Origin of the sequence: Methylophaga sulfidovorans, from assembly GCF_900114205.1 — a bacterium.
In the GTDB taxonomy this organism is placed as follows: domain Bacteria; phylum Pseudomonadota; class Gammaproteobacteria; order Nitrosococcales; family Methylophagaceae; genus Methylophaga; species Methylophaga sulfidovorans.
In genome coordinates this window covers 1-107,156 of record NZ_FOSH01000010.1, presented here as the reverse complement: position 1 = coordinate 107,156, position 107,156 = coordinate 1, and the positions used below count along the sequence as shown (strand labels likewise).

Below are 107,156 nucleotides of genomic sequence, written 5' to 3'. Positions count from 1 at the left end.
CCGTAAATACCATGCCATTGCGCTTTAGCAGGCCAAACACCGGTACTTTACCTCCAGCCCCTCGGCCTCGCTTACCTTTGCGACTGCCACCGAAATAACTTTCATCAGCTTCGATCTCACCTTCTAATAATTCAAGGTGTTCACTATGCTCATAAATCAACGTCCTTAAACGTTGAAAATAGCCAATGGCTGTTTTCACATTCACACCAACTAAAGATGCTGCGGTGCGGGCTGTTACTCCCCCTACAAATAACTCAATTAATCGCTGTTGCTTGTACCAGCTCAATCGGCTTTTTCTCATGCTCAGATAATACCTTTTTAAGTATTATCTGGATCAGCCCCTTATCTTTTTATTCAATTGCCAAAGCCAATATATTGTTGATGGAAGCGGGTATTAGAGTCTGACAATTGCCGGTTCTATTATCCATTTCCAATTATCCTCATCAGCGGAAGCAGAAATATTTGTTATAACTTGGATTAAATAAATGCTGACGATATTTAGTTAATTACGATTTATCATCATTTATTCTTTTATACTTCACCTGATAAAAACACAGTAAATTCAATCATATACAATCTGTTCTTGTGTTGGTGTTTCTGTTGTTACATCTAGAATACAAGCCTGTTTAGCTAACCTCCTTTTGTTTGATCATGAACAGTACTTCACAATAAGTGGCCGAGACCTTAGTGAAGTTTTTAGGTTTGAATGCTGAAGTTGCAGTAGCATTGCAAGCGTATCCCAAAAAGTATGGCATTACGCTGTACCTTTTTATCCCCCGATTTTATCGTCTGTATGAAGTGGTCGGTGTATACGACGATACATTGAAGAAATCATTCAAGAAAAATTTGATGATGGAATTGTGAGTGTGATCGACTTCTCAATGAGTGTCGACAAGCAGGAAGATCCGAAAGGGGATCGTGTTGTCATTACGATGGACGGTAAGTTTTTTTACCTTATATAAAACAGGTAGATCGTCATCATTTTGTAATTAGGGAAGATGTTGAATATTAAGCGGAAATTAATACCCACCGTTCTTGCTTATGCTGCCAGTATAGGCCTCGGTGTAACGAGTAACATTGTATTGGCAGACAATGACTTTTATACGGCATTAACTGACGGCAAAGTCAGTTTTTCATCCAGAGCCAGATATGAATCAGTTTCAGATGATAATCCCTCAAGAAAAGATGCTGAAGCCTATACTATTCGTACTAGCCTGGACTATGAAACAGGCGCCTTTGAAGGTTTTAAAGGATTTCTTGAGCTTGAAAATGTTATCGCTTTAGGCAATGAGAAGTATGACTTCAACTCTGGGCCACAAGGAAAAAATCAATACTCGGTGATTGCAGATCCAGAGGGCACTGAAGTGAATCAGGCTTACCTGCAATACAATGGATTTGATACTCAGTTTCGCTTGGGTCGCCAAGAGTTGATGTATCGTGAAACACCCTGGCATCGGTTTATTGGCAATCTCTTTTGGCGTCAACATCATCAGTCATTTGATGCATTCACACTGAAAAATACAAGCCTGGCTGACACACAAATCAGCTATGCCTATATTAATAAAGTTAACTCCGTTCTGGGTGATGATGCAGACAATGCCGTATTAGGTGTTGAAGATGGTTCGGAGGATATGAACTCGCACTTATTTAATATTCAATACACAGCTGTGCCATTAGGTAAATTAGAGAGTTACGGCTATTTCCTTGAATATGATTCGGGGTTGTATAAAACAAAATCAAACAAAACACTGGGCGTTCGTTTCAGTGGTAGTCAGCCGGTTAATGATGATTTGAACGTGGTTTATGCAATGGAGTATGCCAATCAGGATCAGTATAAATCCGGCACCATGGATGATCAGAATTATTACATGGCCGAACTGGGTGACGAATATAAAGGTTGGTTAACGAAAGTCTCTTATGAACTACAAGAAGGCGATGGCACATCAAGCTTTAAAACCTTATTAGGCGCTAACCATGCCTATCAAGGCTGGGCAGATATATTCCTATCTACGCCTGCTGTCGGTTTACGAGATACATACTTCACACTTTCCGGTAAGGTAGTTGGCCTGAAAGTAATCGCTGTCTACCATGATTTTGAAACAGACAAAAGTAGCCTTGATGCGGGTGATGAAATCGATGTGTTATTGCAGAAAACTTTCAATAAACACTATCTTGTCGGCGTAAAGTACGCTGACTACCATTCCGGTGATAAAAAACTGGCGACTGTCGATACAGAAAAGCTCTGGGTATATGGTCAAGTGCAGTATTAAATAGTATGAGCATGGTTTGGGGAGTCATTAGACTTTTTATATACACCTGATAATGACAGCTCCAGGATAATGCCCAGAGCTGTATTTTGTTTAAAGGTTTAAATCACTTAAGCTGGGGTGTTCATCCGGTCTTCTGCCTAATTCCCAATGAAATAAGCGATCAGACTCTTTGATGGGTAAATCATTAATGCAGGCAAAACGACGCTGCATCAGACCTTGCTCATTAAATTCCCAGTTTTCATTACCATAAGAACGAAACCAGTTGCCGCTGTCATCATGCCATTCATAAGCAAAGCGCACAGCTATACGGTTTTGTTCAAATGCCCAAAGCTCTTTTATCAAACGATAGTTGAGTTCTCTCGCCCATTTCTTTTGCAAAAAGTCTCTGACTTGTTCGCGGCCACGGGGAAATTCAGCACGGTTACGCCAAATCGTATCCTCGGTATAGACCTGTACAACGCGATCAGGATCACGACTGTTCCAGGCATCTTCAGCCATGCGTACTTTTTGTGCAGCCGTGGCTTCATCAAATGGCGGAAGAGGGGGCTTAGTGTCAGTGGTCATATGGTTCTCCAATAGTCGGTTTATAAATTAATGCCTGGCATGGACACGTAATCTGGCAAAGCCTCAAAACGAGCCAGCCATTCAGTGATGTTCTGGTAAGGGCTGATATCAATCTGGCCTTCATGTGCCAAAGCCAGATAAGGGTATATAGCAATATCGGCAATGCTTAATTTGTCAGCGACCAGCCATTTTTTATCAGTTAGGTGATCGTTAATAATGTTCGGCAGCTTTATTGTGATATCGGTGGCGTGTTTGACGTCGATAGGTCGTCCTAATTTATGGTGCACGCGTAATCTGACGGGACCATTTTGCATCTCATTGGCTGCTGTCGATAACCATGATGTGATCTGGGCTAACTCAGTCGGATCATCCGACCAAAACCTGTCTTCACCGTATTTTTTCGCCAGATAAACCAGAATCGCCTGACTATCACGAATGATCACACCGTTATCATCAATTACTGGTGCCTGACCAAATGGATTTAATCTCAGGTAATCATCACTGGACTGTTCAGATACTCCTAAATCCAAATCATGCATCTGATAATCCAAGCCTAAAAAGGCTAACATTAGCCGTACTTTATGGCAGTTACCTGATATTGAAATATTGTATAAAATCATCATTAAGTCACTTTTGTGGAAATCAAATTAATACATATTTTCAATTAATTAAACGCTACTCATCAACTAAAAACTATGCTATTTCATCCTGCGTATAACGAGGTGTAATGTTTGATAACTGGTCCGGCTAACCCATTTCAGTTTGTAGCTGTTTTACATGATTGGCGAATGCGATCTTTTGCAAATGCTCTAGCCATATTAACGTCCTTAGAATAATTGCCCGATCTGATACAGACCGGGCAATATCCCTTAAGCCGCCTGATTCAAATCGACTTTAGGAAAGTCGATATCTACCTGACTGACTTTACTCAGAATATTCGTTAATAAATTGATGCTGACATGCATAACGACCTCAACAATATCCGCATCAGTGAAACCAGCATCATACATTTCCTGCACTTCGTCATCGCTAACCCCACCAGTCTGTTCAGCCAACTTCAGTGCAAACTTCACAGCAACTGCGGCTTTGGCATCCTGACTGTCACCTTGGCGATTGGCATTGATTTCATCGGTATTTAATCCTCGCTTACGGCCAACGACAGTATGGGCTGCTAAGCAATAGCCACATTGATTCTTTTGAGCAAACGCCAAAGCAATACGTTCACGTGTGGCGGCATCTAAAGAGCCATGGCTCGCAATGTGATGAAATCCCTGAAACGCTTTCAATGCATCTGGTGAGTTAGCAAATACACGAAGTAAATTCGGTACACCACCTAATGACGATTGGATGTTGGCAAACAATTTGGCTTGTTCATCGTTCGCTATATCGTTAGTAATAGTTTTGATTCTGCTCATGTCTGTTCTCCTGTTGTCAGTGACTGATGCTGTTTTGTTTGCAGCAAGTACATTATTAGCTATTATCAGAAATAGAATAATAGGCTAAATGATTAATTAACTATTACGCATAGTGGAATAATAAATGGACCGACTACATTTGATGACTGTCTTCGTGGCCGTGGTTGAAAATGAAGGCTTTGCCAGTGCCGCACGTAAACTCAGATTAAGCCCCCCAGCCGTCAGCCGGGCAGTGTCAGAACTGGAAACCCGTCTTGGTGTAAAGCTGCTGCACAGAACAACACGCCACCTGCAAATTACCGATGCCGGCCAACGTTATTACAAAGATGCCAAACAAATTGTCGCGTTAGCAGAAGAGGCCGACGACACGGTGAGAGGCAGAAATGCCACACCGAAAGGGCTGGTCAGAATTACCGTTTCCGTCTTATTCGGCAGGCTATATGTGATGGATGGCATTATCAGTTATTTAAAAAACTACCCGGAAATGCAGGTCGATGCTTTATTTGTTGATCGTGTGGTCAATATGTTGGATGAGGGTGTCGATGTCGCAATACGAATCGGTGAATTACAGGACTCATCATATAAAGCCATTAAAGTCGGCACTATACGCCGCGTCTTATGTGCTTCGACTCCTTATCTGAAAGAGCATGGCTTTCCTAAAAAACCTGAAGATTTATCTGACCACAGAATCATTCTGGCCAGAGGCATGAGTCCAACGAATGAACTTAAGTTTATGAATAATGGCAAAACTATCCACGTCAGAGTGGATCCATTTTTATCTGTCAGCGATAACTTCTCGGCTGAAAAAGCCGTGTTAGCCGATATGGGCATATCTCGATTTCTTTCCTATCAGGTGGCAGATAGCCTGGAGAGTGGGGCTTTAAAAGTCATATTGAGTGATTACGAACATCCGCCTGTTCCGGTGCATGTCGTGCATAGAGAAGGCCGCTATTCCTCAGCCAGAACAAAAACGTTGATTGACTGGATGGTCGAGCACCTACGTTCACAAACGTCACTAAATTAAAGGCGATTCTTCAGCTTTTCCAATAACTGAAGTCAATAAACATCACGATCACTTAATACATCATTAAATAATGTTACTTTATATAAACCATTAATTTCGCCATTAAATTAAATGGCTATATAAAGCTTAATAATAAAAATATCTCATGCTTCAACAGACTGACTGATAAAACATGCTATTCAGAAAACCACAACACAGATCCTTATTCAGCACTAAAAAGTACGGAAAGGGAAAGGGTATATCGCGTTGGCTATTCTTATTACTTCTGATATCAATTGGTGTCGCCATCTATCACGTTAACAAGCCATTGCCTCCGGGTGTTGATTTCTCAGGCCCACAACGCACAGCAAATGAAGTGCAGTTTCTGGCAGACAGAACCTACACTGTCGATGGTGAGCGTCAAACACAGCAGCAGATTTTCGATGAAGTGTTCGAGATGATTGCCAATGCTCGCCACCTGGTGCTGGTTGATATGTTTTTGTTTAACGACTATCAAGGCAAGGGTTCAGAACAACATCGGGCACTTTCAGATGAACTGACCGAAGCTCTGATTGCACAGAAAAAGCGTTATCCTGATCTGCAAATACAGCTTATTTCCGATCCTATTAATAGCGTGTACGGTGGGCTGCCTTCCAAGCATTTCGCTAAGCTGAAAGCGGCTGGCATACCCGTCATCCTAACCAATCTGAGCAAACTACGTGATAGCAATCCAGCTTATTCCGGTTTCTGGCGTTTATTTGTTCAGCCGTTTGGCAATAAAGAAGGTGGCTGGCTACCTAATCCTTTTGGTGAAGGAGAAGTCTCCATAAAAAGTTATCTCAACCTAATGAATTTCAAAGCGAATCATCGCAAACTCATCATTGCAGATAATGGAGAACAATTAACCGCATTAGTCACCTCAGCTAATCCACACGATGGCAGCAGCGCCCACGACAATGTGGCTTTACGCTTTAACGGACAAGCAGCCTGGGATTTATTGGATAGTGAAAAAGCCGTGCTGGCAATGTCGGGCAAAGCTTTGCCTAAAGTCGAACTAGAACAACCTTCTGACAACACAGAAACGAACCTTACCGTTCAAGTGGTCACCGAACAGGCTGTAGAAAAAGCCGCATTAGCCATGATTAACCAAACCAAAGCGGGCGATAAACTGGATATGGCGATGTTTTACTTATCTGATCGCGAGATTATCGACGCCCTGAAATCCGCACAAAAACGAGGCGTGACCTTAAGAGTATTACTGGACCCAAATAAAGACGCCTTCGGACGAGAAAAAAACGGCATCCCCAACCGTCCAGTGGCCCATGAATTAACACAAACCGGTATTACCGTTCGCTGGTGTGATACTCACGGCGAACAATGTCACGCTAAATGGTTAATGCACCGCGGGGCCGACGAAACAACCATGCTTCTAGGCTCAACCAACTTCACCCGACGTAACCTGGATAACCTCAACCTCGAAACCAGTGTCGTACTAACAGGCCCAGCCAACGCAGTACCTCTCCGACGTGGCCAAAGCTGGTTTGATGAATGCTGGTATAACCTCTATGGCCGACATTACAGTGTGGATTATGAAAACTATGCGGATGAAAGACTTTGGCCCAGATTGTTGTATCGTGGGATGGAAGCAACAGGATTAAGTACGTTTTAGTAAATCAAACCAATAGCTAATGTTGGCTGCTTTTCGAGTCAAACATTTATAATTCAACTTAAAATCACTTAAAGCTAAGTGAATAGTAAATTCGTGATAACCTCCGGTATATCTCACTTAAACGCAGCTATGGCTGTTGTTTGAATGACAGATAGATGATCTGCTTAATTAATATAAAAACAAAGCGACTGCTATAACGAACAGTTACAGATCGTTTTTACCATCATTGAACACATTAAAACGGAAACAAAAAAAGCATGACAAGCACACAACAACGCGCCGCCCTACAACGTCAGATATGGGCTATTGCCAACGATGTTCGCGGTGCGGTAGACGGCTGGGATTTTAAACAATATGTCCTCGGTACACTGTTTTACCGCTTTATCAGCGAGAACTTTGCCGTTTATATAGAAGGTGGTGACGACAGTATTCATTATGCTGAATTACCCGATAGCGTGATCACCCCCGAAATCAAAGACGATGCTATCAAAACCAAAGGTTACTTCATTTATCCCAGCCAGTTGTTTATCAATGTTACGAAAGCAGCTAATACCAATGAAAGCTTAAATACCGATTTAGCTGCAATCTTTGCTGCCATCGAGACCTCCGCTAGTGGTTATCCATCTGAAGTCGATATCAAGGGTTTGTTTGCCGACTTCGATACTACCAGTAATCGCCTTGGTTATACCGTAAAAGATAAAAATCAGCGCCTGGCTCATGTGCTAAAAGGTGTGGCAGGTTTGGATTTTGGCCAATTTGATGATGCCCATATCGATCTATTCGGTGATGCCTACGAATATTTAATTTCCAATTACGCCGCCAATGCAGGTAAATCAGGCGGGGAGTTTTTCACGCCACAGCATGTATCTAAGCTTATCGCTCAACTGGCTATGCACAAACAAACCAGTGTCAATAAAATTTACGATCCGGCCTGTGGTTCAGGCTCGCTGCTGCTACAAGCCAAAAAGCATTTCGATGCCCATATTATTGAAGAGGGATTCTTCGGTCAGGAGATTAATCACACCACTTACAATCTGGCTCGTATGAACATGTTTTTGCATAACATCAATTACGATAAGTTCAATATGCAGCTGGGCAATACCCTGACAGAACCTCACTTTGGCGATGAAAAACCTTTTGATGCCATCGTTTCCAATCCGCCGTACTCGGTGAAGTGGATTGGCTCAGATGATCCAACCTTGATTAACGATGAACGTTTTGCTCCAGCCGGTGTACTGGCCCCGAAATCCAAGGCGGATTTTGCTTTTGTTTTACATGCACTTAGTTATCTATCTGGCAGAGGCCGTGCTGCCATCGTCTGCTTTCCGGGTATTTTTTATCGCGGTGGTGCCGAGCAGAAAATCCGCAAGTATTTGGTGGAGAACAACTATGTAGAAACCGTCATTTCTCTGGCACCCAATCTGTTTTTTGGCACCACTATCGCCGTGAATATTCTGGTGCTTTCTAAACATAAACCCGACACCAATACCCAGTTTATTGATGCCAGTAGCGAGGCTTATTTTAAAAAAGAAACGAATACCAACGTACTCACAGATAAGCATATTGAGGACATCATGCAGGTATTCGATAGCAAAGAGAATATCGAGCACTTTGCGAAGTCAGTCCCGAATGAACAAATTGCTGACAATGATTACAATCTCTCTGTGAGCAGTTATGTTGAAGCCAAAGATAGTCGCGAAGTAGTCGACATTAGTCAGCTCAATGCCGAACTCAAAACCACTGTCGCCAAGATTACTCAGCTGCGTGAAGATATTGATGCGATAGTGGCGGAGATTGAGGGCGAGGAGCAAGGAGCATGAGTAGTACAAGATTTATTGAAAAGCTACTAGATGGAGGCACGGTGGAGTGGAAGACTTTAGATGAAATTTCTGTAAAGATTTCTTCTGGCGGCACACCTAAGACTGGCGTTTCTGAATTTTACGATGGAGATATTCCTTGGTTACGTACTCAGGAAGTTGATTTTTGCGAAATCTGGGATACTGGCGTAAAAATTACGGAAGCTGGGGTCAAAAGCTCAAGCGCAAAATGGATCCCAGCAAACTGCGTTATTATTGCTATGTACGGAGCGACTGTCGGAAAAATTGGAATAAATAAGGTTCCAATGACAACCAATCAAGCATGTGCAAACGTAGAGCTAGATGAGCAGATTGTCGATTACCGCTATGTGTTTCATTTTTTATCAAGCCGATACGAATATATAAAATCACTCGGTGCTGGCTCTCAGACCAACATCAATGCAGGGATCGTTAAAAATCTAAATATCCCCATTCCATGTCCAGACACCTCCCAAAAATCGCTGGAAATACAGGCCGAAATCGTCCGCATATTGGACACATTTACCGCCATGACCGCCGAGCTGACCGCCGAGCTTAGCCTACGCAAAAAACAATACAACTACTATCGGGATAAGTTGTTGAGTTTTGAAGAAGGGAAAGTGGAGTGGAAGACGTTGGGGGATGTGTTCCAAATGCGTGCTGGACAACATATCTCAGCAAATAAAATAGAGCCGAATCCTAGTAATGACTATTCTTATCCATGTTTCGGTGGGAATGGCATTCGAGGTTTTGTTGAAAACAAAAGTCATGATGGTGAGCATTTGCTGATTGGTCGTCAGGGAGCACTTTGCGGAAATGTTCAAAGAATGAAAGGTCAATTCTATGCCACTGAACATGCTGTTGTCGTAACTTCTAACGGTGAGGTGGATATTAATTGGGCTTTTCATATGTTAACGGTAATGAATCTCAACCAATATGCTTCGCATTCTGCTCAACCAGGTCTGGCGGTTGGCAAGCTACAGAAATTACCCATTCCATTGCCTACAATAGATGAACAACGGCGCGTGGCGACTATCCTCGACAAATTCGACACGCTAACCAATTCCATCACCGAAGGCCTACCACGTGAAATCGAACTACGCCAGAAGCAATACGAATATTATCGCGATTTACTGCTGAGCTTCCCAAAGCCAGCTGCTAAGGAAGTGGCTTGAGATGTCTCTGATGTTCGGAAGGATTATCCTGCAAAGTCTTACCTTCCAAGTAGAAAAGAAGCTATGTGAGCTCAGAGGATGTAGAGCACTCATAGTTGAGTTATTTTTCCATTCAAACCGTTCATTTATTAAATCAAATTCAAGGAAGGATCTGATGACAAATATGAAGCAAACTCGCTATAGCAGTAGCGATAACCAGACATTCGTGTTTCCACAAAAGCGCAGGGTTCAAAAAGTACATATTGCCGATGTCGTTGGGGAGCTGACCCATGACTAATAAGCTCAGTCTACAAGATCAAACCACAGAGTTTTTGCTTTACACCGCACCGAGTGGAGATATTAAAGTTGAGGTGTTGCTTAGTAATGAAACTATTTGGTTAACGCAAGACCGAATGGCGGCGCTATTTGGTGTGGGTGTGCCGGCTATTTCCAAACATTTGAAGAATATTTTTGAAAGTGGAGAGTTAAACCCTGAAGTGGTTATTTCCATTTTGGAAACTACCACTGAACACGGTGCTATTGCTGGGAAAACACAAACTAAAAAGGTTAAGTATTACAACCTTGATGCAGTGATCTCGGTTGGTTACCGGGTTAACTCAAGGCAAGCAACACAGTTTCGTATTTGGGCCACAGGGCTGATTAAAGAATACATCATCAAAGGCTTTGCCATGGATGATGAGCGCCTAAAAAATGGCCGTTATTTCGGTAAGGACTACTTCAAAGAGCTACTTGAACGTGTTCGTTCTATTCGCGCCAGTGAGCGCCGAATTTATCAACAAATCACTGATATTTTTGCCGAGTGTAGTATTGATTATGATTCTAAATCTGAAACCACGCGTTTGTTTTATGCCCATGTGCAGGACAAATTTCATTTTGCCATTACCGGCCATACTGCAGCTGAAATCATTTCGTTAAAAGCTGATGCCAGTAAGCCGTTAATGGGCATGACCACGTTCAAGAATGCGCCAAAAGGTAGAGTGTTAAAGTCCGACACTATTGTTGCCAAGAACTACTTATCTGAGCAAGAGATCAAACAGCTGGAGCGAACTGTATCATCGTTCTTTGATTATATTGAAGGCATCATTGAACGGCGTAATACCTTCACCATGGAAGCCTTTGCGGCCAGCGTAGATAAGTTTTTGGCATTTAATGAGTACCAAATTTTAGAAGGTTACGGACGAATATCACGCAAAGACGCTGAAAATAAGGCGTTTCAAGAATACGAGCAATTCAACAAGCAACAAAGTATTGAGTCTGACTTTGACCGAGCAATAAAAAAACTGTTGCACAACAAGGATGCTAAGAAATGACAAGCTACAGAGCCATCGCTGAGTCGAAAAACTTCATCGTTTTAGATAAGTACGAGAAGCAATGGGAAGTTGCTGAAAGCTACCAAAGCGAGGGTGATTTAGAACGTGAGCTGGTTCAGGATTTCGTGAATCAAGGGTATGAGCTGGTTCCCGGCTTGAATCATCCAGTGGCGATGCTCGCAAATGTCCGTGTGCAATTACAATCATTGAATAACGTGACATTTTCAGAGGGAGAATGGGCGCGGTTTGTTGAAACCTATCTGGACAAACCCAGTGATGGCATCACCGATAAAACTCGCAAAGTACATGATGATTATATCTATGACTTCGTGTTTGATGATGGCCGTATTCAAAACATTTACTTGTTTGATAAAAACAATATCGCCCGTAACAAAGTCCAGGTCATCAAACAGTTTGAGCAAACTGGTAGTCATGCCAATCGTTATGATGTCACCGTTTTGGTTAATGGTTTGCCTTTGGTTCAGATTGAGCTAAAAAAGCGTGGGGTGGCTATCCGAGAAGCCTTTAATCAGGTACATCGCTACAGCAAGGAAAGCTTTAATAGCGAACATTCTCTGTATAAATATCTACAGTTATTTGTGATTTCCAACGGCACCGATACCCGATATTTTGCCAACACTGTCAGTCGTAACAAAAACAGCTTCGACTTCACCATGAACTGGGCGAAGGCCGATAACAGTCTGATAAAAGACCTCAAGGATTTTACTGCCACTTTTTTCCAAAAAAACACGTTGCTGAAAGTGCTGCTACATTATGCCGTGTTTGATAGTAGCAATACGCTGCTGGTGATGCGCCCATATCAAATCGCCGCGGCCGAACGGATATTATGGAAGATAAACAGCTCGTTTCAAGCTAAAACCTGGAGCAAGCCAGAAGGCGGTGGCTTTATCTGGCACACCACAGGCTCAGGCAAAACGCTGACCAGTTTTAAAGCGGCACGTCTTGCCACTGAGCTTGAGTTCATTGATAAGGTATTTTTTGTTGTAGACCGCAAAGACCTTGATTACCAAACTATGAAGGAATATCAACGCTTCTCACCTGATAGCGTTAATGGCTCTAAAAACACCGCAGCCTTAAAGAAAAATCTTGCCAAAGACGACAACAAAATTATCGTCACCACCATTCAAAAGCTCAACAATCTGATGAAAAGTGAAGGAGATCTTGCTGTTTATAAGCAGCAGGTGGTCTTTATCTTCGATGAATGCCATCGCAGCCAGTTTGGTGAAGCGCAGAAGAATCTTCAAAAGAAATTTAAAAAGTATTATCAATTTGGTTTTACTGGCACACCTATCTTTCCCGAGAACGCATCGGGTGCTGAAACGACCGCTAGCGTGTTTGGGCAGGAGTTACATTCTTACGTCATTACCGATGCCATTCGGGATGAAAAGGTGCTCAAATTTAAGGTGGATTACAACGATGTCCGCGTTAAGTTTAAAGCCATTGAAACCGAGCAGGATGAACAAAAGCTCAATGCTGCAGAAAACAAAGAAGCACTGTTACATCCTGAACGGATCCGTGAAATATCAGAGTACATTCTAAAAAACTATCGCCAAAAAACCCATCGTTTACAACCCGGCGCTCGAGGCTTTAATGCCATGTTTGCGGTGAGCACTATTGAGTCAGCGAAGCTTTACTATGAGTCACTCACCCAACTACAGAAAGGTGGTGAGAAACCACTTAAAATCGCCACTATCTTCTCGTTTGCAGCTAACGAAGAGCAAGGGATGATCGGCGCTATTGCTGATGAGAGCTTTGATGTCTCTGCCATGAATAGCAGTGCTAAGGAGTTTTTGAATAAAGCGATTGCTGACTATAACATCCACTTCAAATCAAGTTTTAGCGTTGATAGTGATGGCTTTCAAAACTATTACCGCGATTTAGCAAAACGGGTAAAAGGCGAGGATGACCATGGTAATAAACTACCACCAGAAGAAACCGTCGACTTGTTGATTGTTGTTGGTATGTTTCTGACCGGATTTGATGCCCCAACTCTCAACACCTTATTTGTTGACAAAAACCTGCGTTATCACGGGCTGATGCAGGCTTTTTCGCGCACCAACCGTATTTATGATGCAACCAAAACCTTTGGCAATATTGTCACCTTCCGTGATTTGGAAAAAGCCACGGTGGAAGCCATTACCTTATTTGGTAATAGCAACACCAAAAACGTAGTATTAGAAAAAAGCTATACCGAATACATGGAGGGCTTTACCGATGTGATTACTGGTGAAGCAAGGCGGGGCTTTATGGAAGTGGTTAGTGAACTGGAGCAGCGCTTTCCTGATCCATCCAACATTGAAAAAGAAGCCGACAAGAAAGCCTTTGCCAAACTCTTTGGCGAATATCTACGAGTTGAGAATATCCTGCAAAACTACGATGAGTTCGCCAGTTTGAAAGCACTGCAAAGCGTTGATATAAGTGATTCTGAAGCAGTTGAAGCATTTAAAGTCGAGCATTACCTTGATGATGATAAGTTGGCTGAGTTGCAAAGTATACGTTTGCCTACTGAGCGTAAGGTTCAGGATTATCGCTCGACCTATAATGACATCCGTGAATGGCAGCGTCGCCAAAAGTCAGCCGAAGATAAAGAAAAATCCACCATCGACTGGGATGATGTCGTGTTTGAAGTTGATCTGCTTAAATCTCAAGAGATTAACTTAGATTACATTCTTGAGCTGATTTTTGAGCACAACAAAAAGAACAAAAGCAAAGCAGACTTGGTGGATGAAGTTCGCCGCGTTATTCGTGCAAGCCTAGGTAACCGTGCCAAGGAAAGCTTGGTGGTTGACTTTATCAATCAAACCGATCTTGACCAGATTGGCGAAAAAGCCAGTGTCATTGAAGCCTTCTTTGTCTTTGCCCAAGCCGAGCAACAACGTGAGGCTGAGGAACTGATTAACATTGAAAACCTGAATTCTGAAGAAGCACGGCGTTACATTACAACATCACTAAAAAGAGAGTTCGCTAGTGATGCAGGTACAGAATTGAACACCATTCTGCCCAAGATGAGTCCATTAAATCCACAATACCTGACTAAGAAACAGAACGTGTTTCAAAGGATTGCTGCTTTTGTTGAGAAATTTAAAGGAGTAGGAGGCAAGGTTTAATGACAGAAAAAAACGTGTAAAAGGTTAAGAATGGTAATTGAATCGCCTCTTAATTAGACGCATTAAATAGCGTAAATATAATATAAATCAATACATTATATACACATCCTCATTTAAATGATAACCTATGGATTAGGGCTTTGCCCACCGTCCAAAGCGTCACACCCAAGCTGGGCATGACACTCTGTTAGGCAATGGTTTACTGAGCTTGCGGCTCTTCTAAATAACGGAAGAAGTCGGAGTCAGCTTTGAGCATAAGCGTACTGTTCTGACCTAAAGCTCGGTAGCTTTCCAGTGTACGGAAAAAGGAATAGAACTCAGCGTCGGCACCGAAGGCATTGCCATAGATTTGGGTCGCTTTAGCATCCGCTTCACCACGAATTTTCTCGGCGTCACGAGCCGCTTCAGAGCGAATGCGACGAAGATCACGTTCCATATTACCGAGGATTTCCTGGCTACGGCCACGGCCTTCAGAACGGAAACGTTCAGCAATAGACTGACGTTCTGCAATCATGCGACTTTCTACCTGACGACGAACAGATTGAATGTAATTGACCCGTTTAATACGCACATCAGCAAGTTCGATCCCCAGAGCAGGCATAGAATCCCGAGCTCGTTTCAGAATACCGGCTTCCAGCAATTCACGACCTAGTTTAGGTTGCTTCTCCAAGTTGACGTCACTACGCTCTGCCAAGGCAGGATCATCCAGCTCTTCAACATTCACTTGCCAGTCTTTTGAACGAACAATCTCTTCCAGTTCAGTAGAGGAGACCATGTCTCTGACCACAGAGTCGATAATGTCGTCGAGCCGTGTACGTGCACCGGATTCATCCCGAACACTGGTTAAAAAGAGTAGGGGATCGGTGATTCTCCAGCGTGCCGTGGTATCGACAAGAATAAACTCACGGCCCAGTGTAGGAATCTGCGTTACATCACCATCCCAGACCAGCAGGCGTTTGTCGAAATAGCGTACATCCTGCCAGGGGAGTTTGAATTTAAGGCCCGGCTCATTAATTACATCACCTACCGGTTCACCGAACTGGACCACAATAGCTTGTTGGGCTTCATCTACGGTGTAGAGAGTCAGGTTACCAATGATGATGACAAGCACGGCGACTAAAGCAAGTACTGAGGTTTTCATTTGTCACCTCCAATGGCGTTACGATTAACATTAAGCAATGGCAGTGGTGTCATCTGGCCATCTTGTACGACCAAAATCTGACCAATATTTGGCAGGATTTCATTTAACGTTTCCAGATACAGGCGTGAGCGTGTCACTGTTGGTGCCTGTTGGTATTCATGCAAAACGGCACTAAAGCGTGTACTTTCACCATCGGCACGGTTTACCCGTTCTGTGGCATAACCTTCAGCTTCGGCTACAGTACGAAGGGCAGCACCTTCAGCGTTTGGAATCTCCTGGTTAACCCGTTTTTGTGCTTCGTTAATCATTCGTTCACGTTCCTGACGTGCTTCGTTCACCTCATTGAAAGCAGGTTGAACAGCCGGTGGCGGTACCACGTCCTGCATTTCAACTGTACTGATACGGATTCCGGCATCGTACTGGTCGAGTATTTCCTGAATCTCATCACCAGCCTTCTGTTGAATCTCTACCCGACCGATAGTCAGTACTTCAGAGCCCAGCATATTACCGACGATACGACGCATAACTGACTCAGAAATATCGCGAAGAGTACGAGTCGGCTCACGCATTTGGTATAGAAACTTGATAGGGTCATCAATGCGGTATTGCACCACCCACTCGACATCGATCATATTGAGATCGCCGGTGAGCATGAGTGACTCGTCTTCAAATTCGGCAGCACTGTAGGTGGAGCTTTCTCCCTGACGGGTTCCCCGAGTGCGAAAGCCAAATTCCTGTTTCAGCACACGTTCGGTGGCGACCAGTTGTATCTGATCAATACCAAAAGGAATTTTGAAATGCAGACCAGGATCAGTAATACCGGTGACGGAACCGAATCGTTTCACTACAGCGCGTTGCTCTGGTTGCACAGTATAAAAAGAGGTCATTACGGCCCAAACCAGCAGAATAAGCAGGATAACGGCAATAAAGCCGCCACCGAACTTGCCTCGCGAGCGGCCGCGGCCGCCACCAGTCAACTTTTTCATTAATTCAAACAGGTCTGGTGGACCAGAAGGCCCTCGACTATCATCTTTTACAGATTGAATCATTCTCTTTCTCTCCCTTTTAAACGAACAGCCAGTCTACTCTTTAGGGGAGGTTGTGTACGGTATAGGGGCAAAACAGTTTGAAATGGTTTTAATCATCCGGCCACTGAAGCGGCCAGAATAGTTATTATCAACTTAATCATGAGTTAAAAATTCAAATAATTTTAATAGCTTGCAGTAGATTTGCGACAGTCAACGAACCGGCCAAAATGTTGATATTGAATATTTAACCCAGCATCGAGAAGAATACCAAAACTGGAAAACAACTAATGATGTCAGCAAACGATCTTTGAATATCGATCAATCTGAATTTGAGATCTGATTCACTGGATCATAATTGTCGGACTGATAAATAAAACAGGTAGTAAAAAAGTATCCAGTAATGAGTTTTGAATTTAAAAATCTGCAGGGTGATTACCCGAAATAAATGTCAGATTTTAAATTTTGAACAGCTGCAAAACGACATTAAAAACATCCTCAATGACAATGAGCGATTTGTCATAAGTCATATTATAAGAATATCCAAAAGCATGATCTGAGTATCTGGAAAGTCGAGCCATTCGTCTCTCATTTTTACACATTCTATAGTTCGTATAATATATATTATGTAAAATAGTATAGATAAGAATGTTTTCAATAAGCGATGTGAGCATTTACAAGCTTTCATACAAACCGGCCTATTCTGGCTGGCGAATCAGCAGTTTTTATGATGAAAATGACATATAAACAGGCCCGTTATGCAGCCCGAATGACAAAGAAACAAGTAGCTGAGTATCTGGAATTATCTTCAAGAACTGTGGCCCGTTATGAGCGAACAAACTGTGCCCCCAAAGTGATTATTGAGTGTCTGTTATTGCTTGCTGGTAAGATGCCACGAATTGGCAGACGTCATTGTTTTGAAGATTGGTCTTTTGGTAATGGTTATCTCTGGTCACCATCTGGAGAGAAATTTACCAGTGGAGAAATTCTGGCCTTGCATATCAATCAGCAATTGGTGGATGAGCTTTATAGAGAGAATTTGTTATTGAGAAAACAACTCAAACGATGCCATAAAAAAAGGAGCGGTTAATTTAGATAACCGCCCCCTTCTCTTTGTACGTTCAAAATTTAAAATCTGAATATAAATTCGGGTAATTACCCTGTAGATTTTAAAATTTGAAAAAGGCTATTTTTAACGGTGTGCGACTTTAACAGTCGTGTTTTGCCAAACTTTTTGTACTTGTCTTTTGATCTGTTCAAAGTGAGCTAATTGTTCAGGTTGTTTATGTAGTTCAAGAATGATGGATATTCCATCTATCAGGTAGTCAGCAGCATTCATTAATAAACTGGCTAAACGGTTCGTGTCTTCAGCACGTGTGGCAATGCCAACGATGATCTGGTGATCATCCATTTCCAGATCTTGTTCAACAGAATGAATTCGGCAGTGAACAGTTTCACTTAAAAATGCATATTCGGTACGGTATTCACTCATCAAGCCCGCCATTTCAGCTTTGATGGCGGTACTGACATCACCACGGTTAATTTCATCAGCACTATTTATCATGCGTTCTAAATCGTCCATTTCCTGCTCTGTTAAAGCATGAATCTCGAGCTGCTTTAGATAAAAGCGGGTCAGAACTTCCCTTCTTTGATCCGTATCGCCGTCTGTCATGGCTTCAAGAAAGTCTTCATGACGATAAAACGCTGCGAGATTAAATAAGGTTTCCAGCAAACAGCGTGACATGATTTCTGTTTCATGAATCATGCCTCGTTCGGCCATTAGCAGAATAGATTGGAAGTGTGACAACATACGCTGGAAATAGAGGCTTAAGTAGACTTCATTTTTATCATCGGGACGGATGCGACAGCGATTTAAAATCGATTGCCCGAGCTGACTTAGATCTTCACAAACAAGGTATTGTGGGGTTTGGTGCATTTCTACACTGAGCGTGCCAGTCCGTGATTGCTCTGATAGAAATCCCGCATCCTTAAAACTTGTTTGATCTGTCATAAAAAACCTCTTTTATTACTTGGTGAGTATGTATCTTACGCTTACCTGCCTGGCTTACAAACCCTCATCTGTTTTTGACTCATGATTTCATTTCTGTATAACTGGTGTGAACATATATATAGATAAGGAGTAAGTTATGGGCTGGCGTGAAGATGGTACAGAAAAAACCTATACAGATGAAGAAGTTGAGGCACGTTTAAAACAGGAGCTTCCGCATTGGTATTTAGAGAACGGTTGGATTCGTCGCAAATACAAAACCAGTGGCTGGAAAAGTACCTTAATGGTGGTCAATACCATTGGTCATTTGGCTGAGGCGGGCTTTCACCATCCCGATTTAACCGTGTCTTACGCCTTTGTTATCGTCAAACTGACCAACCATGCTGCTAAAGGTATTACCGATAAAGATTTTGAGTTGGCGAAAAAATTTGAAGAAGTGGTGATGTGGCAGCCTGGTCTTGATGAAGGTGCCTTAGTTGGTACACCAGATGATGCTCGCTTTAAATACATTAAATATGATTAGTGGAAAAATGCATGGATATTGATGAGTCTTTGAATGTCTTTGGTGAAAAATTAGAAAGCTGTAGTGAAGATCCGCTCACGGGTTTTTATCGTGATGGATGTTGTAATACCAGTGATGTTGACTATGGTCAGCACACAGTATGTGTACAAGTCAGTCAGGCATTTCTGGAATATTCGCGTTTTCGTGGTAATGATTTGACCACACCGGTGAAAGAGTTTGGCTTTCCTGGATTAAAACCCGGTGACCGTTGGTGTTTATGTGCTCAACGTTGGTTGGAAGCCTATGAACATGATATGGCACCCAAAATTCATCTTGCAGCAACACATCAGCGTGCAACTGAAGTTATTCCGCTTGAAGTCTTAAAAGAGTATGCAGCTGATCTGAACTAGACCGTGTTAAGAGTGGCTGGCAAAAAAGCTTTCCACATCTTCAATATTCTGACTGATCGGCATCGGCGGTAAGCTACGCATAAATACTTTGCCGTAAGGTTTACTCAAAAAGCGTGGATCGCACAATACCAACACACCCGAATCATGGGTGTCACGAATCAAACGACCAATTCCTTGTTTCAGCTGAATAACGGCAGCAGGGATTTGGATCGTTCTAAAGGGATTACCACCCCGCTCTTTTAAATCATTAATACGAGCTTCCAGTACCGGATCACCTGGCGATGCAAAAGGAATTTTATCAATCAACACGCAGGATAAGGCTTCGCCACGGACATCTACTCCTTCCCAGAAACTATTGGTGCCCAGTAAAATAGCATTACCGTGACTACGAAACTCTTCGAGCAGCTGCGTTTTAGCCCCTGAGCCTTGCACCAGCACAGGGTAATCAGATTCCTTCAACGCCTCAGCAACTTCATGCATCGCTTTGTAACTAGTGAATAATAAAAAGATTCGTCCCTGACTATGCTCAATTACGGATTTAGCGACTTCTGCGACATGACTATTGTATTTCGGGTTTGATGGTTCAACCGGAATCGTTGGCATATAAAGCAAGCTTTGTTTGCCATAATCAAATGGGCTCTGCCAACTGGCTGTGATCGGATCTTCCAAACCTAACTGATGAGTAAAGTTATTAAATTTACCTGCCACGGTGAGTGTGGCTGAAGTGAAGATCCAGGCCTGCGGTTTATCTTTTATCCATGTTTGGAAATACTGGCTGACTTCTTGTGGTGTGGCATGCAAAATAAAACTCGAACTACGGTTATCCAGCCATAAAACTAAATCTGTTTGTTCGTTTTGCTGAAATAAAGACAGACGTTCAATCAGTTCCTGACAACGTTGATGACACTGTTCTAATCCTCTGCCCCGCTCGGTGGCAGAATCAAGTTGAATTTCTAGCTTTTCTAATGATTCCAATAAGATATCAAGCTTTTCTATAATATCTTTAGACTTTTCTAACACGGGTTGCCAGGGAACGCGTTGCTCATGTTCACCCAAGGACATATTAAATTGATGTAAACGGTTTTCCAGTTGTTCTGCCGCGCTGCGAATATCGTTCATATCCGTCGCTTCAGCTTCCATTTCACGAATACTGTCGCGGCTTAACTCTTGAATTTGGTGACTACTGACCCGATGGCCGAGAAATTGACTGGCAATGGCAGGAAGTTGATGGGCCTCATCAATGATATAGGCATCGGCATCAGGTAAAACCTCGCCCTGGCCAGACGACTTAAGCGCCATATCTGACATCAATAAATGATGATTTACTACAACAATATCGGCTTCCTGCGCTTTACGTCTGGCTTCAACAATAAAACATTCGTCATATTGTGGACATTGCTGGCCAAGACAGTTATCAACCGTTGAGGTGACTTTAGGCCATAGTGGTGAGTTTTCTTCTAATAGATCCGTTTCACTTAAATCACCTGTTGCCGTTTTGCCACTCCACTCGCGCAAGGTTTGCAGCGCGTGTTGGTGGTATTGCTGACCGGGTTCAGATTCAGATAATCCAAGACGATGATGGCAAAGATAATTACTACGACCTTTTAATAAAGCCGTTTTTAATGGCACTGAAAGTACTTCACGAAGTTTCGGTAAGTCTTTGTTAAATAATTGATCTTGTAGGTTTTTTGTGCCCGTTGATATAAACACTTTCTGTCCGGAAAGCATGGCTGGTGCGAGGTAGGCAAATGTTTTGCCAGTACCTGTACCGGCTTCAGCAATAAGAATATCGCCATGCGTTAAGGCCTCACCAACCTGCCTGGCCATCTCTAGCTGCTGCGTTCTACTGGTGTAACCTGAAATGTGTTTTGATAATAAACCATTGTCTTCAAATAGTTCATCAATACGTTCGATCATGCTATCCCTATTCGTTGGTTTATCATCCATACCAGGCAAATACCCACGATAAAAAAGCCAAATACACATGCATAAGCGATTCTTTTATGGTGATTGATTAAGTTCGCTTCTGACTCTGTAGATAAAATAAACGGTTGGTCTTTATGCGTTGACGCTTTAAGTATACTCAGTGGTTTTTCATGTGCCATTGCACCGACTTTTGCTTTAGCCTGCTGGAGGGCATCGTGTCTTGCCTGCTCCCACTCTTGCTGACTGAGCTGACCATCACGATTCGTATCATAACGATGTAAAAGATCGTTGGGATCCTTCTTCCAGTCTTTTAAGGTGGATGTCATCATGTTCTTTAAACTCGAATCTTCAACGCTGGCAACGGTTTGAAAATCGCCCAGTGCATAAAGGTAATCCCCTTCCAGAATGGTCCACTCGGTATAACGACGGGCAGGAAAGCTATCTCGTTTATACCAGCGACTTTTTCGTTTTGTAATGACATTGGCATCATCCGGGTCAATTACACACTGATCCGAGCTGTCATCTAACAGGAAAATATCATCGCTGCTGTGTTTTTTGATGACTTTCCAGCGCGATTTTATACGCCCTTTTCCTTTATATTCAGTGACTTGTTCTTCAATGGTATAGCGAAACCAGACACATCTTGTACCTGACACCGGCGAAACAATCGGTGGTCCTTCCATCAAGCTGGCCGTACCAATTAGCTCAACATAACCCTGTGCTGCTGAACGGATTTTTGCTGTGGGCACATTTTCAATCAGTCTCGCGTATTTATAGTGTTTGACCATCTGATAAAACAATATTGTCACTATCACCGATAATACAGCCGCAGCAATATAAAACTCGGTAACAGTGAGTTTATTTATCTCAATAGAAAGTGAAGCCAGCCAATCCTGCATCTAGCGTTCAAACAAACTCTTGATATCCAGATCAACAAGTTCTTCGGAAGTAAATTCAAGCAAGGTAAATGATTTAAAGCCAAAAAAGCGTGCCAGAATAAGGTCCGGAAACTGCTCGATACGGACATTATTGATATTGACGCTTTCATTATAAAACTCACGTCGGTCAGCAATACTATTTTCCAAACCAGTAATCCGTGCCTGTAAATGCTGGAATGACTGATCCGCTTTCAATTCCGGATAGGCTTCAGCAATGGCAAATAAACTGCCGAGCCCCATTCGTAAAGCACCTTCAGCAGAGCCTAAAGCTGAAATATCACCTTTTTGTTGGGCTGTTGCTACAGATGCACGTGCCTGCATCACTTTTTCCAGCGTGTCCTGTTCATATTGCATATATTGACGACAGGTTTCGACCAGCTTAGGTAGTTCATCGTGACGTTGCTTCAGTAAGACATCGATGTTTGACCAGGCTTTGCTGACATTATGTTTAAGGCTGACCAGATTGTTATAGATAATAATGAGGTAGACGATTGAAACGGCAATGAAAGCCCAAAATATAAATCCGGTAATAGTCATCAATTTTCCCTCAACTGATTAATCGTCCTGATTGTCCCATACTTCGGTTTCTGGCCCATTTTCACGAGTCCAAACCCGTTCACCGATAATTTTGAATTGAGCAATAGACATGGCACCGCGTTTTTTACGGTTACTGTCTTTTTTATTATCTAAGGCTTCTGCGATAGCTTCGCGGCTTGCTTCATAGATTTCATCGACTTCATAGTGCTCATCAAACAGCACTAACACAACGAGATCCCAATCCTGCTCAGGATTTAGTTGTCCGATTCTCGGGCTGGCTTTACTGCTATCAAAAATCGCACGGCCTTTGATAATAATGCGCTTATCCTGACGACTCCCTTCTTTACCGGTAGCATCAATCGGGCTGTTGGGATCATTAATCAAAGAAAGGTTGAGTGCACGAGCGGCATCAAAACGGGCTATCTCACCGGTAATCGGTAAAGTGCTGCCTGTCGCTTCACGGTATTTTGCCGCAAGCTGCCGGGTTTCATGCATTAATTTATCAATGGAATAGAGGTCCATATCTACCTTGAATATTTTTTCATTGCCACCGATTATACATGGCAAAAAAAACGGTCTGTCCAGTTAAATAGACAGACCGTTTAAAACTTGAGGCTGTGAATATCTCCTCTAACAAAGAGACCTCAGCTAACTCATTGAGTTTCCAGTTTTTTATTTTTTTGCATCAAGTTCTTTCTGGTAATATTTGTGTACCAGTTTATCTTGATTTTCCAATAAATAATCGATGCTTGGCTCGTTATTCATTGCTTTTTCGATAGCACGGCGAGTCGCTTCGCGGTGAATATTGAATAATGCTTCGTGATCTAAGTCTTCTACAGTCACGATGCTTGGGTTCAACCAAACAGAAACGATGATACCTAAATCATTCGCTTTTTCTTTAGGAATAGTGCCGTTACGAACAGCATCTAATACGCCGTTAGCGATTGCGCCTTGAACTGTACCCATCAGAATGTTGGTGTAAGCCGTTTTCTTAACAGTGACTTTACTGACCATTAATGTTGCTGGTTTAACTTGCATGTCAGTGTTCATTAGCGCTAATACGCGTGAGTGACCTTGGACCTGGTCGCCCATCAGGTTAGCAAATGCGGTACCAAAAGGACCGTCTAATTCACCGATTACGACTTCTGGCTCAGCCGCTGTAAAAGCAGGGCCACCGGCAACTAATGCTTCACCTGTACGCATTACAATTCTATCGCTCATAGGATAATTCTCCTGTTGGATTGCTAAAAGATGAACCAATTATCCCGGTCTGTGTCCAAGCCCGCAACCTTGATTGGCTTTCTCGTGTACAACAACAAGGTTAAACTACTCTTTTTTTGTTGAATGGAATTATGGCTGAAATAGCAACTCCCTATGAACGTGTCGGTGGCGAAGCCGGTGTCAGACAATTATGCAAAACCTTTTATGAGGTTATGTGTAATACTCCACAGACCCAGCATATTCGCGACTATCATCCAAAAGACATCAGTATCAGTGAAGAAAAATTATATTTGTTTCTGACTGGCTGGTTAGGTGGTCCACCTTTATATACTGACAAATACGGCCATCCACGGCTAAGAGCCCGGCATCTGCCCTACTCTATTGGTATCGAAGAACGTGATCAATGGCTGTATTGTATGGCTCAGGCACTGAAGTCGATGGATTTAGCTCCCTTATTTTCAGAACAGCTGATGGCGTCGTTTGTGCAGACAGCTGACTTTATGCGTAACCGTCAGGAGACCCCTGAATAATGAATATTGGCGCGCTAATTATTGGTGATGAAATTCTGAGTGGCAAACGTCAGGATAAACATTTCTCTCATTTACAATCTGTTCTGGCCAAACGCGATTTAGAACTGAGCTGGACTCTGATTGTCGGTGACGATCCCCAGCAATTAGAACGCGCCTTACGTTTCTCTATGTCGAGCCCTGACCTGGTCTTCAGCTTTGGCGGTATTGGCGCCACTCCTGATGATCGCACCCGTCAAACCGCCGCTTTAGTCAAAGGCGTAGATATTGTTCCACATCCTGATGCTATCAAAGAAATTGAAGGACAGTATGGTGAAGCCGCCTACCCTAATCGCATTTTGATGGGATATTTACCGGAAGGTAGTCGCATCATTCCCAATACTATCAATCGCGTGCCGGGCTTTAATCTGGATAACCATCACTTTATGCCGGGCTTCCCGGAAATGTCATGGCCTATGCTGGAATGGATTTTAGATACGCATTACCCCCACTTACAGGGCTTACGTCCAAAATCTGAACGAATTATTACTATTACTAAAGCACGTGAGTCAGATTTACTGCCGACAATGAATGAGATTGTCGCCCAGTATCCGCAGTTAAAATTATCAAGCTTACCCAAACTCGGTGATGAACCTCAGATTGAGTTCAGCTTACGTGGTGACGCTGAACAGATTGAGAAAGCCATGCAACACGTGATTGCTGTCATTGAAGCAGCCGGTTTTATCTGGTCTGACTATACGCCGGGTAAATAATGAAACCATAAAGGCAGCGTGACGACGCTTAATAAGGTCGTCAATGTGACTGCTGCAGCATACAGTGGACTATCTAATTGATAACGTTCACAGATCACCACACCAAACACCATGGTTGGCATTGCAGCCAAAAGTACTACAGCCAAGGCGATATCCGCAGGCAGATCAAACCAACCACCAGTAAAAAATACAGCAATCGGCACCAGTAATAAGGTGATAACGGCGACTGGAAGTAATAATGGTAAATAACGTAGTCGTAAGCTATCCCAGCGAATACTCATGCCCAAGGCAATCAGCATCAGTGGCACCACACCACCCGATAAAGTAGTTAATGTGTGATGAACCAGTTCTGGACGTGGCACATGCAGCACATTTAATAAAAGTGCGATCACAACCGCCCACAAGGGAGGCACTCTGGTCAGTTCTTTTAAGGGATGGACTTTATGTTGGCCTGCCCCGCCGTAATGATGCGCCATTAAAATACCAAAGGTCATCAACGCTGGTGTGCAGGCAAATAAGTCATATTGCAGCACAATGGCGTTACTCCATGAGCCGAGTACCTGATTGGTGACCGGTAAACCAAGATAGGTCACATTCGGAAAGATTGCAGCCAGCATTAGTGCGCCTTTTTGTTCAGGTGTGGTTTTGATAAACCGCAATAAACACCACATGATAATGCCTGCTGTGATTAGGCCGGAAAACGCCGTGAGAGAGATTTTCAGTGAGGTCTTATCAATCGGTGCGCCCCAAATGACATCAAGCACCAGTGCAGGCAGCAAAATAAAGAAAACCAGATCGGTTAAGGCGCGGCGATGTGCCAGAGCAGGAATATGTCTTGGTGCCCATTGTTTCCAGGCAAAACCACAGACAATAAGAAGGCCCATCTGCACTAACACTAATAACATCTGTATCGCCTATAAATGAAACGCTGATCGTAGCAATCTAGCTACTGAAACAAAAGTATTATCACCGGTACTGACTTTGCTTGCTGTGATGCCTTGGTCAGGGTATTGTTAGCGTTTTGGTGATAATTCATCAGATTCCATCAAGTTAGCCGATATACATCAGGCACTACTTAAAATGGCCTGAACATCGTAATAAGGAAATCAATATGTCACTTTCTAAGCAGTTGTTAATTCTAATCAGCTTACTTTTTCTGATTGTTTTTTCAGCAAGCTTTGTGATTAGCATGGGCAGTATCCGTGACTATCTCGAAGTTGAATCTGAAATACATATGCAGGACACCGCCACATCGCTGGGTCTTTCACTTAGCCCGCATATGGAAGACGAAAATGATCCGATATTACAAACGATGATGAATGCCATATTTGATATGGGCTATTACCGTGAAATGCGTTTAGAGGATATTGATGGTAAAACACTGGTGATGTTGAAAAACCCGGTTAAGATGCAAGGCGTACCGCAATGGCTTATCAACTGGTTACCAATGAAATCTGCTACAGCCTCAACAGAAATCAGCTCAGGCTGGTCAATTTCAGGCACGCTCTATGTCAGTAGTAATCCAGCTTATGCTTACCTGAAACTCTATAAACAGGCAAAAGAAACCTTACTGTATTCAGCTATTATTTTTGTTGGTGCATTTGCTTTATTAATGCTGGTATTACGCTTTACCTTACAACCGCTTAAAGCGATACAAAAACAGGCTAACGAAATTTCTTCCGGTCAATTTACGACCATTGAACGCTTACCCTGGACTAAAGAAGTCCGACAGGTTGCTCAATCGATGAACAGTATGTCAGTCAAAATTGGCGACACTATTACCCGACTTAATCAACGGTTGGATGCCCTCAATGACAACCTTAAACGCGACGCATTGACCCGATTGCTGAATCAGGCCACCTTCACCGCTGATGTTAAACGACGACTTTCCAGTGGACACACGGGTTATGTCAGCTATATCAAGTTTCTTGATCTGGCCGCTATCAGCAAAGAGAAAGGCAATCAACTCGCTGATACGCTGCTAAAAGATATGGCGCGAATACTGAATAATGCGGTAGCGGGTAATGGTAATGCCTATCGTCTTTATGGGGCTGAATTTGCGATTATTTATGATGAATCTGACATCAGCCTTGTTCAATCATTTGCTAAAAATTTGCAGCAAGCGCTAACCGAGTTGGCAGAGCATTATGAAGTGGAAGATCTGGTTCACTTTGGTTTGGTGAAATATGACCGTACCAGTGAATTTGAACGTCTAATGCCTGCTTTAATCGAAGCCTACGAACAAGCCAGCATTATTGGCCACAATGCCTTTTTCATTAAGGATGACTCTATCAGTTCCTTGTCTGAACAGGAATGGAAAGCAGTTATCACCCATGCCGTTAATCGTGATACACCTGAAATCTATTTCACTGCTGAAGCTTACAATTACGATGGTGCTAAACCGGTTAAAGTGATGCAGGAAGCCTTTAGTTTTGTGAAAGATAAAGCAGGTAAGACATTGTCTGTCGGTACATTTTTCTCTATGGCACAAGAATTTGGACAGGCAGAGTCTGTTGATCGCTGCATTGTGAATAAAGTCTTACTGAAAATGGAACAGGATCATATTAGCTGCCCTGTCAGCATCAATCTGACCATGGATTCTATCGCTTCAGCGAGTTTTCATAAATGGCTGGAATCACGTATTGAACAGTCCGTTATTTCTGCTGAATTACTAACTTTTTCTGTCTCAGCCTATGCTGCTACTAAAAACCTCAAAGCCTTTACCAATTTCAGTCGTTTTGTGAAGTCATTGGGCGCTAAGAGTCTTATTAAGCGTTACTCTGCAGATATTATTGCGGTCGATGACTTACGTCATTTGCATCTCGACTACGTCAGACTTGCCCGTGATCTGACACAAAATATTCGTGGTAACGCCAGTAAACCAGACTTCCTGGAAATTATGCATGATGTCTCTCGTTTACTCGATATCAAAGTACTTGCTGAGGCGGTGACGGCTGATGAAGATTTTAATACGGTTAAACAAGCTGGCATTTACGGTATCAGTCGTTAAAGTCTGAGCTATCCATGTTGTTTAAACGCCCTCTGTCATTATTGTTGATACTGACATTTCTGTTATTGTCGTTGCCGCTTGTCGCCGACCTCAATATCAGTACACGTGTGTTAGACAAAATTGAGGTGCAATACAATAAATTTGCCCGTAAACGTGTCGAAGACTGGCAAAAACTGGTGGATGAGAATAAGGACTTACCAGAAGCTGAAAAGCTGGAACTGGTGAATAAGTTTTTTAATACCAATGTATTGTTTATCGATGATATCGATCTCTGGAACAAAAAAGACTACTGGGCAACCCCATTGGAAATGCTGTCCATTGGCGGCGGAGACTGTGAAGACTATTCGATAGCTAAATATTTCACACTAAAAGAGCTTGGCGTCGATGAAGATAAATTACGTATCACCTACGTTAAAGCGAAAGAACTCAATCAAGCTCATATGGTGCTAACCTACTTCAAAACAAAACGCTCGGTGCCACTCGTTCTGGATAACTTAATCACCGACATTAAACCAGCCACGCAGCGTAATGATTTAACCCCTGTTTACAGCTTCAATGGTACCGGTTTGTGGTTGGCAAAATCACGAGGGGAAGGCCAGCGTGTCGGCGGCTCTTCCCGTTTGTCTTTATGGCAGGACTTAGAAAAACGTATGCAGCAACAGGCAGAAGAAGCGACTAGCGAATAAGTCCGCTTGCGGCTAAAGGTAATTGCCAGTAACGAATATCCGCCCCAGAAAAACTCGCTGCCAATTCATCAAGTATGGTTTTGACGACCTCTGCATCCAGTTCTAACCAGTAAATCAATTGTTGCCGTTGCCCTGCTACCTGCTCGGTAATACTCATAGGATGTCCACTTCCATGGCCCGAAGCCTGCTGCGAGGTAAATCCGTCAATGGATGGATGTAATAACAACCAGTCACTTATAGCCGCTTCTAACGTCGGCTTTACAATCAGTGCCAATAAACATGTCATTTTGCGACTCCAAATCGTCTGAATAATAATGGCAGTAAAACCAGGGTCAGCAAGGTAGCACTGACCAGTCCACCAATTACCACAATGGCTAATGGCCGTTGAATTTCTGAACCTGGACCGCTGGCAAACAACAAGGGCACGAGACCAAAGGCGGCAATGGTAGCCGTCATCATCACAGGTCTTAAACGACGCATAGCACCTTCTCTAACGACGTCATCTACTGCCATTCCCGTATCTAACAGCTCATTAAAATAACTGACCATCACCACGCCGTTTAATACAGCAATACCCAGTAAAGCGATAAATCCGACTGACGCAGGCACCGATAAATATTCACCGGTCAGCCACAGGGCAGTTATGCCCCCCACCATGGCAAAAGGCACATTACTCATGACGAGAATGGCCTGGCGTAATGAACGGAATGTGGAAAATAATAATAAGAAAATCAGAGATAAGGCTACGGGAATAACCACCATTAAACGTTTTGCTGCTCGTTGCTGATTTTCAAACTGACCGCCCCAGGAGAACTGATAGCCACTAGGTAACTTGATATCTTTAGCTACCTTAGCCTGGGCTTCTTCCACAAAACTCACTAAGTCTCGATCAGCCACATTTGCTACTACCACAGTCATACGCTGTCCTTGTTCCCGACGAATAGACACAGGGCCTTCAACGCGTTTTAAAGTAGCCAGATCAGAAATCTGTACTTGTCTGTTACCGGTGACATTTAATCGTGCATGAGCAAACAGACTAGCCATTTTCTGTAAGTTACGTTCACCTTGAATTACCAGTGGATATCGTCTGGCCCCCTGATAAATCGTCCCTACCTGACTGCCCTGAATCAGCATGCGTAATTGTGGTAATACATCTTCAACACTTAAGCCCAAACGCCCCAGTGTTAATGCATTCAGATCAATTTGATAGTACTGAGCACCATCATTCTGGCTGGTGATAACATCTTCAGCGCCTTGAATACCGGAAACGACCTGTACAACCTGTTTCGCTAGCTCATTGAGAGTGTCACCGTCTTCACCAAATATTTTGATGGCGAGATCCCCTCTTACCCCGGTGAGCATTTCTGACACACGCATTTCAATTGGTTGGGTAAAACCGTAATTCAAACCTGGGAATTGCTCCAGAACCTGTCTGATCTTTAGTTTTAAGGCTTCTTTTGTTGCAACCTGCCATTGCTCTCGTGGTTTCAGGATTAAAAACATATCTGTTTCGTTTAATCCCATTGGGTCCAACCCGAGTTCATCGGCGCCTGTGCGGGCTACCACGCCAGTGATTTCCGGCACATTTTTTAATAATGCCTGTTGCACACGTTTATCTAAAGCGACTGACTGCTCTAAGGTAATTGAAGGCAGTTTTTCTAATTGCACAATCAAATCACCCTCATCCATCACCGGCATAAAAGCTTTACCCACTTGGGTGTATAAAACAGCAGCAAATGCTAATAACAGTAACGCTATCATCACCACGCTTTTTGTATGATCCAGAGACCAGGCTAATACAGGTGAATAGAGCCTTTTTAATAGTCTCGGTAACAATGGTTCATCATGAGAGACGTGTTTCAGTAAAAAAGAGGCCAGCACCGGAATCACCGTCAGTGATAAAACTAAGGAGCCGGCCAGTGCAAATACAATCGTCAAAGCCACGGGAATAAACAGCTTTCCTTCCAACCCCTGTAAAGTCAGTAATGGCAGAAACACAATGACGATAATGATGATGCCTGAGGTGACAGGCACTGAGACATTTTTCACTGCACGATAAATTAAATGCAGTCTTGGCAGCACCGCTGCCCGTGATTTATCGGCTAATTGTGAGACGATGTTTTCAACCACTACCACGGCGGCATCAACCAACATACCGATGGCAATGGTTAAACCACCTAAACTCATCAAGTTGGCTGATAAACCAAACTGACGCATCATAATAAAGGTAATCATCGCAGAAAGCGGTAATACCAATGCCACCACGATAGCCGCACGAATATCCCCGAGGAATAAAAGCAAAAACACCAAGACCAATACAACGGCTTCAATCAATGCTTTATTTACGCCATGAATGGCATCGGCTACCAGTTCACCACGGTTGTAAAAGACATCGATCGTCACATCATCGGGTAATGAGGGCTGTAACTCGGCTAGCCGTTTTTCGATACCGGCGACGACTTTCTTGGCATTTGCACCGCGTAAACCTAATACCAGACCTTGAACTGCTTCACCCTGTCCATTGGCACTGACCGCACCATAACGCGTCAGCGAACCAATCCGGCACTCTGCCACTTGTGACAATAAAACAGGTTCATTTGCATCGGATTTAACCACTAAACGTTTTATATCATCGAGGTTTTGCAAACTGCCCTGTGCGCGTACCAGTAATACCTCTTCGCCTTCATCGATACGTCCTGCACCATCATTACGGTTGTTGTTTTCTAATGCCTGTTGGATATCGGCAAGACTGATATTCAATGCAGCCAGTTTGGCTAAATCCGGAATAATTTCAAAGGTTTTAACGTAGCCGCCTAGTGAATTCACATCAGCCACACCTTCTACGCTACGTAAGGCAGGTCTGATAACCCAATCCAGTAATTCCCGGCGCTGCATTAAATTCAGTGTGGGACTATTCACCGTAAACATAAACATTTCACCTAAAGGTGTTGTTAACGGTGCCAGGCCACCTTGAATATCACTCGGTAAGGTATCCTTGATGGCTGAAAGACGTTCAGCCACTTGCTGACGAGCCCAGTAAATATCGGTGCCTTCTTCAAAATCAACGGTAATATCTGTCAGCCCATATTTTACGACTGAACGTAACATGCGTTGTTTGGGGATCCCCAACATCTCAACTTCGACTAAAGCGGTAATACGACTTTCCACCTCTTCCGGTGTCATACCCGGGGCTTTGAGGATAATTTTTACCTGTGTTGTTGAGACATCAGGAAAAGCATCAATCGGCGTATCGTTAAACGCTTTCCAGCCAAAACCGATCAAAACAACCACTAGAATTAGCATCATCAGACGCTGCGTCAATGAAAAACGGATAAGGCGATCCATATCTATTCTCCTACTGCTTGCCAGGCAGATTTAAGCGAGGACACGCCTTCTTCAACCACATAGCCTGAGCTTAAAAAAGCATCAGATACGGTGACTTTATTATCAGACTGAGAAACAATATGAACCGGTTTCAGGCTGATGGATTTACCATCAAAATAAAATATATGTGTTATGCCATCGATACGTAATATGGCTTTGTAGGGGATCTCATAAAGCACAGAGTTGTTATTTTGCACAAAACAAACTTGCACAAATTCGCCAGGTGTCAGTAAATCCGTATTTTCAGACGTCTCAGCTCGTACTAAAACACCCTGATCAATATCATGAACTTGCCTACCGACAGTCATAACAGCGGCTGAGACATCTCTGTCACACACCACAACTTTTGAACCGATACTGATGTTACTGGCGACAGCAAGTGGTACATGGATTTCCAACCATAGTGTTGATAAATCGGCCACTTCATATAAAACATCCGATGCCATTACCCGTTGGCCAATCACCGCATTTTGTGCCATGACAACACCATCACTGACAGCACGAACTTGTAAGTGGCTATCCATCTTTTGCTGCTGCTTTAATGTTCTGATAGCTTCTAATGGCATTCCAGCTAACTGCAGGGTTTTAATTTGGCTATCAACTAGTGTTTTTTGCTGTTGGTAGCGCGTCTGGGCATCCAGATAACGACGCTCAGCAATGATGCCCTCATTAAATAATTGTTTATCGCGCTGCATTTCAGTCAGTAATTGCGATAACAGTCCCTCAGCTTGTAAATACTGTGCTTGCAGCGTTAATAAGGCTGGACTATTAATGGTCGCCAGTACCTGCCCTGCTTTAACAACATCGCCTTCAGCCACTAACATTTGCGTGACGACACCTTCCTGACTGGTATGAACAATATTCCGGTTCGCATTAGGCACAGACACTTTGGCTGGATAATGATGACTTTTAGTTTCAGAAACTGACACCGCTGCCTGATAAGACACCCCAAGATTGTCCATTTGGGTTTTATCCAGTTGCAAACTTTGCGCATATGCAGGGATGGATAAGCCGAGTGTAATAGTCATAAATAAGAGGCGTAACAAATTACTCAACATCATGTTTTCCTGAACAAAAGAGAGAAGAAAGGAATAGAAAGGCCAAAGAACATATAGCCAGTTCCAGTGTTTCGAGGACCGGTATCAGACGGCAGAATAGAAGATTGCCAGTTTTAGGAAAAAATGCAGGTGATTTAGGCATACAGAAAGTTTGAACTGCTAGTGTCAGAGCTTGCTGCTGATATGTACTGATTAGCTTTGCCCATTCACTATTTATACTGACTGGTTTTATTATTATCGTCCCTGTTTGCATCACTTAGCTCTATCGTCATTAAGGTAAAGCCATAATAGTGATAGCTTATTAACAGAATCTTAAAGTTTCAACAAAACTTAACATAGACTAAAACTCAAACTCCGTCAGGAAGCGTAATGTGGCATTAGGAGATTGTTTGCCAACACCGAATAATACCCCAGTTTCCCAATGGAGTTTTTTACCAGCAGAAAAGCGAATATCGCCCAGTGCAACTGGGCCAATTGCACGAGTTTCTTCACCAGCATAATATTCAATCGCGGGTTCGAATTTAGGTGACAACCGGTAACGTGCTTGCATACTTAAAGCTGTTTCAAACTCTTCCTCAATATCATCACCCCATTCATATTCTAACCACAGATTTGCAGCGCCTACCCATCTACCCCATTGTTTTTCCATGAGCAGTCCAGTAGCTGCTTCCCATTGATCGCGGATATTGGATTTTTCAAGCTCAGTGACCAGCCCCCAGTCAATGGCATACTCTCCCTGCTCAGTGAGTTGCCATTTTGCTTCTAGTTCATAGCTATGCAAACGGAAATTATCATTTTCTTCACTGGCGGTAAGATAACCTTCAACATAAAGTCGATCAGACAATGACTGCCCATAGCTGAGTTTTTGCAAACTATCGCCTTCGGAGGTAATCATCCGCCACTCAAGTTCTCTTTCCAGTGGCTGTACATAGGGGTGATAGACTTTATCAATCGCTGAGCCATCAGCTTGTGCCATGAGAGGCGCAAGGAATAAAGCGCCAGTGAATGTGATTACACGGTATTTCATTAATTTCGGTCTCGCTTTATAAAGCTGAACATCGCCACACAAAACAAGGCTGTCATACTACAGATATAAGCAATTACCTGACTTGTCTGAGGCGTGGCTTCATATCCCAATAATGCAAACAGAAGCTGTCCGGCAACGGAGTGTTCATCAATAATATTTGAGCTATTCCAGACAGGTTCTGACGAGGTTAACAGATCCGCCTGAATTAAAAATTCTACCGCCTGCGACATCAAACTTCCCGCCACCAGTAACAATAATAAATAGCCAACCCACACACCGTATCGGGGTATAAGGTTAACAATAAAATAATAAATAAACACACCAACGCTGACACCGAGGCCAGCACCCACCGCACCGCCCATTAATACAGGGCCCAATAAGTCCGGTACACCAATAAACCCGGTAATAAATAACAGCACTTCAGACCCTTCGCGCATAATAGCCAGGATAACAGTGCTCATAATGGCTATCACAGTGAGCTGACGACAACGTTGGTTAGTTTGATGTGGTATGGCGTACACAAAAATAATTAAGGCTATGAAAATAAGGATATTAATCGTCGCATTGACGATTTCCTGTCCAATCCCACCAAAGGCCATTGATACAGTACTAATCGTACCAGCGTAGATAAAACCACTGATTAAGCCTAAGACTAAAGCCAGTAACATCCACTTTAAACTACGATTCAAAATTTGGCTGAGCGCCAGAAACACGCTAATAATCAATGAGGCTTCCAGCACCTCACGCAAAACAATCACTACTGCATTCAGTAACACGTCATCTACTCCGCTATGACCTTGCCCTGCGCCGTTTTTGGGAAAAACTCACCAAAAAACGGATAGACACCGGCCGGAAGTGGACCAATAAAGATGAATGCCTGACTATTGCCTGCAATAACTTTCTCGCGGTTTAGTTCATAACTTTCAAACTCTTCGGCAGTAGGATCCATATTTTTCACCAGCAGCTTGACTTTGGTATTGGCTGGAATTTTGACTTCATCCGGGAAAAACAGATGATCACGGATTTCGATTTCAACCACTGGCGGGCCAGCTAATACTGGCATCACCATAATTGATAAGAATAAAAACAGCCCAACTCTACGCATAATTCACTGCTCTCAGAGGAAAAATCACATCGACCCTTAATCCATGGCCCCAAGCGGATGTCCCTAATTGAATAGATGCATGATGTAAATCAGCAATATGTTTAACAATGGTGAGTCCTAGTCCACAACCTACCACACCGCTATTATGCTGATCACCATGCAGGCGATAAAAACGTTCAAATACTCGCTGATACTGATCTTCCGGTATTCCCGGCCCAGAATCTTCGACTCTTAATAACACCCCTTCTTCATGACGTCGCACCACTGCATGAATTTGACCTTTCTCTGGCGTGTACTTATTCGCATTATTGAGTAAATTGCTTATCAAAGTTTCCAGTGCAAAGACATTACCTTCAATGATATGTGACTCACCGTCCAGCTCTATTTCCTGCTGTTTAGACTCAAAGGCATCATAACCGCGAGCGATAATTTCTTGAACCATTTTAAACAAATCCACATGCTCAAACTTCACGGCTGCCTGATCAGGCGAGGTGCGATACAGGGCGAGAATCTGTTCGATAAGATGTCCCATACGTTCGACACCATCACGTAATAAGATGATGTCTTCGTCATCTTTACCCAGTCGTGTTCGTAAGTTATGTAAGTGAACTTTGAGTACGCTGACTGGCGTTCGTAACTCGTGTGCTGCATCGGCTGAGAAACGTTGTTCCCTATCAAATGCCTCAGCCAGACGTAATAACAAACTGTTGGTATTATTCACCACCGTCGTTAATTCTTTCGGTACACGTTCCAATTCGATAGGCCGTAGATCATCAGCCCTTCTTTCGCTCAACTGGCTGGCAAACGCATTCAACGGTTTAAGTCCAATCCCTACGGCAAACCAGATAATTAATGCAGCAACAGGTATCGCCATCACAATGGGCAATAACGATTCCATCACCACATCTTCCGCTAGCATATAGCGAATATCGATACGCTCAGCGACGATGACCCAACGTTGTAAAACAGTGTCGCGGTAAACATAATTTCGCCAGCGATAGCTGCCAAAGTTAATGATATGAAAACCTTGTTCCAGTTCACCCAGCACTTTATCTGGCGCATTCTCAGAACGCGTTAATAACTGACCGTTATCATCAATAATCTGGAAAAAGGTATAGGGTGTTTGTTGATTGGTTACCGTTTCCTGCCCCACCTGGCGAGAGTTAGCTGAAGCAATCAGAATGGCGGTACTTTCAAGGCGGGAATCAAATAAATTTTGTGCCTTTTGCATACTTGATTGGTAACCGTGCAATAAGGACACAAAGTTTACCAGCGTTATTGTGGCCAATAACGCCAATAATAAATACAGACGAATAGACTTCATTGCGCTTTGATTGTGTAGCCTACACCACGCACAGTCGTTATAAAGTTATCCGGTAATTTCTTTCTTAAGTGATGAATGTGGACTTCAATCGCATTACTGGCGATTTCTTCCCCCCAGCTATAGAGCTTACTTTCAAGGCTATCGCGGGTCTGCACCCGGCCAACATTTTCCATCAGCATTTTTAACAGCATATATTCGCGGCGGAAAAAGTCGACAGTCTCGCCGTCGACTTTGACTTGCTGGGCACGGGTGTCAATTGATACATTACCGACGGTCAGATCGGCATGTTTAAGACTGCTAAGCCGACGTTCCAGTACCCGCAGGCGCGCGAGTAACTCATCCATTTCAAATGGTTTAGCCAGATAATCGTCTGCGCCACTATCAAGGCCGGCGACTTTATCCTGAATAGAGTTACGCGCTGTCAGAATTAATACCGGTAATTCAGCATTACGACGACGAATTTGCTTCAATACTTCATTGCCATCTATATCTGGCAATCCCAGATCCAACACCACAATATCCGGCTCAGAAGAAGCAATGCTGTTAATGGCCTGCTTGCCTTCACTCAAATGATTAACGATAAAACCTTCCCGTTTCAGGCTGGTTTGTAATCCTTTTGCGAGTGAAACATCATCTTCAATGAGTAATACCTGCATGTTGTTCATTCCCTAGTTTGTATCTGACCTGCTGTAATGATTTTTCGATTTCTTGCTGTCTTCCTTTATCTGCAAGTGGTCTACTTGGTCTGGCAGGTGCTTGTTGTGCTTTTAATAGATAAGTTTCTGCTTCTTTATAGTGATTATTATCTATTAAATATTGTGCATAGAAGTAATTACTATCTATGCCAGCTGGATTGATGGTCAAGGCTTTTTTCAACATTGTTTCCGCTTTATCATCATCACCGAAACCAATTGGCCAACCGGGGACTTTGGAATATAAGGTGCCAAGGCTGGTATAAGCTGAACCATCCATTGCCTTGTCATCTAATTTCATTGCCTGTTCCAGATCTGCTTTTGCGGCTTTAGCCAGAGATAATGCACCCAAGCCACCTTTAGCTCCCGCATAACTTGATTCAATAATGCCACGCCAGATATGCGATTCCGCCGCATCTGGATATTGCTTGACGACGGCATTAGCTTTTTCAACCAGACTTTTAAATGCTTTTTCCTGTGCATCACCCGTTAATGTGTAATTTACTTTAGCCCAGTCATGCTGCAAATCAGTAACACTTTGCATCACATCGGCACACACGGGCAGACTGACTAAACCTAAAATCATTGAAAATATATAAGCTTTCATCATTTTCTCCATTAAAAATAACGTTTTATGATAGGTAATTGTTTAATAATTGACTTATCAACGATGCCAGGCAGGATGCTGTTGATTTTGACAAACAGTTTCTCCGGCCAACCAAAATAATGTCTTCGTTTATCTGTAAGTAAAAAGTCGACAATGGCATTCGCTACTTGTTCAGGGCTATCCATCGCGCTGCCTAAGGCTTTGTTCATCTCATTTACATTGTCATTATTGAGTGCTGTTTTAGTCGCGCGAGGTGCAAAGTAACGCACATCCACCCCGCTGCCAGCCAGTTCACGATGCAGTGCTTCACTAAAGCCGCGTAATCCAAACTTGGTAGCGCAGTAAACGCTATAACCGGGCATGCCGATGCTGCCCAGAATAGAACCGACATTGACGATAGATGATGGGGCGTTTTTTTCCAGTAAAGGAATAAAATCCCGTGTTAGTGCAATCTGTGAACTTAGATTAATCGTTAACATCCGCTCAATATCATCATCCGAATAATCAGTGACGGCAGCAAAACGATTGATACCTGCCAGATTGATAATCATTTGTACCGGATAAGGCAGGTTCTGACAGTAACCGACCAGTGACTGACGCTGCGTTTTCTTGCTCACATCAGCCACAAAGTCATAGTGCTTTTCACCTAAGCTGACATTGAGTTCTGTCAGCTTGTCAGCATTCACATCCGTCAGTATCAGTTTGGCCCCCTGATCATGTAAGGCCTTAGCCAGCTTTTGCCCGATACCACCGGCCGCACCGGTAATCAGGATGGTGACATCTCTCAGACTGTGCATGGCATCTTCTCTTCAGTCAGGCTACGGAAGATATTGCCGTAGAGATAATAGAAGCGTTTGGCACTATGAATAATCAGCTCTTGTTCTGACTCATCGGTGATTTGATTCATTAAACCCTCAAAAAATTTGACATGGTCCTGATCTAAAGCCCCGTGAGAAGTCAGGTAACTAAAGGCCTTTGATGGCAAACCCAGTGCCTTTTTTATACTTTCTGCTGCTTTATCAGCGGTAGTGATGCTGGTGCCTTCCAGCACATGTACCATGCCAAAAAAACCTAAAGGATTGATGCGATGTACCATGTCATAGGCATAGGCAATCATCATTTCTGTCTGCAGGTTTGGCTGACTGTTTCGTACTGCTTCTTTATCAGCACCACAGGCGGCGATATCGTTCAATATCCACTCCTGATGTCCCAGTTCTTCTTCAATATATTCAGCCACCGCATTACGTAACCATTCTTTTTGTTCAGGTAAGGCACCACCCACACTCATCAGAAGTGGCACGGTATGTTTAACGTGATGATAGGCTTGCGTCAGAAAGTTAATATAAAGCTCGGTAGTAATATCGCCAGTCATCGCTTTCGCAATAATCGGTGCACTAAATAATTGTTCACGTGCAGCTGTTGTTTCTGTTTGTAATCTATCGAAAAAAAGCATTTATGCTTGCTCCTTGTATAAAGCATTTATTTGATGACTGTAGCTGTTTAATATTTGCTCTCTGACGGGACGGCCATTTGCTGTCAATGTGCCATTTTCTACACTGAGCGGCCACTCGAAGCGCTGCCAGTCAGCCAGTTGTGCGTAGTCAGGCAGACGTTTATTCACCAGGGCTATCCATTGTCCAATCATCTCATCAGTAATATTGTCAAAGCGTGGTTGAACTAAGACACTGCAATGGTTTTTTGCATCACCAATGACCGTGCAATAGGCCAGGATTGGATTTGCCAATAACTCACTTTCCACCCACTCTGGATTGATATTCCTGCCAAAGCTACTGATTAGCAGATTTTTACGACGGCCATTAATATGCAAATAATGATTGTCATCTATAAAACCTAAATCGCCGGTATTTATCTGTTGTGGATACCAACTATCAGGCTGATTGATATAACCTAAAAAGCAGTTACCCTTAACAATGATTTCACCAGACTCAATACTGACTTTTACATGGTCAAGACACTGACCGACACTGCCTATTTGCCGCTGTTTAGGGCTATTCAGGCTGACAACCGAGCTGCATTCAGATAAGCCATAACCTTCGAAAACTGGTAATCCCAGATTATCTGCTTTACGTAATAAGTCAGCTGATACACGACTGCCACCCACGGCAATAAACTTCAGACTGTCAGGTACAGGCCAACCTGTTTCAGCCGCTGATACCAGCGTTAATAATAATTCGGGTAATAACACCACACTTTCTGGCTGATGCTTACTCAGCGTTTGTAAAAATTGCTGAACATCAAAGCCTCGCCCGCCGTTAAAACCAAGCTCAGCAGCAGGTAATAAGGTTACCGATCCTCTACTTAGTAAGGGAGCGTAAATACCTGCCAGATTTTCCAATAAGGTTGTCAGCGGCAAGACACAAAGGTGCTTAATAGCCTGTAATTCAGTGCGTTGAAGGATGGCATCAGCAACAGTCATCTGGTTGTGAGTACTCAAACACACCCCTTTCGGCTGCCCCGTAGAACCCGACGTGAAGGTGATTTTTTGAGTTTTCTCTGGAATTTGACTATGACCTTTCTTGGCTAATGGAAACAGCATAAGATTGTCTGTTAGCGACAGATGCAACTGGTCAAAAACCTTGAGTGATTGAAATAAGGTCATGCCTTTCGGTTCAATCAAGGCCAATGCACCACTTTCACTAATGACGTGATGCTGTTGTTCTGATGAGAAAAAGGCCGGAATAGGTAAACTGATAACGCCGGCTTCATAACAGGCCAAATCAATACACGCCCAATCGACACTATTATCGGTATACAAGGCGATTACACTGTCTGCATAAGGTGATAGCAGTTCTGTTAAGCGATCCACTTCATGAATCATCTGGCTCCAGCTCAGTTGACGAGAAGGATCCTGTAATGCCAGTGAGTTAGGCTGTTCTGCAGCAATCTTACGTAATTTTCTCACTAACTCAGTCATGGCGCATACTCGCTACAAATTCATTTAATTGATGCTGGTAGCTCTGCCGTAAATACAACATAAGTGGATTATCAGTCAGCTTTGCCATGGTTTGTCGAATATTACCGGCAACCACAACAGGCTTATCATCATAATAACTACCCCATTGTGCGCCTTTATCTGGCAGCCTTTTTGGGTCAGCAACCCGTATGGCGATAGTCTCAATATCTAATTTCGCTAACCACTCAGAAACCGCCGAGTTAGCTGTAAACACAACCCATTCATAGCCCGCTTGATAACACAATTCGGCAAGCAGTAAAAATAAAGTCTGAGTAGCTCGCTGACGTCCGGACGCTAAATTGCCAATTTCAATGATGGCGTCACGTTGAACTACAGTTTTAGTAAGAATGCTAAGTGTGGTCTCAATATCATTATCGAGATAATGTTCCAGAAAAAGGTGTGATGAATAGCTGGCAGGTTGGAAACCTAATGCAGCTGAAACTAAACCACCGGTCCTTGCAGATAAGATAAATGGTAGAAAATGACTGATCTCAGCCTCATGCTGTTTTACAAAGCGCTGATAGATAAATTGTTCAGCATCTATCCGTCCAGGCTCATTGGCTTTTGCCAACGTGAGTGGAAAAACTGGCTGAATAATTTGTCGCTCTGCGACACGTTGACAACGATTGTTAGTAGCAGACTGAACAAACGATCTAGCTTCCATAAAATTCCCCTTTGGAGGTGGTATGGAAGCTAGATTAAAAAAGAAAGCTTAACGAAAAATTAAGCTTAAAGACCTTTATTGATTGTCAGACAAAACCATTCCAATCGACTGATTTAGTTCAGAAATTTTTTGTTTTATCTGGACTTCCAATAAGCGCTTTCGACTTTCATTATCATTAGCCAGCGACTGACTGCGCAATAAATCAATCAAATTAATTTCACCTAAATCAAAGGCACGCTTTTGTAATTGGTAATACTTCTGGGTGGTTTTATTTTGTTCTGTGATCAAATCCAGTTGCTGCCGGCTACTATTCAACTCTTCCTGAACAGCGACTTGTCGTGTTTTTAGCTGACGCCATAATGACTGACGTGCAACCTGTGCATCGGCTAGCTCTGCTGATGCCTTGGCAATAGCTGGTTGCCTGTATGCCTTATCATCCAATGCCATACTAAAGCCAATGCCCATGCTGTTGGTATAGTCTTCCGCCCTGTCACCTCGTTCTCGTCTCACGCCTAAAGATAAACTGGGATTCACCGCACCGTCATACTGTGCCAGTCCCATTTGTGCCTGTAATCTGGCTATCAGTTGGTCCTGTAAGAGCAACTGCGGATGTTGCTGTAAATCTTCTGTGATCTTACTGACAGTTTCATCGACCTGCTGTGGCAAGGTATGTTCACCAGTAATGAGTTGATAAATTTTCAGGCGCTGTTGCAGCAGTGACTCGGCATTTACCATCTTGCTATGTGCTTCCAGCGTGTTACTGCTTGCCAGTAATCGTTCTGTTGATGCTAAATCTCCCGCTTTTACGCGTGACTCCACATCATTTTGTAATTTTTTCGCGGTTTCCCATGTCAGTTTAGCTTGTTCAAGTTGGGCTTCGGCCAGCTTCACCTGCCAGATTTGTTGCCTTACCTCACCCGAAGCTTCCAGTTTTAGTGCTTGCTGATAGGCAGGTAGTTCGGCGGCTATTTTGTCTGACAAGGCCTGCTGTTGTTGTTTTTGACCAGGTAACCAAAGCGGTAAATCAACACCACCTTCCCACTCCTGAAAACCGTGTCCGGTACCGACTTCATCACTGAACAGACTAAGACTGCCAGTCACCGGCTCGGCAAATATGGCATGACTGTATGTATCATTCGCTTGCAGTAGTTTTCGATATTTATCTTCAGCTAATAAACCAGGTAATCGCTGATATACCTTCTCTGTCAGTGAGGCTAAATCGAGGTTAGCTGTATACGGCACGCTTCTGACTGTCTCATTATCTTCTGCAAAACTCACAACAGGACTTAATGTGCCTATAAAGGCAGCCATAACAAAAGAGGTATATCGTCGCATGAAAAATCCTTAAATAAATGCTGTTCTATCCAAATTGCAACAGCATGCACAGTGATTGTTAAATCAGACTTAATACAATATCAAATTGTCACTGACTCAGTACGCTTCGGCAGTAATTTATCAGCTATTCGTTCGTAAACGGCGAGCATTGCGGGTATTACTAATAATACTAAAACAGTTGAAAACATAAGACCAAATGACATGGAAACGGCCATTGGGATTAAAAACTGCGCCTGTAGTGATGTTTCAAATAATAAAGGTGTGAGTCCGGCAATAGTGGTAAGTGAGGTCAGTAAAACCGCACGTAAACGTTGAACCGAGGCTTCAATAATCGCTTGCTGTGTTGGCGTTCCGGACTCCGTTAATTGTTTAAAAAATGTCACCAGAATGATCGAATCATTCACAACAATGCCAGATAAGCCAAAAATACCAAACAAAGACAAAATGGTCAGATCAATACCCAATAACCAGTGACCAATTAAGGCACCAATTAAACCAAATGGAATTGCCGCCATTACTACCAACGGCCAACCATAGGATGAAAATACCCATGCCAGAACCAGATAAATCATGACAAATGCCAGTAATGTGCCTTGCGCCATATCAGACATGGTGTCGGCTTGCTCTTCTGCTCGGCCTTCATAGCCAATTTTTACACCGTATTTAGAGGATATTTCAGGTAAAAAAGCCTTTTTCATATCGTCCAAAATGACATTATTGTTATTCACCACAGAATCAACTGATGCAGTGATATGTATTGCCAACTGACTTTCGGTATGCCTGAGCACATCAAAACCCCGACGCGACTCAAAGTCGACCACACTGGATAAAGGTGCACTGCCGCCATTCGGCAAACGCAACATAAAGTTCTCTAATGTTGCCAGGGTATTACGCTCTGCATCAGGCAACATGACACGGACTTCAACCTCATCATCACCATCCTGAAAAATCTGAACTAACTGTCCATCAAACGCAGCTCGTAACTGACGCCCCACATTCTCTACCGTTAAACCAAGCACTTCACCCTGGCCTTTTATCCGGTAAATCAATTGTTCCTGTCCATAGGGCATATCATCTTCAATGGCACTGACACCCGTATAGTTTTTTAATCGCTCAGCTACTTCATGTGCGGCTTTTTTTAATTGCTGTGCCGGAGCACCACTCAAACGAATATCAATATCGCTTCCAGGCGGCCCACCACGTGCTTCACTGATAGTAAATGTCTCAATCCCCGGTGGTAAGATAATGTATTTACGCCAATCATTAATAAAATCTTTGTTTCTGATATCGCGTTTGTCAGGCGATATCATCTCCAGTTGAACTGAGCCAAAACGTTCATCCGATTGACTGCTGCTCAAATTAGAGTTTGCAGATGAAGCACTTCCAAGTCGGGTGACTGCCATTTTGACAATCTTTTGATCATAATCTGCTTCGGCTTTATCCAGTGCCAGATTGATATTTTGCAGAAACTGTTCAACATCTTTCTTAGGCGTACCGGCAACAAAGCGGACATTGGCGGTAATCGTAGTGCCTTCCGGAGATGGAAAGAAGTTAAATAAGATTCTGCCACTGGCCAGCAGGCTAATTGAAATGATCAATAAAGCCAGTGTAAGACTGATCGTCACACCACTATTTTTTACAGCCATACTGACTAAAGGCCTGAAAAACTGCTCACGAAAATGATCAAATTTTTCATCTAACCATCGTCTTAAGCAACCCGGATCAGCATGATGCATTGTATGAAAAGTATGACGTAAGTGACCGGGAAGTATAAGAAAACTTTCCACAAGAGAAGCAATGATGACACAAATCACCACAAAGGGAATGTCAAACAGAATATTTCCAATAATACCACTGATTAACATCAAAGGCAGGAAGGCGGCAATGGTGGTTAATGAGGATGAAATCACCGGAGCCAACATGCGTCGAGCACCGCCCTCTGCGGCTAATAAAGAGCGTTCGCCACTTTGGTAATGAGATAGAGCATCTTCGCCAACAACGATTGCATCATCAACAATAATGCCCAGCGCCATGATCAAAGCAAACAAGCTGATCATATTGATGCTGCCGCCGAGCACATACAACACGGTTAATGCCGCCATAAAGGAAACTGGAATTCCGACGGCTACCCAAAAAGCGACTCGGCCATGCAAAAACAGGAAAAGAATTGCCAATACCAGTAATAAACCACTAAGACCGTTACTCAGTAGCAAATTAATACGCTCCTGAATCAATGACCAACTGGCGTCATAAACGCGGATATCGACACCCTTGGGCAAGCTCGGTCTGGCCTGTTCCAGCCAGTTTTCCATAATTCTTGCAGATTCAAGTGCATCGGCATTTTCTGTACGTTGCAGTGCAATCTCAACGGCAGGTTTCCCGTGATAAAACACTTTTACCTGATCACGCATAGCTCGCCGTTCTACATCAGCGACATCATTAATCAGTAAACGCCGCCCCTGATAATCACTTTTTAATGAGATATTGCCGAAGGCATCAGCATCCCGGCGTTGATCCAGGCTACGAATTTGTCGTGTCGTTTCAGCGTTACCAATCTCACCAGCAGGTAAATCCTGACTTTGATCAGCAACACGTTGACTGACATCACCAAAACTTAAGCCTAATGACTCTAAAGTAGACGTACTGACTTTAATCGCCATTTCTTCATCCGGTAATCCGGTAATAGTGACACGTGAAATGCCTGCATCAAGCAGCTCATGTTCGATTTGATGTACTAAGCCACGTAATTCGTCTAAATGTCCATCCGTGGTGACCAGTAATCTGGCTACATTGTCATAGCGTGTTGCAATGCTGATTTCCGGTGTTTCAGAATCTTTAGGCAGGTTTCTGAGTCGTGCTACATGATCTTTTACCTGATCAAGCGCAGGCCCCATGTCCGTGCCTTCATCAAATTCCAATCTGACTAATGACGAGCCATAAGATGAGGTTGAGGTCATCTTATCGACATAATCGATAGTACGAAGCTCTTGCTCAATACGGCTGGTCAGAGAGTCTTCCACATCTTCTGCACTGGCACCGCGCCAGACAACACTAACTGTGATGACATCCAAGGCAAAGTTAGGGAAAAATTGTGTATTGAGTTTGCTCAATGAAACAAAACCACCGATCAGCATCATCAGCATCAACAGGTTGGCAGCAACCTTATGTTGAGCAAAAATGCCAATAATATCTTTGCGATGGGCGGGAGAACTCACAGCTCGGTCTCAACCGCTAAACCAGTGATCGCGTTGGGGAGTTGTGTAGTAACAATTAAATCACCGTTATGAATCTCGTCACTTCTGATTAATAGACGATGCTGATTATCTTTACCCACCACTTCCCCTACTCGTTCTATGGTGATGGCTTTTAAGTGTCCATCTTTAATCAGATAGACACGATCCAAACCATATAAAGCACTAAATGGCAGTTCAATCACATTGTGCTGTTCGGACAATTGCAATTGCAGCTCAACAAAAGTGCCGAGCGCTAAGTTATCGGGATGAGTTACTAGACGAAATAAGCCATCAACGCCACCGCTATCAAGCCGTACTTCACCGGAAAGGCGTTTCAGCTCGAGCTTGACGAGTTCATTATCAATTTTCGCTGTCGCCAGAATCTGCTGATTGTGCTGCATCATTTGCCGGATTTGTTGACTGTAACGTCCCGGAATCTGAGCACGCACTTCCAGATTATTGAAGTCGTATACATTAATCAGACTATCACCGGGCCTGACGCGATCACCCACGGCAACATTTAACTTAGCTACCCGGCTAGCAAACGGTGCTCTGATATCCGTACGTTCCAGATTGACTTCACTCTGCTTGAGCAAGGCTTCGGCCCGTTTTTTAGAGGCCTGTAACTGAGCTAAGCGCGATGGATGCTCAGCAATATCATTTTGTAACTGCTTTTGTGCCAGCACTTGTTGCTGATAAGCGGCCGAAGACTCATCTAAGGCTGCTGCTGAGGTTAATTTATTTTGTTCCAGTTTTTTCGCACGTTGAACCGCTTTATCAGCCAGCTTAACAAGTTGTTTTTGATTTTCTAATAATGTGAGATCACGTTGATAGCGGACATTTTCATTCGCAATTGAAGCCGTGATCTCCTCTACATCAGCCTGACGCTGTTGTTTTATTAATTCAACGTCTGTTTTATCCAGTTGCAGCAGTAACTCTCCCTGAGTCACTGTTTCACCTTCTAACACCAGAACATGCTCAACATCGGCTTCGACAGCCGCTTTTAGCGTGGCATCGCGAGGAGTTTCAATACGACCATATACCGTGATTTGAGGACTAACAGTGGTTATTTCGGCGGATACAGCATTGACCAGCCAGGCTTTTTGCTGAGTATCCTTTGGCGTGGCTTTTGGTTTAGTAGCAATAAGCACCACGACAATCAGAATGGTCAGACCAAGAATTAAAACGGGTAATAAAAATTTTTTAAGCTTGACCATCCTGGTTTCAGTCTCTTTAGTTAGTGGGTTCCGTCACTATAGCAACCCTGATGGCATCCAGTGATAATGAAGCTGACTGAATACCGCTATTCAACTTATCTTGACGTTGCTTCAGGTAATCCAACTCTTGTGGTCGTATATTTGGATTGACCTTCGCCAGCGCGCTGAGGCGTTGATACTCTTGTTCCAATTCGTTGTTCATATTGTTCAACGCTTCTTGTTTAAGCGTCTGTTCTATATTAGCAACTGCTTTTTTGGCTTGTCCTAGTAAGTTTTCCACCGGGCCACGGGCATGACGAATCAGTTCTTGTGCAGTGGCACGTGGAATACGCCCTGCCATCTTATTAAAGTCCTGCTCTTCGAACAGTGTTTGGTACTGTTTACCACGCTCATCAACGACCAGCCTGATATGGCTTTCAGAAATAAAACGCTGAATCTGTAAGTCACGCTCAGACACTGTTCTCATTACAAATATTGCTTCAAGTAAAAGACTGCCTGCTTTCACCTCATCTGTTGCCAGTGTACAAAAAGCGCTATTACCTAGCTCACTATTTAACACCATATCGATAGCACCCAGCACCATGGGGTGTTCCCAGGTCAGGAATGTCATATCTTCACGCCCTAAGGCTTTATGGCGCTGATAAGTAGCCGTTAGGCCTTCATCTGGCAACTCAGGGAACTGTGTCTGCATATGAGTGCCAGGCTCGATAATAATGCTATCGGTGCTATGAGGTTGTTGATCCACACCAAAGGCATCAAAGACATCATCCATAAAACCTGCTAGTTCCAGCGAACGTGACAGCGACTCAACTTCACCCACCACATATTCAGCATGTGATTCATTATAAGAATGACGTTCCAGCAAACGGTGACGACCAGACTGTAATTCAGCCAGTGTTTGCTCTGTCACTTGTTTTGTTTGTTTTATTAATGTGTCTAATGCTTTCTTATTTCCAGGTTCTGCCATCGCAGCTTGCAGTGCTTGTTTGGTTTCTCCGGCAATACGTTGTCCTGCAGCCAAAACCTGTTCAAATGCATTCATTCCGTCGTGATACCAATGCAATAACACAGATTGTGCTGTGCCCATATAAAACGGCACATGAATATGCACATCATGATGTTGACCGATACGATCCAAACGACCGATACGCTGTTCCAGTAAATCCGGATTTACCGGTAAATCAAATAACACAAGATGATGCGAAAACTGGAAGTTACGCCCTTCACTGCCAATTTCAGAACAGACAAGACATTGAGCGCCTTCTTCATCATCAGCAAAATAGGCCGCTGCACGATCACGATTCACCAGGCTTAAACCTTCATGGAATACAGCTGAACGTATGCCTTGATTAATATTAAGATAGTTCTCAAGTTGCTGTGCAGTGTCGGCTTGCGCGCAGATAATCAAAATCTTGTCATCACGATGCGCTTTTAAGAAATCAACCAGCCAGCTCACACGGCTATCATTTTTTAACCAGTCCGCCTCACTAAAATGCTGCTCTGGCAGAATAATATGACTCACATCTTCACCGACCAACGCGTCTGGAAGAGGTAATTCATATTGGTGAAGAATACGGTTAGGGAACCCTTTGACTACATCACGGGTATTTCTGTACAGAACCCGACCAGTACCATGTCTGTCGAGCAATTGCTGGATCACATCAACTTTAGCAGCTGTGAACTGTTCTTCAGAGCTCAATTGCTCAAATAAAACCTCATCAATGAACTCTTTAAGCTGTGACTGCTGTGCGGTTGATAATTGTGCCCAGCTTTCAGCGGCATCAAGCTGTTCAATTAATTCACTGACTGGTTGATATGCGGCTTCCTGTTTCACAAACGCATCAAAATCATAAAACTTATCTGAATCTAATAGACGTAGCCGCGCAAAATGGCTTTCGATACCTAATTGTTCCGGTGTAGCGGTTAGCAGTAGTAATGCAGGAATTTGTGCTGCCAGCGTTTCTATCAGCTGATAACCTTCACTTGATTGTTGCGGTGACCATTCCAGATGATGCGCTTCATCCACAATTAACATATCCCATTGTGCTGACAATATATCCACTTGCATTTGTGGGTTAGCTAATATGTCATTCAAACCACACAGAACAAATTGTGCACTGTCAAAGGGGTTACCTTCATCCAGCTCTTTAAGTGCTTCATGTCGCTCATGATCAATCAAGGTAAATGTCAGATTAAAGCGGCGTAGCATTTCAACCAGCCATTGATGCAATAAGGCATCTGGCACCACGATAAGTGCACGTCTCACCTGACCTGATAAAACTTGTTTATGCAAAATCAAACCAGCTTCGATGGTTTTCCCGAGCCCTACCTCATCGGCTAATAACACTCGTGGAGCAAAACGCTGCGCGACTTGCTGGGCGATATAAAGTTGGTGAGGTAAGAGTTGGACACGTCCGCCCAACAAACCATATATCGGTGATTTCACCAGTTCATGCTGGTAGTTCAGGGTTTTAGCACGTAATTCAAACTGACTGTTTTTATCAACCTGTCCGGCAAAAAAACGGTCCTGCGGCTGATTAAAGTGCACACGACTATCAAGATCCATTTCATGGATACTAATAGCTTCGCCAGCGTCAGTATCACCCTGATAGATATAACAACCATTAAAAGGCTGCACGGCACTAATGACAAAACTCACATCCTCGCGAGTGCTGACTTTGTCACCTTCAGAATAGATAACCCGGCTCAATGGCGCATTATCGGCAGCATAAAAACGACTCTCTGCTGCTGCAGGAAAAAATACTTCAATACGACGTCCGCTGCTTTCCTGAATGATACCCAGACCCAGTTCTGCTTCACTATTACTGACCCAGCGCTGGCCTACGATAAATGCACTATCTGACAATGTGGTTTGCTCCGTAATTTCTTTGTGTTTTGTTCAACATCTATCATTACTCAAAGTGCTCGCTTATTTATCTCAATTAGCACGTCTGTATTTAGACGAATTTTTACACCCAGCCATAACGATAAAAATGTTGTTAGGCACGATATGGTAAATTGTTGGCTTGTTTTTTCCTATAGCCCTGTATTAATGGCCACAGAATTTTACACCGTTGAAACCACCACTGAAGTGGAATATGAAATAAAAAAATCACGATTTATTGGCGTTATCATGCCCTGCCAGAGTGAAGATGATGCTCTACGTAAATTAGGTCAGCTGGCACGACAACATCCTCAGGCTAATCATCTTGCCTTTGCCTGGCGTATCCGCCAACCAGAAGGATTTTTGACGGAGCGATTTCATGATGCAGGTGAACCCTCAGGCACCGCAGGCCGCCCGATACTTGCACCATTAGAAGGACAAGATCTTATCAATACAGTGATTGGCGTGATCCGTTATTTTGGCGGTATCAAACTGGGTACTGGTGGTCTTACCCGAGCTTATGGCGCTGCCGCAAAACAAGCGATTGCCGAAGCGAATATTGTTAAGTGGGTAGAAATGGCAGAAATGACTTTGGAGATTGATTACTCACAACTTCAGCTATTGGAATATCAGCTCAAGCAATTACGCGGGGAAATCATCGATCAAAACTTTACCGATAAAGTCGCCGTCACTATTGTTTTACCAGCAAAACACCAACAGGCTATCCGCCAACAATTTATATCGAACTATTAGCTTGGAAATGAATTAATCGACCGTCAATTTCTACCTGTTTAAATCCATATTTATCAGCTATATAGCTAATAGTGTTACGGTGATAAATGAATACATGCGTTGGGTCGTTTTTATAATTCCAGCGATGAAAATCGATCCCCTCATGATAGATTTCCGTCATACAAAAGAGTCGCCCGCCCGACTTTAAACGATCTCTGAGCACAGCAAAACTGTCAGCCGGTTGATGGAAATGCTCAATCACTTCACAACTACAAATATAGTCATACTGCTGTTTTAACAGCACAGCATCATTAAAAAATAAGGGATCATAGGCTGAGATGGTAAAACCTAACTGATGTAATACATGCGTGATAACCGGCGCATGACCTGCACCGAAATCGAGTCCCTGATGCTGAGGTTTAAAAAACTGCTGAACGCGCTGGGTAATCGGGGAAACAAACTGTTGGAAGCGCTTATCTTCCACATCATTTAAATGTTCAAGATAACGCTGCTGCTCTGATTCACGATCCGGCCATAAAGCCGGATCCATGAAAATGCCATAACAAAACTGACATTGATGATACAAACGTTGTTTAAAGTGATAAAAAACACTGGCCTGATGCTGGCACAGCGGACAAATAACGCTCATCTACACGGGTAAAAAGCTGGTAATAAAACCAATTAAGCCGCCAAACACCCCACCCCAGACAACCAGCCAGCCTAAATGGGTACGAATCATGTCCTGAACAATGGTTTTCACCATTTGTGGCGTCAGTTCTTCAAGGCGTGATTCGACAATATGTTCAATCTGCAAATGAATATCATCAAACACGGCATGACTATTCAGCTTTGAACGAACGCTTTGCTGAAATGAATCGCTATGAGCAATATCATCCAGAGAGCGCGTCATTTTTTTAATAAAAGGCTCACGTAATGGTTCTAAGGCAGACTTACCACCAAACATTGATAACATACTGCCAAATGAAGACTCCATTATCGTAGTAACAAGGCTATCGTAGACTGGCTCTAAGTCAGTATTCTCAATCACATCCGAAAAATCCAGCGGATGTTTGGCATTGTCTGCAACCAGTTCAGCTAAAAAACGATCCACATTGTCTTTACTAAAAAATTGTTGCATCACTAAGTTATGAATAGCGGCCTTAAACTCAGCAAAGCGCTCAACCACCACACCAGAGCCATACAGCCCTGGCACTTTTTCGAATAGCATATGAATCGCTATCCAGTTGGTCAGGCTACCAGCCAGTGCAAATAAACCTGTTGCCAGAATGGCCTTTGAGGCTGGTGAATCAATAAATAAACCAGTAGCGACAAATGTTGCCGCAACAAGATGGGTAATTAAACTCTTATTCATCGGTCCATTTAGTTAATGCGTTGATAATCTGCGAAGCTTGATCACGGCTGGAAATATTAAATTTGGAACGTTGGCTATATTCACCATTACGTTTTTGATAACGACGTATCGTGTATTTGTCCGGACCAAACTCACCTGTTTTGCGATCAAGATCCTGATAACGGAACATGACTGTTGCCCACGCACCTTTGGTTAAGATGACTTTATCTAACTCTTTAACCGTCATGGTATCGCCTTCATGATATTCAACGGTTAATTCGTCTACTGTTTCAGCCATAGAATAAAAACTCCTAGATTATTTTTGATTAAAATAGGCGGTCAGCACTTTACAGAGCATCACCGCATCCTGACTACCTGCTAATTCACGTATCGAGTGCATGGCAAATGTAGGTAAGCCAATATCGATTGTTTTCACCCCAATATGCGATGAAGTTATAGGCCCAATTGTGCTACCACAGGCCATATCCGTTCTGACGACAAAATCTTGCACAGGCACATTATTCTGCTCACACAATTGTCTGAATATCGCACTGGTTTGACTGCTTGTCGCATAGCGTTGGTTAGCATTGGTTTTAATAACCGGACCTTTGTTCAATAAAGGTCCATGTTCCGCATCATGTCTGTCTGCATAATTTGGGTGTATCGCATGCGCATTATCAGCCGATATCATCATCGATTGTTCAACCATACGTTGATAGGCTTCATTATTCATGGCAAGACGTTGCAATACCGACTGCAAGAATGTGCCTTGTGCGCCAGAGACAGATTGACTCCCCACTTCTTCATGATCATTACAGACCAGTAAGGCAGGTCGTGATTTATCAGCAGCCAGTAAAGCTTGTAAACCGATATAACAGCTCAACAAATTATCCAGTCTGGCACTGCTGATAAAATCACCAGATAAACCAATCACAGCCGCTTTTTGTGTGTCATAAAAACACATTTCATAATCCAGCACACGACCGATATTGATGTCCGGATACTGTTGTCGACATTGCTGTTCCAGTAATGCACGAAAATCCAGGCTATCGCCATCATCAACTTGCGCCAGAATCGGTGGTAAATGCAGTTGCGGATTGATATTACGATTTTGATTCACCTCACGATCCAGATGAATCGCTAAGCTCGGAATCGTCGCAATAGCGTCTTTAAAATTGATAATGACCTGTTCAATCTGCCCTTGTGCATTTTCGTAACTTACTCTGCCAGCCAACGATAAGTCACGGTCGAACCACGGATTTAATAAGGCGCCGCCATAAACTTCAACGCCAAGTTGTAACAAAGTCTGTTTCACTTTTTCAGGCTTTGGTTTGACTTTCAGACAAGGACTGTCCGTATGTGCTCCGACCATACGTATGCCGGAATTGACTAATTCTTGTCCGTTTAATGTAAAGGCAATAATCGATGCCTGACGAATAACAAAATACTGACCGGCATCCAGTTGCCCCCAACTGTCTGCTTCATTAAGTTGTTTAAAGCCATTGTCTTCCAGTAATCTCTGCATGGATGCAACCGCATGATACGGCGTCGGTGAAGCATCGAGAAAATCACATAAACCTGGATTAAAATCACTTGGAGTATATTTCATAGTCAGCATCATATTATTTGGAAGAGGTTAAAGTCGGCTTATGATACCGATTTTCTGGCGTGCTTGTTACTGATGTTAGTCTTCTAGAATCTGTCCACGGTAGATGCGTACTGGCTTTTTCACTTTTTCACGTGGTTTATTAGACTCGCCTAAGGTTTCTGTTTCCTCAATTTCAACACCACGGTAAATGCGTTTTTTACTTGCTGATACAGGTTTCACAACAGCCTTTTTTTGCTCAGCAAATGACACATTTAAAAAACGGAAAATATCCGTGTCATCATCAAGAAAGCTTCGTCCAGCTAATGGCATTCTGAGATTCGGTTTAAAAGAATAACGTTCAATCTCCAGATTAAACCAGTGTTTTAATACTTGTTCACCGCGCAGAGAGCCATGTGATAAGGCCACTACCCGGCCATTTTCAAGCAGAATATGGCAGGCCCGATATTCAGAACAGCGTTCCTGTTACGCCAGCTTGAGACAGCGTGTAAATTTCTTTAAGAACGTCCGTATTGTCTATCATCAATTATGGGCAAAGGCTTAAGCTGAATTTAGTAATAGTTAGATTACAACAGCTCGTCATCATCTTTCACTTTTTTTCTTGGCCGTTTCGATAAGCCACCATGTAAACGGCAACGATCGGCTAAAGCACCAAGCCCCCAACCTTCAGGCGATCTGATAGCTACCGAGCGTTTACAACGCTTACCCCCAGTTAGGCGCGCACCGCATTCAGGTCGGTAGCGTTTTACTTTTTCCCACCCTTCCAGCGTTTGTGAGGCTTTACGTATGACTTTCACTTCGCGTGGAGACAGTTGACTCTGGTCAACCGGATGGGTTTTTTGATCCGTTTGCCGCCACCAATAACGAACAACCGGTACAGGAAGGCCAAATCGACGAGCCAAGTCATCAGGTTTACGGTAAATTTCCATCTCAAGCAGCAATATAGCGGCTTGTTCTAATCTGGCTGTAAACTCTCGACTCTCTTGTGGTGTCATTTAACTAGTCAGCCTCATAGCTCAGCGAAATAATGGCTTCAGTCAGCTCTTCTATTTCATCTTCCGGCTGGGCAATGCCACGGACAGAAATCCCTGCTCGATGAACGCTATCAGGATCACCGGTAATCAGTGGATGCCATTCAGGTAACTCTTCACCTTCAGCCAGTAAGCGATAAGCACAGGTGGCGGGCAGCCAGTCAAAATAGTGCGCATTTTCGATGCTTAATTGAATGCAGTCTGGCACCACGGCTTGGCGATTATCATAGTCTTTGCAGCGACAACTATGGATATCTAATAAAGAGCAAGCGGCTTTGGTGTAATACATCCGTCCATCATCTTCATCTTCCAGTTTGTGAAGACAGCAGCGTCCACAGCCATCACACAGGCTTTCCCATTCATCGTGTGTCATCTGACTGAGTCGTTTGTGTTTCCAGAATTCAGTAGATGTTTTATCCTGCTTAGTCATGACAGATTCTATCGCCCTATCCAGCTTGCTTACCCCTCTCATCAGGCAGTTCAATCCTAAAACGATTTTAACAGCCGGAGAGACAGCAGCAAGTTGTCTGCAAACCGATAATGATACTAGATTGCTGCATCTGACGACACCGTTTAAACAGCAACAACTCCAGCATATCGAACCAGTAGATTTAGCTGTTATCAGTCACTTAACTGAGTCTGTCGATAAATCGGCAGCGCAAGCATGGCTTGGTACGATCAAGAATCAATATGCGCCTCATGTTATTCTCATCAGTCATACTGAACTGGCGGCGAAAAACGACTGGCAATTTACCGACTATCTGGCCATGGGCTTTAAACATATCGCCGGCACAGAGGAAGGTTTGCGCATTTTTAGTTACGCTATAGAAAACTATCAGCCTAAACGTGATTGGTTGAATAGCCGGTTTTGGGCAAATCCTGAAATGTATGACAAATACCGATGGTAATTCATCTGATTGTCACAAAACTGCATTATTATTAAAAAATCTGTGTAAAAACGATCTGAAAAGGCAATATGACTGAACAAAACGCTTTAGATTTAAATAACCCGGCTCTGTATATCAACCGTGAATTGAGTTTACTTGAATTCAACTGGCGTGTTTTACAGCAAGCACTTGATCCTAATGTGCCTTTGCTGGAACGCCTGAACTATTTATGTATCTCCAGTACCAATCTGGATGAGTTTTTTGAAGTCCGTGTTGCTGGCCTGATTCAACAAATCGAAATTGGCGATCCTTATATAGAATCCGATCAGATCACCGCACAGGAATGTCTGAAGCTAATTAATCAGCGAGCCCATGAACTGGTTGAAGAGCAGTATCGTGTTCTAAATGACGTGTTATTACCCGAGCTAGACCAGGAATCTATCCAGGTTTTACCACGGGCACAATGGACAGATGAGCACAATGCCTGGCTGAAAGATTATTTCCAGGAAGAAATTTTGCCTATCCTCAGCCCAATGGGCTTGGACTCGGCGCATCCCTTCCCGCGTCTGCTCAATAAAAGTTTAAATTTTATTGTTTCGCTGGTGGGTAAAGATGCGTTTGGTCGTGACCGTGGTTACGCCATATTACAGGCTCCTCGCGCACTGCCACGTGTTATTCAGCTTCCACCCGAAATGGTGGCTGAAGGTGAGTACAAATTTGTATTCCTGTCATCGATTATCCATGCCTTTGCTGAAGATCTTTTCTTTGGTATGAAAATAAAAGGCTGTTTCCAGTTCCGTGTAACACGTAATAGTGATCTGGCTATTGATACTGAAGAAACCAGTGATTTACTGGCTACTATCGCAGACGAACTAACACAACGTAACTACGGTGACGAAGTACGTTTGGAAATTGCGCATAACTGTCCTGAAGATATGGTTGAATTCCTGCGTAATGAATGCGCGATGGAACGCGATAATGTCTATCTGGTTAATGGACCAGTCAATCTGAGCCGAATTCAAACTGTTTGTTCACTGGTTGATAGACCTGATCTGAAATTCAGACCGTTCACTCAAGGACGCCCAAGTGGTCTGAGTTTGGATGTGGACATTTTTGATGCTCTGCGTAAACAGGATATGTTGCTGCATCATCCCTACCAATCGTTCACGCCGATCATTGACATGATTCGTCAGGCGGCAGCTGACAGTAGTGTTTTGGCGATAAAACAAACCTTATACCGTACAGGTGCTAAATCACCGATTGTTGATGCCTTAGTGACAGCTGCTCAGGCGGGAAAAGAAGTGACGGTAGTAGTCGAATTGCGTGCACGTTTTGATGAAGAAGCCAACGTCGCATTAGCATCAAGACTGCAGGAAGCGGGTGCCCATGTCGTTTATGGCATTGTCGGTTATAAAACACATGCAAAAATGTTGCTTATTCTCCGACGTGAAAATGGCAAGCTTCGTCGTTATGTTCACTTAGGTACAGGTAACTATCACCGCAGTACATCACGTATTTATACAGATTATGGCCTTCTGACATCCGATAAACAGATTGGCGAAGATGTGAATAATCTATTCATTCAGTTGACCAGCCTTGGTAAGATTCCTCAAATGCATAAATTACTTCATGCACCGTTTACTTTGCATGAGGGCTTACTGGCAAAAATCGAAAGAGAAATTCAATCAGCTAAAGCAGGCAAACCTGCCAGAATCATAGTTAAAGTCAATGCGGTGGTTGAACAGGAAATGATTCAGGCGTTCTATCGTGCTTCTATGGCTGGTGTAAAAGTCGATTTAATCGTTCGTGGTATTTGTTGCCTGAAACCGGGTGTTGAAGGTTTATCTGACAATATCCAGGTAAGAAGTATTATTGGTCGTTTTCTGGAGCATACCCGTGTTTTCTACTTTGAAAACCAAGGTTCACCTGAAATCTGGGCTGGCAGTGCCGACTTAATGAAACGGAATTTATTACGCCGTGTCGAAACCTGTTTCCCGATTGAATCGAAAAAATTACGTAATCGTATTCTGGAAGATTTAGAACTTTATCTGTCAGACAACTCACAGGCTTGGATTTTAAATGCTGATGGTCGATATCACCGTGTCGACAAAGATGAATCAGCACCGCAGATTTCGGCACAAACGACCTTGTTGGAACAAATGGCGAAATCGTTCTAATTTCATTATGGAAACCATTGCTTTTTTTAATCTGAAAGGCGGCGTCGGTAAAACGACGTCTGCTGTCAATATCGCCTGGCATGCTGCTAATGAAGGCATTCCGACATTACTCTGGGATTTAGATCCTCAAGGTGCTTCCAGTTGGCTACTCAATACCAGTGCAAAGTCGGAAACAAAACCTAAAAAATTATTATCAGGCAAAACCCCTATCGGTGATTTAGTCAGAAGTACAGAATTTGAGCATCTGGATATTATTCCAGCAGATTTTTCGTTTCGTCATTTGGATCATCAGCTCAGCGAACAAAGTGATCAGGGTAAACAGAATCTGATTGCTAAACTGGTTGAGCCATTCAGTGAAAACTATGCCTTGATGATTCTCGACTGCCCGCCGAGTTTTTCCTTACTCACAGAACAAATCTTTGCCACAGCCGATTCCTTGTTTTTGCCGTTGATTCCAACGCATCTGTCTCTACGCACATTCGAACAAACCCGTGACTTTTTTAAAGAACACAAATTAAAACCAAAACGCCTGCATGCCTTTTTTAATATGGTGGACAGACGCAGAAGCATGCACCGCGTCATGCTCGCCCACCCACCTAAGATGCTGAAAAATGGATTAAAAACATCTATCCCATACGCGGCTGTGGTAGAGAGAATGGGTGATCATCGCCAGCCTCTCCCTGCGTTTGATAAACAGTCAAACGTCAGTCAGGCCTATGCCAAACTATGGCAGGAAATTAAACAAACGCTGTCTGATTTCTAATATCAAATGCCGGGCTTGATTCGCCAGCAACGATGAATCTTTTTATTTCGCTCAAAATCTCGCGGTATGGTGGTTGTGCTGATATCGTCAATCACAAATTGAGCTAAAGCGTCGGTATCTAAGTCAAAGTCACGACGGTTCGTTGAGAAAATCAATTCTCCGTCTGCTGTTAATAATCTACCCGCATGTTTGATAAGGCTGACATGGTCACGCTGAATATCAAATACCCCTTCCATACGGCTTGAGTTAGAAAACGTCGGTGGATCCAGGAAAATCAAGCCATAACGTTTGTCATCTTCTATTGCCTGTTCCAGCCACTCAATACAGTTAGCGCGAATATACTGATGCTGGTCACCGACAAAACCATTTAACTTCATATTGTCCTCAGCCCACGCTAAATAGGTATTAGACATATCGACACTACTTGTTGATTTTGCCTGGCCTGCTGCTGCATAAACACTGGCCGAGCCAGTGTATGAGAACAAATTGAGAAAGTCTTTGCCTTTGGCTAATTCTCTGACAAGTTGTCTGGTATCACGATGATCAAGAAACAAACCCGTATCTAAATAATCGGTCAGATTCACCCAAAAGCGCAGCCCATTTTCACGGACTTCAATTCGCTGGTGTTTGGCCGCCTGAGCTTCGTATTGTTCTTTACCGCGTTGTTTCTTCCTGACTTTTAATGCCACATGGGTAACAGGTACTTCGAATACTTCAGGAATAATCTGCATCGCTTCCTGTAGTCGTTCAACGGCTTTCTCAGGATCAATCTGCTTTGGTGGCGCATATTCCTGTACATGAATATGGTCATCATAAACATCAATTGCCAAAGCATAATCAGGCAAATCAGCATCATAAACCCGATAACAGCTTATCTCTGACTTACGTGCCCATTTAGCCAGATGTTTTTTATTCTTTTTCAAACGATTAGCAAACATCGCTCCCTGCTCAGTCATCTGAACCGGGGCCTGTTCTTGATCTTCTTGTTCTTCGTCAACAAATTGTGTGGGAGATGCACCAAACTCATTTGTGCGCACTGGTCGTGGCGCACGATAAAACAGCACATCACAGGCGATAGGACCATTATCGAATGGCACCGTATCAAATAGCGTCAAGCCGGTAAATTTACCCAATTGCGCATTGTCTGTTATCAATGCTGTACGCCAGCCTGCGAAGGACTCATTAATAATATTGCCCAGGCTTTCATAGAGGTAATGCAATTCATCGGTACGACCGATACGTTCACCATAAGGTGGATTACAGACAAATAAACCTACTTTTGGTAATTCTGCAGCGAGTCTTGGCCATTCAAGCAAATCACGTTGGTTAACATGTACACGATCACTGAGACCCGCTTCTGCAATATTATTTTTAGCGGCTTCAACTGCTGACGCATCGGCATCACCACCAACAATAACAGGACATCTGGCTAATCCGGATTGTCTTCTGCGCTCAGCATCTGCTTTAAGTTGTTTCCAAAGCTCTTTATCGTGCTGTTTCCAGAAGCTAAAGCCGTAATAGTCACGCAAAATGCCGGGAGCGATATCAGCAGCAATCATCGCCGCTTCGATAAGAAATGTACCTGACCCACACATGGGATCAATTAATGCCCAGCCCTGTCTGGCCAGTTTAGGCCACTCTGCACTTAACAAAATAGCCGCCGCCAGATGCTCTTTTAATGGCGCCGCTGTATTACTGACTCGGTAACCACGTTTATGCAAACTTTCGCCGGATAAATCAATACTGACCGTAGCTTGGTTGTGTTTGAGGTAGACATTAATACGCACATCAGGCTGGTAAAGATCAACAGAGGGACGCTGACCAAAAAGCGTACGAAAGCGATCAACAATCGCATCTTTTACACGTTGAGCACCGTATTGAGTATGTTTTATCTTTGAACGGAAACTATTGAAGTCGACAGCAATGGTGCTATCAAGCTCATTGATATGGTCTTCCCAAGGAAGTGCATTAATCCCTTCGTATAACTGTTCAGGGGTTTCTGCTCGCAGATGAGCAATGGGCAACAACACACGGATAGCAACGCGAGACCACAAACATACTGTATATGCTTCAGCCAAAGTACCGGTAAAACGTATATTCCCCTGATCTTGCTTAGTATTTTTAATACCTAATTGTTTTAGTTCGTCCGCAAGCAGTGGCAACATCCCTCTTGCTGCTGTCACCGTAAACTTGTGTTGTTTAGCCATATTGCCTTCCTGATATAATCAAAACATTTTAATACAGGTGAGCACACTAATGGCAGTTACTGACAAACAAAGACGTTATCTCAAAGGGCTTGCCCATACTCTAAAACCGGTTGTTATGATTGGTAACAGTGGTTTAACTGATTCAGTTCTGGTCGAAATTGATAATGCACTGGAACATCACGAGCTGATCAAGGTCCGAGTAAGTGGTCAAGAACGCGCAGATAGAAAGGCCATGCTAGATAAAATTGCAGAAGAAAGTGGCGCAGATCTGGTTCAAGTGATCGGACATATTGGCGGATTTTATCGCCCATCAAAAAAAGCTCTCATCCAACTACCAAGGTGATTTTATGATTCAAAAACCAGCAGACACAGCTCAAGCTATAGAAAAAGTGATGGCAGAACGTTGGAGTGGTCGTGCCTATGATCCCACCGTTATGGTGACACCGGAAGAAATCACTGCTCTTTGTGAAGCTGCCCGCTGGGCTCCTTCTTGTTTTGGAGACGAGCCATGGCGTTATCTGGTTTGCGATAAAAACACTGACCGCGAAGCGTGGGAAAAACTGTTATCAGCACTTGTTCCTGGCAATCAGGAATGGGCAAAAAATGCACCCGTATTAATTTTGGCTGCTTCAGCACCCACTTTCAGCCAGAACGATAAACCCAACCGCTGGTCAGGCTATGACACTGGTGCTGCAAGTATCAGTCTCTGTTTACAAGCTACATCGATGGGCTTAATGAGCCATCAAATGGGTGGCTTTGATGATAAAAAAATCCGCGAGGCGTTTTCTATTGCTGATGATATCCACATGTGGTCAGTGATTGCCATTGGTCATCAGGCTGCATTAGACAATCTGACTGAAGAACAATTAGAAAGAGAACTATCCCCTCGCCAACGTCGACCACTTGAACAAACATTTTTTCTTAATAATTGGTCAGAAAAGTAAAATAATAATGTTATCGGAGAGAAAACCATGAAAATACTGCTGCCTATATTGGGTCTATTATTGATATCGACCAGTGCATCTGCATACGAACAAGTCTATCTGGATAGATTATTGAAATCGTTACAGTGTAATTTTTGTAATTTGAGTGACGCTGATCTGACAGATCATGATTTAAAAGGTGCTGATATGAGTGAAGCCAATCTCAAAGGCATTAATCTGACTAATGCTAAATTACATGGGGTTTGGTTTACGCATTCAAGAATGCAGGGAGCCATTCTTGAGGGTGCCGATGTCACTAATGCACTGATGGATTACACGGAATTAGCTGGTGCTAATCTCAGAAACACCAATCTATCAGGCAGTCAGCTTATTTTTGCAAATTTGACTGATGCGGATTTAACAGGTGCTACCTTGAAAGGTGCAGAACTTCGCGGTGTCATCTTCTGTAATACCATCATGCCGGACGGTGAAATAAACAACAGTGGATGTCAATAAAAACAGGATCTAAGTCATCATTTTTCAAACAGCCTGATTCAGGCTGTTTTTTTATGCAGTTATGCGGAGGAATTCGCTAGTGATATATATCAGATATCTTTTATTAGCTATTTTGTTAACACCACTAGTATCTCAAGCAACCCCCAGTAAGATTGAACTTGTTAACGGTGATACGCTGACTGCTGATATCGTCTCCGAAACTGATGATACCCTGAAGCTTAATCATCCCCTGCTCGGTGTCATGATTATTCCTCGTTCTCGCATTAAAAGCCTGGTTTCATCGACAGATACAGAGCCAACACCTCCGCTGCCACAAGCAAAACCGGAAGTGCAGCATGTTGATACCGATGATGGCTTATTTGGTACAGGACTTTACACCAACTGGAAACGAAGACTGGATCTGGGGCTTGGTGGTACTGCAGGAAAATCCAGTACCAATCAGCTCAATATCGGCTTTAATGCTGATTATGAGTCAAAACAAATGCGTACATCCCACAAAACAGCTTTCTTCCGCGCAGAATCTGACCATGAGTTATCTGCACAAAGTTTTTTTACCTCAATGAACCGTGACTGGTTGCGCCCGGATTCACCTTGGTTCCAGTTTGCTGGTGGCCGCTTTGATCTGGATAAATTCAAAGACTGGGACTACCGTGCCAACGCCAACGCTGGTTTTGGTTATGAATTTGTTAATACTGACTCATGGCTATTTCTTGGTAGAAGTGGTTTAGGTTTTAACAGAACCTTTGGTGGCGAAGAACAAGATTTCACACCTGAAGCCATGTTGGGCATCGAAACTAAATGGGATATGAACCAATACCAGCATGTTGAATTTTCCAACACCTACTACCCTAGTCTGAATGATCGAGACTACCGAAACTTAACCTCACTTGACTGGATTCTTGATTTAAATAGCTTTGTCGGTGTGGCACTCAAACTCGGTGTTACCAATGAATATGATTCTACAGTGCATGACGATACCGATCCGAATGACTTTAAATATACTGTCTCATTAGCCTGGAAGCTGTAGAATACCTCTCTTTTTGCTATAAAAATCTTGTGAATAATTCTGAGCAGAACCTAACTCAACTCATCCAATCTTCTATGCTGACAGACAGACACCGTCTTCAACGTCAGTGGCAGCAACTACAAAAAAATAAAGCCAACGCCGCGGCGATTGAGCAGTTTACACAGCGAGTATTGAAATCCGTTGAGCGTGCTCAAACACGTCTTAAGAATATTCCGAAACCAGACTTCAGCGCCGATTTACCCGTTATTGAACGCCGTAATGATGTAGCGAAAGCTATTCAGGATAATCAGGTCATTATTCTTTGTGGTGAAACCGGTTCTGGGAAAACAACACAATTACCTAAAATCTGTCTGGACTTGGGCCGTGGCGTCACAGGGCTGATTGGACATACACAACCACGTCGTATTGCCGCCAGAACCGTTGCAACACGTATTGCTGAAGAACTCGGTTCAGAACTTGGGCAAACCGTGGGTTATAAAGTCCGTTTTCATGATCAGGTAAATGCCGAAAACAGTTATATCAAGCTGATGACCGATGGCATTTTGCTGGCAGAAACACAAAATGACCGCTTTCTGAATCAATATGACACGCTGATTATCGATGAGGCGCATGAACGCAGCCTCAATATCGATTTTTTATTGGGTTATATCAAGCAGCTTTTACCCAAGCGCCCCGACTTAAAAGTCATTATCACCTCAGCAACCATTGATACTGAGCGCTTCTCCAAACATTTTGATAATGCGCCGGTAATTGAAGTCAGTGGCCGTACCTATCCGGTAGAAGTTCGCTATCGACCTCTTCTGACCACCGATGAAGACTCACCTGATTACGATATGGTATCGGGCATCGTTGCCGGTGTAGATGAACTTTGTCGGGAAGGTCCTGGTGATATCCTTATTTTTCTTGCCGGTGAACGTGATATTCGTGATGTGTCAGAAGCATTACGTAAGCACCATCCGCCGCAAACTCAAATTCTGCCTCTATTTGCCAGACAATCAGCAGCAGAGCAAAACCGTGTATTTAAAACCGGTGGGCAAAGACGCATTATTTTGTCGACTAATGTCGCGGAAACATCATTAACCGTACCCGGCATCCGTTACGTTGTTGATCCAGGCAATGCCCGCATCAGTCGTTACAGTGTGCGTAACAAGGTGCAACGACTGCCAATAGAAAAGATTTCTCAGTCTAGTGCTAATCAGCGTTCAGGTCGTTGTGGTCGTGTTGCGGCAGGTATTTGTATTCGTCTATACGATGAAGATGATTTTAATAATCGTCCGGCCTTCACCGATCCTGAAGTGTTACGCACCAACCTCGCCTCTGTCATTTTGCAAATGTCAGCATTGAAATTAGGTAACCCGGCGAAATTTCCTTTCATTAATCCGCCACCACAGAAAATGATTAATGATGGTTATCGCCTGTTAGATGAACTCGGTGCTGTAGATAAACAACGTAATATCACTGAGGTGGGCAGACAGCTATCTAAGCTTCCCATTGATCCCAAAATTGCCAGAATGTTACTAGCTGGTGCAGAACAAAACAGCCTTACTGAAGTACTTATTATTGCCAGTGCCTTAAGTATCCAGGATCCGCGTGAAAGACCGATGGATAAACAGCAGGCTGCAGATGAGGCGCATTCTAAATATAAAGACGAACGTTCTGATTTTATTGCATTTATAAAGTTATGGAATCATTATCACGATAAGAAAAAACATCTTAGTCAGAATAAGCTGAGAAAATATTGTAAAGAACAGTTTCTGTCATTTTTGAGGCTTCGTGAATGGCATGACATTCACCAACAATTACATATTCAACTCGCTGAGCTTGGTCTCAAATTCAATCAACAGGAAGCCAGTTACGATAGTATCCATCGTGCTTTACTTGCTGGTTTGCTCAGTCATATCGCCACAAAAACAGATAAGTTTGAATACACCGGTGGTCGCAATTTAAAGTTACAAATATTTCCAGGTTCGGCCTTACATAAAAAAGGGCCGAAATGGATTATGGCAGCAGAATTGGTTGAAACCGGTAAGCTCTACGCCAGGATTGTTGCCAAAATCGAACCCGAATGGATTGAACCGATTGCCGGGGATTTAGTACGTCGTCAATATTCAGATCCACATTGGGAAAAAAAGCCTGCTCAGGTTGTTGCCTTTGAATCTGTATCGCTCAATGGTCTGCCAATCGTTAACCGTCGACGTATACATTACGGCCCTATTGATCCGCCCGTTGCCAATGAAATTTTTATTCGTTCGGCACTGGTCGAAGGAGACTGGCATTGTCAGGCAAAGTTTTTCCAACATAATCGCCGTTTAATCGACGAAATTGAGCTTCTTGAACAAAAGTCACGTCGCCGCGATGTACTGGTGGATGACGATACCCTATTTGATTTTTATCGAAAGAAAGTACCCGACAACATTATTAATGGTGCCGGTTTCGAAAAGTGGCGTAAGCAGGCAGAAAAGAAAGATCCCTTATTATTGATGCTCAGCAAAGAAGTGCTTATGCAGCATCAGGCCGAACAGGTTACTGCTGATCAGTTCCCGGATCAGATTCTGATAAATCGCGTCCCTCTACCTCTTGAATATCATTTTGAACCAGGTAAAGCTGAAGATGGCATCACACAAACGATTCCATTATCACTATTGAACCAAACCAGTAGTGAACGCTATGAATGGTTAGTGCCAGGATTATTGCGTGAAAAAGTCATTTTCCTGATTAAAGCCTTACCTAAATCGTTACGCCGTCATTTTATCCCGGTTCCTCAATACGCAGATCAATGCATAAAAGCCATGTCCACTGCATCAGGTGCTTTATTACCGGCTCTGAGTGAACAATTAAGAAAGCTCACTGGTGTTGAAATTGATATTTCAGACTGGCGCACCGATGAACTGCCTCTCTATCTACAAATGAATTTTAAGCTGGTTGATGATCAGGGAGAGTTGCTTGATGAAAGTCGTGATTTGGATAAGCTTAAAGAAAACTGGGCTCGTGAAGCAGCGGCCAGTTTCAGACAAATTCCAGATAGTGACTATGAAAAGAGAGGACTGACGTCCTGGTCATTTGACACCTTACCAGAGCAAATTACACTTGAACAAAACGGTTTAGAAGTCACTGCTTATCCAGCGCTTGTCGACAAAGGGGATTGCGTCGATTTAACGTTGATGGATACAAAAGCGCAGGCAGTAGAGTTAACACGTTACGGGCTGCGTCGTCTCTTTATGCTAAACCAGGCAGATGCAGTCAAGTATTTACACAAAAACCTGCCTGATATAAAACAGATGTGTCTGCATTATGCCAACGTACCGCCTTCGCCATACACTGAACATACACAAAAAGATATGACGCCTTGTGAGCAGCTGAAAACAGATCTGATCCATGTGGCATTTGATCGCTGTTTTATTATTGATCAGCCTGCTATCACTGATAAAAATACATTTGAACAGCGTATAACAGAAAGAAAAAGTGATTTGATTAATCTGGCTGCCAAACTGGCTCAGAATATTGCCAAACCGCTTGCTGAATATCATGCCATTGCTAAGCGCTTAACAGGCAATATTCCACTGGCTGCCATTAACTCGGTGAATGACATTAAACAACAATTAGGCTTTCTGATTTATCAGGGCTTTGTCCATGACACGCCTGATGAAGCATTAAAACGCTTGCCAGTATATTGTCAGGCAGCCGGTATACGACTTGACCGATTATTAACCGATCCCAATAAAGACAAGCAACGTATGGCAGAAGTCATGCCACATTGGCAAAAGTTTATTAACAAGGTCAATAAAATCGAAACGGCTGATTTTAAAGAGTACCGCTGGATGCTAGAGGAATTTCGCATTTCCATCTTTGCTCAGGAACTTAAAACAGCCTACCCCATTTCAGCCAAGCGTTTGGAAAAACAATGGCAACAATGTTGATTCTATTTTAAACAACCCAGGCTTCGGGACGACCGATGTTATATCCCTGAACAAAATCAACGCCAATATGTTGAAGGCTGATGAGGGTTGCTTCATCTTCAACAAACTCTGCTACCGTTTTAAGCCCTAATACCTGGCCGATACCATTAATAGAGTTAACGATTTCAAGATTAACCGAGTTTTCTACACAATCTTTGACAAACATTCCGTCAATTTTAAGAAAATCAATCGGTAACTGTTTCAGGTATGCAAACGAAGACAGACCGCTGCCAAAATCATCCAACGCAAATAAGCAGCCAACTTTTCTCAGCTCATTAATAAAATAAAGTGCACTGTGCATATTTGAGATGGCTGCAGTTTCTGTAATTTCGAAACAAATCACCGCACCTGAATCCACTAAATTTGCCGAGAGAATTAACTCGATGATTTTGTCATAAAACCTTGTATCACCAAGTGATTGACCTGATAAATTAATACCATAAACGCCACTGACATCCCGTCCTGCCTTTCGCGCCTCATCAAGGCGTGATAATACATGGCTTACTGTCCACATATCGATAGATGCAGCCAGGTTATATCGCTCTGCTGCAGGGAGAAAATGCCCAGGAGGAATAATTGAGCCATCGTCATCCAGCATTCTTATCAGTAGCTCACAATGCGGTAAGGTGCTGTTTTTCTTCTGAGTAGCGGCAATCGGTTGACTGAACAAAATCAGCTTATCATTACTTAAGGCTTGCTGAATTCTAGAAACCCAACGCATTTCCCCACTGCGTTGAACCAGTTCTTTATCGCTATCACTAAACACATGCAGTCGGTCTCTACCGGCTTCTTTAGCAGCATAACAGGCATTATCCGCCTGTTTAAAAATCTCGGTCATCGTACTATCGGGTCTGATATTCACCATGCCGATACTGATAGAGGATATGAACAGCAAATCATTATCAACAAACTCAAACCGTCTAATCTTCTCCATGACACGGTTAAGCTTTTCTTTAGCCTGTTCGGGTGATGTGTCAATTAATACAGCGGCAAACTCATCACCACTTAACCGGGCTAAAATATCAGATGGTTGTAATTCGCATTTGATGATATGTGCTATCTGAGTCAGCAGTTTATCCCCTGCTTTATGCCCGCAGGTATCATTAATGACCTTAAACTGATCAACATCGATATAGCAAAAGATATGATTTAGGGAATGTGTATCCTGAAGTAGTAACTGTAAGTGCTTCTCAATGGCGAATCTATTCGGAAGCCCGGTCAGTGTGTCATGTAAAGCGAGATGCTGGAGATCTTCAGAAAGTGATTTTTGCTCAGTAATGTCTTGTGCGTGGATGACAAGATAGTCGACTTTGTTATTCGTATTTCTGACTGCAGAAACTGTGCCTATGAGCCATAGAGGGCGATTATCGCGACTCAAACATCTTTTTGTAATCTGATATTGCTGCAAATCACCGTCAATGAGTCTATAAAAATCGTGACTGGCCTCATCGCATTCATCTTCATGCAGTAGCAGTGACATATTCATACCTTTGAATTCTGTCTTGCTATAAGCAAATAGCTTACAAGCGGCTTTATTTGCATCCAGTATGATTAAACCTGCCGACATTAGAAATATTGGAAAGCCTGCATTTTCAAAGGTTTGCGTTAGAAAAATTTCTTTCTTTTGTAGTGTTTCCACTAACTGTGTCTGTGATTCATTGACACTAGTCAAGTGACTGATTAAATGTCTGTTTTCGTGGCGTAACTGCAAACTTTCGATAACACTTGCATGCAAATTTCTGAACAACATCGTGCAGGCGATCATATAGGTGACAAGCGTTAGCGCTTCTACCTCAAGACCGACATTGAACATCGCCAGAATAACGCAAATAAGCATTGGGTAGACATAAGAGATAAAACTTAGAAAGCTACTCAACATTGAGTAAATAGCACCAGAGCATAGGCCAGCAACCACTAATGGAATAATAAGCTGATGATTAAATTGCGCTTCGCCATCAAATGCAAACCCCAGACTTCCCCAAGCCAGACCTGAAAGAAATACACCAGCTGCATATATTTTTTCACAGCGTGAGACAATGCTTGGCTTATTACGATGTTTAGAAAAGTATATGTTGAGGTATTTGACTAACAACAGTCGAAGAAGAATAGCCAGAAAGATGACTGTACCCCAAAGATGTAATAACTTGACGTCATTATAGGAGTATAGTGCGATGAGGGTTAATACCAGAATAACGATATTTGTTACACAGGCAATGCTCCCTTGTTGCAACAAAATACCTACACGTATTTTGTTTATTTCAATTTGCTGAACGCCAGGTTCTACATCACTTTGGCTAACCGTTTTCAACACGATTCCTGAATTGTAAAAGTTATTTAAATATTTGAACTACGTCACACGACGGCACAGTAAACCACAATTTATAAGATATACCTGTGAGATAGTTCACGAGAATGCGAAAAACTGATATCTAAAATTAGAGAATTCATTCAGGACTAGTTCAGTTTCGCTTTGCTATCGTTAAATCTTGAATAGATAAGAAGAATCAGTGTTTCATAAAAATTTCTAGTTCGTAAATATGAAACATTGAATGAGTTTTGGCGATTAATAACATTAATTCCTGTTTGAGAACACAGCCGTTAGAGCATTATTAAAACATCAATATAATTAAAAATGACCTAAATCAAGGCATACAAATAAAGCATAGTTGATCATACCAGTGCTAATGCCTGGCATATAAGGATTTAAGAGAGAAATATGCAAAGAAACATAATCAATCGTCATGTCAGACGCACCTCGTTAGTAGCTCTGACCATGAAAGACAGCATACGATATCTTATGACATCAGTTGCTGTTATATGTTCTTTTACTTCTGCACTTTTCCTCCCATTACCACTGCTTGCCGACGGAAGACCTTATACAGTTAAACAAAATAATAAAGTAGATTCAGATACCTTTATTGGTTATAAGGTCTACAGAACATGGTGCGCTCGTTGTCATGGCACCTTTGGTCAAGGCTTAGCAGCCAGTGACCTCACTAAAACATTAAAGAACACGGATCGTGATGATTTTTTTAAGATCGTTGCCAGAGGGAAAAAAGGCCGTATCGGTGTAATGCCAGCCTGGCAATCAAATGATAATGTAATGAAAAACAGGGACAGAATTTATAGTTACCTGAGAGCCAGAGCAGATGGTGCTCTGGGAGCTGTAACACCTGAGTTAATAGACTAATGTCAGTATTTATGAAAGAACATTTCTGCCCGATCCCCCCGCAATATACCTATATTATTGAGATAGTAAGGCACAGTTATGTATAAAGTCCTGTTACTTCTATTACTGACTAATTTAAGTTTTTCTGCCTTGGCAGACGACAACCTCCCCTATGAGCAAGAACCTGGAAATAATATAAATGAAATCACCTTGCCGCTCTCTGATCACACGGCAGCCGAGCTTGCCAAAGTGGAGACTGGTGGCAAAGTACTTTCTGTTGATGAAGAACACTACGGCAATAAAATTATTTTTCGTGTTAAAGTGCTGCATAACGACGGTAAGGTGAAAATTCATCGCTTTGACCGTGACTCTGGCCACTCTGTTCCATGAGGTTGCATGCGCGTATTATTAGTAGAAGATGAGAAGCATCTTCGCGAACAAATTACTCAACAATTAAAACAACATAATCTCACCGTCGATGCAGTTGCTGATGGTGATGAAGGCCTGTTTATGGGAACAGAATATCCCTATGACGTCGCCATTATTGATTTAGGTTTGCCTAAACTTTCCGGTATTGAGCTTATTCAAGCCTTACGAAAACAAGGTTTTGATTACCCTATTCTGATATTGACTGCACGTAGTCGCTGGCAAGATAAAGTGGAAGGCCTTGAATCAGGTGCGGATGATTACCTTGTCAAACCATTTCATTTTGAAGAGCTTATCGCCCGTATTAATGCGCTTAGTCGTCGTGCTTCCGGTTGGTCTAATCCAACGCTAAGCTGTGGTCCAATTACGCTGAAACCATCGACTCAAGAAGTCACCAAAAATGATCAGTTGATCGAACTCACCGCATACGAATATCGTCTGCTTCATTATTTATTACTGCATGCCGGTGAGGTTATTTCTAAAACAGAACTCACTGATCATATCTACGAACAAGATCAAGATCGTGACAGTAATGTCATTGAGGTATTTGTAAAACGCTTACGTAGTAAGCTGGATCCAGACAAACAGCTGAATCCGATAGAAACATTACGTGGCCGTGGTTACAGGCTTAACCTGCCCCGTGAAAGTCATTAATTTTTCCTTATCAAACCGTGTCCTTGTTGCTGTCAGTCTTGTTTTAACGGCATTTCTTGGCATATCTGCTATCAGTCTGAATAATGCATTTAAAAGCAGTGCCGAACTGGAGCAGAAGAAACGTTTAAAAAACTACGTTTATACACTGCTTACAGCAGCAGAAATTAATGATAAAGGTGAGTTAAAAATGACTCACGATTTGGCTGAACCTAAATTTTCTATTCCTAATTCCGGACTGTACGCACAAATAACCAGTGATGGAAAAATTGTCTGGCAATCCCCTTCTGCTATTGGGCATTTTTTATCATTACCCTTTCAGCCCGGACCATCAAATGAACATTACACAGTGGTAGATGTTGATTCAGGCATGAAATTACAAAATCTGGCTTTCGGCATTGTATGGGAAACAGAAACGGGTAAAGAGCTTGACTACACTATCAATGTAGCTGAAGACATGTCGACAATTAAAGAGACAACTGCCAGTTTTCAACGCAGTTTGTGGTATTGGCTTGGCGGAACTGGTTTGATGCTGCTGTTAGCACAATGGTTAATTTTGAAATGGAGTTTGAGACCACTACATGATGTAGCCAAGGATTTACATGCGATTGAAACAGGTGAACATCAGCGTTTAAATGATGAATACCCGCGTGAACTCAAACAACTGACTACTAATATCAACGCACTTTTGGACCATGAACAGTCCCGCCGCCAACGCTATAAGAACTCCCTCGCCGATCTTGCCCACAGTCTCAAGACACCTTTATCCGTTTTCCGTGGTGAACTGGCGAATAATCACGAGTTAGATAGCCTGAAAAAAACAGGATACGAACAGCTAGATAGGATCAGTACCCTGGTCGATTATCAGCTCCAGCGTGCATCAACCGAAGGCAAAAGTAGTCTGCTTGCTCCAGTATCGCTCGGCGAAATCATACATAAAATTATTGGCAGCCTTGATAAAGTTTATAAAAACAAAAACATACATGCCCAATGTGAGATTGAACGTGATGCATATATTCATGCTGATGAAGGCGATATGTATGAACTTTTGGGCAATTTACTGGAAAATGCATACAAATATTGTAAACAATATGTACATGTTATCGCCACAAGCTCAAAAACAATGGTGAACATCCGTGTAGAAGATGATGGAGCAGGTATTCCGACCCGTGCAGAAAGCTACATCATCAAACGCGGACATCGAATTGATACGCAAGCTGAAGGCCAAGGTATTGGCCTTGCTATTGTCAGCGATATTATTATGGCTTATGAAGGTAATATTCACCTTGAACGCAGCCGCTTAGGCGGCGCAAGTTTTATTATTGAACTACCACGAACTTAATTTTGTTGCTGCGATTGTAAGTACTGGAATAACTGCCTTGCCGACTTTGGTGGTTTTTCTTGTTTCGCTTCACGTTGTGCATTTCTGACTAACTGTCTGACATGCTGAACATCAAAAGCATCAAATTCAGCAATTAATTCACCATAGACCTCATTTTCACCTGCCAGCAATCTATCGCGCCATTGCTCCAGTTGGTGAAATTGTTTTACCTGTCCTTGATGCGGCTGTTTTAATTGCTGTAATTTTTGGCTTATCGCTTCATGGTCACTTTCAGCAATCATGCCGCCAATATAACCAACCTGACGTTTTAAGGCGCCTTTACTCATCGATTGTGCACTGATAATCGCATCATAAAGATCTTCAGATAAGTCTAATTTCTGCAAGTCTTTGGCTGATAGATCGATAAGAGTGCGACCTAAGTCTTTTAGCGCATTAAGCTCTTGTTTTATTTGTGTTTTACTTTTTTCAAATTCCCAATCAGCTGGCCACTCTGCATCCTGATTATCTTCAAAATCTGACATAAACTTTATTCACCTATTATCGTCACAATAATGCGACGGCGTTGTTGATGGGTGCGATGCTCCCACAAATATATACCTTGCCAAATCCCCAAATCACACTGTGAACCACTCACGGGAATAGTGAGGTCCGGATTAGTCAAAACCGTGCGGATATGGGCACTCATATCATCTGGCCCTTCGTCCTGATGCCTGAACATCGGATCACCATCCGGTACTAACTGTTGCATAAATGTCTCAAGGTCATGACGTACATCAGGATCAGCGTTTTCACAGAGCATTAGTGAGGCACTGGTGTGTTGGACAAATACATGACAAGTCCCCGTCGTTATCCCGGACTCAGCAACGAGTTCTTGTATATCACGGGTGATATTAGTGGTACCACGCCCCAGACTTTTAAATGTTAATGTACGCTGAAAAACCATTAGCTAAGACCTGCTTCGAAAAACGAGTTGGCTTTACCGCTATCAAGAATAGTTCTGACATAATCTGCGGCTTCGCGCTGAGACTCAATTAACTCACAATGCCACAGTACGATAGCGGCAGCATAGACCAGACTATCGTATGCCGGGCCATGTACACCTGCTAAAGCTTGCAGCCCTTCATCAAGTGTTCGTTGAGCAGTCACAGCATCATCCGTCTTAACCCCACGAGTATCTTGTTCAATACCAAAATCTTCTGGTTTAAGTGTACAGGCTTCTAAGTTGCCATTAAGCAGCCGATGATTATTGGATGGTTCACGTAATGTCGGGACTAATCCACCTTCCAAACCTCTGGCAATAAACGCTGAGTGATAACCAGATGCCTCAGCAAGCCAACCAAGAATGTCCGGATATTCTTTATGTACAAAGCCAATGCCCAAATGTGTCTGCTTTCTTGCTTTCAAAGGCATAATCATTTTTTCTAATGTCGCCAGACTCGGACGTTTGATCATTTGAGTGCGTAGTGTTTGTAATGCAAATAATGCAGGACTTGCCTGAGCTTGATCTAAATAGGCCCAGCCAATCTGCTTATTCATTACGTCTGCAGCGGCTTCGGCTGTCGACTTTTCAATATTATAACCAGCCAGCGATAAGACCTGAGCATGGGTGACACCAAATTTGGGACCCATTTCAAAAACGCCTTGTGACATTGCAGGTAATCCACAGGAGGCCAGAACGGCTGGTAAAAAAGCTGTCATAGGACAATGACGATTAAAACCATTAAACGGATCGGAAAAAATAAATAATTGATCCACATCCACTGACTGGCTGATCGTCATTGACTGGCATGCTCTGAGAATGCCTACATTTTCCTCATTGGTCTCACGTTTCATTCGCATCGCAATGAAAAATATCGCTGCCCGAACAGGATCTGCCTTACCAGACAAAATCTCCATCATGACATCAAATGCTTCCTGTTCAGTGAGATCTTTACTGAGGTGAGGTCCAGTAGCGACTTTTTTAATAGCGTCTGCAAGTGCTGTCATTATTATTCCTGTGTTAGCCATTGCTGTAATGTTGCTTCGTCCACTACGTCGATTCCAAGTGATTCAGCTTTTGTCAGTTTCGAACCGGCATCAGCGCCAGAAACAACATAATCTGTTTTTTTCGACACACTGCCAGCAACTTTTGCACCTAAAGCTAATAATTTTTCTTTAGCTTCACTGCGGGATAATGTCTGTAATGTACCGGTTAAAACGATGGTCTTACCACTTAAGGCTGTATTCGTTTGTTTTTTCTCTTCAGCTGGCCAGTGAATCCCTTTACCCAACAGTCGCTGAATGACTTCGCGATTATGTGTTTGCTGAAAAAACGTTTCAATATGATGAGCTACCACAGGGCCCACATCTTCAATCTCCATTAGGCTTTCTGAAGATGCCTGCATAAGTTCTTCCAGGCTGACATAAGTCAATGCCAAAGCACGAGCTGTTGCTTCACCTACTTCCCGAATCCCAAGGGCATAGAGAAAGCGTTGAAACCGTGTTGATTTCGCTGCATTCAATGCATTTACCAGGTTTTCAGCAGATTTTTGTCCCATCCGATCCAGATTGGCGATAGTTTTAACATCTAATGAAAACAAGTCAGCAACATCTTTGATATGTCCCGCATCGACTAGTTGTTCAACCAACTTATCGCCGAGACCATCGATATCTAAGGCTTTTCTTGAAGCAAAATGTTTGATCGCTTCTTTACGTTGTGCGGCACAGAATAAGCCACCACTACAGCGTGATACCGCCTCACCCTCTTCGCGTTCCACATCTGAACCGCAAATAGGACAAGCAGTCGGCATCACAAACTCACGCGCATCATCAGGACGCTTTGTGATAATTGTTTTCACGACTTCAGGAATTACATCACCGGCGCGACGAACAATAACGGTGTCGCCGATACGCACGTCTTTACGACGTATTTCATCCTCATTGTGAAGTGTGGCATTGGACACTGTCACACCACCAACAAATACCGGTTTCAAGCGGGCAACTGGGGTCAAAGCGCCAGTACGACCAACCTGAATCTCAATATCTTCAACCGTAGTCATTTCTTCTTGTGCAGGAAATTTATAGGCGATAGCCCAACGTGGCGCCCGCGAGACAAAGCCAAGTCGTTCCTGCAATATGGTGTCATCGACTTTAAACACTACACCGTCGATATCATACTCAAGACTATCACGACGTTGTGCCAGGTCATCAATATACTGCTGACAGGCTTCTAAGCCATCTAATACTTTAAGTTCAGGGGAAATTCGACATCCCCACTCTGCTATTAAACTCATCGCAGCAGAATGACTCGCTGGACGAGAAATGCCTTCAATTACGCCTATTCCGTAACAATAAATTTCCAACGGTCTGGATGCAGTTATCTTCGAATCAAGTTGTCTTAATGATCCTGCTGCCGCATTTCTTGGGTTCACAAACGGTTTTTTATTATTCGCCAACTGAGACTGATTTAATTTTTCAAATCCGGCTTTGGGCATAAAAATTTCACCACGGATCTCAACAACCGCAGGGATATGTTCGCCTTGTAACTTTAATGGTACAGAGTTTATGGTGCGAACATTAACAGTCACATCCTCACCTGTTGAGCCATCGCCGCGAGTTGCTGCCTGTACTAAGACGCCATTCTCATAACGAATACTGATAGCAAGACCATCAAGTTTGGGCTCAGCTGCATAGGTTTGTTGTTGATTGGTATTTAACCAGTCACGAACACGTTTATCGAAAGCAGTTAATTCCTGCTGATCAAAGACATTATCTAAAGACAACATTGGAATGGCATGCTGTACTTCATCAAACTTATCCAGTGCCTGGCCGCCTACACGCTGTGTAGGTGAATCGGCAGATAATAGTTCTGGGTAGTCGCTCTCTATCGTTTGCAATTCACGGAATAAGCGATCATATTCCGCATCGGGTACTTCAGGATTATCGAGTACGTAGTACTGATAGCTGTAATGATTGAGAAGATCACGTAATTCTGCAGCACGCTGCTTAATATCAATTGAAATAGTCATTCGACAGATGATCACTTTCGGCTTGGACGGACTTTTGGTATTCAAATATTTTGGTACGCATCGACTCAATGGCTTCATCACTCACTGGTTGACGAGTTTCGTCACAAAGCACGCCATCCAGTGATTGCGTCATGTTTTTAGCCGTATCCAATAGATCATCAAACAATGCCAAACCATTAATAGGCGCGGGTAATCGCGCAAAGATAAGTAAGCCAGGTGTCGACATGGAAACAAACTTATCGGGCAAAAGTGTGCCGGGATCAATGATATTAGCAACGCTGAATAACGACTGCTTCCGTGAGCCTTGAGTAAAACGGTGGTAGATCTGCATATCACCAAAATGTAAGTCCTGTGTTTCCAGAGCCGATTTTACCGCTTTACCTGAAAACATCGTGCCTGAATCAGCCATGATGGTAAACGCAATCACCATATCCCAGTCTTGAGCTGGCGCAAGTTCTGGCTTGGCTTTTTTAGTCGGTTTTTCTTGTTCTTGTGTTTGAACTGGTGGAGTTAAATCGACATGGTCATCTTCTATTTGTGATGATGGTTCATCAAACAAATCAATGTCTACCTCACTGGATTCAGTTTCACTAAATGATGAAGTAGAACGAGGTGTTTGCTCTTGTAATTCTTGCTCAAAAAGGGCATCAAAGCGTTCATTAAATTCTTCATCTTCAGCATTGTGAAGATCCAGTTCACGCTCAAACTCTTTGGCACGTTGTTGGCTTTTATGGTTGGCATACCAACTAGCTGCAACAAACGCGATGACGATAACAATAATGAGGATAATTATTTCTGACACTTAATATAATCTTTCACTTAAGAGATAATAGTCGTTTATTTTATTACTTCAGAGAGCATCCATGTCTACACAGCCAAGCAAACAATTAGAAACTTTCGATAATGCAACACCGGAGCGCGATTATACCATTCACATCGAAACATCTGAATTTACCTGTCTGTGTCCAAAGACTGGACAGCCCGATTTTGCCACAATCAAACTCGACTATGTGCCAGATGAAAAATGCGTTGAATTAAAAGCTTTCAAACTATATATGTGGTCATACCGTGACCAAGGCGCATTTCATGAGAAAGTGACCAACACTATCCTTGATGATTTGGTTGCAGCATGTCAGCCAAGATTTATGCGTATTACAGGCATATTTAATGTCCGTGGTGGTGTTTATACCACTGTGGTTGCGGAATATCGTAAAGAAGGCTGGGTTGCTCCAGAACCTGTTACCCTTCCATAGGAATGTTTATCCAGCGGTATCGGTCTTTACTGATACCGCTTTTGTCATACACTTTAATCTAAACCATCTAATCGTCGTGAAGCTATTTTTGCGACACTGAATGAGGCAATTATGCGAAAAATGATTCAAGGCGCACGTTACTTAATTCAGGGATTCAGCCTAATCAATCAGCCAGGCATCAGACCTTTTGCCTATTTACCCATGCTGATTAATACCCTGTTATTCAGTGGCGCTATCTGGTTTGGTTTATCGCATTTTAATGGTTGGCTTGACGCATTAATGCCGAGCTCACTACCGGCATGGTTAGAAAGTATTCTGACCTGGATTATCTGGCCGCTTTTTGTGATTTTGCTGGCCTTGATTGTCTTTTTTACTTTTTCCATTATCGCCAATATTCTTGCAGCCCCATTTAACGGCATTCTCGCTGAGATGGTTGAAAAACAGGAATCAGGTACCAGTCCACCGGATATGCCGTGGACACAAGTCATCAAAGACACACCCAAAATGGTGATGAACGAACTGCGCAAAACAGCATATTTATTGCGTTGGATGCTGCCTTTATTATTGTTATCGTGGATTCCGGGCCTGAACCTTATCGCCCCGGTTTTATGGTTTTTCTTATCAAGTTGGACCTTAGCACTCGATTATCATGATTACCCGATGGGAAATCATTTATTAGGTTTTAAAGAACAACGTGAGAAACTTCGTCAGCACCGCAGTCTGGCACTGGGGTTTGGTTTTGCCACATTAATCGCGACCATGATTCCTATTGTTAACTTTTTGGTCATTCCGGCTGCCGTGGCAGGTGCAACCAAGTTGTATATAGAAAATCTAAAATCCTAATCAGGAATGTTGCTGTACTAATTCATCCAATAGGGCTTCAATATCCCACTCACATGAGCCACAGCCCGACACTGCGCCTGTTTTACGGGAAATAGTATCAATATCCACAATCCCCTGTTCAAACAGGCTTTCTATTTTGCTGCGGGTTGTCCCGCTACAATCACAGATGACTTCATCCAGACGTGTCTGGCTATCATCACTCATATTTCTACCCTTCACCTTTATATGATTGCTGTCTATGCCATATGTTAATTAATTGATTTTACTGAGAGCCATATTCACGATTAGCCACAACGCTGCCAAAAATAAAATAACAGACATAATTCGATAACTTTTTTGTAAAACAGCAATATGCTGTTGCACATGTTTAGCAAGAAAGACATAAACTAATTTTACCGAAGCTACCGCAATTGCTGTAGTAATTAACAACATCAGTAATGAAGATAATGTGATATCGCTACTGCCCAGATAAATGGGCAATATGCCAAGATAAAACATAATCGCTTTAGTATCGACTATCGTTAAAGTGAAGCCAGCCAGAAAGCTTGCCCATGTATTGCATTCTTTGCGTGTTGCAATAACGGTATTACTTTGACGAGTTTGCCAAAGCTGATAGCTGAACAGTATTAAGATCATAATCGCCATTATTTGTAATAGCCACCAATACTGTTCGAGCCATATGGCCACGAATGTCAGTCCAAAAATCGCTAGTAACAGATAAAGTAAATCTGCCAGCACAATTCCCAAACTGACCATAGTGCCCTGTTTAACACCGCCAGATAAAGTGCGTGAGACAACCAGCATAACGCTTATGCTTGGCAAAGCTGCCATTGCAGCAAGCATTAAAAATAAGCCGATACCGTCAGAGAATGTCATTGCTGGCTAATTAAGATAAACATAAAAAAGCCCCGATGGTATATCGAGGCTTATTCATGATTAGAGTTATTAACTTATGGGGTCAAGTTAATGCTGGTTCCGAACAAGCCAACTAAACCAATAATAATCAGGTAAATCGCAACGATATAACTTAACAGACGTGGTACCAGAAGAATTAAAATCCCGGCAATTAGTGAAATCAGTGGGGTTAGAGCTAAAGTCATATTTCTCTCCTTTTATTGGAACGAATGAGTATGCCTGTAGAGGCTATTCACTGGCAACTTCCGCTGAATCATCAGCTAATAACCAGCCCTGCTCAGTAGCAAATTTAATATTCTCACTAAGCCATTGATGGAGTTCCGGGAAATCATCAGCAATAAATGCGTGAGCTTTTTTTACTTGAGAAGCTTTAATCTGATGTAACTTCCATGTTTTACCTTGAGCGGCAATATTCAATAAGAAAGGTAAAAGCCTATCTACCGCTTTCATTAATTTTGCTTCAATACTGTCACCAAACTCCTGCTCATCCCATACGCTAAGTAAATTCTGAATATGATTACCTTTGTGTTCTGAAAACCGCTTTACGCATTGTCTTTCAGCTTCATTAGCCGTTTTTCTTTCCGTTGAATAAAGAAACGTATCACCGGCATCAACTTCACCTAAATCATGCACAAGCGCATATTGCAGTAATTTCGCCATATCGACATTTAACTGAAAATGCTCAGCAATATTCCAGCAAGCCATAGCAAGATGCCAGGAATGCTCAGCTGAGTTTTCCAGACGTTCACCACCACTAATATAACTACGGCGATTAATATGTTTTAAGGCATCCAATTCCAGTAAAAAATCGGTCATCTGACGTATATTCGTCATTAATCCACCTGTTTATTCATTACGATTATCATTTCGTCAGATTATTCATCAGCCTGTTCAGCCAATTTTTTGGCGGCACTCAAATCCGTTTTACCCGTACCCAGTTTTGGAATTTCCGTGACATAAAGCAGTTTGTTGGGCTGCATCAGTGGTGATAATTGCTCACTGATGGTCTGTTTAATCTCTGTTTCGGCATCTTGTTGAGTGTAGAGTAACACCACTTTTTCGCCTTTTTTATCATCAGCGACTGTAGTTGCCAGAATTTCTACTTCCTCATTGATATGCGGCTTGATTGCTGATTCGATAGCACCAAGACTGATCATTTCCCCGCCTACTTTGGCAAAACGCGAATAGCGATCAACAATCACCAGGAAACCATCTTCATCAAGATGGCCTTTGTCACCGGTATGATACCAACGCACACCATCTTGTTCAGTGATAACAGACTCAGTTTTTTCCGGATCATCAAGATAAGCAATCATCACTTGATTACCACCAATTAGAATCAAACCATCTTCATCCGCAGGTAAATCTTCAAAGGTTTCTGGGTTAACGATTCTAAAGCGCGTGCCCGGTAATGGCATACCAACAGTACCTAGTTTGCTGCCAACCTGTGTGGTTAAGGTATCGGGAGCCAATTTATCCGGAATATTGACGCTGGCTACCGGTGTAGTTTCTGTTGCACCGTAGCCTTCGTAAATGGTTTTATTAAACTTAATTTTGAAGCTGTCACGTACTTCCAGATTGAGTTTTTCTGCACCAGATACGACGATACGTAATGACTCCAGCATTAAGGGTTCCACTTTACGATTACGCACATACATTCGTAAAAAGGTGGATGTGCCACAAAGAATAGTGCCGCGGAACGTAGCAATACCTTTGGCAATATTTCTGACATCGGTTGGATCTGGATGACAAATCACTGGCAATGATTCTACCAACGGTAAAAATGTGGTGACCGTTAAACCAAAGGCATGGAATAAAGGTAAAACTGACATAATCACATCATCACGTTCTGTATTAAGAACATCTGCTACCTGTTTGATATTACTTATAACATTACGATGTGAAAGCAATACACCTTTCGGTGTGCCTTCACTGCCTGATGAAAATAAAATCACCGCAGGATCGTTAGCTTTTACCGCTTTCATATAACATGCTTTGATAACTTCTATTGGCATCAGACGTACAAAAAGCATCATGCTGATAAAGTCGCGTTTCTTGATGTTCTGACGCATATCCTCCATATAAAGCACATGCTCAGCCTTCTCGATAAGACTGGTATCAAAACCTTTATTGCTGAGTTTCTCAATAAACTTTCTGGAAGTAATAATCGTATTTATATCAGCTTTTTGAATGGCGCCAGAAAGTGCCTCTGATGTGGCAGTAAAGTTAAGATTGACTAATGTTTTTCCATTTAACAAGCTGGCAATATTGGCTATAACGCCGGCACTGGAGCTTGGCATTAAAATACCGATATTTTGCTTGCAGTCATCCGGTATTGCTTTAGAAAATAAAATGGCTGCACTTAGCATCCGATGGCCGCTGGTAGTCGAGCCAATAATGTCTGCAGCAGCCATTTCACTACCCTGACGTTTTAAACCTTTAATAATTGCCTCAGGCAATGTTTCAAGGCTTTCGGTGTAGCTTGTCCAGGCGTCCACAGAGAGTTGTAAAACAGCTTGTTTGACAGAAAAACGATCTGAGTTAATTGGTAAAGGCTTGCCAAAAGCAACGATTAAATCTGAAAAAGACTGCTTACTGCGTAAGGTTTTCAGACGGTCACTGGAGCGTGAGAAGCGACTTCCCCATAAACCTCGAAGATAGAATGGTACTATTACCGCGTTGGCATCAGCAGCGGCGACTTCAAATCCACGCTGGAATTCACCTAAATGGCCATTACGGCTGATGGCACCTTCTGGAAATAAACAAACAACTTCCCCATTATTTAAACTTTCCTTAACAGCATCCAGTGCTTGTTTACTGGCACCACTGCCAACAGGAATAATATTAAAGAATTCAAAAATAAAACGAAGATACCAACGTTCATATATCGATTTTGCCATCACAAATCGAAGTGGGCGTGGGCTCGCCATTTGTACAATCGCCCAGTCAATCCAACTGATATGATTACCCAGCATTAATACCCCACCCGTTGCCGGAATGCTTTCCATATTCAGTACTGTAAGACGGTAGCGCATAGAAAACACCGTCGAGACAACCAGACGCGCTAATGACTGTGGTAATTGAGTAATAGTATAAATCGCACCAACTAGTGCCACGGCTAACAAAATGGCAAAAATACCCAGACTATTCATGCCCGCATAGGCAGCGAGTATCGTTAAAAATAAAAACGACAACATGGCGATATTTTGTACAAAATTATTACCAGCCAATATCCGCCCCATCTGAGCCGATTTAGCATGATATTGAATCAAGGCATTGAGTGGTACCAGATAAAGACCGCCAAATACCCCAAGCAAAAAGAAGTTCACTGCCTGTAAAAAGGGTGTAATGGCAAAACTGACAAAAGCGACAGTTAATGCAACCCCCATCGCTCCCACTGGTATAAGCCCCGTTTCGATATAGTTAGATGACACCTTGCCAGCCATAAAAGCACCGAGCACGATGCCAAGACCTGCAAAGGCCATTGTGCCTTGAATAATGACCGTATTATCAATACCAGCAATATCTTTAGCAAAAGCAGGAAATGTTGCCAGCATTACCTGACAAAGCGACCAGAATACGGCCAGACCAATAACCGAACGAAAGATAACCTGGTTACTAGTTAGATCTTTCATAATACCGACTGCTGATTGGCCGCTAAGATAGGCTTTAGTATTAAACTTCTGCTCTTTTCTTATCGTTGATTTCTGTTCAAGCTTTAATGCTGCCACCCACTCTACCGTGGATAAGATCACTAAAACCCAGCCCAGTGGGGCAATCAATGGCAAGATATCCTCGGGTTGGCGATAATACTGATGGCTGAGTAATGACTCGAAACCAAAACTGAATGCCAGCGTCCCCAGTAAAATTGCCGTAGTGGTGACAGCCTGAATAACACCATTGCCTGAAGCAAGTTTTTTTACGCCTACCAGCTCTTTTATATAGCCATATTTGGCCGGTGAATAAATGGCGCTTTGAATAGATAAAGCCAGCGTCATCAAAAAAGCGGCCCAGAACCAGCCAAGATAATAAAAAACGGTAATGAGAACGGTCGCAACGACAGCAGACAAAGCACTGTATTGCATCACTTTATTCTTTGGATATTTATCAGCAAGAAATGATGAAGGCGTCATCATCAATATAAATGGTAATAGGATTAAAGCATTGACCAGGGCTGACAGCATGATCTGCACATCGCCGTCATAAGTTTTAAAAATGGTGTTTTGTATCAGTATCTTATGCCCTAAATCGACAAAGGCATTTAAAAAGGCAATCAGACTGAATAATAGAAATCCCTTAATAGCAAATAGTGCTTGCATGCACAAATAATCAACGACAGGCAACACAATACAACAGCCATTTAGTATTAGGGAAGTACATGACTGGATTCTGATACCAGACAAACGATAGTTAGCTGAGAGAGTGTCGTTCATTACTTCATTCATAATCCCCATAAAAGACAGGCAAGTCTGAGGAGAGAATATGACTAAACTTAAAGCCGTTGTTTATCGTGATAAACGCCATATTTTTATTATTAATTATTTGCTTTGCTATCTGAGGCGTGGCTGCACAGATCTGTATCTTGACCTATACCATTCAATACCTGCAGAAGGTTGGTGAAATTGAAGCGTAAGCGAGTCGTTATTTACAATAGAGTTTAGTCGATAACTTCACACCACGATTTCGTATATTATCCCTGCGTGCTGCTTCTTAATTGTCGCAGCTTATGTCTATTTTGATATATGACGTTCGCGCATATAAAACAGGCCAGCTCTATTATTCAATACAAACTGGGCTTCATTCATGGCAATGATTAACCCTAGCAAAATTAGTTTTTACAGGCTGCTGGAATAACATTAAACTTGTTGCGATTGTCTGGGCGGCTGGTGAAATGTTCAGAGCGGAAGTAGCATGGTCTCACACCTCGATTTGTCTATTAGCAAATTCCAATTTTGGCATCACTTCTGTGATAACAATGCTGTATCACAACGATTACATCTTATGACTATGTGGTCGGGAACAAATTGCCAGAATCCGGCTCTACACACACCATAGATTTGGTCAATATTTAAGTACTGTTCTCACAGTAGCGTTCACGCGTTTGCTCTGAAAACAGATCTTAAAATTTAAAATTTGGAGCAACCCATGAACGCTTGGTATTTTCTCTGCTTTTTATCGGCGGTGTCGGTATTTATTGCCTTTGCAAATCAATATCTACTGAGGTTGCAAACGACCATAGCTATCACGACAGGCTCTGTTGCCATGTCACTTCTGTTGATGGCATTAATTAAATTTGGCGGTAATGATCTGGCGGCATCGATCAGCGAAGCCTTTCATGGTTTAAACTTTAACCTTTTGTTATTAAAGGGAATGTTAGGGTTTCTCCTGTTCGCTGGCGCCTTAGAAATTGACTTACATTTACTTCGTCAACAACGCTGGGAAATCACTATCATGGCGTTGTTCTCTACCCTGCTTTCTACCGTACTGATTGGCTATGCCAGTTTTTGGGTATTAGGTTTGCTTGGTTGGGAACTGCCATTAATTTACTGCATGTTATTCGGTGCTTTAATCAGCCCGACAGATCCAATAGCCGTACTGGCAATTATCAAAAAAATGAATGCACCAGAAAAAATCTCCGTGCAGGTCGAAGGTGAGTCACTGTTTAATGATGGTGTGGGTCTGGTAGTATTTACCACTATCTTTGCTTTAGCGTTCTCTGGTGCCGAACCTACTTTTTCTGGCGTCGCAGAACTGTTTTTAGTTGATGCAGTTGGTGGTATCGTCTTCGGTGCTGTGCTGGCCTTTGTTGCTCACTGGTGTATCTGTCGCAGTAATGACTCCAGTATTGAGTTACTGATTACCTTATGTATTCCAAGTGCAGGCTATGCATTAGCCAATGTGATTGATGTTTCTGGCCCGTTAGCCATGGTGGTAAGTGGCATCGTTATCGGTAACATTACTCGTACAGTCGGCTTCTCTGAGCACAGCCAGTTTACCTTGTCACACTTCTGGCACACGGTCGATGCTTTCCTGAACGCCCTTTTGTTCCTGTTAATCGGCCTGATGTTAGTTATTATGCCAGTGAGCCTGACAGAGATTGGACTGGGTCTGCTGATGATTCCACTGGTGCTTCTGGCTCGTTTTGTCAGCGTTGCCATACCGTATATGGGCTTTAAACGCTTCAGAACTTACGATGCACACGCCATTAAAATCCTAACCTGGGGTGGCTTGCGTGGCGGTCTAGCACTGGCCATGGCAGCCTCTATTCCCAAAGAAGTGTTGTTTGTAAATGGTGTCGATTATCACACCGTATTGTTGATGATGACCTATGTAGTGGTTATCTTCTCAATCGTTGTTCAGGGCTCAACAATTGCACCATTGATCAAACGCAGTATTGAGGCTCAAAAAGCGGTTTAAATTAACAAACGACATGGCTCAATGTCATGTCGTTTTTTTCTGAAACCATACCTTCATATAGTCGATAAATGCTCTGGCTTTGCTCGACAAATACATAGTAGGTAAATACATCGCATAAATATTGGGACCCGGTGTCTCATACTCTTCCAGTACCGCTTCTAATTGCCCTGATGCAATTGCTTTATCTACCGTGTAGGAAGTCAGCATAATGACTCCCATACCACCGATAGCCGCTTCTAACATTGCATCAGTATTATTGACACTAAAACGTCCTTTCACCGCGACGGTTTCTGTTTCTGTGTTTTTATCAAAAATCCATTGGTTATAGTTAGGATTAGGCGTATAGACAATAGCCTGATGATCAGCTAAGTCGGCTGGTATTTTAGGTTTACCATACTTCTTCCAATACGCAGGTGAAGCACAAACAACGCGATGAGTGGTATACAGTTGTTTAGCCACATATAACGGTGGTGGCTCTCGCGTTAAGCGAATAGCAATATCATAACCCTCATCAGCAAGATCGACTCTTCTATCACTGGCATCCATTTCAATACTGACTTCAGGATAAACATCAAGAAAACCTGTAATAGCTTCAGCAACCTGATGTGAGCCAAATGATACGGGTGCCGTGATACGTAATAAACCACGCGGTGTATCGTTTAAATACGTCACCGCCGCTTCAGCCTCATTGGCTACCGATATCACTTTACGACAATGGTGATAAAAAATCCGCCCCTCTTCCGTCAGGCTTATCCGACGCGTTGAGCGGAACAATAATCTGGCACCAAGTGCTTTTTCTAACGCTGTTATTTTTTTACTGACAACAGGTGTTGAAATTCCGAGTTCTCTTGCAGCAGCAGAGAATCCACCGGCGTCACATATCGCGGCAAAGATCACCATATCATCCAGAGATTGCATAGCTATTCCTTAACATTTAGAAACAATAATTTTCTAAAAACAGTAATTATGTATTTTAAAGAAAAGGTTACAATATTTGTATCGAAAAAGGATAGTGTTATGGATACAAAAAATATTACCTGGGGCATATTGATGTTGCTGCCTGCCACCCTCTCATGGGGAGGCATGTTCCCTATTGCCAAACCTGCTCTGAATATTATCGATCCTTATTACATCACGCTTATCCGCTATGGCATTGCTGCCATTCTGTTTATCGCTATATTGTGGTGTGTTGAAGGCAGAAAAGCCTTTCAGTTGAATAACAGATTTTTATCGTTACTTTTCCTTGGTACATTGGGGTTTGCTGGATTCAACCTACTGGCATTCACCGGGCTGACACATTCAAAACCAGAACACGGTGCTGTGATTGTCGCGATGATGCCAATGATAACGGTGTTATTAAGTTGGTTTCTAAAAGGTCAAAAACCACATATTTTTACACTGATGACGATTGTTTCAGCCTTTCTTGGTGTATTTCTGGTGATCACCGGTGGTCATCCACAACAAGCCTTTGCCGGCGGTAAACTGGAATGGGATTTGTTATTTCTGAGCGGCTCTATCTGTTGGGTTGCTTACACCATGGGTGCAGAACGTTTTCCTGAATGGTCACCACTGCGTTATACCACTATTACCTGTACGCTTGGTGCTATTGCTATAGGCGTTATCACCTTTGTTTTGACTATGAATCAGGATATTCATCCACCGACTCTAGCCACCATCGACCAACTTCAATGGACTATTGCTTATCTGGTCATTCTGGGGGCATTAGTTGCTGTATTAAGCTGGAATGCCGGGATTAAACTGCTTGGGCCAGTAAATGGCGTATTGTTTATCAATTTTGTTCCGATCACGGCATTTACTATCGGTGTGCTTCATGGTCGGTCGTTCAGCCATGCAGAAATATTAGGTGCAGCCATTGTGATCACTGCCTTGATCTCAAACAACTTGTTTTTACGATACAAACAGCCATTAAGACCAGTGAATAGTTAACCACAATGACTAACTATTTCCTGCTGATGAGCTTGTTTAATTAAATCCAGAAAGTGTGAGAAAAATGGCTGGAAGTCAGAAAAAATAGCTTTATGTTTCTTTTCAGCCATCACATCACTCAGTAATTTTAATCCCAATGCAAATGAGGCTGCTGACTCTGCGTTAAAGTCTCCCCGCTGTTGCAATCGTTCAGCCAGAAGAAATAATTCATCCTGCTCGTCTATGTAAAATGATATTGGTGAGACTGAATAGATATTGCTGTCCTGATTAATGACAGGCTGCAGTGTAACTCTCATCGGTTTATTCATCAGCAATGACTCCTTACATATCAATTTATAAATAATGAATCACTCATAGCTAACGCTGAGTACAGCTCATTATTAAGTTAGAGTATTACTGAAGGAGAGTTAAGGTCAGGTTAATGCAGGGAAAGGGACGGACATTTAATCAAACCAGTATAAGTCGCTCATACTGGTTTGATTTTCATTCAATTATTTTGCTTCTTTTTTAAGGCGTGCTGCTTCGGCTTTGATCATTTCTTCTAATTCACCAATGTGCGCCTGAACACGTTTAGCACCAATTTCACCACCCTGACGCATTAACTGCGGCATCAGCTTAATCGCTTTTTGTCCGGTTTTACTGGCATAAAACTCACGGATATCTTTTAGTTCTTTTGCGGTAAATGCATCAGCATAAATTCGAATGATGTCAGGCTTTAAGCTTTCATAACTCATATACTTTTTGAAAAACGTCAACATCACTGAACGAAATGGTGCCAATGATGGGTTATTGTTGATCTGTATATCCAGCATCTGTTCCATCGATTGTTCTAATGCTGACTTCATGCCCACCGCTTGCATCAGCTCTGCTGCTTCTTTTTCTGATGCTGTATCGGCGAGGCTTACCTGACTGGCAGCTAAAAATAATGCCAGAGCAAAAACGTGAATAAATTTCATTTCATCTCCATTGGATACTAAAGGTTTTTAATCAAATAACGTAGGTTGTGAAGGATTACAAACAAACGTCCATGCATGTTCTATATCAGAGGCTATAACTCTCCCGGTAGAAAGTGGTGGCAATTTATCCAGGGAAAAATAGCCAACATCTTCGGTTTCCATACCGGCTTTTATCTCCTGAGCCGGCAATACATCACACAAGAAAAACAGCTTATAAAAATCACGGACATCTGGTGCGTATTCGCCTTTGGCTTTATGTCTCACAGCATATAAATGTGAAGCCTTAACCAGAATACCGGCTTCTTCAAAAACTTCTTTTTCTGTATTCTCGGCAGCAGACAGTCCTAAATCGGCATAACCACCTGGCAAGCTCCATAAACCGTCAATTTTTTCCTTAACCAGCAACACACGATTATCTTTAAACACCACGCCACGCACATCAATTTTCGGCGTAATGTAGCCACCATCATCGACATCAGGGCGAAATAGATTTTCAATGGCCGCCAGAGGCTTATTAGCTAATGAAGCTAATAACTGCTGGGCTAAAGTTGAAATATCCTGATAACGTTCCAGATCGTATTCATTATGACTGAACTCACGTCCTGTCTCGGCAATGGCATGTATCCGTTTTACGGCTTGCAGCCAAATATTTTCCATCAGTTCCCCTCCTTCGCATCATTATGCTCAAGGTTGACACGACTTATATGTTTAGCCACCTGAAGGTATACCAAATACAAATACACTCAAACAAATCAACGCAATCAGTGCAAAAAAACGACTCTGCCAGGCATGGTTTTGCTGATGAGCCAGAATGCTAGCAACCAGACTTTGAAGAAAATAAAATAATGCAAAAGCCCGTGATGCATAAGCGATAATTTCATTCACATTGGTTGCCCAGGTAAGCATAATAGTGACAATCATTATGATGAGATAGACATAGCGTATAGGCAGCTTATGCCGCAAAACATCCTGTACTAAACCACCGGCACCAGAAGTATCAGCAACTGCGGCACTAAACTGACTACCCACGGCTGCAATGGAAATCAATATCGGTAAAACAACTGCAACCGGTAACATAATATTGGTAATTGCGGTCACATCCGCATCCAGTCCTGAGTGGAAAAGCACCGTCGACAAACTGATAAACAACACATAGATAATGGCCGAAGCAATTTGTGCGGTACGCATTGTTTTAATGCGTTCATCTGCCGAATGCTCTTCTTGCAAATAGCGTGACGTTTCAAAACCCTGTACCACAATCAATAAGCCCAACAATACCCGGAAATCGTGCAGGTCAATGGCCGAAGAAATATCAGGTAAGCGCCACTCGCCACCCAACACTAAATGTATGTTGTAGACACATAACGCAAACAGAAGCCCGACTATCATGCCCATATTTAGACTTACAGCATATGTCTCGACTTTTTCTAATTCGCCAAGTCCACGCCACATGCCAATGCCGCCAATCACGACTAACAAAGCCGTGGTAATAATATTGGCATAAATATCACCACTCATACCGATAGCATTAAGAACAAAAGCAGCGAGCAATTGCAGATAATAAGTCACAGAAATAAAGTATGCGGCTGACAGTACAATCCTCGACAGAAAGGCAATATCCTGTGCTGTCCCCTTTTTATGTTCTATAGGTTCAAAATGACGGATATTAAAGCGAATTGCATGACCCACTGCATAGGCTAAGAGTAATAAGGCTATCATGCTGAACACAGCAAAATTACCCACCGTATTGGCAAGCAGTGGTGCACTGATAAGGAAACCACTCCCCATAATCGATGCCAGCGGTGTGACCGTCGCCTTCCATGATGAGGATTGATTTAATCGTTTAGAAAAAGCTAGATAAACGGCCACCATTAAGGCGATAACGATAATAGAAATATTAAGTATCATTACAAAATAAGCTTATGGGCGTTCAGCGAATTGCGGTATATCATCACAAATCTGGTGCCAAGCTGCTTTTGAACTAACAAATATATGCGCTTGTGGTTTGATATCTACTACCGTATCAAGTGTACCTAACCGGAGTCTTATTATTTCAGGCATCGTCGCACGTTTACTATAAAGCTGTGAGCCGCAGTGCTGACAAAACACGCGAAAAACGCCTGGTGAAGATTCATATTCAGCTACAGCGTCCATACCTGTCTTTAAATGAAAATGGCTGGTCTCTACTGCTGCATTGATCGCATAAGCAGAACCACTGGTTTTTCGACAATTTTCACAATGGCAGATCATCGTGGGCCCAAGTTCATCATCAATCTCATACTGAACAGATTGACACAGACAACTTCCTTTCAACATATATACCTCGTAAAAACATGAATAATGACGACTCGCATTTAGGGGTCACCATTGATAACTGCGACTATATTGAAGAAAGCTTACAGGATCATTCCCGTTTTCTGAATGTGTGATTTTCAATAATTCTTAATTGATATGGATATATTTCACATTTCATCACTCCAACACTGAATATTTCTTAGTTCATGGTTTCAAAAGGAGATACAGATGATGAGACTGATTGTCACCATGTGTGTGACTATATTATTTATGCCTCTGGTACAAGCCGATGTCGCGGAAACTAAATTAGAGAATGAGACCTTACAGATTAATCATCAAACCTTCAGGCAGGAAGTAGTTCGTTATGTTCGTGACGTTGCTATATCAAATAAGGATGACGAAACAAAAACGGCGCTGACAACACTCGAAAAAGAATGGAATAACCATTCCCAACAAACGCATTGGCGAGTTCACATTACTAGCTTTCATCAAGGTCAAGAAGTCGGCAAAGGTGAGGCTTCAGGAGCCTCTCTGACGGAAGCTCTTCAACAAGCCACAAAGACATCTTTAAACGGCAAGATTATTAAATCGAAAACTGATTTGGATGATTATTATTTCAAAATCAGTTTTGACTATCATCCAGATCACGTTTATTCCATGGTGAACAATGAAGATAAAGCCTATGAGCTGCAGGGGGATCGTGTCATCATCCGCCATGTTGATAAGGAGCGTATTAAGCAGCAAATAAAACAGAGCAAAGCCTATTTATTACGTACTATAAATGGCGACTACGCTGGTGTGTTCAAATTTTACGATGCTGAGCATGATAGTTCTGAACATCTTCTGAGAACAACATACTCTGCCACCACGCTCAATACACTGATTCGATTAAATCAGTTCCAGAAAGATATTGAATTACAGTCATACTTTGACGAGATGGCACAATTCTTACTCGACAGACAGTTAACATCAGGTCCCAATGCTGGCGGATTTGATTACGGAGTGGATCCTGATACTGATAAAGAAACATGTCGTATTGTGGTCGGCACCACATCTAAAACGATCTTCACCCTGTTGTTGTTACATCAAATGAACCCGGATGAAGAGAAATACCTGAAATCAGCTCAATCAGCCGGTGATTGGCTATTAAAAATGGTTAATGATGATGGCGTTGTGACTCCGGTAGCCCAATGTGACAATGATAAATGGACCTATAACGACAAACAGTCGATTCTTTATTCCGGTCAGGTTGTCTCTGCCCTTTCACGACTTTATGCCACAACCCATAACGCAGACTATTTAGATGGTGCCAAACTGGTCGCCAGCCAGTTGGTGCGTGAAGTTGGTTTACATGGTGCACTGGTGGGCGATGATTATCGCCCGGCTAATTCCATCTCTTCCAGTTGGATAATGATGGCATTAATTGATTTGGCCAAAGTGGATCCAACGCCTGTTTATCAGAAAACCATATTACAAATTGCTGATATGTTAGTGGAACGCCAGATAGATCAACCTGACGATGCTTATAATCATGGTCGCTATCTAGATGCAATGACTACCAGTGGCAATGGTTGGATAAATGAAGTCATGGGTGAAATGGTGCCATTTTGTGAACAGCAGAAGCTCGGTGACTGTGATCAGTATCGTGAGGCCATGCATAAGACCAGTCGTTGGTTATTACAAAATACCTATAATGAAAACAATACTTACAATATCAGTAATCCCAAGCAGGCAATGGGTGGTTTTATTAACAACTTCAGCTCGCAAAAAGTCAGGACAGATGCGGTTTGCCATGGCGTAAATGGGCTTTTGAGCATGCTTGAAAACGAGCCTGAAGGCACAGAGGTGTTCATGGACTTACCTGAACGTCCTCTTGCAGAGCTATTGCCTCTGCTTCGCGCTGGTGAATATGACTAAATAAAAAAGGCGGCCTGTGATGTGGCCGCCTTTTATTATCAGCAAAGAGAGTTTCTAAGGATTATGTAGATCACGCTCATTTTGCGGTGGTGGTGTCCACTGATAAATCCAAGTTTCGGTCAATGGCTGTCCTCCGGATTCCAGATAAACACGCAGGTTGATCGGATCGGTACTATTGTCAGGTGGCACAACATCAAACATGGCACGATAACCGTTTATCGCATGCTGTGGTCGGGCCGAGGTAATTTCAACTTTACCTGCTGAAGTAGTAATGACAGGTTTTACTTCGGTATCATCACCTAACATTGACAAGTTTCCACCTGCAAAGTCAATGACAAAGCGTTTGCTGTAATAGTTACGATGCTGACCAATCACACCACCAATACCGGTGAAAGTATCCACTACTTTGGCACGCTCAGGCTCAACTGGCGGCACACCACCCCAGTACATTTTATAGCTGTATAGTAACTCTTCACCGGGTTTGACTAGTTTATCCGGATTCCAGAAAGCCACAATATTATCGAAAGTTTCATCTAAGCTTGGGATCTCAACTAACTGCACTGAACCTTTACCCCAATTACCTTCAGGTTCAATCCATAAGCTGGGTCTGCGATCGTAAAACACGCCATCATCCTGATAGTGATCAAATTTACGATCACGTTGCATCAGGCCAAAGCCTTTAGGATTATTATCTGCATAGGCATTAAATCTCAGATTACGAGGATTGGTTAAGGGACGCCAAATCCACTCACCGTTGCCCATATGAATTGATAAACCATCAGAATCATGAATTTCAGGTCGCCAGTCCCAGTCGGTGCGTTTATCATTTTCACCGATCATGAACATGCTTGTCAGCGGGGCAATACCTAAACGTTCAATCGCTTTACGTGGGTACAGCGCCGCATCAACTTTCACCTTCAACCGGTCTCCTGGTTGAATATCAAAGCGATAAGCCCCTGTCACACTCTCAGAATCCAAAAGTGCGTAAACGGTAGTGACATCACTACCCGGCTTTGGCTGCTCCAGCCAGAAATGGGTAAACATAGGAAACTCTTCTGGTCTTGGCATAGCCGTATCTACGGCAAGTCCTCGCGCAGATAAACCGTATTGCATTTCTTTACCCACGGCACGGAAATAACTGGCCCCCAGAAAAGCAATCACATCCCGTTTCCAGTCAGTATGAAACTGCAGTCTGAATCCAGCATAGCCCAGATCCTCTGGTAATTTCTGCCCGTCGATACCCGTTTTACCGTAATCAAACATCTTGGATGAATATTCAATAGGCGTTGTTTTACCATCTTTTAATTCAGAAATATGAACTGGGGTGTCAAAGTACAAACCTAAATGAAAAAGTTCAGCGCGAAACTCACTGTCATCATTTCGCCAAAGTGCTTTATCTTTTTTAAACTGTAATTGTTGGTAATCATCCCAGCTCATACCCTTAATGCTTTTAGGTAACTCACCCTTGTGGCTGATATAGGCTTTTTCAGATAATGCTCTGGCATAGCCTTTTAACCAGGCATAGCTGAATTTCTCACCCGCCGGCGGCGATACAGGATCAGTAACGGCATAACTGAGCTGACTGGAGGCAAGACCGATAGCCAATGCACAACCAATTGCAATATGCCTTAGCAAGGTAGATGATGCGCTGGCATGACTCAAACTAGGTTTATCATTTTTCTTTGGGAATAGGTTCAATTCCATAAACTCACTCTGATTAAAATACTTGCTGACAAACAAGCAAATTGATTGCTGTTGACTATTTTTATTAGGCCGAAGCCTCACCGTCTATATAGTTAGATAATTCAATAAGGTTGCCATCTGGATCATAAAGATAAACAGATTCAATGGCCCCCTGAGCTCCTGTCCTTATCACCGGACCCTCGATAATTTTTACCTGTTTGAGGTTAAGTTCAGCAATAACCCTGGTTAAAGGGGTTTCTACAATAAACATAAATCAGCACTTCCAGTCCTGACGTGTTGTGCTTTGGGCTCGAACTCTTTATCTCGTTCATGCAGATTAATTTTTTGACTACCAAATAATAACGCAACACGATTCTCTGCAAAGGTGATTTTTTCCATTCCTAAAATAAGATAATAGAAATCAACCGTGTCGTTAATCGAGTTAACCGTTAAAACGAAGTGGTCAAGTGACTTAATATGCATAACGAGTATCCATAAAAAATGACCTCACATAATTAAATACTATTTATTATGTGAGGCCGATAGTTCGACTGTCCGCGTTTATGCCACGTTGAGCGTATATTCCAACTCTATATCGGCATTAAATAGCTTACTAACAGGACAAGCTAATTTAGTTTCATGAGCAATACGATCAAATTCTTTTTCATCGATGCCTTTCACATTAGCGGTAAGAGATAATTTTGATCGGCTAATACGAAATCCATCACCGTCTTCATCGAGAAAGATGGATACGTCAGTTTTTAAATCACCCTCTTTGTAGCCTTCTCCTTCCAATGCAAAAGAGAGCGCCATGGTGAAGCAGGCCGCATGCGCAGCTGCTAACAGTTCTTCAGGATTGGTACCTTTGCCACCCTCAAATCGACTAGTAAAACCATAAGGATGATCCTTGAGTGCCGGTGTTTCAGTACTGACACTGGCTTCTCCTTTTTTGCCGAGGCTTTTATAGATGGCCGAACCAGTCTTCACAATACTCATACTGTCTCCTTTTAGAATTAAACATATAAGGATTAACCTTAACGATATTCAGAGCTTTTTACTTTGCCTTATTAAATATCTGTTTTAGTTGACAGTCATATTGCCTTAGATAGTTCCTGAATTTACTTTCTTTCTATCTGACAATTATTTCGTCCCTGCCCTTTAGCTTCATATAATGCTTTGTCAGCTCGGGTAAACACATCTTCAATAGTGTCGCCTTTTTCAAAGGTTGCCAGACCAGCTGATGCTGTAATAGGAACAGAAATACCATTATGTTGAAATTGGGTATTTTCGATTGTAAGACGAACTTTATTGGCCATTTCCAGCCCTTGCTCAAGGGAGATTTCAGGAAACAAACCGACAAACTCTTCACCACCAAAACGTGCAATAAAATCAGCCTGTCTTGTTGAGTCTTTAAAAATACGAGCAATGGTCTTTAACACCACATCACCTGCACTATGACCAAACTTATCATTCACCGCTTTAAAGTAATCAACATCCCATACCACCATCGTTAGGGGTTTTTGGTAGCGTGCCCAGCGGCTATATTCGGTCTGTAATACTTCAGTTAAAGCCTGACGATTCCATATTCCGGTTAAAGGATCTTTCATCGCCAGCGCCCGGGCTTTGCTGGTCGCCAGCCGAAGTTCGTTTGCTTCAGACTCCATTACATGCAGACGCAGGGTTAAAGCTTCAATCTGCTTTTGTGACTCAGTAAAGCGGGTATTATCGGCTTGCTGATAATTGGTAATTTGCTCGTTAAGATGGTCCAAACGCTGACTCAGGACAGATTTTATTTCAACAAAATCAACCGCACCTTCCACATCTGTTCTTAACTCAACCATGGTTTGTTCAACATCACCGGCCAGTTTGTGTCTTTGCTCAAAAGCAGAAAGATCTTCCTGAACCACTTCATACAGATGTTTATCAAGCGAAGTGATTTTTTTTGTTAAGTCACGCAGAAATTTTTCATATTCTTTTTTTTCTGCCATCGCAGATGAGCTGAGCTCACTTACCAGATTAGCAATGGAAGAAATGGTTTCTGTCACCTCTTCCGTTTTAAGCCCATTATGTATTTTCAATCTTAATTCTGACGCTTTTGAACTTAACTCCGTTGGCAGAGATAGTCGTTCTAATAACTCTGTTAATAATATCTGCGGAGTAAAATCATCGGTTTGCGATTGACGAATAAACTCTGTCGTATCGCTTTCATCACTGTCTAGCTCTACCATCTCCTTCTCAATCAGAGAGTGAGAAGACTTTGTCTGTTTGAGCGGCAAGAACTGGGAAAAAAAACGGTTTCGTTCCTTCCCTTTTTGCGGCGTAATACTTTCCTCGATAAGGCGGGCAACTTCGTCAAGAATTTCTGATAATTGTGTGTCCGAACTTTTTTCAGCACGTTTACGAACTTTATCAAACTGCTTTTTTTTCGATTTCGGCCAGCTGACTTTATCTATTAGCGCTATAAGTAGTTGAACAATATTCGATTTAGAGGCTTTTTTTGCATCCATTGCGGTAATGGCGGATTCAATCTCTGTGAGAATGTGCTCAACTTCAGCTTTATCTCTGATAGAGGCGCGAAGATTTTTTCTAAGTGAATCAAGATGCGGATCAAGACAGACATCCATGCCATTAGCTGCCAATGCTAAGCGAGAGAGACCTCGTTCCAGTAACTGTTCATAAGTCTTTTGTTGCTCAAGCTCATGACTGAGTTCGATAAATTGCTGACGCCACCTTGCCGTTGTCTTGGGACTAGACTTTTCACTCATCAAAATGACCTTTACCTAATTTGTAGGTTATTGACCCCATACTAATCACTGATTTACTTGCACACAAGCATTATATGCCCTTGGATTTATTTAAAACAGCTGCTAAATAAATGATAACCAAGGTATTAATTACTAATAATAGTACGCTTAATACATCAGTTTTTTGGTAAAGTTCATAAAGCTCAAATGGTAAATATACAACACTGCTGACTAAAGCCAGCCACTCGGTCCATCGGTACTTATGCCATAAACCATAGGCTTCGACAAAACGGAGAAGACTATAAAGCAATGCCGCTATTGCGACTATCATTAATTTCGTATTGTTTATATCTGCCAATGCCAATAACACAATATTTGGATAATGACTGGCTGGATTAAGATGAAGATGACTGAAGAGCTTTTCAGCCAACTGCTCTATGTTATGGCCCATTAAGGCATGAAGTCCCAGACTTATCAGTAAGGCTAATCCCCCTTTTGATGCCTCCATTATCGCGATTAAACGTAAGCCCGTTTGTGACGTGTTCATTCCTATTCCTTTCATTGATTTAGGCTTTTTACTTGCTTAGACTAAGCGCTTATATCAATGAGTAATATCACTTGTCATCATTATTTAAACTCATCTTTGTTATTGCTTCAGTTTTTGTGATGGTCATGCCTAGTTCGGCAGAGCAAGCAAAACAGCTTACAGGGAATAATGTACTTATTTTATTTAAGCAAAATGATTCGCTGTCCAGAAAAATTGCTGATTATTATGCTCAAAAGCGAGATGTGCCAAAATCACAACTTGTCGGTATAAAGCTAAGCAAGTTAAACAATAGCACGATAAGTCCCAGCCAATTTGCTGATATCCAACAGCAAATCAAACCCTACCTGACCGACAATATAAAAGTATTATTGCTGACCTGGCATGCACCGTATCGTGTTGGTTGTATGTCTATCACCAGTGCATTTAGCCTGGGGTATGACGAGAAATACTGTAGCCACAATAAAAAAAATTTATCAGGTTGTCATGTCACTGCTAATAGCCCTTTTTTTAATGCAAAACCTCAGCAATTATGGCAAAGCGATTCAATTCGACTAAGCATGATGTTAAGTGGTCGTCGATTTGAAGATGCTAAAGAGCTTATAGACAGAGGTATTAAAGCAGACAATAGTCAGCCGAATGGAGAGGCATATTTAGTTCGAACCCAGGACGCTCAACGGAGCACACGCTGGCGAATGTTTAAGAAATTCGCTGATATATGGCCTGAACAAAAAGGCATAAATATTCATTATATTGATGATCATCTTCGTATAAACGGCACAAGTATAAAAGATAAAAACAATATTCTGTTTTATCTGACGGGGTACACCCAAGTGCCAGATATCAAAACTAATCATTACCTTCCTGGTGCGATTGCTGATCATCTTACTTCGACCGGTGGTGCAGGTATCAGTAGTCAGGGTCAGATGAAAGCTTTTCGCTGGCTGGAAGCAGGTGTTACAGGTAGCTATGGTACCGTTATTGAACCATGTAACTACCCACAAAAATTTCCTAATGCACAGATCCTGATCCCAAGCTATGTTGACGGCGACACATTAATAGAAGCCTACTGGAAATCAGTGCAACAGCCAGGAGAAGGTCTTTTTGTCGGCGAACCTCTTGCCTGTCCTTGGTGTCATTAAACTCACAATCAACAATTAATAAGGACAAGAGGTTTTCAAAATCCATTTGATAGCCTAGAATTAAGTCTATGAACTTACAAACAACCCTTGCTTCAAACTCAATTAGGCAATGTCTACCTCTGGTAGATAGCGTTGTTATGTATTGGTGGTTTGCTTATGGCTATTTTTTTAGCCAGAAGCCGGATCGCCTATAAACTTAATTAATAGTTCAAGGTAGTCCGGCATTCGCTGACTACCATAAGAACCCCGAATGGTCAGTCAGTCCACCGGGGTTTTTTTATATGTAGAGAGTATTTGATATGCCTATTCTGACTCAGTCCGGTCTCCACTGTTTAAGGAGCCATGTCTCATGACATCAACCATTCAAAGTGAACAACATCAGTTAGCTTCCGATGAGTTGAAATTGCCAACGCCTAAGCAACTCAGGGATACATTACCGTTAAGTACTGAGTTGTCATCACAGATTCAGCAACAACGGCAGCACATTAGCAAACTGCTAAATAACCAGGATAACCGCCTCATGGTGATTGTGGGGCCTTGTTCTATTGATGATGAAACAGCCGCATTAGATTATGGAAAAAGGTTAGCAAGGCTTGCCAGAGACATGGATGATGCACTTTTTATTGTCATGCGTGCCTATGTGGAAAAACCCAGAACAACACATGGATGGAAAGGGCTTGCCTATGATTCGCTAAGAGACGGACGTGGCAATATGGCATTGGGTTTACATCGTTCAAGACAGGTATTACTGCAACTGTCAGCCTTAGGTTTACCACTGGCTACTGAAGCACTCCACCCTCTTGTGATGAACTACCTGAGCGACCTCATCAGCTGGGCTGCTATTGGGGCTCGAACGTCGGAATCGCAACCACATCGTGAACTGGTTAGTGATCTACCCTGCCCGGTTGGCATTAAAAATAGCACTGATGGTCGCATCAGCAGTGCAATCAATGCCATGCATGCCTCATCGCGTAGTCACCATACGCTGGGTATAGACGATAATGGACAAATCAGTATTATCAATACGCTAGGTAATCCAGACACTCACCTTATCTTACGGGGAGGACAAGGGCTGACCAATTATGATGCTGACTCAATACAGCATGCACTCAGTCAACTTTCAGCAAATGACTGTCGCGAAAAAGTATTGATTGACTGTAGCCACGACAACTCATTAAAACAGTATGATCGACAAGTTGGTATAGCCCAGCATGTAGTTGATCAATATCTTGCCGGTAACACTGGCATATTAGGGCTGATGCTGGAAAGCTATATTGAAGCAGGCAAACAGTGCGATACGGATATGCCTGTGTATGGTCAATCTATCACCGATGCTTGTCTCGGCTGGGACGAGACGGAATTGCTATTAACAACTTTATATCAGAAAGTGCGTAAACAGCATGTCTAGGCATAAAATGTGATGGTAACTTACTCAGTCAAATCAACGAGAAGTAAGTTGCCATCCTCCCCCACCTTGAACTCACCAAACTTGGCATTTTCATATTCTGATGCTTTTCCTTCCTGGAAAAAAAAGCCATTGCTAGCAAATTTAATCTTGCCGTGTCTGACTCGGAAAAATAATCGCAACTCGTTTTCAGCTAAAGCTTCACCGTCATCGATTCTGACAAATTCACCTTCCTGATTCTGATTTATTTTTACTACCACATAGCCATCTTGTGTCTTAAGTTTACCTGAGCTTGCTGTGTCAGTGTTTTGTTGAATCAATTGTCTGCGAATCTGATTGGCCAGCTCAAAATTGAGTTCCATATAATCCCCTTGCATCAATGAGCGGGGGTCGACAGGCATCAATTTCAGTAATACGGTTTTACCTTGTGTTAACACCTGCTCCTGCCGATAGATTGACCAGTTCACGGCAAGCAAAATTACTAATAAACTCAACACTGAAATTATCTTAGCCAGCTTCATGTTTACCTCCAAATAATCTCGGTAAACACCAATACAAGCCAATTAATACTATCCCCAGCACGAATAAACTAATGGATTTCATTAACAGCGTGGTATTCAAAGCGTAATAATAATGGCTGATGCAAAACAGTAAAAAGATAATACCTAAGCCTATTAATAGACGATGGCCACTAGCAAAACCTAACACCATGATCATCACAGCAATATATAAACCAGCAATATTAAACGCCGCTCCAGCAAATATCATCGCCAACAGAAGAATATAAAAAGACGACGCTTTTGTCAGAGTCTGATGCTGTTTAATCAGTGCCACCGTCACGTAGAGAATAACAGCGACAGCTAATAAGGAGCTCCAGGAAAAATAGATATACTGCTCAAGCACACGTTGATTCATCAGAAACGTCATTCCTGAATCAAATATCTGAGTAGTTTGAATTAGGAGTAAAGCCAGAATAGAACCATAACCAATCGCTGTAAGATGTCTATGCCAGCGTACGGAGTCAAACTCATGTAACCAGCACCATGCACATATCAACATAACCGTGGGTAGAGCAAGAAAATAAAAACCAAATTCTGTCATCACTCCTGCCAGACAGATACAAACAAAAAAGGCAGAAATAACGCGATGAACAAAATGTGGCATTAATATTACTAGTCCGACGTTTAAACAAAGTACAGCCAGCCAGCTTGCCAGGTATGTCGTGCTTTGCCACTCAATGATGCCAAAGATAAAAAGAGCCTGACCCGCCAAACTAATCGCCAAGCCTAAATGTTCAACAAAATCAGAATGTTGTTTTAACAGTAACTGGTAGGCTAAAAAAATCATCCCACTACCCAGAATGATATCGGCCGCAACTGACTCTAATAGCTGGTTATACATTAAGCCAAGAAAAGCTAAGATAAAAAGCGATGCTAACCAGCCAGCGACTGCCAGTAAGGTTTTAATATACCAGGGAGTATCAGCTGTCAGTTTTTCAGGTTTATCTCCTACAACCAAATCAGCTCGTTTCAACGTAGTCCAGACATTATCTTGCTGACTCATGATTCAATCTCCTCATGAACCTGTTTCAACCAGTATGTCGCACCAGCTCCCATTCCAATAATAACGACTGACAGTAGCAGCAACGCCTCTTCCTCACCAGTATCTATAATCTGTTTTGCTAACATGGACACAACGACAATAATTGCAGATAAACAAGCACCTGCCAGCATAAATAAATCCGTGCGAAGCCTGCGATACACCCACATAAATAAACCTATCCATATGAACCAGACAAACAAGGGGGAGAAACTATTTTCAGATTCATCCACTATGGTATAAATCACTAGTGAAGTAATTGCCCAGCCACTTACTAAGGCAATTAACCGCTGCGGCCAACGTTCGGTAAGATTTACTATTTTCTGACTACATATTTCCCAGACGATTAAGGCTATGGTGTTGAGGCCAAACAAACTCCAGGACAGACTATTTTCTGAATCAAAAACAAGTCCGAATACGGAATGAAAAACATCAAAATACAGTACCAATGACAGATTAAGTAAGCTTAACCATACCAGCCACAGTGTAGAAAACTGTGAAATAACCACCCATGGTGTAATTAACAGCGCCCAATAAAAGAATAACTGCCAGCTATCCGCCCCGGTTTGATAGGTTTGACCAAAAAATGCCATCAACGCACCCACTAACAAGCTGGCAACAAGTAGTGCCAAACGACCAATCAGGATGGTGTGTGCAAAACGCCAATAACAAAAAACGGATATAATGATGCTGGCTTGCAATAAAGTAAATTTACTGAGGCGGCTCATATCTGCCCAGTTGTAGGCAATAAAAAAGATAACTGCAAAGGCGATGGCACAGCCGCCAAAACACAGTAATAACCTTTCAAAAATAGTTAACCAGCCTTGTTTGTCTGGTTTTAATCCTAATAATGACAACGCAGCCGACATTTTCTCACTAGGAATCACCCCTGCTTCAAATAATGCAAGAACAGCTGATTGTTTTTGGATAGTCAATTTTTCTTCCTTGGTTAATACGGTTCACTACTGATGTTCTCGAAACTTAGCGATGTCGTCTGTTCGGCTGATATATCAATAATCATTTTTCATCAGAAAATATGCTAAGTTATTGTCAATGCGGTACTTATGACAAGCATGTAATCTTCAACTTCAAATATATAATACTGGTCAGGAACAACCAATGTCTGGTCAATCAAATGCCCAACTGAACCATTAACTCATTCTACAATTTTCATTAGTCTCATTGGTTGCTGTTGCAGCAGGCACATTACTCAGCCCCTTATTCATCAGCCTGCCATCCTACTTTACTGTTATTGGTAGCATCAATACGCTACTGGTGTTTCTGGTGTATTTGTTTATACGTAGCAACCGTTATCCAGCCTATGAACTGGCTGCACTTTTTTTCATTGCCCTAATCAGTATTATTCCTCTAATTGCCGTATCAGGTGGCGTTAATAGTCAGTTCGCTTATTTACTCCCCTTATATCCAATCATGGCAACACTATTTGGAAGCAAAACACAGTCAATCATTATCGGTATCAGTTTATTTATTGCCATTATTGCTTGTACTGCTTTTGGTCAATTTTTTACTGATATTACTGGTGAAGTTTATAACCATAAAAAATCGGTATCACGAGGTTTTTGGTTAGCCATAACTATTCTTGTCAGTATGTATTTCGGCTTATTTTTTCAAAACCGCTATCGTGAGCTTACAGAGAAGCTCGAACAACTGGCACTTCATGATCCTTTAACCGAGCTTCTTAATCGCCGTGGATTTAATCTCCAACTGGAAGCGAATATTGCAATAGCTAAACGTCAGCAATCCATTATGACGCTACTGCTGATTGATATTGATTATTTCAAGAAGGTAAACGATGTATCCGGCCATGACATTGGTGATATTTGTTTAAAACACGTTGCTCGTTGTCTAAAACAAAACATTCGGCAGACGGATATTTTGGCACGCTTTGGTGGCGAAGAATTCATATTACTATTACCGGAAACAACAGAAGTCGCCGCATTACCTCTGGCAGAAAAGCTTAAACAGTCCATCTCTGAACTTGTGATACCTAGTCTTAATTCACCTCTGACCGTCACCATCGGTATGGCTTCTACAGCGATACCGCATACACATATCGATGGCATTATCAAAGCTGCAGATAAAGCCCTTTATCGAGGAAAAGCAAACGGCCGTAACCGAGTAGAAATCACCTCTGCAATTCCCAGCTAATTCAGAGTGTTAAATAAATTAATCTACTCCAACTGCTCTTCCAGTTTTTAACCTGACAACATCAGCCAAAACTGAGGTCTGGCTTTTGTATTGTGATATAGCTAATACCGTTTATTTTATTTCTACATGATGGCCATAAGAAAACCTCCTGAAAAACAGAATATGACTTACCACTTTCAAACCTTTGTGGCATGATAGCGACCAGAACAGTAGATGTTCCTCGCCTATTTTTATATTCCCTTTTTTATCTATCGCAAGTGATCGCAGCATAGCTACATCTTGCATTTGAGAGGTTATTAAATGAATGTGTCACAACCGAATATTATTGTTTCAGAGCTGGACTTAAGCCGCTTAGAACATATTCTGGATACTTTACCGTCCAGTGAAGCTGAACGAACTATGTATCTTGAAGCCGAACTTGAACGTGCGGATATCGTTGAACCAAGCGCCATTCCGCCCAATGTGGTTACCATGAATTCAACAGTCAGGTTCTCAGTTTCATCATCAAATCAAACCTTTTGTCTGACCTTGGTTTATCCAAAAGACATGACAACAGATGGCAAAACCATCTCTATTCTGGCACCTGCCGGAAGTGCCATGCTGGGTTTAGTTGAAGGTGATGAAATTGATTGGCCTGGCCGTGACGGTAAAGCTATTCGGGTGCATGTTGATGAAATTCTGTATCAACCAGAACGTGCTGGCGAATATCATCGCTAAAAAGAAAAAGGCTCAGGATAGTTTTATCCTGAGCCAGTCCATTAAATCAATAGCTTAATTTATCTATAATCCGATCAGATATTTGCCTGCTTGAAGGTAAAAAACTATGCATAACAGGGAGCTGAATCTGCTCGGTCATCCAGTCAGCACTAACCTCAGATATTGATACAACCCCATCATTCAACTCATCTTTAAACGGGCTTTTCGACCCATTTATGCCTTTCACGCCAATAATACTGGTCGTTGTACAAATACTTGCAGGAATCTGCTGCATCCGTTGGCTCGAAGCCAATAAAGCGCCGCAATCTTTCGTCAATATACGGAAAAGCCAATATTGTCGAAAAAATACCGCTAAACGGGATGCATTGACTGGTGACCCCAGCAAGAATAAATGCTCAGGCAAAGAGACTGAGTTATTCAGATTTGCCAATGCGGCCCGAATTAGAACGCCACCCAATGAGTGACCGATCAGGACATACTCACCCTGACGGGCTATTTCTCTGATGCGTTTTTCCAATCTAAACTGAATCAGGTCAAACGATTGTGAGGACACGAAATAGCTAAATGTCGATGTTTTAATGCCCTGTTTTCTAAGCCGTCTAAGCATAGGCCAGGCTGACAGAGGAGATCGGCCCATACCATGTACAAATAACACCTGCTTCATGACAGAGCCGATTTAAAACAACAAATCACATATCTAATGACAGTGGTAAGGACTTTCACCATCTAATTCCTTGCCTGTATCCAGGTCGATAATTCTTAACGTTGCCTCTGGATAGGTATGGCATACAGAGTTACGTAGAGTATAAATTCCGGAACCACTGGCAGTAAGAATTACATTTTCATTAAGCTGATTACCTTCTGCATCAAAGGCAAATGCCTGATAGTTACCTGATAAGGTCATGCAGGCTGGTAACAAAATGACAGCCATTACTAAAATTATATTTGGGGCTGATCCAGATAACTAGCCCATATTCGCTTTAACCCATTGAGTTAATTGTTTTAATTGACTCTTTGGGTCACTGTTATTAAATCGCCACTCACACTCTTTCAAAAACAAGTGAAAATGCTCCTTTGGAATACCGTTAAATCGCCGTAAGTGGCGCTTAGCTTGATTCCAAAAATTCTCAATACCATTGATATGATTTTGCTTATCGGCAAAAAGCTTACTATGGTTAATACGATAGTGTTTAAATTCGCTTACATCTAACGCATTATAACTGCGCCAAGTATCGGTATAGACAATACTGTCAGGTTTCACCGTCTGTCTAATAATGGGTATC

106 protein-coding genes are annotated in these 107,156 nt (G+C 42.5%); 39 read left to right on the top strand and 67 right to left on the bottom strand.

What is annotated here, in order from left to right; all coding sequences use genetic code 11:
- A partial coding sequence (locus BM232_RS09920) for a transposase (protein WP_143092277.1) occupies positions 1 to 301 on the bottom strand: 301 nt, incomplete at its 3' end.
- 371 nt (positions 302 to 672) lie between these two features.
- Between BM232_RS09920 and BM232_RS09915 the strand changes: the two genes are divergently transcribed.
- Genes BM232_RS09915 through BM232_RS09910 form a run of 3 tightly spaced genes read left to right on the top strand, consistent with a single transcriptional unit; the run spans position 673 to position 2,270 of the window.
- Entirely contained in the window at positions 673 to 864 is a 192-nt protein-coding gene (locus BM232_RS09915) for a hypothetical protein (protein WP_245752890.1), read from the top strand.
- A 17-nt stretch (positions 865 to 881) separates the two neighbouring features.
- Positions 882 to 962 (top strand): cyanase, encoded by an 81-nt coding sequence (locus tag BM232_RS15130; RefSeq protein WP_245752892.1) that lies wholly within the window; start codon positions 882 to 884, stop codon positions 960 to 962.
- Positions 963 to 998: 36 nt separating this feature from the next.
- On the top strand, positions 999 to 2,270 hold the full coding sequence (locus BM232_RS09910) for an alginate export family protein (protein ID WP_091714124.1): 1,272 nt from the start codon (positions 999 to 1,001) through the stop codon (positions 2,268 to 2,270).
- Positions 2,271 to 2,360: 90 nt separating this feature from the next.
- Here the strand turns inward: BM232_RS09910 and BM232_RS09905 are convergent, their stop codons facing one another.
- The 3 genes from BM232_RS09905 to BM232_RS09895 all read right to left on the bottom strand — a co-directional run bounded on the left by BM232_RS09905 (position 2,361) and on the right by BM232_RS09895 (position 4,249).
- Entirely contained in the window at positions 2,361 to 2,834 is a 474-nt protein-coding gene (locus BM232_RS09905) for a nuclear transport factor 2 family protein (protein WP_091714122.1), read from the bottom strand.
- A gap of 20 nt (positions 2,835 to 2,854) precedes the next feature.
- Positions 2,855 to 3,457: a glutathione S-transferase family protein gene (locus BM232_RS09900; RefSeq protein ID WP_245752888.1), complete on the bottom strand. Its 603-nt coding sequence runs from the start codon at positions 3,455 to 3,457 to the stop codon at positions 2,855 to 2,857.
- A 246-nt stretch (positions 3,458 to 3,703) separates the two neighbouring features.
- Positions 3,704 to 4,249: a carboxymuconolactone decarboxylase family protein gene (locus BM232_RS09895; protein ID WP_091714120.1), complete on the bottom strand. Its 546-nt coding sequence runs from the start codon at positions 4,247 to 4,249 to the stop codon at positions 3,704 to 3,706.
- 124 nt (positions 4,250 to 4,373) lie between these two features.
- Here BM232_RS09895 and BM232_RS09890 point away from each other — a divergent pair, with 124 nt between their 5' ends.
- From BM232_RS09890 to BM232_RS09860, 7 genes are all read left to right on the top strand, one after another.
- Positions 4,374 to 5,273 carry a LysR family transcriptional regulator gene (locus BM232_RS09890; protein ID WP_091714118.1) on the top strand — a complete coding sequence of 300 codons (900 nt, stop codon included), beginning with the start codon at positions 4,374 to 4,376 and terminating at the stop codon, positions 5,271 to 5,273.
- Positions 5,274 to 5,445: 172 nt separating this feature from the next.
- On the top strand, positions 5,446 to 6,921 hold the full coding sequence (locus BM232_RS09885) for a phospholipase D family protein (RefSeq protein WP_177207305.1): 1,476 nt from the start codon (positions 5,446 to 5,448) through the stop codon (positions 6,919 to 6,921).
- Between the two features lie 257 nt (positions 6,922 to 7,178).
- Entirely contained in the window at positions 7,179 to 8,741 is a 1,563-nt protein-coding gene (locus BM232_RS09880) for a type I restriction-modification system subunit M (RefSeq protein ID WP_091714116.1), read from the top strand.
- Complete coding sequence (locus tag BM232_RS09875) at positions 8,738 to 9,931, top strand: restriction endonuclease subunit S (protein WP_091714114.1); 1,194 nt, start codon at positions 8,738 to 8,740, stop codon at positions 9,929 to 9,931. The genes BM232_RS09880 and BM232_RS09875 overlap by 4 nt, the downstream gene beginning before the upstream one ends.
- Before the next feature lie 154 nt (positions 9,932 to 10,085).
- Positions 10,086 to 10,208 (top strand): hypothetical protein, encoded by a 123-nt coding sequence (locus tag BM232_RS15225; RefSeq protein ID WP_281248289.1) that lies wholly within the window; start codon positions 10,086 to 10,088, stop codon positions 10,206 to 10,208.
- Positions 10,201 to 11,241: a virulence RhuM family protein gene (locus BM232_RS09865; RefSeq protein WP_091714110.1), complete on the top strand. Its 1,041-nt coding sequence runs from the start codon at positions 10,201 to 10,203 to the stop codon at positions 11,239 to 11,241. Before BM232_RS15225 ends, BM232_RS09865 begins: the two co-directional genes overlap by 8 nt.
- Positions 11,238 to 14,369, top strand: a complete 3,132-nt coding sequence (locus BM232_RS09860) for a type I restriction endonuclease subunit R (RefSeq protein WP_091714107.1) — start codon at positions 11,238 to 11,240, stop codon at positions 14,367 to 14,369. The genes BM232_RS09865 and BM232_RS09860 overlap by 4 nt, the downstream gene beginning before the upstream one ends.
- Before the next feature lie 199 nt (positions 14,370 to 14,568).
- Here BM232_RS09860 and hflC read toward each other — a convergent pair whose 3' ends face one another.
- The gene (gene hflC / locus BM232_RS09855) at positions 14,569 to 15,510 is read right to left on the bottom strand and encodes a protease modulator HflC (RefSeq protein ID WP_091714105.1); all 942 of its coding nucleotides are present in this window, start codon (positions 15,508 to 15,510) and stop codon (positions 14,569 to 14,571) included.
- A complete protein-coding gene (gene hflK / locus BM232_RS09850; protein ID WP_091714102.1) occupies positions 15,507 to 16,559 on the bottom strand; it encodes an FtsH protease activity modulator HflK in 1,053 nt (350 codons plus the stop codon). The genes hflC and hflK overlap by 4 nt, the downstream gene beginning before the upstream one ends.
- Before the next feature lie 703 nt (positions 16,560 to 17,262).
- Here hflK and BM232_RS09845 point away from each other — a divergent pair.
- Positions 17,263 to 17,625, top strand: a complete 363-nt coding sequence (locus BM232_RS09845; RefSeq protein WP_091714100.1) for a DUF3653 domain-containing protein — start codon at positions 17,263 to 17,265, stop codon at positions 17,623 to 17,625.
- Between the two features lie 102 nt (positions 17,626 to 17,727).
- On the opposite strand, the gene BM232_RS09840 is transcribed toward BM232_RS09845, so the two are convergent.
- Positions 17,728 to 18,546 carry a DUF5677 domain-containing protein gene (locus BM232_RS09840; protein ID WP_091714098.1) on the bottom strand — a complete coding sequence of 273 codons (819 nt, stop codon included), beginning with the start codon at positions 18,544 to 18,546 and terminating at the stop codon, positions 17,728 to 17,730.
- A 136-nt stretch (positions 18,547 to 18,682) separates the two neighbouring features.
- Here BM232_RS09840 and BM232_RS09835 point away from each other — a divergent pair, with 136 nt between their 5' ends.
- Both BM232_RS09835 and BM232_RS09830 read left to right on the top strand, forming a co-directional pair.
- Positions 18,683 to 19,066 carry a 4a-hydroxytetrahydrobiopterin dehydratase gene (locus tag BM232_RS09835; RefSeq protein ID WP_091714096.1) on the top strand — a complete coding sequence of 128 codons (384 nt, stop codon included), beginning with the start codon at positions 18,683 to 18,685 and terminating at the stop codon, positions 19,064 to 19,066.
- Positions 19,067 to 19,083: 17 nt separating this feature from the next.
- Positions 19,084 to 19,455 carry a DUF2237 family protein gene (locus BM232_RS09830; protein ID WP_218153329.1) on the top strand — a complete coding sequence of 124 codons (372 nt, stop codon included), beginning with the start codon at positions 19,084 to 19,086 and terminating at the stop codon, positions 19,453 to 19,455.
- A 6-nt stretch (positions 19,456 to 19,461) separates the two neighbouring features.
- On the opposite strand, the gene yoaA is transcribed toward BM232_RS09830, so the two are convergent.
- The 5 genes from yoaA to fae all read right to left on the bottom strand — a co-directional run bounded on the left by yoaA (position 19,462) and on the right by fae (position 24,077).
- Positions 19,462 to 21,372 (bottom strand): DNA repair helicase YoaA, encoded by a 1,911-nt coding sequence (gene yoaA / locus BM232_RS09825; RefSeq protein WP_091714092.1) that lies wholly within the window; start codon positions 21,370 to 21,372, stop codon positions 19,462 to 19,464.
- Positions 21,369 to 22,280: a hypothetical protein gene (locus BM232_RS09820; protein WP_091714090.1), complete on the bottom strand. Its 912-nt coding sequence runs from the start codon at positions 22,278 to 22,280 to the stop codon at positions 21,369 to 21,371. The genes yoaA and BM232_RS09820 overlap by 4 nt, the downstream gene beginning before the upstream one ends.
- On the bottom strand, positions 22,281 to 22,856 hold the full coding sequence (locus tag BM232_RS09815; RefSeq protein WP_091714087.1) for a LemA family protein: 576 nt from the start codon (positions 22,854 to 22,856) through the stop codon (positions 22,281 to 22,283).
- Positions 22,857 to 22,874: 18 nt separating this feature from the next.
- The gene (locus tag BM232_RS09810) at positions 22,875 to 23,378 is read right to left on the bottom strand and encodes a hypothetical protein (protein ID WP_091714084.1); all 504 of its coding nucleotides are present in this window, start codon (positions 23,376 to 23,378) and stop codon (positions 22,875 to 22,877) included.
- 150 nt (positions 23,379 to 23,528) lie between these two features.
- Complete coding sequence (gene fae, locus BM232_RS09805; RefSeq protein ID WP_091714082.1) at positions 23,529 to 24,077, bottom strand: formaldehyde-activating enzyme; 549 nt, start codon at positions 24,075 to 24,077, stop codon at positions 23,529 to 23,531.
- Between the two features lie 131 nt (positions 24,078 to 24,208).
- Between fae and BM232_RS09800 the strand changes: the two genes are divergently transcribed.
- Together BM232_RS09800 and BM232_RS09795 are read left to right on the top strand one after the other, a co-directional pair.
- Positions 24,209 to 24,607, top strand: coding sequence for a group II truncated hemoglobin (locus BM232_RS09800; protein ID WP_091714079.1), 399 nt, complete (start codon positions 24,209 to 24,211; stop codon positions 24,605 to 24,607).
- On the top strand, positions 24,607 to 25,356 hold the full coding sequence (locus BM232_RS09795) for a competence/damage-inducible protein A (RefSeq protein ID WP_091714077.1): 750 nt from the start codon (positions 24,607 to 24,609) through the stop codon (positions 25,354 to 25,356). Before BM232_RS09800 ends, BM232_RS09795 begins: the two co-directional genes overlap by 1 nt.
- Here BM232_RS09795 and BM232_RS09790 read toward each other — a convergent pair.
- Positions 25,338 to 26,261 carry an AEC family transporter gene (locus BM232_RS09790; protein ID WP_091714074.1) on the bottom strand — a complete coding sequence of 308 codons (924 nt, stop codon included), beginning with the start codon at positions 26,259 to 26,261 and terminating at the stop codon, positions 25,338 to 25,340. The two genes, BM232_RS09795 and BM232_RS09790, sit on opposite strands and share 19 nt — an antisense overlap.
- A 206-nt stretch (positions 26,262 to 26,467) precedes the next feature.
- Between BM232_RS09790 and BM232_RS09785 the strand changes: the two genes are divergently transcribed.
- Positions 26,468 to 28,366: a bifunctional diguanylate cyclase/phosphodiesterase gene (locus BM232_RS09785; protein ID WP_091714071.1), complete on the top strand. Its 1,899-nt coding sequence runs from the start codon at positions 26,468 to 26,470 to the stop codon at positions 28,364 to 28,366.
- Positions 28,367 to 28,380: 14 nt separating this feature from the next.
- Positions 28,381 to 29,052: a transglutaminase-like cysteine peptidase gene (locus tag BM232_RS09780; RefSeq protein ID WP_091714069.1), complete on the top strand. Its 672-nt coding sequence runs from the start codon at positions 28,381 to 28,383 to the stop codon at positions 29,050 to 29,052.
- Here BM232_RS09780 and BM232_RS09775 read toward each other — a convergent pair.
- From BM232_RS09775 to rapA, 17 genes are all read right to left on the bottom strand, one after another.
- Positions 29,042 to 29,338: a DUF3240 family protein gene (locus tag BM232_RS09775; RefSeq protein WP_091714068.1), complete on the bottom strand. Its 297-nt coding sequence runs from the start codon at positions 29,336 to 29,338 to the stop codon at positions 29,042 to 29,044. The genes BM232_RS09780 and BM232_RS09775 overlap by 11 nt on opposite strands.
- Entirely contained in the window at positions 29,335 to 32,397 is a 3,063-nt protein-coding gene (locus BM232_RS09770; RefSeq protein ID WP_091714065.1) for an efflux RND transporter permease subunit, read from the bottom strand. The genes BM232_RS09775 and BM232_RS09770 overlap by 4 nt, the downstream gene beginning before the upstream one ends.
- Before the next feature lie 2 nt (positions 32,398 to 32,399).
- Positions 32,400 to 33,497, bottom strand: coding sequence for an efflux RND transporter periplasmic adaptor subunit (locus tag BM232_RS09765; RefSeq protein ID WP_091714063.1), 1,098 nt, complete (start codon positions 33,495 to 33,497; stop codon positions 32,400 to 32,402).
- 337 nt (positions 33,498 to 33,834) lie between these two features.
- Positions 33,835 to 34,521, bottom strand: a complete 687-nt coding sequence (locus BM232_RS09755) for a hypothetical protein (RefSeq protein ID WP_091714058.1) — start codon at positions 34,519 to 34,521, stop codon at positions 33,835 to 33,837.
- Positions 34,521 to 35,297 (bottom strand): FTR1 family protein, encoded by a 777-nt coding sequence (locus tag BM232_RS09750; protein WP_091714055.1) that lies wholly within the window; start codon positions 35,295 to 35,297, stop codon positions 34,521 to 34,523. The genes BM232_RS09755 and BM232_RS09750 overlap by 1 nt, the downstream gene beginning before the upstream one ends.
- A 5-nt stretch (positions 35,298 to 35,302) precedes the next feature.
- Positions 35,303 to 35,626, bottom strand: coding sequence for a cupredoxin domain-containing protein (locus BM232_RS09745; protein ID WP_091714053.1), 324 nt, complete (start codon positions 35,624 to 35,626; stop codon positions 35,303 to 35,305).
- Positions 35,619 to 36,857: a sensor histidine kinase gene (locus BM232_RS09740; RefSeq protein WP_245752886.1), complete on the bottom strand. Its 1,239-nt coding sequence runs from the start codon at positions 36,855 to 36,857 to the stop codon at positions 35,619 to 35,621. Before BM232_RS09740 ends, BM232_RS09745 begins: the two co-directional genes overlap by 8 nt.
- Positions 36,858 to 36,946: 89 nt before the next feature.
- Positions 36,947 to 37,606: a response regulator gene (locus BM232_RS09735; RefSeq protein ID WP_091714050.1), complete on the bottom strand. Its 660-nt coding sequence runs from the start codon at positions 37,604 to 37,606 to the stop codon at positions 36,947 to 36,949.
- Positions 37,587 to 38,249, bottom strand: coding sequence for a tetratricopeptide repeat protein (locus tag BM232_RS09730; RefSeq protein ID WP_091714047.1), 663 nt, complete (start codon positions 38,247 to 38,249; stop codon positions 37,587 to 37,589). Before BM232_RS09730 ends, BM232_RS09735 begins: the two co-directional genes overlap by 20 nt.
- A gap of 11 nt (positions 38,250 to 38,260) precedes the next feature.
- Entirely contained in the window at positions 38,261 to 39,046 is a 786-nt protein-coding gene (locus tag BM232_RS09725; RefSeq protein WP_091714044.1) for an SDR family oxidoreductase, read from the bottom strand.
- Positions 39,034 to 39,702 carry an iron-containing redox enzyme family protein gene (locus BM232_RS09720; RefSeq protein ID WP_091714041.1) on the bottom strand — a complete coding sequence of 223 codons (669 nt, stop codon included), beginning with the start codon at positions 39,700 to 39,702 and terminating at the stop codon, positions 39,034 to 39,036. The genes BM232_RS09725 and BM232_RS09720 overlap by 13 nt, the downstream gene beginning before the upstream one ends.
- Positions 39,703 to 41,184, bottom strand: coding sequence for an AMP-binding protein (locus BM232_RS09715; RefSeq protein WP_091714038.1), 1,482 nt, complete (start codon positions 41,182 to 41,184; stop codon positions 39,703 to 39,705).
- Positions 41,177 to 41,887 carry a thermostable hemolysin gene (locus BM232_RS09710; RefSeq protein ID WP_091714036.1) on the bottom strand — a complete coding sequence of 237 codons (711 nt, stop codon included), beginning with the start codon at positions 41,885 to 41,887 and terminating at the stop codon, positions 41,177 to 41,179. The genes BM232_RS09715 and BM232_RS09710 overlap by 8 nt, the downstream gene beginning before the upstream one ends.
- Positions 41,888 to 41,962: 75 nt before the next feature.
- On the bottom strand, positions 41,963 to 43,222 hold the full coding sequence (locus tag BM232_RS09705; protein WP_091714034.1) for a TolC family protein: 1,260 nt from the start codon (positions 43,220 to 43,222) through the stop codon (positions 41,963 to 41,965).
- Between the two features lie 80 nt (positions 43,223 to 43,302).
- Positions 43,303 to 46,437 carry an efflux RND transporter permease subunit gene (locus BM232_RS09700; RefSeq protein ID WP_091714031.1) on the bottom strand — a complete coding sequence of 1,045 codons (3,135 nt, stop codon included), beginning with the start codon at positions 46,435 to 46,437 and terminating at the stop codon, positions 43,303 to 43,305.
- Positions 46,434 to 47,672 carry an efflux RND transporter periplasmic adaptor subunit gene (locus tag BM232_RS09695; protein WP_091714029.1) on the bottom strand — a complete coding sequence of 413 codons (1,239 nt, stop codon included), beginning with the start codon at positions 47,670 to 47,672 and terminating at the stop codon, positions 46,434 to 46,436. The genes BM232_RS09700 and BM232_RS09695 overlap by 4 nt, the downstream gene beginning before the upstream one ends.
- A gap of 16 nt (positions 47,673 to 47,688) precedes the next feature.
- Positions 47,689 to 50,538: an RNA polymerase-associated protein RapA gene (gene rapA / locus BM232_RS09690; RefSeq protein ID WP_091714027.1), complete on the bottom strand. Its 2,850-nt coding sequence runs from the start codon at positions 50,536 to 50,538 to the stop codon at positions 47,689 to 47,691.
- 186 nt (positions 50,539 to 50,724) lie between these two features.
- Between rapA and BM232_RS09685 the strand changes: the two genes are divergently transcribed.
- Positions 50,725 to 51,309 carry a YigZ family protein gene (locus tag BM232_RS09685; protein ID WP_091714134.1) on the top strand — a complete coding sequence of 195 codons (585 nt, stop codon included), beginning with the start codon at positions 50,725 to 50,727 and terminating at the stop codon, positions 51,307 to 51,309.
- Here the strand turns inward: BM232_RS09685 and BM232_RS09680 are convergent.
- The 7 genes from BM232_RS09680 to BM232_RS09650 all read right to left on the bottom strand — a co-directional run bounded on the left by BM232_RS09680 (position 51,293) and on the right by BM232_RS09650 (position 55,706).
- The gene (locus tag BM232_RS09680; protein ID WP_091714025.1) at positions 51,293 to 51,937 is read right to left on the bottom strand and encodes a class I SAM-dependent methyltransferase; all 645 of its coding nucleotides are present in this window, start codon (positions 51,935 to 51,937) and stop codon (positions 51,293 to 51,295) included. The genes BM232_RS09685 and BM232_RS09680 overlap by 17 nt on opposite strands.
- Positions 51,938 to 52,660 (bottom strand): DUF445 family protein, encoded by a 723-nt coding sequence (locus BM232_RS09675; protein ID WP_091714022.1) that lies wholly within the window; start codon positions 52,658 to 52,660, stop codon positions 51,938 to 51,940.
- Positions 52,653 to 52,937, bottom strand: coding sequence for a hypothetical protein (locus BM232_RS09670; protein WP_091714020.1), 285 nt, complete (start codon positions 52,935 to 52,937; stop codon positions 52,653 to 52,655). The genes BM232_RS09675 and BM232_RS09670 overlap by 8 nt, the downstream gene beginning before the upstream one ends.
- A gap of 18 nt (positions 52,938 to 52,955) precedes the next feature.
- Entirely contained in the window at positions 52,956 to 54,248 is a 1,293-nt protein-coding gene (locus tag BM232_RS09665; protein ID WP_177207304.1) for a M18 family aminopeptidase, read from the bottom strand.
- Positions 54,249 to 54,323: 75 nt separating this feature from the next.
- Positions 54,324 to 54,653: a hypothetical protein gene (locus BM232_RS09660; RefSeq protein WP_091714016.1), complete on the bottom strand. Its 330-nt coding sequence runs from the start codon at positions 54,651 to 54,653 to the stop codon at positions 54,324 to 54,326.
- Between the two features lie 158 nt (positions 54,654 to 54,811).
- The gene (locus BM232_RS09655; RefSeq protein ID WP_091714013.1) at positions 54,812 to 55,240 is read right to left on the bottom strand and encodes a hypothetical protein; all 429 of its coding nucleotides are present in this window, start codon (positions 55,238 to 55,240) and stop codon (positions 54,812 to 54,814) included.
- 4 nt (positions 55,241 to 55,244) lie between these two features.
- Positions 55,245 to 55,706, bottom strand: coding sequence for a YcgN family cysteine cluster protein (locus tag BM232_RS09650; RefSeq protein ID WP_091714011.1), 462 nt, complete (start codon positions 55,704 to 55,706; stop codon positions 55,245 to 55,247).
- Between BM232_RS09650 and BM232_RS09645 the strand changes: the two genes are divergently transcribed.
- From BM232_RS09645 to BM232_RS09635, 3 genes are all read left to right on the top strand, one after another.
- Positions 55,705 to 56,184, top strand: a complete 480-nt coding sequence (locus tag BM232_RS09645; protein ID WP_245752884.1) for a DUF6231 family protein — start codon at positions 55,705 to 55,707, stop codon at positions 56,182 to 56,184. The two genes, BM232_RS09650 and BM232_RS09645, sit on opposite strands and share 2 nt — an antisense overlap.
- Before the next feature lie 68 nt (positions 56,185 to 56,252).
- Positions 56,253 to 58,340 carry a polyphosphate kinase 1 gene (ppk1, locus tag BM232_RS09640; RefSeq protein WP_091714009.1) on the top strand — a complete coding sequence of 696 codons (2,088 nt, stop codon included), beginning with the start codon at positions 56,253 to 56,255 and terminating at the stop codon, positions 58,338 to 58,340.
- A 7-nt stretch (positions 58,341 to 58,347) separates the two neighbouring features.
- On the top strand, positions 58,348 to 59,103 hold the full coding sequence (locus BM232_RS09635; protein ID WP_091714006.1) for a ParA family protein: 756 nt from the start codon (positions 58,348 to 58,350) through the stop codon (positions 59,101 to 59,103).
- Between the two features lie 2 nt (positions 59,104 to 59,105).
- Here BM232_RS09635 and rlmKL read toward each other — a convergent pair whose 3' ends face one another.
- The gene (gene rlmKL, locus BM232_RS09630; protein ID WP_091714004.1) at positions 59,106 to 61,310 is read right to left on the bottom strand and encodes a bifunctional 23S rRNA (guanine(2069)-N(7))-methyltransferase RlmK/23S rRNA (guanine(2445)-N(2))-methyltransferase RlmL; all 2,205 of its coding nucleotides are present in this window, start codon (positions 61,308 to 61,310) and stop codon (positions 59,106 to 59,108) included.
- A gap of 49 nt (positions 61,311 to 61,359) precedes the next feature.
- Here rlmKL and yhbY point away from each other — a divergent pair, with 49 nt between their 5' ends.
- The 5 genes from yhbY to hrpA all read left to right on the top strand — a co-directional run bounded on the left by yhbY (position 61,360) and on the right by hrpA (position 67,693).
- Complete coding sequence (gene yhbY, locus BM232_RS09625) at positions 61,360 to 61,653, top strand: ribosome assembly RNA-binding protein YhbY (protein ID WP_091714002.1); 294 nt, start codon at positions 61,360 to 61,362, stop codon at positions 61,651 to 61,653.
- A 4-nt stretch (positions 61,654 to 61,657) separates the two neighbouring features.
- Positions 61,658 to 62,254 (top strand): nitroreductase family protein, encoded by a 597-nt coding sequence (locus BM232_RS09620; RefSeq protein WP_091714001.1) that lies wholly within the window; start codon positions 61,658 to 61,660, stop codon positions 62,252 to 62,254.
- A 27-nt stretch (positions 62,255 to 62,281) separates the two neighbouring features.
- Positions 62,282 to 62,749 (top strand): pentapeptide repeat-containing protein, encoded by a 468-nt coding sequence (locus BM232_RS09615; protein ID WP_091713999.1) that lies wholly within the window; start codon positions 62,282 to 62,284, stop codon positions 62,747 to 62,749.
- A gap of 79 nt (positions 62,750 to 62,828) precedes the next feature.
- The gene (locus BM232_RS09610; RefSeq protein ID WP_091713996.1) at positions 62,829 to 63,776 is read left to right on the top strand and encodes a DUF481 domain-containing protein; all 948 of its coding nucleotides are present in this window, start codon (positions 62,829 to 62,831) and stop codon (positions 63,774 to 63,776) included.
- A gap of 29 nt (positions 63,777 to 63,805) precedes the next feature.
- Positions 63,806 to 67,693 carry an ATP-dependent RNA helicase HrpA gene (hrpA, locus tag BM232_RS09605; protein ID WP_091713993.1) on the top strand — a complete coding sequence of 1,296 codons (3,888 nt, stop codon included), beginning with the start codon at positions 63,806 to 63,808 and terminating at the stop codon, positions 67,691 to 67,693.
- A 7-nt stretch (positions 67,694 to 67,700) separates the two neighbouring features.
- On the opposite strand, the gene BM232_RS09600 is transcribed toward hrpA, so the two are convergent.
- Positions 67,701 to 70,040, bottom strand: coding sequence for a putative bifunctional diguanylate cyclase/phosphodiesterase (locus BM232_RS09600; RefSeq protein WP_091713990.1), 2,340 nt, complete (start codon positions 70,038 to 70,040; stop codon positions 67,701 to 67,703).
- Positions 70,041 to 70,448: 408 nt separating this feature from the next.
- On the opposite strand from BM232_RS09600, the gene BM232_RS09595 reads away from it, so the two are divergent.
- From BM232_RS09595 to BM232_RS09580, 4 genes are all read left to right on the top strand, one after another.
- Entirely contained in the window at positions 70,449 to 70,922 is a 474-nt protein-coding gene (locus BM232_RS09595; protein ID WP_245752880.1) for a c-type cytochrome, read from the top strand.
- A gap of 78 nt (positions 70,923 to 71,000) precedes the next feature.
- A complete protein-coding gene (locus tag BM232_RS09590; protein ID WP_091713988.1) occupies positions 71,001 to 71,291 on the top strand; it encodes a PepSY domain-containing protein in 291 nt (96 codons plus the stop codon).
- A gap of 6 nt (positions 71,292 to 71,297) precedes the next feature.
- A complete protein-coding gene (locus BM232_RS09585) occupies positions 71,298 to 71,981 on the top strand; it encodes a response regulator transcription factor (protein ID WP_091713985.1) in 684 nt (227 codons plus the stop codon).
- Positions 71,968 to 73,320 (top strand): ATP-binding protein, encoded by a 1,353-nt coding sequence (locus tag BM232_RS09580; RefSeq protein ID WP_091713983.1) that lies wholly within the window; start codon positions 71,968 to 71,970, stop codon positions 73,318 to 73,320. The genes BM232_RS09585 and BM232_RS09580 overlap by 14 nt, the downstream gene beginning before the upstream one ends.
- On the opposite strand, the gene yjgA is transcribed toward BM232_RS09580, so the two are convergent.
- From yjgA to BM232_RS09555, 5 genes are read right to left on the bottom strand one after another with little or no spacing between them, the layout of a single operon-like run.
- Positions 73,317 to 73,841, bottom strand: a complete 525-nt coding sequence (gene yjgA / locus BM232_RS09575; RefSeq protein ID WP_091713980.1) for a ribosome biogenesis factor YjgA — start codon at positions 73,839 to 73,841, stop codon at positions 73,317 to 73,319. The two genes, BM232_RS09580 and yjgA, sit on opposite strands and share 4 nt — an antisense overlap.
- Before the next feature lie 5 nt (positions 73,842 to 73,846).
- Positions 73,847 to 74,263, bottom strand: a complete 417-nt coding sequence (locus BM232_RS09570) for a secondary thiamine-phosphate synthase enzyme YjbQ (RefSeq protein ID WP_091713978.1) — start codon at positions 74,261 to 74,263, stop codon at positions 73,847 to 73,849.
- The gene (locus tag BM232_RS09565) at positions 74,263 to 75,306 is read right to left on the bottom strand and encodes an anthranilate phosphoribosyltransferase (RefSeq protein WP_091713975.1); all 1,044 of its coding nucleotides are present in this window, start codon (positions 75,304 to 75,306) and stop codon (positions 74,263 to 74,265) included. The genes BM232_RS09570 and BM232_RS09565 overlap by 1 nt, the downstream gene beginning before the upstream one ends.
- Before the next feature lie 2 nt (positions 75,307 to 75,308).
- Entirely contained in the window at positions 75,309 to 77,327 is a 2,019-nt protein-coding gene (ligA, locus tag BM232_RS09560) for an NAD-dependent DNA ligase LigA (RefSeq protein ID WP_091713972.1), read from the bottom strand.
- Complete coding sequence (locus BM232_RS09555; protein ID WP_091713969.1) at positions 77,311 to 78,129, bottom strand: cell division protein ZipA C-terminal FtsZ-binding domain-containing protein; 819 nt, start codon at positions 78,127 to 78,129, stop codon at positions 77,311 to 77,313. The genes ligA and BM232_RS09555 overlap by 17 nt, the downstream gene beginning before the upstream one ends.
- A gap of 61 nt (positions 78,130 to 78,190) precedes the next feature.
- Between BM232_RS09555 and queF the strand changes: the two genes are divergently transcribed.
- Both queF and cysZ read left to right on the top strand, forming a co-directional pair.
- Positions 78,191 to 78,580, top strand: coding sequence for a preQ(1) synthase (queF, locus tag BM232_RS09550; protein WP_091713966.1), 390 nt, complete (start codon positions 78,191 to 78,193; stop codon positions 78,578 to 78,580).
- A 111-nt stretch (positions 78,581 to 78,691) separates the two neighbouring features.
- Complete coding sequence (gene cysZ, locus BM232_RS09545; RefSeq protein ID WP_091713964.1) at positions 78,692 to 79,423, top strand: sulfate transporter CysZ; 732 nt, start codon at positions 78,692 to 78,694, stop codon at positions 79,421 to 79,423.
- Here the strand turns inward: cysZ and BM232_RS09540 are convergent, their stop codons facing one another.
- The 5 genes from BM232_RS09540 to BM232_RS09520 all read right to left on the bottom strand — a co-directional run bounded on the left by BM232_RS09540 (position 79,424) and on the right by BM232_RS09520 (position 84,771).
- The gene (locus BM232_RS09540) at positions 79,424 to 79,627 is read right to left on the bottom strand and encodes a (2Fe-2S)-binding protein (RefSeq protein WP_091713962.1); all 204 of its coding nucleotides are present in this window, start codon (positions 79,625 to 79,627) and stop codon (positions 79,424 to 79,426) included. It lies immediately after the preceding gene.
- Positions 79,628 to 79,675: 48 nt separating this feature from the next.
- The gene (locus tag BM232_RS09535; RefSeq protein ID WP_091713959.1) at positions 79,676 to 80,299 is read right to left on the bottom strand and encodes a LysE family translocator; all 624 of its coding nucleotides are present in this window, start codon (positions 80,297 to 80,299) and stop codon (positions 79,676 to 79,678) included.
- Between the two features lie 74 nt (positions 80,300 to 80,373).
- Entirely contained in the window at positions 80,374 to 80,523 is a 150-nt protein-coding gene (locus BM232_RS09530) for a DUF3096 domain-containing protein (protein WP_091713957.1), read from the bottom strand.
- A gap of 43 nt (positions 80,524 to 80,566) precedes the next feature.
- A complete protein-coding gene (locus BM232_RS09525) occupies positions 80,567 to 81,172 on the bottom strand; it encodes an HD domain-containing protein (protein WP_091713955.1) in 606 nt (201 codons plus the stop codon).
- 41 nt (positions 81,173 to 81,213) lie between these two features.
- Positions 81,214 to 84,771, bottom strand: coding sequence for an acyl-[ACP]--phospholipid O-acyltransferase (locus BM232_RS09520; RefSeq protein WP_245752878.1), 3,558 nt, complete (start codon positions 84,769 to 84,771; stop codon positions 81,214 to 81,216).
- Between the two features lie 712 nt (positions 84,772 to 85,483).
- On the opposite strand from BM232_RS09520, the gene BM232_RS09515 reads away from it, so the two are divergent.
- Positions 85,484 to 86,755, top strand: a complete 1,272-nt coding sequence (locus BM232_RS09515) for a cation:proton antiporter (protein WP_091713950.1) — start codon at positions 85,484 to 85,486, stop codon at positions 86,753 to 86,755.
- Positions 86,756 to 86,779: 24 nt separating this feature from the next.
- Here the strand turns inward: BM232_RS09515 and BM232_RS09510 are convergent, their stop codons facing one another.
- On the bottom strand, positions 86,780 to 87,673 hold the full coding sequence (locus BM232_RS09510) for a LysR family transcriptional regulator (RefSeq protein WP_091713947.1): 894 nt from the start codon (positions 87,671 to 87,673) through the stop codon (positions 86,780 to 86,782).
- A gap of 99 nt (positions 87,674 to 87,772) precedes the next feature.
- Between BM232_RS09510 and BM232_RS09505 the strand changes: the two genes are divergently transcribed.
- On the top strand, positions 87,773 to 88,702 hold the full coding sequence (locus tag BM232_RS09505) for a DMT family transporter (RefSeq protein ID WP_091713944.1): 930 nt from the start codon (positions 87,773 to 87,775) through the stop codon (positions 88,700 to 88,702).
- Here BM232_RS09505 and BM232_RS09500 read toward each other — a convergent pair.
- From BM232_RS09500 to BM232_RS09480, 5 genes are all read right to left on the bottom strand, one after another.
- Positions 88,699 to 89,010 (bottom strand): DUF3861 family protein, encoded by a 312-nt coding sequence (locus BM232_RS09500; protein ID WP_091713942.1) that lies wholly within the window; start codon positions 89,008 to 89,010, stop codon positions 88,699 to 88,701. The genes BM232_RS09505 and BM232_RS09500 overlap by 4 nt on opposite strands.
- Before the next feature lie 183 nt (positions 89,011 to 89,193).
- Complete coding sequence (locus BM232_RS09495) at positions 89,194 to 89,658, bottom strand: DUF2059 domain-containing protein (protein ID WP_091713939.1); 465 nt, start codon at positions 89,656 to 89,658, stop codon at positions 89,194 to 89,196.
- A 27-nt stretch (positions 89,659 to 89,685) separates the two neighbouring features.
- Complete coding sequence (locus BM232_RS09490) at positions 89,686 to 90,315, bottom strand: NUDIX hydrolase (protein WP_091713938.1); 630 nt, start codon at positions 90,313 to 90,315, stop codon at positions 89,686 to 89,688.
- Between the two features lie 51 nt (positions 90,316 to 90,366).
- Entirely contained in the window at positions 90,367 to 91,566 is a 1,200-nt protein-coding gene (locus tag BM232_RS09485; RefSeq protein WP_091713937.1) for a hypothetical protein, read from the bottom strand.
- Between the two features lie 12 nt (positions 91,567 to 91,578).
- A complete protein-coding gene (locus BM232_RS09480) occupies positions 91,579 to 91,974 on the bottom strand; it encodes a GFA family protein (RefSeq protein WP_091713936.1) in 396 nt (131 codons plus the stop codon).
- Between the two features lie 207 nt (positions 91,975 to 92,181).
- Here BM232_RS09480 and BM232_RS14970 point away from each other — a divergent pair, with 207 nt between their 5' ends.
- Positions 92,182 to 93,870, top strand: a complete 1,689-nt coding sequence (locus tag BM232_RS14970; protein ID WP_218153328.1) for a prenyltransferase/squalene oxidase repeat-containing protein — start codon at positions 92,182 to 92,184, stop codon at positions 93,868 to 93,870.
- Positions 93,871 to 93,924: 54 nt separating this feature from the next.
- Here BM232_RS14970 and BM232_RS09470 read toward each other — a convergent pair whose 3' ends face one another.
- From BM232_RS09470 to BM232_RS09450, 6 genes are all read right to left on the bottom strand, one after another.
- Positions 93,925 to 95,574, bottom strand: a complete 1,650-nt coding sequence (locus BM232_RS09470) for an OpgD/OpgG family glucan biosynthesis protein (RefSeq protein ID WP_091713933.1) — start codon at positions 95,572 to 95,574, stop codon at positions 93,925 to 93,927.
- Between the two features lie 64 nt (positions 95,575 to 95,638).
- The gene (locus BM232_RS15125) at positions 95,639 to 95,824 is read right to left on the bottom strand and encodes a VOC family protein (RefSeq protein ID WP_245752877.1); all 186 of its coding nucleotides are present in this window, start codon (positions 95,822 to 95,824) and stop codon (positions 95,639 to 95,641) included.
- Positions 95,812 to 96,036 (bottom strand): VOC family protein, encoded by a 225-nt coding sequence (locus BM232_RS15120; RefSeq protein ID WP_245752875.1) that lies wholly within the window; start codon positions 96,034 to 96,036, stop codon positions 95,812 to 95,814. The genes BM232_RS15125 and BM232_RS15120 overlap by 13 nt, the downstream gene beginning before the upstream one ends.
- Positions 96,037 to 96,114: 78 nt before the next feature.
- Positions 96,115 to 96,549, bottom strand: a complete 435-nt coding sequence (locus BM232_RS09460) for an OsmC family peroxiredoxin (RefSeq protein WP_091713931.1) — start codon at positions 96,547 to 96,549, stop codon at positions 96,115 to 96,117.
- A 122-nt stretch (positions 96,550 to 96,671) separates the two neighbouring features.
- Positions 96,672 to 98,318, bottom strand: coding sequence for a GGDEF domain-containing protein (locus BM232_RS09455; RefSeq protein WP_091713928.1), 1,647 nt, complete (start codon positions 98,316 to 98,318; stop codon positions 96,672 to 96,674).
- Positions 98,319 to 98,388: 70 nt separating this feature from the next.
- On the bottom strand, positions 98,389 to 98,844 hold the full coding sequence (locus tag BM232_RS09450) for a DUF2127 domain-containing protein (RefSeq protein ID WP_091713926.1): 456 nt from the start codon (positions 98,842 to 98,844) through the stop codon (positions 98,389 to 98,391).
- 71 nt (positions 98,845 to 98,915) lie between these two features.
- Between BM232_RS09450 and BM232_RS09445 the strand changes: the two genes are divergently transcribed.
- Positions 98,916 to 99,983, top strand: a complete 1,068-nt coding sequence (locus BM232_RS09445; protein WP_091713924.1) for a TIGR03790 family protein — start codon at positions 98,916 to 98,918, stop codon at positions 99,981 to 99,983.
- Positions 99,984 to 100,332: 349 nt separating this feature from the next.
- Positions 100,333 to 101,391, top strand: coding sequence for a 3-deoxy-7-phosphoheptulonate synthase (locus BM232_RS09440; protein ID WP_091713922.1), 1,059 nt, complete (start codon positions 100,333 to 100,335; stop codon positions 101,389 to 101,391).
- A gap of 20 nt (positions 101,392 to 101,411) precedes the next feature.
- Here the strand turns inward: BM232_RS09440 and BM232_RS09435 are convergent, their stop codons facing one another.
- The 3 genes from BM232_RS09435 to BM232_RS09425 are packed head-to-tail and all read right to left on the bottom strand — an operon-like array spanning position 101,412 to position 103,922.
- Positions 101,412 to 101,909 carry a GDYXXLXY domain-containing protein gene (locus tag BM232_RS09435; RefSeq protein WP_091713919.1) on the bottom strand — a complete coding sequence of 166 codons (498 nt, stop codon included), beginning with the start codon at positions 101,907 to 101,909 and terminating at the stop codon, positions 101,412 to 101,414.
- A complete protein-coding gene (locus BM232_RS09430) occupies positions 101,896 to 102,951 on the bottom strand; it encodes a DUF4401 domain-containing protein (RefSeq protein ID WP_091713916.1) in 1,056 nt (351 codons plus the stop codon). Before BM232_RS09430 ends, BM232_RS09435 begins: the two co-directional genes overlap by 14 nt.
- Positions 102,948 to 103,922 (bottom strand): DUF2157 domain-containing protein, encoded by a 975-nt coding sequence (locus tag BM232_RS09425; RefSeq protein WP_091713914.1) that lies wholly within the window; start codon positions 103,920 to 103,922, stop codon positions 102,948 to 102,950. The genes BM232_RS09430 and BM232_RS09425 overlap by 4 nt, the downstream gene beginning before the upstream one ends.
- 247 nt (positions 103,923 to 104,169) lie before the next feature.
- Here BM232_RS09425 and BM232_RS09420 point away from each other — a divergent pair, with 247 nt between their 5' ends.
- Both BM232_RS09420 and rnk read left to right on the top strand, forming a co-directional pair.
- Positions 104,170 to 105,156, top strand: a complete 987-nt coding sequence (locus tag BM232_RS09420; protein ID WP_091713911.1) for a GGDEF domain-containing protein — start codon at positions 104,170 to 104,172, stop codon at positions 105,154 to 105,156.
- Positions 105,157 to 105,456: 300 nt separating this feature from the next.
- The gene (gene rnk / locus BM232_RS09415; RefSeq protein ID WP_091713908.1) at positions 105,457 to 105,873 is read left to right on the top strand and encodes a nucleoside diphosphate kinase regulator; all 417 of its coding nucleotides are present in this window, start codon (positions 105,457 to 105,459) and stop codon (positions 105,871 to 105,873) included.
- A 46-nt stretch (positions 105,874 to 105,919) separates the two neighbouring features.
- On the opposite strand, the gene BM232_RS09410 is transcribed toward rnk, so the two are convergent.
- The 3 genes from BM232_RS09410 to BM232_RS09400 form a co-directional block, all read right to left on the bottom strand.
- On the bottom strand, positions 105,920 to 106,537 hold the full coding sequence (locus BM232_RS09410; protein WP_091713906.1) for an esterase/lipase family protein: 618 nt from the start codon (positions 106,535 to 106,537) through the stop codon (positions 105,920 to 105,922).
- 33 nt (positions 106,538 to 106,570) lie between these two features.
- A complete protein-coding gene (locus BM232_RS09405) occupies positions 106,571 to 106,804 on the bottom strand; it encodes a hypothetical protein (RefSeq protein WP_091713903.1) in 234 nt (77 codons plus the stop codon).
- 33 nt (positions 106,805 to 106,837) lie between these two features.
- Positions 106,838 to 107,156 (bottom strand): IS1595 family transposase (locus tag BM232_RS09400; RefSeq protein WP_143092266.1); only part of this gene is annotated, 319 nt, incomplete at its 5' end.

Bases quoted from the DNA above. Each gene is read 5' to 3' on its own strand.
- BM232_RS15130 (WP_245752892.1), top strand. From the start codon at position 882: ATGAGTGTCGACAAGCAGGAAGATCCGAAAGGGGATCGTGTTGTCATT.
- BM232_RS09910 (WP_091714124.1), top strand. From the start codon at position 999: ATGTTGAATATTAAGCGGAAATTAATACCCACCGTTCTTGCTTATGCT.
- BM232_RS09905 (WP_091714122.1), bottom strand. From the start codon at position 2,834: ATGACCACTGACACTAAGCCCCCTCTTCCGCCATTTGATGAAGCCACG.
- BM232_RS09900 (WP_245752888.1), bottom strand. From the start codon at position 3,457: ATGATGATTTTATACAATATTTCAATATCAGGTAACTGCCATAAAGTA.
- BM232_RS09895 (WP_091714120.1), bottom strand. From the start codon at position 4,249: ATGAGCAGAATCAAAACTATTACTAACGATATAGCGAACGATGAACAA.
- BM232_RS09890 (WP_091714118.1), top strand. From the start codon at position 4,374: ATGGACCGACTACATTTGATGACTGTCTTCGTGGCCGTGGTTGAAAAT.
- BM232_RS09885 (WP_177207305.1), top strand. From the start codon at position 5,446: ATGCTATTCAGAAAACCACAACACAGATCCTTATTCAGCACTAAAAAG.
- BM232_RS09880 (WP_091714116.1), top strand. From the start codon at position 7,179: ATGACAAGCACACAACAACGCGCCGCCCTACAACGTCAGATATGGGCT.
- BM232_RS09875 (WP_091714114.1), top strand. From the start codon at position 8,738: ATGAGTAGTACAAGATTTATTGAAAAGCTACTAGATGGAGGCACGGTG.
- BM232_RS15225 (WP_281248289.1), top strand. From the start codon at position 10,086: ATGACAAATATGAAGCAAACTCGCTATAGCAGTAGCGATAACCAGACA.
- BM232_RS09865 (WP_091714110.1), top strand. From the start codon at position 10,201: ATGACTAATAAGCTCAGTCTACAAGATCAAACCACAGAGTTTTTGCTT.
- BM232_RS09860 (WP_091714107.1), top strand. From the start codon at position 11,238: ATGACAAGCTACAGAGCCATCGCTGAGTCGAAAAACTTCATCGTTTTA.
- hflC (WP_091714105.1), bottom strand. From the start codon at position 15,510: ATGAAAACCTCAGTACTTGCTTTAGTCGCCGTGCTTGTCATCATCATT.
- hflK (WP_091714102.1), bottom strand. From the start codon at position 16,559: ATGATTCAATCTGTAAAAGATGATAGTCGAGGGCCTTCTGGTCCACCA.
- BM232_RS09845 (WP_091714100.1), top strand. From the start codon at position 17,263: ATGATGAAAATGACATATAAACAGGCCCGTTATGCAGCCCGAATGACA.
- BM232_RS09840 (WP_091714098.1), bottom strand. From the start codon at position 18,546: ATGACAGATCAAACAAGTTTTAAGGATGCGGGATTTCTATCAGAGCAA.
- BM232_RS09835 (WP_091714096.1), top strand. From the start codon at position 18,683: ATGGGCTGGCGTGAAGATGGTACAGAAAAAACCTATACAGATGAAGAA.
- yoaA (WP_091714092.1), bottom strand. From the start codon at position 21,372: ATGATCGAACGTATTGATGAACTATTTGAAGACAATGGTTTATTATCA.
- BM232_RS09820 (WP_091714090.1), bottom strand. From the start codon at position 22,280: ATGCAGGATTGGCTGGCTTCACTTTCTATTGAGATAAATAAACTCACT.
- BM232_RS09815 (WP_091714087.1), bottom strand. From the start codon at position 22,856: ATGACTATTACCGGATTTATATTTTGGGCTTTCATTGCCGTTTCAATC.
- BM232_RS09810 (WP_091714084.1), bottom strand. From the start codon at position 23,378: ATGGACCTCTATTCCATTGATAAATTAATGCATGAAACCCGGCAGCTT.
- fae (WP_091714082.1), bottom strand. From the start codon at position 24,077: ATGAGCGATAGAATTGTAATGCGTACAGGTGAAGCATTAGTTGCCGGT.
- BM232_RS09800 (WP_091714079.1), top strand. From the start codon at position 24,209: ATGGCTGAAATAGCAACTCCCTATGAACGTGTCGGTGGCGAAGCCGGT.
- BM232_RS09795 (WP_091714077.1), top strand. From the start codon at position 24,607: ATGAATATTGGCGCGCTAATTATTGGTGATGAAATTCTGAGTGGCAAA.
- BM232_RS09790 (WP_091714074.1), bottom strand. From the start codon at position 26,261: ATGTTATTAGTGTTAGTGCAGATGGGCCTTCTTATTGTCTGTGGTTTT.
- BM232_RS09785 (WP_091714071.1), top strand. From the start codon at position 26,468: ATGTCACTTTCTAAGCAGTTGTTAATTCTAATCAGCTTACTTTTTCTG.
- BM232_RS09780 (WP_091714069.1), top strand. From the start codon at position 28,381: ATGTTGTTTAAACGCCCTCTGTCATTATTGTTGATACTGACATTTCTG.
- BM232_RS09775 (WP_091714068.1), bottom strand. From the start codon at position 29,338: ATGACATGTTTATTGGCACTGATTGTAAAGCCGACGTTAGAAGCGGCT.
- BM232_RS09770 (WP_091714065.1), bottom strand. From the start codon at position 32,397: ATGGATCGCCTTATCCGTTTTTCATTGACGCAGCGTCTGATGATGCTA.
- BM232_RS09765 (WP_091714063.1), bottom strand. From the start codon at position 33,497: ATGATGTTGAGTAATTTGTTACGCCTCTTATTTATGACTATTACACTC.
- BM232_RS09755 (WP_091714058.1), bottom strand. From the start codon at position 34,521: ATGAAATACCGTGTAATCACATTCACTGGCGCTTTATTCCTTGCGCCT.
- BM232_RS09745 (WP_091714053.1), bottom strand. From the start codon at position 35,626: ATGCGTAGAGTTGGGCTGTTTTTATTCTTATCAATTATGGTGATGCCA.
- BM232_RS09740 (WP_245752886.1), bottom strand. From the start codon at position 36,857: ATGCAAAAGGCACAAAATTTATTTGATTCCCGCCTTGAAAGTACCGCC.
- BM232_RS09735 (WP_091714050.1), bottom strand. From the start codon at position 37,606: ATGCAGGTATTACTCATTGAAGATGATGTTTCACTCGCAAAAGGATTA.
- BM232_RS09730 (WP_091714047.1), bottom strand. From the start codon at position 38,249: ATGAAAGCTTATATATTTTCAATGATTTTAGGTTTAGTCAGTCTGCCC.
- BM232_RS09725 (WP_091714044.1), bottom strand. From the start codon at position 39,046: ATGCACAGTCTGAGAGATGTCACCATCCTGATTACCGGTGCGGCCGGT.
- BM232_RS09720 (WP_091714041.1), bottom strand. From the start codon at position 39,702: ATGCTTTTTTTCGATAGATTACAAACAGAAACAACAGCTGCACGTGAA.
- BM232_RS09715 (WP_091714038.1), bottom strand. From the start codon at position 41,184: ATGACTGAGTTAGTGAGAAAATTACGTAAGATTGCTGCAGAACAGCCT.
- BM232_RS09710 (WP_091714036.1), bottom strand. From the start codon at position 41,887: ATGGAAGCTAGATCGTTTGTTCAGTCTGCTACTAACAATCGTTGTCAA.
- BM232_RS09705 (WP_091714034.1), bottom strand. From the start codon at position 43,222: ATGCGACGATATACCTCTTTTGTTATGGCTGCCTTTATAGGCACATTA.
- BM232_RS09695 (WP_091714029.1), bottom strand. From the start codon at position 47,672: ATGGTCAAGCTTAAAAAATTTTTATTACCCGTTTTAATTCTTGGTCTG.
- BM232_RS09685 (WP_091714134.1), top strand. From the start codon at position 50,725: ATGGCCACAGAATTTTACACCGTTGAAACCACCACTGAAGTGGAATAT.
- BM232_RS09680 (WP_091714025.1), bottom strand. From the start codon at position 51,937: ATGAGCGTTATTTGTCCGCTGTGCCAGCATCAGGCCAGTGTTTTTTAT.
- BM232_RS09675 (WP_091714022.1), bottom strand. From the start codon at position 52,660: ATGAATAAGAGTTTAATTACCCATCTTGTTGCGGCAACATTTGTCGCT.
- BM232_RS09670 (WP_091714020.1), bottom strand. From the start codon at position 52,937: ATGGCTGAAACAGTAGACGAATTAACCGTTGAATATCATGAAGGCGAT.
- BM232_RS09665 (WP_177207304.1), bottom strand. From the start codon at position 54,248: ATGAAATATACTCCAAGTGATTTTAATCCAGGTTTATGTGATTTTCTC.
- BM232_RS09655 (WP_091714013.1), bottom strand. From the start codon at position 55,240: ATGACACCACAAGAGAGTCGAGAGTTTACAGCCAGATTAGAACAAGCC.
- BM232_RS09645 (WP_245752884.1), top strand. From the start codon at position 55,705: ATGACAGATTCTATCGCCCTATCCAGCTTGCTTACCCCTCTCATCAGG.
- BM232_RS09650 (WP_091714011.1), bottom strand. From the start codon at position 55,706: ATGACTAAGCAGGATAAAACATCTACTGAATTCTGGAAACACAAACGA.
- ppk1 (WP_091714009.1), top strand. From the start codon at position 56,253: ATGACTGAACAAAACGCTTTAGATTTAAATAACCCGGCTCTGTATATC.
- BM232_RS09635 (WP_091714006.1), top strand. From the start codon at position 58,348: ATGGAAACCATTGCTTTTTTTAATCTGAAAGGCGGCGTCGGTAAAACG.
- rlmKL (WP_091714004.1), bottom strand. From the start codon at position 61,310: ATGGCTAAACAACACAAGTTTACGGTGACAGCAGCAAGAGGGATGTTG.
- yhbY (WP_091714002.1), top strand. From the start codon at position 61,360: ATGGCAGTTACTGACAAACAAAGACGTTATCTCAAAGGGCTTGCCCAT.
- BM232_RS09620 (WP_091714001.1), top strand. From the start codon at position 61,658: ATGATTCAAAAACCAGCAGACACAGCTCAAGCTATAGAAAAAGTGATG.
- BM232_RS09615 (WP_091713999.1), top strand. From the start codon at position 62,282: ATGAAAATACTGCTGCCTATATTGGGTCTATTATTGATATCGACCAGT.
- BM232_RS09595 (WP_245752880.1), top strand. From the start codon at position 70,449: ATGCAAAGAAACATAATCAATCGTCATGTCAGACGCACCTCGTTAGTA.
- BM232_RS09590 (WP_091713988.1), top strand. From the start codon at position 71,001: ATGTATAAAGTCCTGTTACTTCTATTACTGACTAATTTAAGTTTTTCT.
- BM232_RS09585 (WP_091713985.1), top strand. From the start codon at position 71,298: ATGCGCGTATTATTAGTAGAAGATGAGAAGCATCTTCGCGAACAAATT.
- yjgA (WP_091713980.1), bottom strand. From the start codon at position 73,841: ATGTCAGATTTTGAAGATAATCAGGATGCAGAGTGGCCAGCTGATTGG.
- BM232_RS09570 (WP_091713978.1), bottom strand. From the start codon at position 74,263: ATGGTTTTTCAGCGTACATTAACATTTAAAAGTCTGGGGCGTGGTACC.
- BM232_RS09565 (WP_091713975.1), bottom strand. From the start codon at position 75,306: ATGACAGCACTTGCAGACGCTATTAAAAAAGTCGCTACTGGACCTCAC.
- ligA (WP_091713972.1), bottom strand. From the start codon at position 77,327: ATGACTATTTCAATTGATATTAAGCAGCGTGCTGCAGAATTACGTGAT.
- queF (WP_091713966.1), top strand. From the start codon at position 78,191: ATGTCTACACAGCCAAGCAAACAATTAGAAACTTTCGATAATGCAACA.
- cysZ (WP_091713964.1), top strand. From the start codon at position 78,692: ATGCGAAAAATGATTCAAGGCGCACGTTACTTAATTCAGGGATTCAGC.
- BM232_RS09540 (WP_091713962.1), bottom strand. From the start codon at position 79,627: ATGAGTGATGATAGCCAGACACGTCTGGATGAAGTCATCTGTGATTGT.
- BM232_RS09535 (WP_091713959.1), bottom strand. From the start codon at position 80,299: ATGACATTCTCTGACGGTATCGGCTTATTTTTAATGCTTGCTGCAATG.
- BM232_RS09530 (WP_091713957.1), bottom strand. From the start codon at position 80,523: ATGACTTTAGCTCTAACCCCACTGATTTCACTAATTGCCGGGATTTTA.
- BM232_RS09525 (WP_091713955.1), bottom strand. From the start codon at position 81,172: ATGACGAATATACGTCAGATGACCGATTTTTTACTGGAATTGGATGCC.
- BM232_RS09520 (WP_245752878.1), bottom strand. From the start codon at position 84,771: ATGAACGACACTCTCTCAGCTAACTATCGTTTGTCTGGTATCAGAATC.
- BM232_RS09515 (WP_091713950.1), top strand. From the start codon at position 85,484: ATGAACGCTTGGTATTTTCTCTGCTTTTTATCGGCGGTGTCGGTATTT.
- BM232_RS09510 (WP_091713947.1), bottom strand. From the start codon at position 87,673: ATGCAATCTCTGGATGATATGGTGATCTTTGCCGCGATATGTGACGCC.
- BM232_RS09505 (WP_091713944.1), top strand. From the start codon at position 87,773: ATGGATACAAAAAATATTACCTGGGGCATATTGATGTTGCTGCCTGCC.
- BM232_RS09500 (WP_091713942.1), bottom strand. From the start codon at position 89,010: ATGAATAAACCGATGAGAGTTACACTGCAGCCTGTCATTAATCAGGAC.
- BM232_RS09495 (WP_091713939.1), bottom strand. From the start codon at position 89,658: ATGAAATTTATTCACGTTTTTGCTCTGGCATTATTTTTAGCTGCCAGT.
- BM232_RS09490 (WP_091713938.1), bottom strand. From the start codon at position 90,315: ATGGAAAATATTTGGCTGCAAGCCGTAAAACGGATACATGCCATTGCC.
- BM232_RS09485 (WP_091713937.1), bottom strand. From the start codon at position 91,566: ATGATACTTAATATTTCTATTATCGTTATCGCCTTAATGGTGGCCGTT.
- BM232_RS09480 (WP_091713936.1), bottom strand. From the start codon at position 91,974: ATGTTGAAAGGAAGTTGTCTGTGTCAATCTGTTCAGTATGAGATTGAT.
- BM232_RS14970 (WP_218153328.1), top strand. From the start codon at position 92,182: ATGATGAGACTGATTGTCACCATGTGTGTGACTATATTATTTATGCCT.
- BM232_RS09470 (WP_091713933.1), bottom strand. From the start codon at position 95,574: ATGGAATTGAACCTATTCCCAAAGAAAAATGATAAACCTAGTTTGAGT.
- BM232_RS15125 (WP_245752877.1), bottom strand. From the start codon at position 95,824: ATGTTTATTGTAGAAACCCCTTTAACCAGGGTTATTGCTGAACTTAAC.
- BM232_RS15120 (WP_245752875.1), bottom strand. From the start codon at position 96,036: ATGCATATTAAGTCACTTGACCACTTCGTTTTAACGGTTAACTCGATT.
- BM232_RS09460 (WP_091713931.1), bottom strand. From the start codon at position 96,549: ATGAGTATTGTGAAGACTGGTTCGGCCATCTATAAAAGCCTCGGCAAA.
- BM232_RS09455 (WP_091713928.1), bottom strand. From the start codon at position 98,318: ATGAGTGAAAAGTCTAGTCCCAAGACAACGGCAAGGTGGCGTCAGCAA.
- BM232_RS09450 (WP_091713926.1), bottom strand. From the start codon at position 98,844: ATGAACACGTCACAAACGGGCTTACGTTTAATCGCGATAATGGAGGCA.
- BM232_RS09440 (WP_091713922.1), top strand. From the start codon at position 100,333: ATGACATCAACCATTCAAAGTGAACAACATCAGTTAGCTTCCGATGAG.
- BM232_RS09435 (WP_091713919.1), bottom strand. From the start codon at position 101,909: ATGAAGCTGGCTAAGATAATTTCAGTGTTGAGTTTATTAGTAATTTTG.
- BM232_RS09430 (WP_091713916.1), bottom strand. From the start codon at position 102,951: ATGAGTCAGCAAGATAATGTCTGGACTACGTTGAAACGAGCTGATTTG.
- rnk (WP_091713908.1), top strand. From the start codon at position 105,457: ATGAATGTGTCACAACCGAATATTATTGTTTCAGAGCTGGACTTAAGC.
- BM232_RS09410 (WP_091713906.1), bottom strand. From the start codon at position 106,537: ATGAAGCAGGTGTTATTTGTACATGGTATGGGCCGATCTCCTCTGTCA.
- BM232_RS09405 (WP_091713903.1), bottom strand. From the start codon at position 106,804: ATGGCTGTCATTTTGTTACCAGCCTGCATGACCTTATCAGGTAACTAT.